The 115,343-nt window shown below is 35.6% G+C and carries 119 protein-coding genes and 3 pseudogenes (2 of these 122 running past the window's edge); 83 read left to right on the top strand and 39 right to left on the bottom strand.

The genetic code is table 11. From position 1 onward, the window contains the following. The 3 genes from NSU17_RS04060 to ltrA all read left to right on the top strand — a co-directional run. On the top strand, positions 1-371 hold the 3' portion of the coding sequence (locus tag NSU17_RS04060) for a competence protein CoiA (protein WP_340704339.1). Its footprint begins 766 nt before the window's first position; the window shows 371 of its 1,137 coding nt (coding positions 767-1,137); its start codon lies beyond the left edge, outside the window; its stop codon occupies positions 369-371. 44 nt (positions 372-415) lie between these two features. Then, a complete protein-coding gene (gene pepF / locus NSU17_RS04055) occupies positions 416-2,221 on the top strand; it encodes an oligoendopeptidase F (protein WP_340704338.1) in 1,806 nt (601 codons plus the stop codon). Positions 2,222-3,188: 967 nt separating this feature from the next. Continuing rightward, the gene (gene ltrA, locus NSU17_RS04050) at positions 3,189-4,445 is read left to right on the top strand and encodes a group II intron reverse transcriptase/maturase (RefSeq protein WP_340704337.1); all 1,257 of its coding nucleotides are present in this window, start codon (positions 3,189-3,191) and stop codon (positions 4,443-4,445) included. Positions 4,446-4,685: 240 nt separating this feature from the next. On the opposite strand, the gene NSU17_RS04045 is transcribed toward ltrA, so the two are convergent. From NSU17_RS04045 to NSU17_RS04030, 4 genes are all read right to left on the bottom strand, one after another. Then, a complete protein-coding gene (locus NSU17_RS04045) occupies positions 4,686-5,510 on the bottom strand; it encodes a DsbA family protein (protein WP_016838232.1) in 825 nt (274 codons plus the stop codon). Next, entirely contained in the window at positions 5,507-5,908 is a 402-nt protein-coding gene (locus tag NSU17_RS04040) for a globin domain-containing protein (RefSeq protein WP_016838233.1), read from the bottom strand. Before NSU17_RS04040 ends, NSU17_RS04045 begins: the two co-directional genes overlap by 4 nt. 163 nt (positions 5,909-6,071) lie before the next feature. Further along, the gene (locus tag NSU17_RS04035; protein WP_096550520.1) at positions 6,072-6,770 is read right to left on the bottom strand and encodes a lytic transglycosylase domain-containing protein; all 699 of its coding nucleotides are present in this window, start codon (positions 6,768-6,770) and stop codon (positions 6,072-6,074) included. Next, a complete protein-coding gene (locus NSU17_RS04030; protein WP_096550521.1) occupies positions 6,771-7,361 on the bottom strand; it encodes a CYTH domain-containing protein in 591 nt (196 codons plus the stop codon). A 103-nt stretch (positions 7,362-7,464) separates the two neighbouring features. Here NSU17_RS04030 and NSU17_RS04025 point away from each other — a divergent pair, with 103 nt between their 5' ends. The 5 genes from NSU17_RS04025 to mgtE all read left to right on the top strand — a co-directional run bounded on the left by NSU17_RS04025 (position 7,465) and on the right by mgtE (position 11,732). Beyond that, positions 7,465-7,851: a UPF0738 family protein gene (locus NSU17_RS04025; protein ID WP_340704336.1), complete on the top strand. Its 387-nt coding sequence runs from the start codon at positions 7,465-7,467 to the stop codon at positions 7,849-7,851. Between the two features lie 36 nt (positions 7,852-7,887). Then, positions 7,888-8,553 (top strand): GTP pyrophosphokinase, encoded by a 666-nt coding sequence (locus NSU17_RS04020; RefSeq protein WP_096550522.1) that lies wholly within the window; start codon positions 7,888-7,890, stop codon positions 8,551-8,553. A 1-nt stretch (position 8,554) separates the two neighbouring features. Continuing rightward, positions 8,555-9,346, top strand: a complete 792-nt coding sequence (locus tag NSU17_RS04015) for an NAD kinase (RefSeq protein ID WP_340434613.1) — start codon at positions 8,555-8,557, stop codon at positions 9,344-9,346. Positions 9,347-9,351: 5 nt separating this feature from the next. Beyond that, entirely contained in the window at positions 9,352-10,242 is an 891-nt protein-coding gene (locus NSU17_RS04010; protein WP_340704335.1) for an RluA family pseudouridine synthase, read from the top strand. Between the two features lie 116 nt (positions 10,243-10,358). Further along, entirely contained in the window at positions 10,359-11,732 is a 1,374-nt protein-coding gene (mgtE, locus tag NSU17_RS04005; protein ID WP_340704334.1) for a magnesium transporter, read from the top strand. Between the two features lie 138 nt (positions 11,733-11,870). Here mgtE and NSU17_RS04000 read toward each other — a convergent pair whose 3' ends face one another. Beyond that, positions 11,871-12,218, bottom strand: a complete 348-nt coding sequence (locus NSU17_RS04000) for a 4-diphosphocytidyl-2C-methyl-D-erythritol kinase (protein ID WP_340704333.1) — start codon at positions 12,216-12,218, stop codon at positions 11,871-11,873. A 232-nt stretch (positions 12,219-12,450) separates the two neighbouring features. Continuing rightward, on the bottom strand, positions 12,451-12,966 hold the full coding sequence (locus NSU17_RS03995; RefSeq protein WP_340704332.1) for a CotY/CotZ family spore coat protein: 516 nt from the start codon (positions 12,964-12,966) through the stop codon (positions 12,451-12,453). A 154-nt stretch (positions 12,967-13,120) separates the two neighbouring features. Here NSU17_RS03995 and NSU17_RS03990 point away from each other — a divergent pair, with 154 nt between their 5' ends. From NSU17_RS03990 to NSU17_RS03965, 6 genes are all read left to right on the top strand, one after another. After that, positions 13,121-13,516 (top strand): YhcN/YlaJ family sporulation lipoprotein, encoded by a 396-nt coding sequence (locus NSU17_RS03990; protein WP_340704331.1) that lies wholly within the window; start codon positions 13,121-13,123, stop codon positions 13,514-13,516. Next, complete coding sequence (spoVAC, locus tag NSU17_RS03985) at positions 13,516-13,971, top strand: stage V sporulation protein AC (protein ID WP_096550525.1); 456 nt, start codon at positions 13,516-13,518, stop codon at positions 13,969-13,971. Before NSU17_RS03990 ends, spoVAC begins: the two co-directional genes overlap by 1 nt. Next, entirely contained in the window at positions 13,965-14,960 is a 996-nt protein-coding gene (locus NSU17_RS03980; RefSeq protein ID WP_340704330.1) for a stage V sporulation protein AD, read from the top strand. The genes spoVAC and NSU17_RS03980 overlap by 7 nt, the downstream gene beginning before the upstream one ends. A gap of 10 nt (positions 14,961-14,970) precedes the next feature. Then, complete coding sequence (gene spoVAE / locus NSU17_RS03975) at positions 14,971-15,339, top strand: stage V sporulation protein AE (RefSeq protein ID WP_016838246.1); 369 nt, start codon at positions 14,971-14,973, stop codon at positions 15,337-15,339. A gap of 68 nt (positions 15,340-15,407) precedes the next feature. Next, positions 15,408-15,590 carry a YjcZ family sporulation protein gene (locus NSU17_RS03970; protein ID WP_096550527.1) on the top strand — a complete coding sequence of 61 codons (183 nt, stop codon included), beginning with the start codon at positions 15,408-15,410 and terminating at the stop codon, positions 15,588-15,590. 11 nt (positions 15,591-15,601) lie between these two features. Further along, complete coding sequence (locus tag NSU17_RS03965; RefSeq protein ID WP_016838248.1) at positions 15,602-15,847, top strand: stage VI sporulation protein F; 246 nt, start codon at positions 15,602-15,604, stop codon at positions 15,845-15,847. Between the two features lie 241 nt (positions 15,848-16,088). Here NSU17_RS03965 and NSU17_RS03960 read toward each other — a convergent pair whose 3' ends face one another. After that, positions 16,089-16,604, bottom strand: a complete 516-nt coding sequence (locus tag NSU17_RS03960) for a 2'-5' RNA ligase family protein (protein WP_016838249.1) — start codon at positions 16,602-16,604, stop codon at positions 16,089-16,091. 67 nt (positions 16,605-16,671) lie between these two features. Further along, entirely contained in the window at positions 16,672-17,397 is a 726-nt protein-coding gene (locus NSU17_RS03955) for an alpha/beta hydrolase (protein ID WP_016838250.1), read from the bottom strand. A 127-nt stretch (positions 17,398-17,524) separates the two neighbouring features. On the opposite strand from NSU17_RS03955, the gene NSU17_RS03950 reads away from it, so the two are divergent. Beyond that, entirely contained in the window at positions 17,525-18,115 is a 591-nt protein-coding gene (locus tag NSU17_RS03950) for a phosphatidylglycerophosphatase A family protein (protein ID WP_096550529.1), read from the top strand. 49 nt (positions 18,116-18,164) lie between these two features. Here the strand turns inward: NSU17_RS03950 and NSU17_RS03945 are convergent, their stop codons facing one another. Continuing rightward, positions 18,165-18,329, bottom strand: coding sequence for a hypothetical protein (locus tag NSU17_RS03945; RefSeq protein ID WP_016838252.1), 165 nt, complete (start codon positions 18,327-18,329; stop codon positions 18,165-18,167). Between the two features lie 141 nt (positions 18,330-18,470). Here NSU17_RS03945 and NSU17_RS03940 point away from each other — a divergent pair, with 141 nt between their 5' ends. The 7 genes from NSU17_RS03940 (at position 18,471) to NSU17_RS03910 (ending at position 28,364) form a co-directional block, all read left to right on the top strand. Continuing rightward, positions 18,471-19,859 carry an aldehyde dehydrogenase gene (locus tag NSU17_RS03940; RefSeq protein ID WP_340704329.1) on the top strand — a complete coding sequence of 463 codons (1,389 nt, stop codon included), beginning with the start codon at positions 18,471-18,473 and terminating at the stop codon, positions 19,857-19,859. 228 nt (positions 19,860-20,087) lie between these two features. After that, positions 20,088-21,560, top strand: a complete 1,473-nt coding sequence (locus NSU17_RS03935) for a UDP-N-acetylmuramoyl-L-alanyl-D-glutamate--2,6-diaminopimelate ligase (RefSeq protein ID WP_340704328.1) — start codon at positions 20,088-20,090, stop codon at positions 21,558-21,560. Between the two features lie 188 nt (positions 21,561-21,748). Then, complete coding sequence (locus NSU17_RS03930) at positions 21,749-23,326, top strand: peptide chain release factor 3 (RefSeq protein ID WP_340704327.1); 1,578 nt, start codon at positions 21,749-21,751, stop codon at positions 23,324-23,326. A gap of 299 nt (positions 23,327-23,625) precedes the next feature. Beyond that, positions 23,626-24,711 (top strand): SDR family oxidoreductase, encoded by a 1,086-nt coding sequence (locus NSU17_RS03925; RefSeq protein WP_340704326.1) that lies wholly within the window; start codon positions 23,626-23,628, stop codon positions 24,709-24,711. A gap of 290 nt (positions 24,712-25,001) precedes the next feature. Then, positions 25,002-25,772 carry a TerC family protein gene (locus NSU17_RS03920; protein ID WP_340704325.1) on the top strand — a complete coding sequence of 257 codons (771 nt, stop codon included), beginning with the start codon at positions 25,002-25,004 and terminating at the stop codon, positions 25,770-25,772. Between the two features lie 101 nt (positions 25,773-25,873). Next, a complete protein-coding gene (locus NSU17_RS03915; RefSeq protein WP_340704324.1) occupies positions 25,874-27,223 on the top strand; it encodes a TrkH family potassium uptake protein in 1,350 nt (449 codons plus the stop codon). A 592-nt stretch (positions 27,224-27,815) separates the two neighbouring features. Continuing rightward, positions 27,816-28,364, top strand: a complete 549-nt coding sequence (locus NSU17_RS03910) for a hypothetical protein (protein WP_340704323.1) — start codon at positions 27,816-27,818, stop codon at positions 28,362-28,364. 51 nt (positions 28,365-28,415) lie between these two features. Here NSU17_RS03910 and NSU17_RS03905 read toward each other — a convergent pair whose 3' ends face one another. Next, positions 28,416-29,771, bottom strand: coding sequence for a transposase (locus tag NSU17_RS03905; protein ID WP_096550004.1), 1,356 nt, complete (start codon positions 29,769-29,771; stop codon positions 28,416-28,418). Between the two features lie 114 nt (positions 29,772-29,885). On the opposite strand from NSU17_RS03905, the gene NSU17_RS03900 reads away from it, so the two are divergent. Beyond that, entirely contained in the window at positions 29,886-30,713 is an 828-nt protein-coding gene (locus NSU17_RS03900) for an ATP-binding protein (RefSeq protein WP_340704322.1), read from the top strand. Positions 30,714-30,787: 74 nt separating this feature from the next. Beyond that, complete coding sequence (locus NSU17_RS03895; RefSeq protein ID WP_016838260.1) at positions 30,788-31,234, top strand: MarR family winged helix-turn-helix transcriptional regulator; 447 nt, start codon at positions 30,788-30,790, stop codon at positions 31,232-31,234. A gap of 120 nt (positions 31,235-31,354) precedes the next feature. On the opposite strand, the gene NSU17_RS03890 is transcribed toward NSU17_RS03895, so the two are convergent. From NSU17_RS03890 to NSU17_RS03880, 3 genes are all read right to left on the bottom strand, one after another. Further along, on the bottom strand, positions 31,355-32,002 hold the full coding sequence (locus NSU17_RS03890; RefSeq protein ID WP_339288974.1) for a hypothetical protein: 648 nt from the start codon (positions 32,000-32,002) through the stop codon (positions 31,355-31,357). Positions 32,003-32,059: 57 nt separating this feature from the next. Beyond that, positions 32,060-32,677 carry a CPBP family intramembrane glutamic endopeptidase gene (locus NSU17_RS03885; protein WP_340704321.1) on the bottom strand — a complete coding sequence of 206 codons (618 nt, stop codon included), beginning with the start codon at positions 32,675-32,677 and terminating at the stop codon, positions 32,060-32,062. A 79-nt stretch (positions 32,678-32,756) separates the two neighbouring features. After that, the gene (locus NSU17_RS03880) at positions 32,757-32,951 is read right to left on the bottom strand and encodes a YkvS family protein (RefSeq protein WP_016838263.1); all 195 of its coding nucleotides are present in this window, start codon (positions 32,949-32,951) and stop codon (positions 32,757-32,759) included. A gap of 114 nt (positions 32,952-33,065) precedes the next feature. Between NSU17_RS03880 and NSU17_RS03875 the strand changes: the two genes are divergently transcribed. The 9 genes and pseudogenes from NSU17_RS03875 (at position 33,066) to fadH (ending at position 43,678) form a co-directional block, all read left to right on the top strand. Continuing rightward, on the top strand, positions 33,066-33,254 hold the full coding sequence (locus NSU17_RS03875; RefSeq protein ID WP_340704320.1) for a hypothetical protein: 189 nt from the start codon (positions 33,066-33,068) through the stop codon (positions 33,252-33,254). 48 nt (positions 33,255-33,302) lie between these two features. After that, complete coding sequence (locus NSU17_RS03870; protein ID WP_340704319.1) at positions 33,303-33,473, top strand: aspartyl-phosphate phosphatase Spo0E family protein; 171 nt, start codon at positions 33,303-33,305, stop codon at positions 33,471-33,473. A gap of 231 nt (positions 33,474-33,704) precedes the next feature. After that, positions 33,705-34,574 (top strand): NAD(P)-dependent oxidoreductase, encoded by an 870-nt coding sequence (locus NSU17_RS03865; protein WP_340704318.1) that lies wholly within the window; start codon positions 33,705-33,707, stop codon positions 34,572-34,574. A gap of 32 nt (positions 34,575-34,606) precedes the next feature. Continuing rightward, a pseudogene (locus NSU17_RS03860) lies at positions 34,607-35,915 on the top strand (MFS transporter). 76 nt (positions 35,916-35,991) lie between these two features. After that, positions 35,992-36,894 carry a chemotaxis protein gene (locus NSU17_RS03855; RefSeq protein ID WP_016838268.1) on the top strand — a complete coding sequence of 301 codons (903 nt, stop codon included), beginning with the start codon at positions 35,992-35,994 and terminating at the stop codon, positions 36,892-36,894. Between the two features lie 176 nt (positions 36,895-37,070). Further along, positions 37,071-38,618 carry a Ppx/GppA family phosphatase gene (locus NSU17_RS03850; RefSeq protein WP_168412447.1) on the top strand — a complete coding sequence of 516 codons (1,548 nt, stop codon included), beginning with the start codon at positions 37,071-37,073 and terminating at the stop codon, positions 38,616-38,618. Next, positions 38,618-40,795, top strand: coding sequence for an RNA degradosome polyphosphate kinase (locus NSU17_RS03845; RefSeq protein WP_340704317.1), 2,178 nt, complete (start codon positions 38,618-38,620; stop codon positions 40,793-40,795). Before NSU17_RS03850 ends, NSU17_RS03845 begins: the two co-directional genes overlap by 1 nt. A 97-nt stretch (positions 40,796-40,892) precedes the next feature. Then, positions 40,893-42,533 (top strand): putative bifunctional diguanylate cyclase/phosphodiesterase, encoded by a 1,641-nt coding sequence (locus tag NSU17_RS03840; protein ID WP_340704316.1) that lies wholly within the window; start codon positions 40,893-40,895, stop codon positions 42,531-42,533. Between the two features lie 377 nt (positions 42,534-42,910). Continuing rightward, complete coding sequence (gene fadH, locus NSU17_RS03835) at positions 42,911-43,678, top strand: 2,4-dienoyl-CoA reductase (RefSeq protein WP_340436377.1); 768 nt, start codon at positions 42,911-42,913, stop codon at positions 43,676-43,678. Between the two features lie 27 nt (positions 43,679-43,705). Here the strand turns inward: fadH and NSU17_RS03830 are convergent, their stop codons facing one another. Then, positions 43,706-45,067 (bottom strand): IS4 family transposase, encoded by a 1,362-nt coding sequence (locus NSU17_RS03830; protein ID WP_328101957.1) that lies wholly within the window; start codon positions 45,065-45,067, stop codon positions 43,706-43,708. 225 nt (positions 45,068-45,292) lie between these two features. Here NSU17_RS03830 and NSU17_RS03825 point away from each other — a divergent pair, with 225 nt between their 5' ends. The 3 genes from NSU17_RS03825 to NSU17_RS03815 all read left to right on the top strand — a co-directional run bounded on the left by NSU17_RS03825 (position 45,293) and on the right by NSU17_RS03815 (position 47,072). Continuing rightward, positions 45,293-45,538 carry a short-chain dehydrogenase gene (locus NSU17_RS03825; RefSeq protein WP_247595868.1) on the top strand — a complete coding sequence of 82 codons (246 nt, stop codon included), beginning with the start codon at positions 45,293-45,295 and terminating at the stop codon, positions 45,536-45,538. 109 nt (positions 45,539-45,647) lie between these two features. Further along, positions 45,648-46,094, top strand: coding sequence for a cyclic-di-AMP-binding protein CbpB (cbpB, locus tag NSU17_RS03820; RefSeq protein ID WP_340436285.1), 447 nt, complete (start codon positions 45,648-45,650; stop codon positions 46,092-46,094). Between the two features lie 90 nt (positions 46,095-46,184). After that, positions 46,185-47,072, top strand: coding sequence for a LysR family transcriptional regulator (locus tag NSU17_RS03815; protein WP_340436287.1), 888 nt, complete (start codon positions 46,185-46,187; stop codon positions 47,070-47,072). A 119-nt stretch (positions 47,073-47,191) separates the two neighbouring features. Here NSU17_RS03815 and NSU17_RS03810 read toward each other — a convergent pair whose 3' ends face one another. Beyond that, positions 47,192-48,394: an MFS transporter gene (locus NSU17_RS03810; RefSeq protein ID WP_096550549.1), complete on the bottom strand. Its 1,203-nt coding sequence runs from the start codon at positions 48,392-48,394 to the stop codon at positions 47,192-47,194. Positions 48,395-48,701: 307 nt separating this feature from the next. Between NSU17_RS03810 and NSU17_RS03805 the strand changes: the two genes are divergently transcribed. Next, positions 48,702-49,154, top strand: a complete 453-nt coding sequence (locus NSU17_RS03805; protein WP_340436289.1) for a GNAT family N-acetyltransferase — start codon at positions 48,702-48,704, stop codon at positions 49,152-49,154. Between the two features lie 109 nt (positions 49,155-49,263). Here the strand turns inward: NSU17_RS03805 and NSU17_RS03800 are convergent, their stop codons facing one another. From NSU17_RS03800 to NSU17_RS03780, 5 genes are read right to left on the bottom strand one after another with little or no spacing between them, the layout of a single operon-like run. Then, positions 49,264-50,340 carry an ABC transporter substrate-binding protein gene (locus tag NSU17_RS03800; RefSeq protein ID WP_340704315.1) on the bottom strand — a complete coding sequence of 359 codons (1,077 nt, stop codon included), beginning with the start codon at positions 50,338-50,340 and terminating at the stop codon, positions 49,264-49,266. After that, positions 50,337-51,140, bottom strand: a complete 804-nt coding sequence (locus tag NSU17_RS03795) for an ABC transporter permease (RefSeq protein ID WP_340704314.1) — start codon at positions 51,138-51,140, stop codon at positions 50,337-50,339. The genes NSU17_RS03800 and NSU17_RS03795 overlap by 4 nt, the downstream gene beginning before the upstream one ends. Continuing rightward, the gene (locus NSU17_RS03790) at positions 51,140-51,946 is read right to left on the bottom strand and encodes an ABC transporter permease (protein ID WP_016838280.1); all 807 of its coding nucleotides are present in this window, start codon (positions 51,944-51,946) and stop codon (positions 51,140-51,142) included. Before NSU17_RS03790 ends, NSU17_RS03795 begins: the two co-directional genes overlap by 1 nt. Then, on the bottom strand, positions 51,939-53,039 hold the full coding sequence (locus NSU17_RS03785) for an ABC transporter ATP-binding protein (RefSeq protein ID WP_096550552.1): 1,101 nt from the start codon (positions 53,037-53,039) through the stop codon (positions 51,939-51,941). Before NSU17_RS03785 ends, NSU17_RS03790 begins: the two co-directional genes overlap by 8 nt. Before the next feature lie 18 nt (positions 53,040-53,057). Continuing rightward, complete coding sequence (locus NSU17_RS03780; RefSeq protein WP_016838282.1) at positions 53,058-53,600, bottom strand: helix-turn-helix domain-containing protein; 543 nt, start codon at positions 53,598-53,600, stop codon at positions 53,058-53,060. Between the two features lie 301 nt (positions 53,601-53,901). Here NSU17_RS03780 and NSU17_RS03775 point away from each other — a divergent pair, with 301 nt between their 5' ends. Continuing rightward, positions 53,902-54,444, top strand: a complete 543-nt coding sequence (locus tag NSU17_RS03775; protein WP_096550554.1) for a peroxiredoxin — start codon at positions 53,902-53,904, stop codon at positions 54,442-54,444. Between the two features lie 41 nt (positions 54,445-54,485). After that, positions 54,486-54,929, top strand: a complete 444-nt coding sequence (locus NSU17_RS03770; protein WP_340436301.1) for a TlpA family protein disulfide reductase — start codon at positions 54,486-54,488, stop codon at positions 54,927-54,929. A gap of 990 nt (positions 54,930-55,919) precedes the next feature. Here the strand turns inward: NSU17_RS03770 and NSU17_RS03765 are convergent. From NSU17_RS03765 to NSU17_RS03740, 6 genes are all read right to left on the bottom strand, one after another. Then, the gene (locus NSU17_RS03765; RefSeq protein WP_340704313.1) at positions 55,920-56,579 is read right to left on the bottom strand and encodes a potassium channel family protein; all 660 of its coding nucleotides are present in this window, start codon (positions 56,577-56,579) and stop codon (positions 55,920-55,922) included. A gap of 98 nt (positions 56,580-56,677) precedes the next feature. Beyond that, positions 56,678-56,890, bottom strand: a complete 213-nt coding sequence (locus tag NSU17_RS03760; RefSeq protein WP_340704312.1) for a hypothetical protein — start codon at positions 56,888-56,890, stop codon at positions 56,678-56,680. 131 nt (positions 56,891-57,021) lie between these two features. Beyond that, the gene (locus NSU17_RS03755; protein ID WP_331855257.1) at positions 57,022-57,192 is read right to left on the bottom strand and encodes a methyltransferase domain-containing protein; all 171 of its coding nucleotides are present in this window, start codon (positions 57,190-57,192) and stop codon (positions 57,022-57,024) included. A gap of 9 nt (positions 57,193-57,201) precedes the next feature. Then, a complete protein-coding gene (locus tag NSU17_RS03750; RefSeq protein WP_340436878.1) occupies positions 57,202-57,444 on the bottom strand; it encodes a hypothetical protein in 243 nt (80 codons plus the stop codon). Between the two features lie 543 nt (positions 57,445-57,987). Then, on the bottom strand, positions 57,988-59,652 hold the full coding sequence (gene rnjA, locus NSU17_RS03745; RefSeq protein ID WP_340704311.1) for a ribonuclease J1: 1,665 nt from the start codon (positions 59,650-59,652) through the stop codon (positions 57,988-57,990). Between the two features lie 5 nt (positions 59,653-59,657). Then, positions 59,658-59,867 (bottom strand): DNA-dependent RNA polymerase subunit epsilon, encoded by a 210-nt coding sequence (locus NSU17_RS03740; RefSeq protein ID WP_016838289.1) that lies wholly within the window; start codon positions 59,865-59,867, stop codon positions 59,658-59,660. Positions 59,868-60,314: 447 nt separating this feature from the next. Between NSU17_RS03740 and NSU17_RS03735 the strand changes: the two are divergent. Continuing rightward, positions 60,315-60,503 (top strand): annotated as a pseudogene (locus NSU17_RS03735) (HAD hydrolase family protein); the annotation flags it as partial. Positions 60,504-60,646: 143 nt separating this feature from the next. Here NSU17_RS03735 and NSU17_RS03730 read toward each other — a convergent pair. Further along, positions 60,647-61,849: a transposase gene (locus NSU17_RS03730; protein ID WP_063210481.1), complete on the bottom strand. Its 1,203-nt coding sequence runs from the start codon at positions 61,847-61,849 to the stop codon at positions 60,647-60,649. Between the two features lie 132 nt (positions 61,850-61,981). On the opposite strand from NSU17_RS03730, the pseudogene NSU17_RS03725 reads away from it, so the two are divergent. After that, positions 61,982-62,563: pseudogene (locus NSU17_RS03725) on the top strand (Cof-type HAD-IIB family hydrolase); the annotation flags it as partial. 115 nt (positions 62,564-62,678) lie between these two features. Here NSU17_RS03725 and def read toward each other — a convergent pair. Beyond that, on the bottom strand, positions 62,679-63,233 hold the full coding sequence (def, locus tag NSU17_RS03720) for a peptide deformylase (protein WP_016838293.1): 555 nt from the start codon (positions 63,231-63,233) through the stop codon (positions 62,679-62,681). 376 nt (positions 63,234-63,609) lie between these two features. On the opposite strand from def, the gene pdhA reads away from it, so the two are divergent. From pdhA to NSU17_RS03680, 8 genes are all read left to right on the top strand, one after another. Continuing rightward, a complete protein-coding gene (pdhA, locus tag NSU17_RS03715) occupies positions 63,610-64,713 on the top strand; it encodes a pyruvate dehydrogenase (acetyl-transferring) E1 component subunit alpha (RefSeq protein WP_340704310.1) in 1,104 nt (367 codons plus the stop codon). A gap of 3 nt (positions 64,714-64,716) precedes the next feature. Next, a complete protein-coding gene (locus NSU17_RS03710; RefSeq protein WP_016838296.1) occupies positions 64,717-65,694 on the top strand; it encodes an alpha-ketoacid dehydrogenase subunit beta in 978 nt (325 codons plus the stop codon). A gap of 20 nt (positions 65,695-65,714) precedes the next feature. Next, on the top strand, positions 65,715-67,031 hold the full coding sequence (locus NSU17_RS03705; RefSeq protein ID WP_096550558.1) for a dihydrolipoamide acetyltransferase family protein: 1,317 nt from the start codon (positions 65,715-65,717) through the stop codon (positions 67,029-67,031). A gap of 3 nt (positions 67,032-67,034) precedes the next feature. After that, entirely contained in the window at positions 67,035-68,447 is a 1,413-nt protein-coding gene (gene lpdA / locus NSU17_RS03700; protein ID WP_016838298.1) for a dihydrolipoyl dehydrogenase, read from the top strand. A gap of 207 nt (positions 68,448-68,654) precedes the next feature. Then, a complete protein-coding gene (locus tag NSU17_RS03695) occupies positions 68,655-71,729 on the top strand; it encodes an efflux RND transporter permease subunit (RefSeq protein WP_340704309.1) in 3,075 nt (1,024 codons plus the stop codon). Positions 71,730-72,106: 377 nt separating this feature from the next. Further along, positions 72,107-72,274, top strand: a complete 168-nt coding sequence (locus NSU17_RS03690; protein ID WP_340704308.1) for a hypothetical protein — start codon at positions 72,107-72,109, stop codon at positions 72,272-72,274. Positions 72,275-72,290: 16 nt separating this feature from the next. Then, positions 72,291-72,746, top strand: coding sequence for a CidA/LrgA family protein (locus NSU17_RS03685; RefSeq protein WP_016837569.1), 456 nt, complete (start codon positions 72,291-72,293; stop codon positions 72,744-72,746). Next, a complete protein-coding gene (locus NSU17_RS03680) occupies positions 72,721-73,398 on the top strand; it encodes an LrgB family protein (protein WP_016837568.1) in 678 nt (225 codons plus the stop codon). Before NSU17_RS03685 ends, NSU17_RS03680 begins: the two co-directional genes overlap by 26 nt. Positions 73,399-73,445: 47 nt before the next feature. Here NSU17_RS03680 and NSU17_RS03675 read toward each other — a convergent pair whose 3' ends face one another. Then, positions 73,446-74,915: an aminotransferase class I/II-fold pyridoxal phosphate-dependent enzyme gene (locus NSU17_RS03675; protein ID WP_340704307.1), complete on the bottom strand. Its 1,470-nt coding sequence runs from the start codon at positions 74,913-74,915 to the stop codon at positions 73,446-73,448. A 145-nt stretch (positions 74,916-75,060) separates the two neighbouring features. Here NSU17_RS03675 and NSU17_RS03670 point away from each other — a divergent pair, with 145 nt between their 5' ends. Beyond that, entirely contained in the window at positions 75,061-76,020 is a 960-nt protein-coding gene (locus tag NSU17_RS03670) for an NAD(P)H-dependent flavin oxidoreductase (protein WP_340705476.1), read from the top strand. A gap of 24 nt (positions 76,021-76,044) precedes the next feature. Next, on the top strand, positions 76,045-76,335 hold the full coding sequence (locus tag NSU17_RS03665) for a UPF0223 family protein (RefSeq protein ID WP_340704306.1): 291 nt from the start codon (positions 76,045-76,047) through the stop codon (positions 76,333-76,335). A gap of 222 nt (positions 76,336-76,557) precedes the next feature. On the opposite strand, the gene NSU17_RS03660 is transcribed toward NSU17_RS03665, so the two are convergent. After that, positions 76,558-77,187 carry a YktB family protein gene (locus NSU17_RS03660; protein WP_340704305.1) on the bottom strand — a complete coding sequence of 210 codons (630 nt, stop codon included), beginning with the start codon at positions 77,185-77,187 and terminating at the stop codon, positions 76,558-76,560. Between the two features lie 118 nt (positions 77,188-77,305). Between NSU17_RS03660 and NSU17_RS03655 the strand changes: the two genes are divergently transcribed. Both NSU17_RS03655 and NSU17_RS03650 read left to right on the top strand, forming a co-directional pair. Continuing rightward, on the top strand, positions 77,306-77,503 hold the full coding sequence (locus NSU17_RS03655; protein WP_340704304.1) for a hypothetical protein: 198 nt from the start codon (positions 77,306-77,308) through the stop codon (positions 77,501-77,503). A 339-nt stretch (positions 77,504-77,842) separates the two neighbouring features. Then, positions 77,843-78,634 (top strand): inositol monophosphatase family protein, encoded by a 792-nt coding sequence (locus tag NSU17_RS03650; protein ID WP_340704303.1) that lies wholly within the window; start codon positions 77,843-77,845, stop codon positions 78,632-78,634. A 171-nt stretch (positions 78,635-78,805) separates the two neighbouring features. Here the strand turns inward: NSU17_RS03650 and NSU17_RS03645 are convergent, their stop codons facing one another. Further along, the gene (locus NSU17_RS03645; protein ID WP_016837561.1) at positions 78,806-78,991 is read right to left on the bottom strand and encodes a DUF5325 family protein; all 186 of its coding nucleotides are present in this window, start codon (positions 78,989-78,991) and stop codon (positions 78,806-78,808) included. Between the two features lie 126 nt (positions 78,992-79,117). On the opposite strand from NSU17_RS03645, the gene typA reads away from it, so the two are divergent. The 5 genes from typA (at position 79,118) to NSU17_RS03620 (ending at position 84,458) form a co-directional block, all read left to right on the top strand. Next, on the top strand, positions 79,118-80,965 hold the full coding sequence (gene typA, locus NSU17_RS03640; RefSeq protein ID WP_340704302.1) for a translational GTPase TypA: 1,848 nt from the start codon (positions 79,118-79,120) through the stop codon (positions 80,963-80,965). A gap of 35 nt (positions 80,966-81,000) precedes the next feature. After that, on the top strand, positions 81,001-81,366 hold the full coding sequence (locus NSU17_RS03635; RefSeq protein ID WP_016837559.1) for a YlaH-like family protein: 366 nt from the start codon (positions 81,001-81,003) through the stop codon (positions 81,364-81,366). Positions 81,367-81,918: 552 nt separating this feature from the next. Next, positions 81,919-82,908 (top strand): ABC transporter substrate-binding protein, encoded by a 990-nt coding sequence (locus NSU17_RS03630; RefSeq protein ID WP_340704301.1) that lies wholly within the window; start codon positions 81,919-81,921, stop codon positions 82,906-82,908. A gap of 1 nt (position 82,909) precedes the next feature. Beyond that, complete coding sequence (locus NSU17_RS03625) at positions 82,910-83,674, top strand: ABC transporter ATP-binding protein (protein WP_016837548.1); 765 nt, start codon at positions 82,910-82,912, stop codon at positions 83,672-83,674. Then, positions 83,664-84,458 (top strand): ABC transporter permease, encoded by a 795-nt coding sequence (locus NSU17_RS03620; protein WP_016837547.1) that lies wholly within the window; start codon positions 83,664-83,666, stop codon positions 84,456-84,458. The genes NSU17_RS03625 and NSU17_RS03620 overlap by 11 nt, the downstream gene beginning before the upstream one ends. A gap of 97 nt (positions 84,459-84,555) precedes the next feature. On the opposite strand, the gene NSU17_RS03615 is transcribed toward NSU17_RS03620, so the two are convergent. Then, entirely contained in the window at positions 84,556-84,759 is a 204-nt protein-coding gene (locus NSU17_RS03615) for a YlaI family protein (RefSeq protein WP_016837546.1), read from the bottom strand. 10 nt (positions 84,760-84,769) lie between these two features. Further along, complete coding sequence (locus NSU17_RS03610) at positions 84,770-85,270, bottom strand: hypothetical protein (protein ID WP_016837545.1); 501 nt, start codon at positions 85,268-85,270, stop codon at positions 84,770-84,772. 178 nt (positions 85,271-85,448) lie between these two features. On the opposite strand from NSU17_RS03610, the gene NSU17_RS03605 reads away from it, so the two are divergent. The 3 genes from NSU17_RS03605 to pyc are packed head-to-tail and all read left to right on the top strand — an operon-like array spanning position 85,449 to position 90,412. Beyond that, on the top strand, positions 85,449-85,736 hold the full coding sequence (locus NSU17_RS03605; RefSeq protein WP_016837544.1) for a YlaN family protein: 288 nt from the start codon (positions 85,449-85,451) through the stop codon (positions 85,734-85,736). Positions 85,737-85,790: 54 nt separating this feature from the next. Next, the gene (locus tag NSU17_RS03600; RefSeq protein ID WP_340704300.1) at positions 85,791-86,978 is read left to right on the top strand and encodes an FtsW/RodA/SpoVE family cell cycle protein; all 1,188 of its coding nucleotides are present in this window, start codon (positions 85,791-85,793) and stop codon (positions 86,976-86,978) included. Next, positions 86,975-90,412 (top strand): pyruvate carboxylase, encoded by a 3,438-nt coding sequence (gene pyc, locus NSU17_RS03595; RefSeq protein ID WP_340704299.1) that lies wholly within the window; start codon positions 86,975-86,977, stop codon positions 90,410-90,412. Before NSU17_RS03600 ends, pyc begins: the two co-directional genes overlap by 4 nt. A gap of 226 nt (positions 90,413-90,638) precedes the next feature. Here pyc and NSU17_RS03590 read toward each other — a convergent pair whose 3' ends face one another. After that, a complete protein-coding gene (locus NSU17_RS03590) occupies positions 90,639-91,568 on the bottom strand; it encodes a COX15/CtaA family protein (RefSeq protein ID WP_340704298.1) in 930 nt (309 codons plus the stop codon). Between the two features lie 810 nt (positions 91,569-92,378). Between NSU17_RS03590 and coxB the strand changes: the two genes are divergently transcribed. The 6 genes from coxB (at position 92,379) to NSU17_RS03560 (ending at position 97,947) form a co-directional block, all read left to right on the top strand. After that, a complete protein-coding gene (gene coxB, locus NSU17_RS03585; RefSeq protein ID WP_340704297.1) occupies positions 92,379-93,455 on the top strand; it encodes a cytochrome c oxidase subunit II in 1,077 nt (358 codons plus the stop codon). A 45-nt stretch (positions 93,456-93,500) separates the two neighbouring features. Further along, positions 93,501-95,393: a cytochrome c oxidase subunit I gene (locus NSU17_RS03580; RefSeq protein ID WP_340704296.1), complete on the top strand. Its 1,893-nt coding sequence runs from the start codon at positions 93,501-93,503 to the stop codon at positions 95,391-95,393. Continuing rightward, a complete protein-coding gene (locus tag NSU17_RS03575) occupies positions 95,390-96,016 on the top strand; it encodes a cytochrome (ubi)quinol oxidase subunit III (protein WP_340705475.1) in 627 nt (208 codons plus the stop codon). Before NSU17_RS03580 ends, NSU17_RS03575 begins: the two co-directional genes overlap by 4 nt. Before the next feature lies 1 nt (position 96,017). Further along, positions 96,018-96,359, top strand: a complete 342-nt coding sequence (locus tag NSU17_RS03570; RefSeq protein ID WP_340704295.1) for a cytochrome C oxidase subunit IV family protein — start codon at positions 96,018-96,020, stop codon at positions 96,357-96,359. 174 nt (positions 96,360-96,533) lie between these two features. Then, complete coding sequence (ctaG, locus tag NSU17_RS03565; protein WP_340704294.1) at positions 96,534-97,472, top strand: cytochrome c oxidase assembly factor CtaG; 939 nt, start codon at positions 96,534-96,536, stop codon at positions 97,470-97,472. Between the two features lie 13 nt (positions 97,473-97,485). After that, positions 97,486-97,947: a DUF420 domain-containing protein gene (locus tag NSU17_RS03560; RefSeq protein WP_016837535.1), complete on the top strand. Its 462-nt coding sequence runs from the start codon at positions 97,486-97,488 to the stop codon at positions 97,945-97,947. A 118-nt stretch (positions 97,948-98,065) separates the two neighbouring features. On the opposite strand, the gene NSU17_RS03555 is transcribed toward NSU17_RS03560, so the two are convergent. Beyond that, positions 98,066-98,428, bottom strand: coding sequence for a YugN family protein (locus tag NSU17_RS03555; RefSeq protein WP_096550576.1), 363 nt, complete (start codon positions 98,426-98,428; stop codon positions 98,066-98,068). A gap of 145 nt (positions 98,429-98,573) precedes the next feature. Between NSU17_RS03555 and NSU17_RS03550 the strand changes: the two genes are divergently transcribed. The 3 genes from NSU17_RS03550 (at position 98,574) to NSU17_RS03540 (ending at position 101,798) form a co-directional block, all read left to right on the top strand. Further along, positions 98,574-99,623 (top strand): CAP domain-containing protein, encoded by a 1,050-nt coding sequence (locus tag NSU17_RS03550; RefSeq protein ID WP_340704293.1) that lies wholly within the window; start codon positions 98,574-98,576, stop codon positions 99,621-99,623. Positions 99,624-99,769: 146 nt separating this feature from the next. Next, positions 99,770-101,260, top strand: a complete 1,491-nt coding sequence (locus NSU17_RS03545) for a UDP-N-acetylmuramoyl-L-alanyl-D-glutamate--2,6-diaminopimelate ligase (protein WP_096550578.1) — start codon at positions 99,770-99,772, stop codon at positions 101,258-101,260. A 94-nt stretch (positions 101,261-101,354) separates the two neighbouring features. Beyond that, positions 101,355-101,798: a YlbF family regulator gene (locus NSU17_RS03540; RefSeq protein ID WP_340704292.1), complete on the top strand. Its 444-nt coding sequence runs from the start codon at positions 101,355-101,357 to the stop codon at positions 101,796-101,798. A gap of 84 nt (positions 101,799-101,882) precedes the next feature. Here the strand turns inward: NSU17_RS03540 and NSU17_RS03535 are convergent, their stop codons facing one another. Then, a complete protein-coding gene (locus NSU17_RS03535) occupies positions 101,883-102,821 on the bottom strand; it encodes a glycerophosphodiester phosphodiesterase (RefSeq protein ID WP_340433018.1) in 939 nt (312 codons plus the stop codon). 181 nt (positions 102,822-103,002) lie between these two features. Here NSU17_RS03535 and NSU17_RS03530 point away from each other — a divergent pair, with 181 nt between their 5' ends. Further along, positions 103,003-103,281, top strand: a complete 279-nt coding sequence (locus NSU17_RS03530; RefSeq protein WP_096550581.1) for a YlbG family protein — start codon at positions 103,003-103,005, stop codon at positions 103,279-103,281. Between the two features lie 4 nt (positions 103,282-103,285). On the opposite strand, the gene NSU17_RS03525 is transcribed toward NSU17_RS03530, so the two are convergent. Next, on the bottom strand, positions 103,286-103,675 hold the full coding sequence (locus NSU17_RS03525) for a DUF7147 family protein (protein WP_096550582.1): 390 nt from the start codon (positions 103,673-103,675) through the stop codon (positions 103,286-103,288). A 209-nt stretch (positions 103,676-103,884) separates the two neighbouring features. Here NSU17_RS03525 and NSU17_RS03520 point away from each other — a divergent pair, with 209 nt between their 5' ends. From NSU17_RS03520 to coaD, 4 genes are all read left to right on the top strand, one after another. Further along, complete coding sequence (locus NSU17_RS03520) at positions 103,885-105,159, top strand: ISL3 family transposase (RefSeq protein WP_340704291.1); 1,275 nt, start codon at positions 103,885-103,887, stop codon at positions 105,157-105,159. A 125-nt stretch (positions 105,160-105,284) separates the two neighbouring features. Next, the gene (locus tag NSU17_RS03515; protein ID WP_340704290.1) at positions 105,285-106,658 is read left to right on the top strand and encodes an RNA polymerase II; all 1,374 of its coding nucleotides are present in this window, start codon (positions 105,285-105,287) and stop codon (positions 106,656-106,658) included. A 16-nt stretch (positions 106,659-106,674) separates the two neighbouring features. Beyond that, positions 106,675-107,226, top strand: a complete 552-nt coding sequence (gene rsmD / locus NSU17_RS03510) for a 16S rRNA (guanine(966)-N(2))-methyltransferase RsmD (protein ID WP_340433081.1) — start codon at positions 106,675-106,677, stop codon at positions 107,224-107,226. 13 nt (positions 107,227-107,239) lie between these two features. Next, the gene (gene coaD / locus NSU17_RS03505; protein WP_340433024.1) at positions 107,240-107,725 is read left to right on the top strand and encodes a pantetheine-phosphate adenylyltransferase; all 486 of its coding nucleotides are present in this window, start codon (positions 107,240-107,242) and stop codon (positions 107,723-107,725) included. 53 nt (positions 107,726-107,778) lie between these two features. On the opposite strand, the gene NSU17_RS03500 is transcribed toward coaD, so the two are convergent. Beyond that, positions 107,779-108,573: a hypothetical protein gene (locus NSU17_RS03500; protein ID WP_340704289.1), complete on the bottom strand. Its 795-nt coding sequence runs from the start codon at positions 108,571-108,573 to the stop codon at positions 107,779-107,781. Between the two features lie 217 nt (positions 108,574-108,790). On the opposite strand from NSU17_RS03500, the gene NSU17_RS03495 reads away from it, so the two are divergent. Then, positions 108,791-109,834 (top strand): SepM family pheromone-processing serine protease, encoded by a 1,044-nt coding sequence (locus tag NSU17_RS03495; RefSeq protein WP_340704288.1) that lies wholly within the window; start codon positions 108,791-108,793, stop codon positions 109,832-109,834. Positions 109,835-109,843: 9 nt separating this feature from the next. Here the strand turns inward: NSU17_RS03495 and NSU17_RS03490 are convergent, their stop codons facing one another. Next, the gene (locus NSU17_RS03490; protein WP_340704287.1) at positions 109,844-111,052 is read right to left on the bottom strand and encodes a nucleotidyltransferase; all 1,209 of its coding nucleotides are present in this window, start codon (positions 111,050-111,052) and stop codon (positions 109,844-109,846) included. A 158-nt stretch (positions 111,053-111,210) separates the two neighbouring features. On the opposite strand from NSU17_RS03490, the gene NSU17_RS03485 reads away from it, so the two are divergent. The 7 genes from NSU17_RS03485 to bshC form a co-directional block, all read left to right on the top strand. Continuing rightward, on the top strand, positions 111,211-111,750 hold the full coding sequence (locus NSU17_RS03485) for a YceD family protein (RefSeq protein WP_340704286.1): 540 nt from the start codon (positions 111,211-111,213) through the stop codon (positions 111,748-111,750). 21 nt (positions 111,751-111,771) lie between these two features. Further along, a complete protein-coding gene (gene rpmF / locus NSU17_RS03480) occupies positions 111,772-111,945 on the top strand; it encodes a 50S ribosomal protein L32 (RefSeq protein WP_016837519.1) in 174 nt (57 codons plus the stop codon). A 188-nt stretch (positions 111,946-112,133) separates the two neighbouring features. Continuing rightward, positions 112,134-112,904, top strand: a complete 771-nt coding sequence (locus NSU17_RS03475; protein WP_016837518.1) for an enoyl-CoA hydratase/isomerase family protein — start codon at positions 112,134-112,136, stop codon at positions 112,902-112,904. A gap of 164 nt (positions 112,905-113,068) precedes the next feature. Beyond that, positions 113,069-113,467, top strand: a complete 399-nt coding sequence (locus NSU17_RS03470; RefSeq protein WP_016837517.1) for a transcriptional regulator — start codon at positions 113,069-113,071, stop codon at positions 113,465-113,467. Between the two features lie 233 nt (positions 113,468-113,700). Continuing rightward, the gene (locus NSU17_RS03465; protein WP_340433033.1) at positions 113,701-114,594 is read left to right on the top strand and encodes a ketopantoate reductase family protein; all 894 of its coding nucleotides are present in this window, start codon (positions 113,701-113,703) and stop codon (positions 114,592-114,594) included. Beyond that, positions 114,591-114,983, top strand: coding sequence for a DUF3397 family protein (locus NSU17_RS03460; protein ID WP_340704285.1), 393 nt, complete (start codon positions 114,591-114,593; stop codon positions 114,981-114,983). The genes NSU17_RS03465 and NSU17_RS03460 overlap by 4 nt, the downstream gene beginning before the upstream one ends. A 108-nt stretch (positions 114,984-115,091) precedes the next feature. After that, positions 115,092-115,343 carry the 5' end (the start) of a bacillithiol biosynthesis cysteine-adding enzyme BshC gene (gene bshC, locus NSU17_RS03455; RefSeq protein WP_340704284.1) on the top strand. It continues 1,362 nt past the right edge of the window, so only the first 252 of its 1,614 coding nucleotides appear in the window; the start codon lies at positions 115,092-115,094; its stop codon lies off the right edge, out of view.

Here is a 115,343-nt window from a genome sequence, read left to right as displayed (position 1 = left end):
AAGGTGTAAATGATTTTTTTTTGAGAAGTGTTTATGAGCTGCGAATAGACCTTTATCAATTTCCAATATTTTTAGGAATTCCTATTTGCGGAAATGAAGCATTTCATGTATGTGCAATAGAATGGCAAACTGAACTAATGTATTTTATTTATTTATTGGGAATTAAGGTACATGCAATCAATCAAAACGTAATAATTGACTTTTTACGATGGTCAAAGCGGGTATGTACGAGTGAGGCTATTCAAGTTGTTAATCGATATGTAGAACTTCTCAAAGATTTGTCTGTGGAAGATATGATGAGCACAGTGAAAAAAGAACAATTAGAGGAATTGCTATATAGGCAATTTCTTGCAACAAGAGGAAAATATTGAGAAAATAGGATTGTGAAAAAATTTATCATTACGGGGGCATTGACATGGCAAAAAAATTATTAACACGTGATGAAGTGCCTGTCGAATTGACTTGGGATTTATCAACAATTTTCCCTTCAGACGAGGCATGGGAGGAAGAATTTAAACAGATTGAGCAATTAATTTCAGAAGCAGAAAAGTATAAAGGGAAAGCAACAGAAAGCGCAAAAAGTTTATATGAAACATTGCAATTTAGCGACAAAATTTCTGAGCGCTTCGGGAAATTATACGTATATAGTCATTTGAAACACGATGAAGATACGACGAAAAGCAAATATCAAGGGATGGAAAGCCGTGCACGTTCTCTAGGAGCAAAGATTAATGCGGCATGGTCTTTCTTAACTCCTGAAATTTTAACTTTATCGGAAGAACAAATACAACAATATTTAGAAGAATACGAACCGTTGCGTCTATATGAGCAAATGTTTAAAGAATTAAATTTACAGCGTCCACATGTATTATCGGCCGATAAAGAAGCTATATTAGCACAATTTTCAGAAGTGACAAGCTCTCCGGGTACTACTTTCAGCGCTTTGAATAATGCAGATTTAGAGTTTCCAACTATTAAGAATGAAGATGGCGAAGAAGTACAACTGACTCATGGAAACTACATCACATTTTTAGAAAGTGAAGATCGTGAAGTAAGAAAAAATGCTTTTAAAGCGATGTATGATACGTACGGCAAGTATATTAATACTTTTGCTTCCACATTAGCAGGCAACGTAAAATCACATAATGTTTATGCAAGAATCCGGAACTACGATTCTGCTCGTCATCGCGCATTAGCAGGTAACCATATACCTGAAAAGGTCTATGATCAATTAATTGAAACGATCCACGAATACTTACCAGCACTTCACCGCTATGTATCATTGCGTAAAAAAGTGCTCGATGTGGATGAATTGCGCATGTATGATTTATTCGTACCTCTTGTGAAAAAAGTGAAAATGGATATGCCTTATGAAAAAGCAAAAGATATTATGGTGAAAAGCTTTGCTCCATTAGGGGAAGAATATCAAACTATCGTCCAAGAAGGATTAAATAGCCGCTGGGTAGATGTAATGGAGAATAAAGGAAAACGAAGCGGAGCATATTCTTCAGGGACATACGGCACGAATCCGTACGTATTAATGAACTGGCAAAATAATATTGATAATTTATTTACGTTAGCCCATGAATTTGGACATAGTATGCATAGTTACTATACTCGGAAAAATCAACCGTATCCTTATGCGGATTACTCCATTTTCGTGGCGGAAGTAGCTTCTACATGTAACGAGGAGCTTTTATTCGATTATTTATTAAAAACGACGGAAGATAAACAAGTGAAAGTTTACTTGCTCAATCATTGGCTCGATAGTTTCAGAAGTACGGTTTATCGCCAAACAATGTTTGCTGAATTTGAACATATGATTCATGAAATGGATCGAAATGGTGAGGCGCTTACTGCTGAACATCTTACAGAAATTTATTATGATTTAAATAAACAATATTTCGGCGATGAAATGACGGTAGATGAAGAAATTGGCTTAGAATGGGCGAGAATACCACACTTCTATTACAATTACTATGTATATCAATATGCAACAGGGCAAAGTGCAGCTGTTGCTTTAAGCCGTCAAATTTTAGAAGAAGGACGTCCAGCAGTGGATCGTTATATTAACAACTTCTTAAAAGCGGGATGTTCTGATTTCCCAATTGAAGTATTGCGTAAAGCTGGTGTAGATATGGAATCAAGAGAACCAATCGCTCAAGCTTGCAAAGTATTTGAAGAAAAACTCAATGAATTAGAATCACTGTTATTGAAATAGTGAAATACTGTATAACTCATACGGTAAACTACACAATAAAATAAATAAAAAAGCTTCAAAAGAGTTAATAAAATCTCTTTTGAAGCTTTTTTTCTTGAAATAAAAGTTTTTAATGTATAATTTTTTTGACGATTTTATTTAGAGAATGTGAACGTTTTTTGAAGTAAATATATAGCTTTTACAATGTTGTTTGTTCCTAATTTTTCAATAATTTTTGCAAGTTTCATGAAAGTGTTTACATTATGTCGAATTTGTGAAATTCCATTAAACTTTATTGCACAAATTATTATTTCATGATAAATTAAAAACGTGAAATAAATCACATATCAAACATACACCCCTTTGTTTGAACGTGAACATTTCTCCCATCCCCTTTGTGTAAGGAGGCATTTGCTGCAGCAAATGCCTCTTTTACTTTCGTGCGCCCGGCATGTACATGAACTATAGGGTGTAAGTCCCGAACCCCGAAGACAGAAGTAGAGGTTAGCCAAGAGCAAGGGTGTCCGTGGTGACGCGGAATCTGAAGGAAGCTGGAGGCAAAACACCGGTCCGAGGAACACGAACCTCATATAAGGCTAGGTATGATTGAGTGAGTTTGCGAAACAAAACAAAGCTCTTTCTGTCGAAGGTCATATCGAGTAAATGAGGCGGATAGATGGTGTGAAAGTGCATGTACTTACCCGGGGAGGTCTGGCGGATAGGTGAAGTACGCTTCATAACCTACTTAGTGATAAGTAGCTGAACCGTCAGAAGTCAGCAGAGGTCATAGTATTAGTTGGTCTAGAACAACTAAGAAGGACCGAACAATTAAGAGAGAATAGCCCTTGGCATTCAGTGAGTCATGATGAACACAGAAAACGTAGTACCTCACTTGAGGAAGGAAGCGGTGAATCCCGTGGGGGACCTCTTGGAGGGTGGAGTGACCACTGGCATAAAGAGAACAGCTATTCACGGAAGGAGAATAACGATGCTTTTGAATCAAATCCTGTCACGGGAGAACATGCTTCAAGCATTAAAACGTGTAGAACAGAATAAAGGAAGCCATGGAGTAGATATGATGCCCGTACAAAACTTACGACAGCACATAGTCGAAAACTGGCTATCTATTAAGGAGGCAATTCTCAAGGGAACTTATGAACCAATGCCAGTCCGCAGAGTCGAAATCCCGAAACCAGACGGCGGTGTTCGTTTACTAGGAATCCCTACCGTAACAGACCGTTTGATTCAACAAGCAATCGCCCAAGTACTTTCAAAAGTGTATGACCCTACATTCTCTGAAAACAGCTACGGATTTCGACCAAACCGAAGTGCTCATGATGCGGTGAGGAAAGCGAAAGAATATATAAGAGATGGACATCGATGGGTCGTAGATATGGACTTGGAGAAATTCTTTGATAAGGTCAACCATGACAGATTAATGGGTACACTCGCGAAGAGAATCCAAGATAAACCATTACTGAAATTGATTCGTAAGTATTTACAATCGGGCGTCATGATTAATGGTGTGGTGTCAAGCACATTTGAGGGAACTCCACAAGGAGGACCATTAAGTCCGCTACTATCTAACATTGTACTAGATGAACTAGATAAAGAATTGGAAAGAAGAGGACACAAATTCGTTCGATATGCGGATGACTGTAACATTTACGTGAAAAGTAAACGAGCAGGACTTCGCACAATGGCAAGTATCCAGCGATTTATTGAAGGAAAACTACGACTGAAAGTAAATGAAAAGAAATCAGCGGTCGAACGTCCATGGAAACGTAAGTTTCTAGGATTTAGCTTTACCTATCATAAAGAGCCAAAGGTTCGTATCGCAAAAGAAAGCCTTAAACGAGTGAAGAATAAAGTTCGTGAAATCACATCACGCAAGATGCCCTACCCGATGGAATACCGCATTCAGAAACTGAATCAATATCTAATGGGATGGTGTGGATATTTTGCGTTAGCAGACACCAAATCTATATTCCTTGGATTAGATAAATGGATTCGTAGAAGACTTCGAATGTGTCTATGGAAGAACTGGAAGAAACCGAAAACAAAGATACGCAACCTTATTCAACTTGGCGTACCACAAGGGCAAGCGTATGAATGGGGAAATACTCGGAAGAGTTATTGGCGTATTTCAAATAGTCCAATATTACACAGAACCCTTGGTAACTCCTATTGGAGAAACCAAGGGCTGAAAAGTCTTGAAGCTCGTTATGAAAACTTGCGTCAATGATCTTAATTGAACCGCCGTATACGGAACCGTACGTACGGTGGTGTGAGAGGACGGGAGTTAATCGCTCCCTCCTACTCGATTTTTCATCAATGATACATTCGCACCATAAGAACTCTAATAGAACTTTCTCGTTTAATAACATAGCTTTGGTTAAAAAAAAACGTAGACATGCTATATCATGTCTACATTCAGAAAAGCATCTAGATATTCTATCATTATCAAAAATTTAATCCACAATTACTAGAGTGAAAAAGAAGATGATTTTAAACGCCATAATGTAACAGCATCATTTGAAACACGTTCGATTTTTTGTTGTAACATCCGTTTTTTCAATTCTCTTTCCGCATCACTCATGGATATCGAATAGATGCTTGCCACTTCATCGGTTGTTAAGTATTGAAAACGTTGGAATAACTCTTCGAATGTTGGTAACGGTTTACTGACGATTTCTTCATCCAACATTTCCTGCAATATTTGAACGTATATTTCATAGGAATACATTCCACTTACTTTTAGACCTTCATCTTCAATGCATTCATTAAAGAATACAATGCTCGGCACTTCATCAACTTCCATTTCGCGAGTGATATATAAATCGCATTGAAAAGCACGCACCGCTTCTTTTGATCCGAAATCTTTAATAAATTCCTCTTGGTCTAATGTTGCTTCCTTCGCAATTTCTACTAAAGCTGAATAGGAATGAACATTTTTAGTTTCCAACAATGCATGTTCCTGCAATTTTCGAATATAACGATTTGCTGCTTTTTTACCTTGTAATTCTGCTGCTTTAATGGCAAGTGAGGGTAAGGCAGGATGAGTAATATCCACATCAGTACCTGTTAAGCACCCTTTGATACGTCTAGTAACACAGTTTAAAGTTTGTAATTCTGTGCTCAGTACGTATCGCCAAGTGAAATAATGCTCGTATTCCAATTGTAGCTTTTTTAACATTGACTGTAATTTAAAGGCATTTGGACAAAGCGGGTCAATAAAAATATAAAGTTCAATTGGTTTTGTCCTCTTCGTGGATGCGACAGGTTCTGACAGTAGCTGGATATTATTCAATCTAATCCCCCCTCATCCTCACTCGGAGTATTAATCATATGATGCGCTGTTAAAACAAGACGTTGGAAATATTGTTCGCGAAATGGGCCTTCAAGTCCTACTTCATCCATCGCTTCACTCATACATTCCAGCCAAGCTTGAGCATGGTCTGGAGTGATTTTAAAGCGCATATGTCTTGCTCTCATCATCGGATGACCATGTTCTTGAGTATATAAATTCGGACCACCTAAATATTGCGTTTGGAATTGTATTTGTTTGCGAATTGTTTCTTTTAAATCTTCTGGAAACAATGGACGGAGTAATGGATGGACATCAACTCGTTTATAAAATGCATGAATAAGCTTTTCTAACTTTTCAGCACCAATTTCCTCATAAGGAACCATATACTTTCGATTCATAGGTGTAAACTCCTTTTATACTCTTTTCCCGCATGTACGAATTGTGATCGACTATGAAAACCTTGATTCGTTATATTTCATTCTATCAACGACTCACCGTTTTCTCAAACAAATCGCTTTCAGCAAGTGTTGATAATTGAGGGGAAATATAGAAATTATCCAACTACATTGTTCGATAATAATTTAACACTTTCTTAACATAGTTTTGAGTTTCTTTAAATGGAGGAATGCCTCCATATTTTTTTACATTACCAGGTCCTGCATTATATGCAGCTAAAGCCAGTTCCAAGTCATTATCAAATTGATCGAGCATTTGACGCAAATATTTTGTACCACCCATGATGTTTTGTTCAGGGTCTTTCGTATTCGTTACACCTAAATATTTTGCGGTACCTGGCATCAATTGCATAAGCCCGGTAGCCCCAGCTGAGCTTACTGCATTTGGATTAAAGTTCGATTCTTGTTTTATAACTGCCATAATTAATTTTTCAGGAATACCGTATTTGGCAGATGCTCTTTGAATCATTTCACGATAATCTCCGTGCGTTGCTGAATCGATATTTGCTTCTGATTCGGAAGCGTTAGATTGAGAATAGGATGTTGTTATGTACGGATTTGGGCTAGATAATATGAATTTTGAAATATAATCTTTTGCATCATCATTTAGTCCGTTTTTATAAGAAAAGTTTTCAATCGCTTCAAGTAGGGCTTTTTCTGGATTATCGCTATTTTGGGTAGTAGCCAATATTTCTTCTAGCATTTCTGCAAATAAACCTTCCTCAGTCGTTGCATTGATAGAAGAGCTATTTAGGGAACGCAATGCGTCAATTTCTAATATGGTTTTCATCATTGTTGCATCCATTTACTGTACTCCTTTCTCTTGGACAGCTTTCATAAATCGGGCGATTTTTTTGTCAGCTATTTGTATATCGATATTTCGTTCTTGTAAAAAAGATAAAAACCGTTTCTCCCCTACTGTCGGGTTATTTGTTTCATATTCTACCTCATAATCATCGCAGTGCAAATAGAAGGAATGGTCAAAAACAAGAATTCCCCCCTCATATGGCACCTCAGCCCGATCTGTTGTCAATGTTCCAAAGGGGCGTAAATCTTCAATAGGCACTTGCAATCGCAGTAATCTTTCCTTGACAGAAGGTGCCCAAAATCCCTTGCCAGAAAGCATATCATCCCTTTGTTGTTGTGTTAAAATGTCCGTTGTTTCAAGATGAATATGTTTTGCCGTTTTCTCTTTTAAAGTACAAAAATATTTTCCTTTTTGTTCTCGAATGCGTAGAGCACTGGAAAATTTCCTCAAGTGCCAATTTTCTGTATCAAAATAGTGATTAACTTGTCGAACGATTTGATGTTTTTGAATGTTGAACTCTGTTAATAATTGTTCATATTGTTCTTTTGTTAACATGTTTTTAAATTCAATTTCATACTGTTGACTCATGACTTTATCCCTTTCATTTATGCATTTTATTGAACCTTTTTATCGAAAATAGTTCCTGCTATGTTAAAATATGAGGAGAAATGGTAGGAAGGGATTGTTATAAATGCGCAACGTTTATGTCGTTGATGATTATCGTTTTGAAAATGATGAACTTTATTTTAGTTTAAGCAAAAATCACTCCAAAATACAAATTCAGCCGGCAGGACAAGTGTTAACGGATTCTGACGAGCTTGCTTTTATTTATGTCGTTGAAGAAGACAACGAATATAGTTATTTACAATTTCCTAAAAAAGTGTGGCGTGCATTAGTAGAAATGATAAAAAAGAAGAAAGATTCGATATTAATTTTAGATAATGAATCCATACTATTACATAATTTTTCGAATGAATTAGAAATGCTCATATATAACATTGAAGGAAATGGCAATTACGGTGATGAATTTGTACAAGCAGTAGAAGAAACTTTTCGTGAAATATTAGAAGCACAATAATTGATTGAGTTTTTGTAGCGTATTGGGGGGATTTTTATGGGGCAATGGGAACGCTTCCTAGGACCTTATAAACAAGCAGTCGATGAACTAAAAGTGAAATTTAGAGGGATGAGATCTCAGTTTTCTGCAGAAGGCACAACTTCACCCATTGAATTTGTTACTGGTCGAGTGAAACCATTAGCAAGTATATATGATAAAAGTTTTGAAAAAGGAATTCCCTTTGAACCTTCAGAACAATTAGCAAGGGAGTTGCAAGACATCGCTGGTATTCGCATTATGTGTCAATTTGTTGATGATATCACAACGGTTGTTAATTTAATTCGCCAGCGAGATGACCTGAAAGTAATTGAAGAAAAAGATTATATTACTCATAAAAAACCAAGTGGTTATCGTTCATATCATATGATTGCAGAGTATCCAGTGGAAACGGTCAGTGGGAAAAAGACGGTATTAGTAGAAATACAAATACGTACGTTAGCCATGAATTTTTGGGCTTCAATCGAACATTCTTTAAATTATAAATATAAGGGCGATTTTCCTGAAGAAATTAAATTACGCCTAAAACGTGCGGCTGAGGCAGCATTCCAACTAGATGAAGAAATGTCATCAATCCGTTATGAAATACAAGAAGCACAGGCGTATTTTAGTGAAAATAAGGAAGCTCAAAATCCAAAGATCCGAGAGGAAAGGGAGCGTGAATAATTTGAAATTTTCTATTCAATCACGCAATGATTCTCAATCAAATGAATTGAAGGAACTTGCAAAAAATTACTTACAGGATTTCGGATTAATATTGGATGAAGTAGAACCGGATATTGTCATTTCCATTGGCGGAGACGGTACTCTTTTGCATGCTTTCCACAACCATGTGAAAAGATTGGATAAAGTGGCTTTTGTAGGGATTCATACTGGGCATTTAGGATTTTACGCAGATTGGAAACCTTCTGAATTGGAAAAGTTAGTATTAAGTATTGCGAAAAATCAATATAAGGTCGTTGAATATCCATTATTGGAAGTGAATGTGTGCAATCATACTGAAATCAGTAGTTATCTTGCACTCAATGAGGCAACGATTAAATCGCCCAACGTGACGTTAGTGATGGATGTGTTTCTAAATGATCGCCATTTTGAACGTTTCCGCGGTGATGGTTTATGTATTTCAACCCCATCAGGAAGTACAGCGTATAATAAAGCATTAGGCGGCGCAATCATTCATCCTACATTGCAAGCGATTCAAGTGACGGAAATGGCATCAATCAATAACCGCGTTTTCCGTACAATCGGATCCTCCCTAGTGTTACCAGCCCATCATACATGTAAATTAAAACCGGTCAAAAACCAAACGTTCACAATGACAATAGACCATCTGCAATTAGACCACAATGAATTAGATTATATCATTTTCAAAGTGGCAAAAGAGAAAGTGCGATTTGCAAGGTTCCGTCCGTTTCCATTTTGGGAAAGGGTTCATGATTCCTTTATTGCAAGTGAGTGATTCAAATGCCATTTAAACTGCAGTTTCAAGCAATGGAAGATGGACAATTATTAAGAGAAGCGATTTTAAAACAAGATATTTCGAGCAGGGCATTAACGGCAATCAAATTTCGCGGTGGTAAAATTTTAGTGAACGGTGTAGAACAAAATGTTCGCCACATCCTTTCGAAAGGGGATGAAATTACAATCATTTTCCCTGAAGAACAGGCGAGCGAGCATCTAAAACCAGAGAATGGACAATTAAATATTGTTTATGAAGATGATGCATTGTTAATTATTGATAAACCGCCTTTTATTAATACCATTCCTTCAAGGGAACATCCGACGGGAAGTATCGCTAATTTTGTTTATGGATATTTTTTGGAACAAGGAATTGATTCCACCGTCCATGTTGTGACTAGATTAGATCGGGATACTACTGGGCTTGTTTGTATTGCAAAACATCGGCATATTCATCACTTAATGAGTACACAATTGCAAAAGGGGCAAATCATAAAAGAATATGAAGCCATTGTACATGGACATGTTTCAAAGGATCTTTCCATTATTCTCCCAATAGGCAGGAAAGATTCAAGTATAATCGAACGGGAAGTAAGAGAAGATGGACAATATGCACATACCGATGTGAAAGTAATAAACCGCTTCATTTATCAAAATGAGTCACTTTCACATGTTCGTCTACGATTACATACTGGAAGAACCCATCAAATTCGTGTTCATATGTCGCATATCGGGCATCCGCTTGTAGGCGACGAATTATATGGAGGAAGTAAACATATATTAAATCGTCAAGCCCTTCATTGCGTATACTTGGAAATGATTCATCCGTTATTGAAGAAAAAAATTATTTTTTCTAGTGAACTAGTTGAATCCATGAAAAAAATAATCCATAATTAGATGTTCGAGTTATTCGAGCATCTTTTTTTCTGCAAATACACAAAAATATTCATAAAAATTTTATTGTCGAGATTAAAAATGCAACCTATCATTTAGGTTGAGAGGAGGGGGACAAAATGATCGAAGAAAAAGATGAAAAACGGGATGTTTCTTATGATGAGGAGCAGCTGTTCCAAAATTTAATTGAAGAAAATATTGATGAATTCCGGAAGCATTTTTTATCACTTCATGCGTATGAGCGGGCAAAATTTTATGTTAAGGTTGGACCAGACATACGCAGGACAATGTATCATTTTTTGTCTCCCGAAGAAATGGCGGAAATTTATGAAGCCATTGAATTGGATGATGAAGAAGTTGAACATTTTATTAAAGAAATGGACCCCACATATGCGGCAAAAATGTTGTCTTACATGTATACAGATGATGTGGTGGATGTATTAAATGAATTAGATCAAGATGATCGAAATAGTTTTCTTGAATTGATGGATGAAGAAACGAAAGAAGAAATTACAGAGTTGCTGGGGTATGAAAAATATACAGCCGGTTCCATCATGACGACGGAATATGTATCAATTCAAGAAAATTCAACGGTACGATCGGCGATGAATGTGCTTCGTCAAGAGGCACCAGATGCAGAAACAATTTATTATGTGTTCGTTGTCGATGAATCTCATCGATTAACAGGAGTTTTATCGCTAAGAGACTTAATTGTTGCAGATGAAGATGCATTTATTCGAGATATCATGAGTGATCGAGTTGTTTATGCAAAGGTTACAGATGATCAAGAAAAAATTGCCCAAATCTTTAAAGATTACAATTTCCTTGCTTTTCCAGTTGTTGATGACAATCTCGTATTGCAAGGGATTATTACTGTAGACGATATTATTGATGTCATTGATGAAGAAGCAAGCGACGACTATTCAAAATTAGCCGGTATTTCCGATATTGATGATATTGCTTCAAGTCCATTCAAAGCTGCAAAACAACGATTGCCATGGCTAATAATGTTGCTATTTTTAGGAATGATTACAGCGACATTAATGGGCCAGTTTGAAGAAACGCTTGAGAAAGTAGCGTTGCTTGCTTTATTTATTCCTCTCATTTCTGGAACTAGCGGAAATAGTGGTACGCAAGCTCTAGCTGTCGTTGTTCGAGGAATTGCAACGGGAGAAATTGATGAAAAAAGCAAACTAAAAATGATTTTTCGTGAAATGGGAACCGGATTAATCACAGGGATTGTTTGTGGTTTGATCGTAGTAGGAGTTGTGTTTGTTTGGAAGCAATCCTTACTAATCGGGTTGCTTGTTGGGACAGCTATCTGTTGTTCGATTTTTGTAGCAACGATTGCTGGCTCCTTTATTCCGTTGTTGATTCATAAATTAGGCATCGACCCAGCAGTCGCATCAGGCCCGTTTATTACGACTTTAAATGATATTACAAGTATTTTAATTTATTTAGGATTGGCAACGTTACTGTTAGGACAGTTGTAAACCTTCATAGAAAAATGGAAAGAAAAAATCTGCTTTTAAATGGAAGAGCAGATTTTTTCTTTTTCAATGAAAAATTATCGGGGGAGTGGACGAAACTAAATATTGAAAATTATAGAAGGCAAATTCCCTACAACAAAATTATTTAAAAGCTTTTTTGGATGATACGGTAATTGTTTCGATATCGTTGGCATTAATGGTTTTCAAGTCGTCTTGTGTACGGATTTTAATCAAAATGCCATCTAACCCTTCAATGATTCCTGTAATTTTTTCACCATTGTTTAAATGGAAAATTAAGTGACGATTTTTACGGTTGATGGGTTGTGAAAAATAATGCAATTGCCTTGCAATAACGGAATTTTTAATTTGCTCTCTACGCGTAATTTCATAAACAGAAGTACTTTCTTCAAGAGACGCTTCTTCCGTGTCTTCATCAACATCGATGTAATAAAAAGGAGGGGTTTGAATAAATAGTAATGGTTCTTCCACTGATGCACATCCTTTTTTCATAAAATATGCAACTCATTTTATTTCGTGACAAAATTATCTAGCTTCAGCAGTTTCAATTGCATTTTAAGACGATTTTCTTGTACTGGATTATCACTAGAATTCAGCTCACTTAATACCTATAAGAGATTCAAGAAGATTTTCAAGAGTAAATCAATAAAAGTAAATAAAAAGAAGGAGCAAGCTGCCCCTTCCTCTTGGTGGATGTTATTCCTTACTTGTTAATGTGTAAATTTACGTCAGCAATGCATTGAATTCCAGCAAAACGTGATAGATCAACTGTTACGCAAGTATCTGTTTTCTTGAATTGGTAGCAATCCATCATTGCTCCAGCATCTAGTGTCTCTCCATCTACTGCTGATATTGGTTCACATGCTTCGCTTGTTGGAGCAATTGCTCTAAGTGTAGCACAGCAATCACCGAACATATCTTCCACTCTGAAGAATGGCGTTTTGTACCAACCATATTCTTTATCGCAGAACATTACTTTAAATGGAGAACCATCTTCTGTTAGTAACATAAATACGCGAGTATCTGCATGGTTGCGACGATTTTTATTGTTAATTCCCCCAAGAGGTTCTAAGAAGCAGCTTGTTCCACAAGTATCATCATCATCTTTCACTACATGATTTTGAAGTTCTAATATTGTTTCTACTACTTCACAAATGCATCCTTCATGACGACGACCATGATGAGATGAACTCTCAAAATGTTTTTTTCCACAACCCATTATCATGTCACCTCACTTAATTTTGTTCAATCTACAATATGTAAAAGTGCGATTGAAATAAGGGCGATTGTCTATGGCCATAACAATTAGGTCATTTTTCTTGAATAGTTTTTTTTATGATAACGCATAATGACATTAAAAAGGGGGATGGAACTTGAAAAAATTGCTACTTCCTATTTTTATTTCGATTTTATTAGTGGGATGCAATGATGAAAAAACACTTGAAGTAAATAATGCAAATGGTGAAGAAGTGAAAGAAGTTGCTGCAATTATTAAAAATGAAGATGAAATAAACAGCGGAAGAGCCATTTTTGTGGAAGACCAATTGTTGGTAGCAGTTCAAGCAAAACCTTGGTTGGATTATAAAAAAACAAAAATTGAAAAAAATTTAAAAAAGAAGCTGGAAGAGATCTTGCCTGAATACGACATCACTGTTTCCTCGGATTACAAACTTTATTGGGAAGCGCAAAAACTTTTGAAAGAAGAAGACAGCGAAAAGGTGAAGGAGAAATTGGAAAAGCTAAAAAAATTGAAAAAGGAGGAAACGTAATGAATCAGGAACAATTTGAAAAGATTGAGCAGGAAATTACCCCTCCAACGCCCTATGTGAAAAACGTGTTAAAAGCATTTTTAGTTGGCGGCCTTATATGTACAATTGGACATGCTATTACCTACTTTTACATTATCTTTTTTGATTTTACAGAAAAAACGGTTGGGAACCCGACAGCTGCGACAATTATTTTCATTTCCATGTTATTGACTGGTTTTGGCTTATATAAAAAAATCGGTCAATTTGCAGGAGCTGGAAGTGCTGTTCCAGTTTCAGGATTTGGGAACGCAGTCATCTCAGCAGCAATTGAACACCGAACAGAAGGATTTGTGCTTGGAGTGGGAGGCAATATGTTTAAATTAGCTGGTTCGGTTATATTATTTGGCGTTTCTTCAGCTTTTGTTGTCTCCCTCATTAAATTAATTCTTGTAACAATGGGTGTTATCGAATGGTAATCATATTTCAGAGCAAACCGTCTATCATCGCAAGCGCAGCTGTCGCAGGGCCTTTGGAAAGAAAGAGTGTTTTTTATTCTTATTTCGATTCTGTTGTTGAAGATGAACGATGGCATCAAACCACAAACGAGCAAGGTAATGCAAAAATGATTGAAGAAGCATGTCAAATTTTATTAAAAAAAGCGAGTTTAAATAACTTGGATATCGATTTCTTTTTAGCGGGTGATTTGGTGAATCAAATGACGCCAACGAATTTTGCAGCAAAAGAAATAGCTGCATCTTTTATAGGTTTATTTTCAGCATGTGCAACATCGGTTTCATCGGTCATTATTGCTTGTTTACTGACAGAATTAGGAGCATCAAAACACGCTATTGCAGGTGCTTCCAGCCAACATAATTCAACTGAAAGACAATTCCGTTATCCTATTTATTACGGTGCTCAAAAACCAGCGACTGCCCAATGGACTGTGACGGCAGCAGGCTTTACTTTAATTGGGAAACATAATCCGAAAAATCCTTCAATTGTAGCTGCGACTGTTGGAAAAGTTGTAGATTATGGACAAACGAATCCGTTTCATATGGGAGCTGCAATGGCGCCTGCTGCATATGACACCATTACCAAACATCTAGAAAAACGGAAACAAACAATAAAAGACTATGATGTCATCATGACAGGAGATTTAGGGAAAATCGGATTAGAAATATTAAAAAGAATGTTTGTTGAAACAGGTGCAACCCAAGAAGAATTAAATATCTTCCGCGATGCCGGGGCAGAATTTTACGGAGAAGATAAATCCTTTTTAGCTGGGGCTAGTGGAGCTGGATGTTCTGCTTCAGTATATTTCAGTTATATACTTCAGCAATTAAAAGATGGGCGTTATAAACGAGTATTGCTTGTAGCGACAGGTTCTCTTCTCTCCCCACTAACTTTCCAACAAGGGGAGACAATTCCTTGTACTGCCCATGCAATCGAAGTGACGATGGAGTGAGGGCATAAAGATGATATTCATTGACTTTTTACTTGCATTTATTGTAGGCGGATTGATTTGTGCTATAGGTCAGTTATTAATGGATGTCGGAAAAATGACACCAGGAAAAACTTTATCTATTCTAGTTGTTGCGGGTTCAATTATTTCTGGATTAGGATGGTATCAACCTTTAATCGACTTAGCGGGTGCTGGAGCGACAATACCCATTACATCTTTTGGACATTCATTAACCCAAGGAGCAATTGCAGAAGCCGAAAAACATGGCTGGGTAGGCGTATTAACTGGAATGTTTGAAGTAACAAGTTCAGGTATTAGTTCTGCCATTGTTTTCGGGTTTATTGCAGCGTTAATTTTTAAGCCGAAAGGAAAAGTCAACTAGACGATTACCCCTCCTTAACGTTGTAGCTATGCATACACTACGACTGTATAGAAAGGAGGGGATTTTTTATGTGGAATAAATGTGGATGCCAACAACAATATCAACAAATTATGCCAGCCTATGACTATTGTGCACCCTCATATGTAAGTCCTGCATATTATAAAAGTAAATGTAAATACAACGGTAACATGTTTGTACTACTCGTTGTATTATTCATCTTATTAATAATTGTAGGAGCATGTAAGTGGTAAGGAGGGGAAACATGAATCATTTTTTTAAACAAATTGAAAAAAAGACTGGCGTAAGCATGGAAGAAATATTTGCACTAGCAAATGCGATACAACATGCGGATTTTACAAATGAAAAGCAAGTGCGTAAAATTGTTCGCCGAGTTAGTCAGTTAGCAAATAAGCCGATTTCTAAGGAATTAGAAGATCAAATTGTGAATTCAATTATAAATAATGGAGAATCATTAGATTTAAGTAGCATTCAAAGAATGTTAGGATAATGTAGAAAGAGGGTGTCTAGAAAGTTTTCGACTTTCCAGACACCCTCACTTCTTATGATTATCAATCTTTGTTTCTGCGGTATTTGAAACAAGTTTCCTCATTGAAAAGGAGAGTTCTCAAAAGACTTTTCAGAAGGCTCTTACATTTGTATTCATGCAGTTTTTTGAGAAAAGAAAATGAGCGAATTAAAAAACTCGCCCATTGTTAAGCTAAGCTGCTTTTAAGTGTCAATGAATTTGATTATAATTCTCCAGTTAATTTATATGTTTCGTACGTTGTCCAAGACCCATCTTCCAATTGATAAATTAGGTGTATGCGGTCAATTTCTTCCTTTTCATCAATACCAATCATACGCAATTGAGGATAAATATCGTCATGTTCTGTCTCCGTTAAATCACGACCGATTGTAATGTGTGGGATAAACACATGTTTTGGTTCACCAATGTTGATTTCTTTATATAAATCATCGTGAATGTTTTGCAATTGATCCGTTAGCTCAATTTTAAAGTAAATGACGTTCGTTGTTGGAAAGAACGAGCTGACCTTCGATGCATGTATTTTTAGCGGACCATATTTATTTGTAATGGATTTGATTGTATTTGAAACACTTTCAATTTGTGATTCATCCACTTCAAAGGCTTCTTTTAACGTAATATAAGGGGTAATTTTTGAATAATGGGAATCATATCGTTTGCGATAAGTATTCGCCAAATCTTGCAGTTTTTTTGATGGAAATGCCACAACACTTAACTTCATCCGCTTTCCTCCCTAAAATGCAAATTTTACTTAAGTATAGCAAATAATGCCCGGAGAATACATTATTTTATATTCCAAAAGTTTTGCAAAGTGCTCTTCTTAAATCTGGTTTCCAGTATTTCCATGTATGGTTGCCATCAAACTCATCGTAGAATATATTGAGATAATTTTTAGAGTGTAACAATTTATTTAATTCCCGATTAGGTGTTAGGAAATCCTTCACTTCTTTATCAAGTGTTACAACTTCCTTCTCTTGTTTTCCTATAACATGATAAATTGACAACGTATTATGAGTCGGTGCTTCCTCAACTGCTTTTAATACCCATTCATCTACATAAGGTGATTGTAAAATAACTTTGCCAAAAGTATGTGGATATTTGATTGCAGCAAGAAGAGATACAGTTGCTGCCATGGAATCTCCAATTAACCCTCGACTAGCACCAAGCGCTGTTGTTGAAAATTCATTATCAATGAATGGTACTAGCTCATGTGCTAAAAATTTCAAATAAGCAGCATGTTGATCTCCTGTCGGTATGTATTTTCTCTTACGATCTTGTGCATTTTTGTAAGGCACTCCGACGATAATTAAGTTTTCAATTTCATAATTGTCCATTAATTCATCAGCAATACGAGAAATTCCACCTAATTGGAAGTAATCTTTTCCATCTGAAGCAATTAAAATGTTATATTTATAGAGAGGGGTATAATTTCCAGGAGTATATACAAGCAACTCAAAGTGTTCATCTAATGCATTACTATAAAATGGTATTTCTTGAATAGATCCTTTTTCCACCTTTTATCCTCCTTAAAACAGTTGTTCATAATTGTATCATAATTCGAAAATATCGTGTATTATGAAATAAGAGAATATTTAAAATAAGCATTATAAAGGAAAATTCAAATAAAGTGAGGATTCACAAATGCAAGAGAAAAAAAGTCGAGTACATTCGAATTACGTGACGAAAGCAGCTAAGGAAGCATTACAAAGAAGAGGCGTAACAATTGAAGATATAGCTGAAATTGTGTATGAAATGCAGTCACCATATAATCATGGCTTAACTTTAGAACATTGCATTAATTCCGTTGAGCGCGTTATTATGAAGCGGGAAGTTCAACATGCAATACTTGTCGGCATAGAACTAGATGAATTGGCAGAAAAAAAGATGCTTTCAGAACCACTTCAAGCGCTTGTTGAAAATGATGAGGGTTTGTTTGGTGTCGATGAAACGATTGCTTTAGGTTCTGTTTTGACATACGGAAGTATTGCATTAACGACTTATGGTCATTTAGATAAAAATAAAATCGGTATTATTAAAAAGTTAGACACAAAAGCTGGCAAAGGAGTCCATACATTTTTAGATGATTTAGTGGCTAGTATTTCCGCATGTGCTGCGAGCCGTATTGCACATAAAATGCGAGATTTAGAGGAAGAAGGGGAAACATTTCAAGATGTTCCTCCAAAGGAATTAGGACCTGAAGGAGAAATGTTGCCGGTCGATGATGAACCATAATAAAGGCTGGGGTGAGACATGCCCAGCCTGTTCTTATTTATTTAAATGTTTAATTTTCTGTTTCCTCACCAGTATAATTATTTTCCTCTTGTGGTAATTGTTCTTTAAAGTATAAAAACGATTCGTCCTCTAATTGATGAATTTTTTCTTCATTTATTCCGATAGCCAAGGGTCCAGAAAAAATTTCTTCCCACCAATATTCAGTCGAAATCATACATCATTGCCCCCTCTTCAAAAATTCTTGTTAAAGAACCTCCATTGCTAATTTTTAAAAGGAGTTCTTCAATAAGTTGTAGTAATATTACTGTAGTTAGTATGGACTGAAAAAATTAATTTATGTATTCGGGAGGAAATAATGAAATTTGATATATATGATGTGGAAGTTATGATTCGAGAACAAAAGGATTTTTTTTATTCGGGGCAAACAAGGGATATAGAATATCGAAAAAAACAATTACTAAACTTGAGAAATACAATCAAAAAGTATGAAAGTGAAATATTAAAAGCATTAAATTTGGATTTAAGAAAAAGCGAATTCGAAGCTTATTCTAATGAAGTGGGTTTCGTGTTGCACAGCATTCAACATATGATCAAGTCTATCGATGAGTGGGCAAAACCTGTGGAAGTGAAAACGCCATTCCACTTTCAACCGGCAAAGAGCATGATTATTCGAGAACCATATGGTGTTGTATTGATTATTGGTCCTTTCAACTATCCGTTCCAATTAGTGATGGAGCCGTTAATTGGAGCTATAATTGGTGGAAATACTGCCATTGTAAAACCTTCTGAGTCTGCTATTCATACTGCTCAAATCATTAAAAAAATTATTGAAGAAACCTTTGATTCGCGGTATATACGAGTTGTTGAAGGAGAGAAGGAAGAAGTAAATGCATTGATTCATGCTCCTTTTGATTATATTTTCTTTACAGGCAGCGTCTCGGTCGGAAAAATTGTCATGCGTGCTGCGGCTGAACGGCTTACACCAATTACTCTTGAGTTAGGTGGAAAAAGCCCTACAATAGTAGATAAAAGTGCAAATCTTGATGTTGCAGCAAAACGAATTACATGGGGCAAATTTAACAATGTTGGACAAACTTGCGTCGCACCTGATTATCTTCTAGTCCATTCTTCGATTTATGAAAAATTTATGAAAAAACTAAAGCAAGCAATTGTTAGTTTTTATGGAAAGAATCCTCAATTAAGTAAAGATTACGGACGAATCGTCAATGAACGACACTTTGATCGACTTGCAAAACTTTTACAATCGGAAAAGCACAATGTCACTTTTGGCGGAAGAACGGACAGAAAGGATTTATATATCGAGCCTACCATCATTGAAAATATAAGTTGGCAAAGTCCTGTTATGGAAGATGAAATATTTGGACCGTTATTGCCTGTATTGAAGTACGACGATTTAACAAGAGCAATTGAGCAAATTCGAAAACTTCCAAAACCGTTAGCAGCTTATTTCTTTTCAGAAGACGAAAAACGAATTGATTATTTTTTACAAGAGTTGCCTTTTGGTGGAGGTTGTATAAACGATACGGTGACTCACGTAGGCAATATCTATTTACCTTTCGGAGGCGTAGGCACTTCTGGAATGAACAGTTACCATGGAAAAGCGAGTTTTGAAACGTTTACCCATGCAAAATCGATTTTGAAGCGTTCATCTAAATTTGCTAATAACTTATTATTTCCACCATATAAACAAAAAGTGAAATTAGTTCGAAAAATCCTGAAATAAATTGAATTCCATAGCGTATTTATTTTGAAAAAAATCGGCTTATGTCGTCAAAATTCGACACAATTCTAAAAAATTCATATTTCAAAAATTATTTTTGTCGAATATTATCTATTTTTGATATGATTATTATCATTAAAGAAAATGTTTATTAATAACAATATACACCGTTGCTACATAGAAAAGTGAGTTTATATCGTAACTTACCATTGGATATACGGAGGAAGAAAAATGATTACAGAAGAATTATTGAGCGTCATACCACTAAAACAAGTAATTGGACAATTGCCAAATACTATTAAGGATATTTCCAACGATTCAAGAAGTGTGCAACCAAAAAGTTTATTTATTTGTATTAAAGGTTACACGGTAGACGGTCATGATTTTGCTCAAGATGCAGTGAATCAAGGTGCGACGGTTGTGATTGCAGAACGACCGTTGCAATTAGAAGGGAATGTGGCGCAAGTAATTGTACCGGATACGGAGAGGACATTAGGGCTCATTGCCGCTAAATTTTTTGATTATCCTTCAAAAGATTTAACGATGATTGGTGTCACTGGAACAAATGGAAAAACAAGCGTTTCAAACATCATTCATCAAATGTACGTGGGTATAGGAGAAAAATCTGCTTTATCGGGAACTATTGGCTTTAATTTGAATGGTGTTCTGTATGAAACAGCGAATACAACAAGCGATGCTTTAAACACTCAACAAATGATATTCCGTGCGAAGATGGAAGGTTGCCACACGATGGTCATGGAAGTTTCATCTCACGGTCTATCATTAGGAAGACTTGCGGGTGTGGATTTTGATGTGGCTGTATTTACAAATTTAACCCATGACCATTTAGATTTCCATGGAACAATGGAGGAGTATGGTTACGCAAAAGGGCTATTATTTTCACAATTAGGACAAGATTTGACAAAAAATAAAACAGTTGTATTAAATGCGGATGATCCTTGGTCTAAAAAGTATGCAACTATGACACCGTTTCCAATTTGGACATATGGGTTAAAAAATGATGCTCATTTCCGGGCTGAAAATTGCGAGTATAATGATGAAAGCACTTCCTTTGACATGATTACACCAGAAGGAAAATTCCCTGTTACAATGCAATTACTAGGGGAGTTTAATGTTTATAATGTTTTAGCTGCTGCAGCTGTTTTATATGCTCGGGGGTATCCGATTGACATCATCATCGAGCAAATTGAAGATTTAGTACCGATTCGAGGTCGCATGCAAAAGGTTAAAACGGATTTACCACTACATATTTTTATTGATTATGCCCATACGCCAGATGCGATTGAAAAAGCAATTGAAGCGGCAATGCCTTTTAAAAAGACAGAAAATAAACTCATCTTCCTTGTGGGGACTGGTGGAAATCGAGATAAATCAAAACGTCCAACAATGGCTGAAAAAGCATCCAAAGCTGATTATGTTGTTTTAACAACGGATGATCCACGTTTTGAAGATTATGATAGTATTACAGGGGATTTAGCGAAAGGAATGCTTCATGAGAATTATGCTTGTATTGGTGATCGGGCAGAAGCGGTTCGCCATGCAGTATCTGTTGCTAATCCTGGAGATATTATCATTTTTGCTGGAAAGGGTCATGAAGACTATCAAATTATAGGCAATAAAAAGTACCCGCATAGTGATGCTGATATTGCATTAGAAGCTGCGAAATTAAAATTCGTAAAATAATATTATGAAAATATAGCCGTCTCAAATAATTGAGGGACGGCTAAAATTATGATGATAAGAAAAGGTATTGTTATGTAAGAGATTTCGTTGTTAATGTATAGAAGGCTATTCATGAAAATCAGAAAATGGTTGTCGGAATAGGGGAAATTCTTTTATTATTGTTTACGTAGAAAAAGGAGACGTAGAAAATGACTACAAAATTAGAACAAGAAATCTTATCTCGTCGTACATTTGCCATCATTTCCCACCCGGATGCAGGGAAGACGACGATGACTGAAAAATTATTGCTATTTGGTGGGGCCATTCGAGCTGCTGGAACAGTAAAAGGGAAAAAAACTGGAAAATTTGCAACGAGTGACTGGATGGAAATTGAAAAACAACGGGGTATTTCCGTAACATCTTCCGTGCTGCAATTTGATTATAACGGATATCGAGTAAATATTTTAGATACTCCTGGACACCAAGACTTTTCAGAGGATACGTATCGTACATTAATGGCAGTGGATAGTGCTGTCATGGTCATCGATGCAGCAAAAGGGATTGAAGCACAAACAATTAAATTATTCAAAGTTTGTCGCATGCGTGGAATTCCAATTTTTACATTCATTAATAAATTGGATCGCCAAGGAAAAGAGCCGCTAGAATTAATTCAAGAAATTGAAGAAGTGCTTGAAATCCAAGCCTATCCAATGAACTGGCCAATCGGTATGGGGAAAGAGTTCCTCGGTATTTACGACCGCTTCCATCGACGCATTGAGCAATTCAGAGTAGATGAGAAGGATCGTTTTTTACCATTAGATGAAAATGGAGAATTAGCTGTTGATCATCCAATGAAGGAAACTTCATATTATACACAAGCAATGGATGATATTCATTTATTAGATGAAGCAGGTAACGAATTTTCTGAAGAAGAAATTCGCCGCGGTGAATTAACACCTGTCTTTTTCGGTTCTGCATTAACAAACTTTGGCGTGCAAACTTTTTTAGAAACCTATTTACAGTTTGCACCATCTCCACAACCTAGATTAACTGAAGACGAACAATTGATTGATCCAGTTTCACATGAAGAACTTTCCGGATTTGTGTTTAAAATTCAAGCAAATATGAATCCAGCCCATCGAGATCGGATTGCCTTTGTTCGCATTGTATCTGGGAAGTTTGAACGAGGAATGAATGTTACTTTAGCTCGTACAGGCAAAACGTTTAAAGTGACCCAATCCACACAATTTTTAGCTGAAACTCGTGAAACCGTTGACGAAGCGGTAGCGGGAGATATCATTGGTCTATATGATACGGGAACATATCAAATTGGTGATACGATTGTTGGTGGAAAGAAAATATTCCAATTTGAAAAACTCCCACAATTTACACCGGAATTGTTTGTCAAAGTAAGTGCAAAAAACGTAATGAAATCCAAACAGTTCCATAAAGGAATTCTTCAACTTGTACAAGAAGGAGCCATTCAATATTATAAAACGTTACACACGGAAGAGATTATGCTTGGTGCGGTTGGTCAATTGCAGTTTGAAGTATTTGAACATCGAATGAAGCATGAATATAATGTGGAAGTCGTAATGCAACCAATCGGATCTAAAATTGCCCGTTGGATTAAAAATGAAAATGAGGTAAAAGAATCAATGTCTTCATCCCGTTCTATGCTCGTAAAAGACCGTTTCGACAATCTTGTCTTTTTATTTGAAAATGAATTTGCAATGCGTTGGTTTTCAGAGAAAAACGAGCATATTCAATTATATAGTTTGCTTTAAGTTGTTTAGTTGTATAAGTAATGCAAGAATACAAGTTTACGAATAATAAGCGTGTAGGAAGAGAGCGAGGAGTTATCCTTTCGCTCTTTTTCTTTTTTGCAATCTTTCTACATTATTCTTTTCGATTTTGGCTTGTAGATTGACAATGATGCTGACAACTTTAACTATTAACGAAGTGTAAGAAACGGTATTGTATCATATGCAATTACAAATTTGTAATACAGTATATGAAAGAAAGGAATACGGATTTTTGTCAAGAATAATTGATAAAAGAAAAAAGGGAGATGGAGGAATTGGCGATGGCAGTTCACTTTTTTACAGGTTTTCCTGGATTTATAGCGAGACAATTAATTGGAGAATTGTTCCAAAAAAACATAACGGACTCCGTGTATGTTCTTGTGTTAAGAACGGAAATGAAGAAAGCGGAAAAAGAACGTGAAAAAATTTTAGAAACTTATCCTGGAAGAAGGATTGAAATCATCGAAGGGGATATTACAGTACCAAAACTAAATTTAAAGGAAGAGACAATTAATCGAATTGCAAAGGAAGTTCGCTATTTTTGGCATTTAGCGGCAATCTATGATTTGGCAGTTCCTCGAGATGTGGCGTGGACAATCAATGTGCTAGGGACTTCCCATGTAAACGATTTTGTCAAATCATTACCTCATTTAAAACGATATATGTATTTTAGCACTGCTTATGTAGCAGGGGGAAGAGAAGGAGTAATTCTTGAGAAGGAGTTAATTCATCCAAAAGAATTCAAAAACTATTATGAAGAAACAAAATTTGAAGCGGAGCTGCTTGTGAAAAATTTAATTGGAGAAATTCCTCTAACTATCATTCGTCCAGGCATTGTGAAAGGACATTCGATTACAGGAGAGACCAATAAATTTGACGGTCCATATTTCTTTTTAAATATGATTGATTGTTTGAGTTTTTTACCTTTCATTCCTTACATCGGAAAATTGGATACACATATTAACGTAGTACCCATAGACTATATAACAGAAGCGGCTATTTTCCTCTGTGAAGAGGAAGAGGCGATCGGCAAGACGGTCCATTTAACGGATCCCAATCCCCATCCTGTTCAAGAAGTATATCGGGCGATGGTTAAGGAAATGACAGGAAAATTCCCAAAAGGGAGAATTCCACTTTCTATAGCGCAGAAATTTTTGCAATTAAAAAAGGTTCGAACAATACTTGGTGTGGAAAAGGAAACGCTTGATTATTTGACATGGAATGCGACCTTTGATTGTTCGATAGCAAAAGAACTTTTATCAAAAGGGAATATTAGTTGTCCGGATTTCATAGCAACCATTCCCTCAATGGTTCAATTTTATAAGAAAAATAAAAATAACCAACAATTTCATATTCCAATAAAATAATTTCATTGCAAATATAATATTCTATTGCTATACTTATCCTATAGAAAATCGAACATCCATTGACAATGTCAAAGGGGAGTAGCTATAAGTATTTAGCGTGACTAAATACTTACTTCATATTCGTCACTACATGGCAATTGCCATCGGATATGAAAGCAAACTGATTCAATTTTGCTTAGCAAGACCTTTGCCCAACTAGGCAAAGGTCTTTTCGTTTGCTTAAAATTAGAGTTCCTTGACTAGTAAAACAGTTACAAGTTGGGCATAAAAAATTTAAGGAGGAATTATTAGTGGAAGCAATTATTTTGGAATATTTGTGGGTCTTAGTCGTTCTCGTCGTTTTAGAAGGGTTATTGGCTGCAGATAACGCGGTTGTAATGGCCGTTATGGTAAAACATTTACCACAAGATAAACAGAAAAAAGCACTATTTTACGGATTATTTGGTGCGTTCATCTTCCGCTTTACAGCATTATTCTTGATTACAATCTTAGTAAATTATTGGCAAATTCAGGCGATTGGTGCAGCTTATTTATTGTTTATTGCCATTAAAAATATTTACGAGAAGAAATTTAAGAAAGAAGAAGAGAAGATAGATGAACATCTACAAAAAGGCAAAGGCTTTTGGGCAACTGTATTAAAAGTAGAAATTGCAGATATCGCCTTTGCGGTAGATTCAATGCTTGCTGCTGTTGCAATTGCAGTAACTTTACCAGAAATTGGTGACTTCCATATCGGTGGCATTAACGGAGGACAATTTGCTGTTATGTTCTTTGGTGGTGTTATCGGCTTGATTTTAATGCGATTTGCAGCGCAAGCCTTTGTGAAAATATTAAATAAATATCCTGAACTTGAAACTGCTGCCTTTTTAATTGTAGGATGGGTCGGGGTGAAGTTAGTGGTGTTAACATTATCGCATCAAAAAGTTGGCATATTGCCACATGAATTCCCGCATTCAACCCCTTGGGAACTTACTTTCTGGGGCGTTTTATTAGCCATTGCAATTGGTGGATGGTTTGTTAGCATGGTAAAAAATAAAAAACAAAAAACAAAAGAAATTTAAAGTAAGGAAGGAGCAGTTTTAGCAGCTGTTCCTCTTTATTTTATATAAAATTTTTCTTATACTAATAAAAAGTTTATTCGACAATAAAGAGGGCGAAATGAATGACAAACATGTCCGAGAGAATAAAAAATATAACGCCATTTCAACTGCTAGTTTCATTTTATTTTATCGCTATATTAATATCATTTTTGTTATTACGAATCCCTGCTGTCTATAAAGATGGAAAAGAAGTATCAATTATTGATACGCTGTTTACTGCTGTCAGCGCAATCAGTGTTACAGGATTGACGGTGTTCGATATTTCGGAAACTTTCACTAATTTTGGAATGATTGTTTTATTGATTATTCTTCAATTAGGTGCGATTGGTGTTATGTCTATCGGCACCTTTATCTGGTTATTGATAGGGAAAAGAATCGGGATGCGGGAAAGACAGTTGATTATGATTGATTTTAACCAACATCATCTTGCAGGGGTTGTTCGGTTACTGAAAGAAATTGTGAAAATTTTATTTATTATTGAAGCATTAGGGGCACTTATTTTAAGCGTTCATTTTAAAAGATATTTTGAATCATGGTCAGAGGCCTTTAAACATGGGATTTTTGCTTCAATTTCTGCTACGACGAATAGCGGTTTTGATATTACGGGTCAAAGCTTTGAACCATTTTATTCCGATTATTTCGTTCAATTTATTACGATGATATTAATCGTACTCGGAGCCATTGGATTCCCGGTATTAGTGGAATTGAAACATTTTTTAATGAAAAAGAATCCCGCATTTCGCTTTAGTTTGTTTACTAAAATTACGACCGTAACGTATGGGGGATTGTTTATATTAGGTACACTTGTTGTCTTATTTATTGAATCATTTCATTCTTTAAAAGGTATATCATGGCATGAAAAAATTTTTGTTGCTATGTTTCACTCTGTTTCTACACGATCAGCTGGTTTAACGACAATGGATATCGGGATGTTTAATGAGGCGACAAATATCTTTCTTAGTTTTTTAATGTTTGTCGGTTCTTCGCCAAGTTCTGTTGGTGGGGGTATTCGAACTACCACATTTGCAATAGCTATATTATTTTTAATTAATTTCGCAAATGGAAGAAAAGAAATTCAAGTGTTTGGTCGAGAAATTTGTATGGATGATATTTTGAGATCCTTTGTAGTCATCATTTTAGCTTTCTTTATGGTCATAATCTCGACGATGATATTGGTAGTGACGGAACCCCATGGAACTGCTACACAAATTATTTTCGAAATAACATCTGCATTCGGAACATGTGGCATGTCTCTTGGACTTACTGAAAAATTATCAACTGCAGGGAAATTGGTCATTATGACCCTCATGTTCATAGGAAGAGTCGGGTTGATTTCATTTTTATTTACTTTGGGAGGAAAGGCCCAAACTCCAAAATATCGGTACCCAGAAGAACGAATAATTATTGGATAATGAGTTGAACAAGTGAATAAACTAAAAAATTCACCATTTTTAAAATGAAAGTGGTGAATTTTTTTCAATAATTATTATTAAAGAGTATAAAAGCTAATATGCCATTTTGTTCAGCAAAATACCAAATTGGGTTACTAAATGATAAGTCGAATTGACCATTTTTTTCTTTCTATGCTGTCGTATTAGAAGTTATTATTAAAACTTTTCTGAAAAATATGAATATCCTTGTCCTTTTTGTCATATGTTTTGTAAAAAAAGGTTTTTTCAAAAAAATATAAGAATATACAAAATAAGGGAAGTAGTAATTAGTAATCTATTATAATCGAATAAGTGAATTAATAATAGAACCAAATTACTTAAAAAAATGCAAAATTGATATCCGGTATTGGTTGAAATTAGAAAATAGATATATTATACCCATTTTATTCTGAATTGTTTTATGAAATAATTTTGTACAAAATTTAAATTAAGAAAATTTTATAAAATTAAAAATTAGCAAATTATATATAGATAGAAAAGATAATAAGAGAAATTTAAGATTGAGGGGAAGGATTGGTGTATTTTAATGAAAAGTGCCACTATGTTGCCTTTTTTGGAAGAATTAGTCCAATATGATAATGATCCAGTGCTTATTTTAGACACCTCATGTAAAATTGAGTCAATCAATCAAAAAGCAGCCGAATTGTTGAACTTAGCTGTGGAGGTTGGGAAGCCCCTTTCCATGGATAAACTATCATTTAAGGAAATTAAAGTTTTGGGAATGTTTATCCAAAAGGAGAATTTAGTATTTTTAAAAATATTAAGTGATGATGGAAAAAAGAAGTTTCAAGTGAGCGGTAGAGGCTTTCTAAATGATTTGCCTTATGGCATCATATTCTTCAAAGAAGATCAAATTTTTGAAATAAATTCTCAAGCAATTGAATTATTAAAGATTGATGTTGAAAAAGGTTTAAACTTGTCACTGGAATCTTTTCTCTCAAAATATCATGACTATAAAAATAATAAATTACAATTCCTGTCTGATTTAAAAAAATATGGACAAGCAACGTTGGAAATTTCCCATTTAAATAATGAAGAAGAGGTTTATTTAACACTAAACTGCAAATACAATTATTATTTGAATCAATTTCATAAATCATAGTTTTTCTGAAGTATAGAGTACCCCTATACTAAAAACTTTGTTTTTTTTTAATTATGCAACTTGGTTTTGTTGCTGTAATAAAGCATTGATTCGATCAACTGCTAGTTTGCAGGTATTATAAATTAACGTCACCAGATTGAAATGCATTTTTGCTTTCTTTCCTGTACGATGACGGACATTGTTTAATTGAAAGTATTCCTTTAAATAAGCGTTAACGCGTTCGACTGCTGTACGTTCTTGATAAAGCTGTTTCCATCGTTCTGTCCCACGTGCTGGATAGGTAAATTTACGGATATCTATATCACATTTGATTTTGAAAACTTTTTGGCAAAGGGTGTCTTCTCGTAATGGGCAAGTTGCACATTCCTTTGGACGTGTGAATTTTAATGTATTGTACTTAGCGTCAAAGCTGTCATATTGGTAACTATGTTCACGCACACAGGTTGGACGAAAATGTTCATCGAATCCTATATATTCTCCTTCTCGGCGAACGTTGTAAGGAATCACGACTCGCATGGACTGTGATACGGCTTGACGGTAAATAGGTTCAACATCATAACCAGCATCAAATATAGCTATTGTAAATTGACCGTTTCCTAAGTGATGAAGTTTTTTCAATAATGGAATCGCAGCTTTACAATCACTTAAATTACCTGAGGACATCAAACGAGTGATGATATATTGACTTTTCGTCGAAACAGCTAAATGGGCTTTATAACCAAACCAGAATGTATTTTTTCCTTTACTATTCTTTTTCACACCCCATTTTGGCTCAATCGGTACATCCTTCCAAAGGGTTTCTAATGGGATATCCAGCTGTTCTTTCAGTTCTTTTTCATAGGTTGATTGATTTCCTTTTTTCTCTACTTGTTCGGCTAACCAAACAGCTCGTTCAGCTTTAGTTTTACGACCACGTTTTTTAGGAGTTTTAGGTGCTTTCTTTTCTGATGGTGTGAAAGCATCACGAGCTTCAAAGTGACTCGCATCGATGGCGACATGTTCATCATTTAGAAAGCCTTCCAACATCGCTGTTTTGATGAGTGTATCGTTCATTTTATCTAGCACATCTGATTCACTAATGACTTGAATCATGCGTGAATAAGAGCTTTCAGATGGTACGACATCAGACACAAGGAATCCACAGTCGAAACGAAATAAAGGATCATGGACCAAACGTTTGACTAAATCCTTGATAGTTGGAATACGTTCGACAATACGAATAATCAGCGATTGAATCATTGCACCATAATTCAATTCACGTGGTGCACCTTTCAATGTCTTTTTAGAAAACAATTGAAATATAGGCTGAATGTCGATAGCACTAAAAATGGCATCATAACGATGGGAACTTTCCATTTCTAATAATTGATGGATGTCAAAAAGAGAAATTTGTTTTACAATAGTCATAGGGTACTCACCTCTTTCGTATGGTTTGTTTGGTTACTTACCATTATAACGAAATTTGGGGAGGTACCCATTTTTTATTGTCTTGAATCCCTTGAAAATCAAGGGGTGAGAATTATGAAATTAACTCATTTAGATATGTATGTGATGACAGTTATTGATAATACGGAAAATGTAAAACTAAAGCAAAATATGAGAGATTTAGAACGGTTAAGTAATATGGGTAGGATGTCGGCAAGCATTACCCATGAAATAAAAAATCTTGTAACATCATTAAAGGGTTTTGTTGAATTGTTGAAAGATAATACAACCGAAGAAGGAAAAAAATATTTACATGTAATGGAATCTGAAATGGAAAGAATGGAATCCATTCTTTCAGAATTGCTTTATTTGTCGAAACCAAGTAAGGCCTTTGAGGAAAAGGTATCGCTTTTACAAATTTTGAAAGAAGTTGTTCAAATAATGCAACCACATGCATACTCGAACAATGTGTTTATTCAATTAAAATCAGAAGACAATTTCAATTCCACGATATTGGGGAATGTCAATCAGTTAAAACAAGTGTTCATTAATTTAGTGAAAAATGCCATTGAAGTAATGAAAAAAGGTGGAACGATTACAATTGAATTAAAGGATGTCCACAATAAAATTCAAGTTTCGGTACAAGATGAAGGGATAGGAATTCCTGAAGAAAATTTAAGCAAGTTATTTACGCCATTTTTTACAACAAAGGAACAAGGAACAGGATTAGGTCTATGTCTTGTAAAAAAAGTGGTAGATGAACATCAAGGGAAGATTGTTGTGAAAAGTACTGTCGGTGTAGGATCTACGTTTATTTTAGAATTTCCAAATTATACCGAGGGTTATACTAAGATTTATTACAACGACAGCCAACTGAAAAAATGGTTGACTACCAAGGAAGTTAATTCATTACCAGTTGTATAGGCACGACTTTGACAAATCTTCTCTCAAATAGATATAATTCTTTTATATAGATAGAAAAAAGAGGATGATTTGTCTTGCCGTCAAATGAGATGAAACAATCGTTAAAATTGTATATTGTGTTATCAAGAGCAAATAAAGCGATTAATGAAGTGACAAATCAGTTTTTTCAACAAAAAGGTTTAAATCCAACTGAATTTGCTGTGTTGGAATTGTTATATCATAAGGGAAGACAACCTTTACAAAAAATTGGAAGTAAAATTTTATTAGCAAGTGGGTCTATCACATATGTTGTTGATAAACTTGAAAAAAGAGGTTTGATTAAACGGGTATCTTGTCCTTCTGACAGGAGAGTCACATATGCAGAGATAACTGAAGAAGGCGATAAATTTATGGAAGAAATATTTCCAGAGCATGAGAAAAATTTACATGAATTGATGAACGCGTTAACACCAAGTGAAAAAGAAATAGCAATCGAATTGTTGAAAAAATTAGGTTTATCGATTAAAGATTTGTCTTATTAAAAACGAGCTGTTCGCTAAGACGAACAGCTCGTTTGTATATTCTTTTGAATTGTATAATTATCTTCAAAAATTTTTTATTTTATTGTAACTTCATCCTCCACCTAATTTTAGAGGGATAAGTTATTTTTCTTCAATTGTTAACCCCATTTTGATGAGTGCGTCTTTTAAATCGTAATCTTTTTGATCAAAAACAGATAAACGAACTAGAATATTATTTTTTTCGTAAACGATTCCAACGACTTCATCATTTTCAATGGTAGTTATAAATGCAACAAAATTAGTAATTTCCGGATGTTTATTAACCGCTTCAGTAATATCCAATGGTTTGTATTCGTTGATGGCTGCCATCCATTCTTCTGTACTTTTTACGAGATGATCATATGATGAAGCATTTTTTGGAAACACTTCAATACGCATGGAGATGGCATCATTATCTTGGAGGAAAAGAACTTCTTTTCCTGGCTCTTCTTTTGTGAGTTCATACCCTTCTAAAATTTGTATTGTATAATTTTCTTCTTCTACAACTGCGGTTTCATGAGTATACACTTCACCTTTTGATGTGTATTCAATTTTATTTTCAGGCTGATTTGTTTCTTCGTCTTGTGCTCCATTCTCTGTTGTCTCTTCATCTTCAACATTTTCTATTTCCTTTTCCGAATCTGCTGTTGTTTGATCTGGCTCCGTATTTTGTCCATTTGTTGTTCCACAAGCAGCGAGAAGGAACATTAATAGAGTTACTGAAATAAATAGTTGTAGTTTCTTTTTCATTTTACTCTACCTCCTTTTTGATTAAACGAATATGAAACGAAGGAAGTTTCATTTTTTTTAATAATGAATAAAAGGCAATATTAAAAATAACAGCAAAACAAAAATTTCATGCGCAACGATGACTAGTGGCATACTTTTCTTCCATTCGTATAAAAACCCAAATATTAGGGATATAATGAATGCGCAAATGACACCATGGATAAATCCGCTCAATGATATTGCCAATGCAAATAATAAGCTAGTCATGATGCAAGCAATTACTGGAGAAACATATTGTTTGAGTGCATGTTGAACGTAGCCGCGCCAAAACAATTCTTCACCGACGACAATGATAAAAATGAGCAATAAATAATGCCAAATATTATTCGGACCATATGTTTCTAAAAATTTGCGAATCGTTTTTATTGAACTACTGTCTGTAAACTTAAGCAACATATAACCAAGTCGGATGATGCCATAAGTAATTGTGCCGAATCCGATACCAAATAGGATATATTTCCAAGTTGGGAGTTCATCTTTGAATTTCCCAAAAAGGATGGAGATTGCAGTACCGACGAGGAGAGTAAAAGTATATAAATGCCAGAAGATTTTTTTTACTTCGAAGGAACAATATATACTTATAAAGATGAAAGCAAGCGAGAGAAGGAGTACAATCATTTGTTTTGAAAATTTCATGTTACTTGCCTCCTTTGTTATCATAATATCAAAAAAAACTCCCCCTATCATCAATTACAAATGAAAAGGGGAAGTTTTTTTATTTAAAATCATTTACTGACTTTACGATTTTATAACGTTTATGATTAACGACGGTTTTTTCTTCCAAATCTAAGTCACGATAGTTCGACATAATTGTTAAATCAACAATTACTGAATTATCATTGACTTTTTCAACCATTCCGCGAAGTCCATCCTTAAATTCAATAATATCTCCCACTTCTGCTATTTTCATTGGCGTGCCCCTCCTCTATCAGTTACTATGAAGTTAGTTTGCATGATAATAGAACAAATGTAAAGTGATTTTAGAATAATTTCGAAAATATAAGAAGTAGGAGGTAAAATATTTATGAATAACTACAAAGATATGATTGAAAAGTTAAAAAATGGGGAAATAAAAAGTATAGAAATTACAAAAGAGGAATTTTTGAAGTTTCGTGAAGTGCTTGTGAATGATGAAAAGTTTAAACATTTTAGAGGTGAAGCAAAACAAGGTGGAAGGGTCATTTATACTTATTCAGATACACCGCGTGCATAACAAAAAGCTACTTCCACCCATTTCTATATGAAAGGGGGGATTAGAGGTATGGATAGATTGAAGCTACATTTGGAGTACATTCGGAAAAAAATGATTCGTTCAGGTTTAGAAAATGGCCTGCAATCACCAAAAACGATTCGATTAAGTAAACAACTGGATCAGATTTTAAATCAATATCAAAAGCATGAAAAATCACCATTGATTATGACGAAAAAATAATTTTTTCAATTTTTTGTTATAAAAAATCATACAATTGGCAATAGTATTTTTTGAACACAGCAACATTCTCATTTTCCCCCTTTTCAAGCAGCGTATCTTGCTGCTCTTTTTTTTGTCTATGTATTAACAATTTTTTCATTACATATCAACAATTGCCCATTTATATGGTACATTACAAGAAAGTGTAAAATATGCATATTTTTAATAATGATACAGGGGTGTTGGGGAATTATGTTTAATAAAAAGATTGCATTTATCGGTACAGGGGTTATGGGAACTAGTATCGTAAAGCATCTATTGAAGGTGGGATACGAAGTCACGATATATAATCGTACGAAGGAAAAAGCAATTCCTTTAATTGACCTTGGAGCTACTTGGGCTGATACACCTGCCCTTGCTTCTGAAAACAAGGATATCATTTTTACAATGGTTGGTTTTCCTAAAGATGTTGAAGATGTGTATTTTGGAGATAATGGCATTTTCAAAACAGCAAAAAAAGGTTCGACTCTCATAGATATGACGACTTCAAAGCCGAGCCTTGCAGAGAAAATATATGAGGCAGCGAAAGAAAAGGGAATAATGAGTCTTGATGCACCGGTGTCTGGGGGAGATATAGGTGCAAGAAATGGTACATTATCCATTATGGTAGGTGGCGATGAAGAAGTTTTTAAAGAAATGTTGCCAATTTTTGAATTATTCGGCTCCAATATTGTTTATCAAGGAAAAGCTGGCTCTGGTCAACATACAAAAATGTGCAATCAATTATTAATAACGACGAACATGATTGGCGTGTGTGAATCCATTGCTTATGGAATGAAGGCAGGATTAGATTTAAATAAAGTGTTAGAGTCGGTTTCATCAGGAGCTGCTGGCTCATGGTCATTATCAAATTTGGGACCACGTATATTAAAAGGCGATCTAGAACCAGGCTTTTATATTAAACATTTTATTAAAGATATGAAAATTGCTTTGGAAGAAGCAGAAAAAATGGAATTAGATTTACCAGGTTTACATTTGGCGAAAGAAATGTATGAGACGTTGTTAAACAAAGGGTATGGTGATTTGGGAACTCAAGCGTTAATTAAATACTACAATGTCTGAGTGGCAATTTTAAACTGATAGGGGCGATATTTTTGATTAAAGGCCAAAACCTGAGGAAGAGGAATCAATTTGCATTATATTGTTCCCTTCCAATTCTTTCATGGGCATTGTACGATTTTGCGAATACGATTTTTTCATCCAATATTAATACGGTTTTTTTTTCCTTTTTATATGGATGAAGTGCTTGGAACAGATAGAGTGATGGAACAGGTTGCAAGCTCCTTTATTTCTTACGCCAATGCTTTTGCAAGTCTCTTTTTGGTGCTCTTTTCTCCGCTTTATGGTGTTTGGATTGATCAAACAGGTTATAAAAAGAGATTTATCGTTTGGTTTGCATCTATCTCAATATTTTTTACATTTATGATGGGAATTTTTGCTCAACTGGATGTTTCAAGTTATTTTTCAGGATTGCCCCTCAGTTTGTGTTTCGTTGTTCTTAGTTTTGTCATTGCAAAATTTTGTTTTAATTCCAGTTTAGTGTTTTATGACACGATGTTAGGAGATCTTGGCACAAGTGAAGAGATACCATTAATTTCAGGATTTGGTGTAGCTGTCGGTTATTTAGGAACGATAGTAGGGTTATCGATATACTTTTTCGTAGCTGATGGTGGTTTTCATCGAGCTTTTATTCCAACGGCAATTCTTTATCTTATATTTTCCTTACCATTATTTTTCTTTATTAAAGATCGACCAATCCCTAAACATCAAAGAAAAAAGTTTGGATTTTTTAAAGGATATAAAGAAATTGTCGATACTTTTAAAGATATGAAAAAATATAAAGCAATTTTTACTTTCATGATTGCTTACTTTTTCTTAAACGACGCCATTGCAACGACAATAGCGATGATGGCAGTCTACGCAACAGTGATTGTTGGTTTTACTTCTGGGAAATTTATAATTTTATATTTAGTAAGTACCATATCTACTGTGATTGGGTCTTTCATTTTTGGCAACATTACAAAAGCAATTGGTGCCCGAAAAGCCGTTGCAATCGTAAGCATCATTATGATTATCGCTTTAATAATAGCGGTATGTGCTACACAAGAATGGATGTTTTGGATTGCGGGAAGCATGTTCGGTGTGTCACTTGGTTCCATGTGGGTAACCTCTAGAACATTGATTATTGAATTATCACCGGAGGAAAAACGTGGTCAATTTTTCGGTTTGTTTGCTTTTTCAGGAAAAGTTTCTTCTATTATTGGCCCAGCGTTATATGGAACGGTGACGTTCATGCTAAAGGATTATGGACCCCTTGCATCAAGAATTGCTTTAGGTTCTTTAATTGTATTAACGATTATTGGTTTAATTGTTCATTTGCAAGTACAGCAGGAGCAACATTAAATTTAAATTATTACCATCTGAATTTATAGAAAAGTTATATTATTATATTTAGTTATATAGGAAGGAATGATGATAGATGGAGCAAAAAAGTATTTTACTAGAATCAGGAACCAACGAATTAGAAATTGTTGAATTTGAAGTAGGAAATAATAAATTTGGAATCAATGTAATAAAAGTAAAAGAAATCATACAGCCACTTCCTGTCACATTTATTCCTCATGCTCATCCGCATATAGAGGGAATTGTCCAGTTGCGAGGAGAAGTATTACCGGTTGTCGATATGTTGAAAGTGTTAGGAATACCAAATGCCTCTTATAGTGATCAGCAAAAATATATTGTTGCAGAATTTAATAAACAAAAAGTGGTATTCCATGTGGATAATGTTACACAGATACATCGTATTTCTTGGAATCAAATTGAAAAGCCTTCAGATATGTATCAAGGAAGTTCTAACCAAGTTATCGGTGTCATTAAAATTGGTGAATCAATGATATTATTACTTGATTTTGAGAAAATAATGGTTGATATTAATCCAGATTCCGGAATTAGCATGGATTCTGTAAAGAAACTTGGAAAGAGGGAACGATCAGAAAAAAGAATCATCGTGGCAGAAGATTCACCATTATTGCGTAAATTGTTAAATGATACATTAACAGAAGCAGGGTATGTTAATTTAGAGTTTTTTGAGAATGGTAAAGAAGCTTTTGAATATCTGGAACACTTATTAGAAACGAATGATGATATTACGAAGCATGTACAATTAGTGGTAACGGATATTGAGATGCCACAAATGGATGGACACCATTTAACAAAAAGAATAAAAACTCATTCAGAGCTACAAAAGTTACCGGTTATTATCTTCTCAAGTTTAATTACCGATGATCTTCGCCATAAAGGGGAAAGAGTTGGTGCAGATGATCAAATTTCGAAACCTGAAATTGGAGATTTAATTTTAAAAATTGATGAATTGATTTTGTAACATAGCACAATTTTAGGTATCCATCAATTCAATAGCTTTTTTCAATTCACATTTGTCGGATGCCTTTAAAGGCTCCGACGTTTTTGATTAATTTTTATTCGTTGAACCAACATTAAACATATGACAAAATATTCTTAAACTTAGAATTCGTATATAGAGAGTAGGGATTTTATTCGGTGAATGAAGTAAACATGGCGGTTATAGATATCGGTTCGAATACAATTCGCCTAGTGCTATACAGATATAGTCATGAAAAAGGATTACGTGAAATTGGAAATATGAAAACGGTTGCTAGGCTAAGGAAATATATTCAAACTGATGGATATATGTCTGAAGAAGGCATTGAAGTATTAAAAAATACGTTAATTTCGTTCAAGGAAATAATGCAAGATTACGGTGTGACGACCGTAAAGGCTGCTGCAACAGCTGCTATTCGACAAGCAAAAAATAATCAAGAAATCCTTTTACAAATGGAAAAAGATACTGGCATAAAAATCGATTTATTATCGGAAGATGAGGAAGCCTATTTCGGATATTTAGCAGTCGTTCATTCGATGGAGATCCCTTCTGCCGTTACAATTGATATTGGTGGAGGTTCAACGGAGATTACGTTGTTTATAAATAAAGAATTACAACATTCTATAAGTTTTCCTTTTGGTACTGTATCGTTAAAACAAAGTTTTGTTACCGGTGATAAAATAAACGAAAAGGAAAAATATCAACTATATCAAAATATAAAGAAATATTTTGAAAATGTAGCATGGTTAAAAAATGTTAAATTACCAATTGTGGGGATTGGTGGCAGTGCTCGAAATCTCGCGCAAATTCATCAGCATCTAATTGATTATCCAATATCTGGCGTCCATCATTATGAAATGAATGAAGAAACGCTAAAAAATTTGAGTGGTTACTTAGGAAAACAATCTTTTGAACAATTAAAGCAAATTGATGGATTGTCTTCCGATCGAGCGGACATTATTGAAATTGCTTTAGTCATTTTTAAAACTTTAATGGAAGTTGTGGATTCGAATTCATTTTACATTAGTAAAAGAGGATTGCGGGAAGGGTTAATCATGGATATCGTGATGAAATCGAATCCTGAAGTTTTTCAACCCTTTAACGTATTTGAAGATTATGCGAATCATCTAGCATTCAAATATGGGAGAACGGAGGCTGAAGTAGGTACATTAGTTACATTAATAGAGAATATATATATAGAAAGTTGTAAATGGAACTTATTTCAATTTAATGAAGAACATCTGAATTTACTAAAAAAAGCAGCAAGAGTATTTTCAATTGGAGATTATATCGAATTAGATTCATCGAATCAACACACTTTTTATCTAATTGCCAATCAATCTATTCCCGGATTAAACCATAAAAATCGGGTAAAAATTGCATTGCTTGCATCTTATAAAAACCGAGATTATTTCAGACGTCTTAGTCAACCGTTTCTGACATGGTTTACCCGTGAAGAGTTAAAAATTTTGCGAAATTTCGGTGCTTTATTAAAATTTGTATATTCCTTAAATAGTTCAAAAAGAAATATCGTAAAAAGTATTAAAATGGAATTACAAGAAAAGGATATCATTACTCTATTTGTTGTTTCGAAAGGGCGTGCAGTGGCAGAAATCCATCGAGCACAAAGCCAAAAGAAGCATATTGAACGATTATTTAAGAAGAGGGTAAAAATTGAGTTAATCTATGAAGGGTGGAATGAGTAATGACAGATGAAACAGGGCTGAACTCTCCTGAAAGGGAAAATCTTATAAATAATCATCAATTAACGGATATCGATAGAAGGAAAATATTGGATGAAATATCGAAACCTGAGTATTATAATAACCGTGAATTAAGTTGGTTAGCATTCAACGAACGAGTATTAGAAGAAGCGGAAGATGAAACAAATCCATTACTGGAGCGGTTGAGATTTATCGCAATCTTTAGTTCGAATTTAGATGAATTTTTTATGGTGCGTGTGGCTGGACTTCAAGACCAAGTTCGCGCGGGATTTCATAAACCGGAAAATAAAGCGGGCTTAACGCCCAAGGAACAATTGGAGAAAATTGCTGAAAAAACACAAGCGCTTGTTCGTAGGCAAATGGAAGTTTTTCGTCATTTAATATTCGAGCTATTGCCAAAGGAAAATATCTACTTAACAGATATCAAATCATTATCGAAAGAACAGCAGCAATACATCAATGAAATGTTTGAAGAAACCATTTTCCCTGTACTAACACCCATAGCAGTAGATGCTTATCGCCCTTTTCCTACATTACTTGGAAAAACATTAAACTTGCTTGTTTTGTTAGAAGATACAAAAGTGTTAAGCGAGTTTAACGAAAAAGTTGCTATTATACAAGTTCCATCTGTATTAGATCGCTTTATTGAAGTACCCGCAGGCCCTGATAAAAAAGTATTTGTTCTATTAGAAGATGTCATTACTTCACATGTAGATCGACTATTTTATGGCTATAATGTGAAATCGGTACAGGCTTTCCGATTAACGAGAAATGCTGATTTAACAATTCATGAAGAAGGCGCTCAAGATTTACTCGTTGAAATCGAAAAGGAATTGAAAAAAAGAAAATGGGGAATTGGAAGCCGTCTTGAAGTTCGCGATGGAGAAATGAATGATGACGTTTTAGAATATTTATTAGAAGAATTTGAAATTAGTGAATCCGATGTTTTTAAAATTGATGGCCCCCTTGATTTAACGTTTTTATTTAGTTTTGTGAAGAAGTTGTCTCAAGGAAGAGAGCATTTATTATATGAAAGTTTTATTCCTCAACGTCCATTAGATTTAGAGTCTGATGAAGATATTTACGAAAAGGCGCTAGAAAAGGATTTATTTTTTCATCATCCATATGAATCCTTTGAGCCAATTGTGGAATTTATTACAGAAGCGGCGAATGATCCGACAGTGTTAGCAATCAAACAGACTTTATATCGAGTAAGCGGTAATTCACCGATTATTCAAGCTTTAAAACAAGCGGCTGAAAATGGGAAACAAGTGACAGTTTTAGTAGAGTTAAAAGCACGTTTTGATGAAGAAAACAACGTGCATTGGGCGAAGGAGCTGGAACAATCAGGTTGCCTTGTGATTTATGGAATGCATAACTTAAAAACCCATTCAAAAATAACCCTTGTAGTTCGACGGAAAAATGGAAAAATAGAGCGTTTCGTCCATTTAGGAACAGGGAATTATAATGATGCGACAGCTAAAACATATACCGATATGGGGATTATTACAACGGATAAAGAGTTTGGTATAGATGCAACGAATTTCTTTAACTATTTAAGTGGTTATATGGAAAAGCCTAGGTTCCACCATATTGTCGTATCACCTTATGATATTCGTGATAAATTTATTGAAATGATTGATCAAGAAATTGAGTTTCATAAAAAATATGGAAATGGATTCATTCGTGCAAAAATGAATGCTTTAACTGACAAAGATTTAATTATGAAATTGTATGAAGCTTCCATAAATGGTGTTAAAATTGAATTACTCATTCGAGGTATTTGTTGTTTGCGGCCTGGCATACCAGGCATTAGTGAAAATATTACGGTCACTAGCATCGTCGGTCGATTCTTAGAGCATTCGCGCATTTATTGGTTCCATCATAACGGAGAAAATAAAATTTATTTATCTTCGGCCGATATGATGACTCGGAATATGGTGCGTCGAGTGGAAATACTATTCCCAATCTATTCTGCTGAAATTAAACAACGAATAATGCATATTTTTTCAACACAACTAGCTGATAATGTAAAGGCTCGTGTTCAAGATTCAACAGGAAAATTTCGATATAAGGAACGTAAAGAAGGCGAGCCGGTAATCAATAGCCAGGAGCTATTTATTTTAGAAGCAACTAGTACAGTCATGATGGAGGAATAAGAACTGTATTGAATGCATGGTGTAGTTTAATTGAATAAATAACTCGACACATAAACTACACCTTTCTATACATTTATATAGTAATGGAGGAACATCGATGATCAACTTTCCAGCCAATACAGAAAAAGATTACTTACAATATGTCATGAAACTTAACCCTTTTAATGCGATTGTCATATTAAAACAGTTAAGGGCTGGAAAATTTTCTGTAGAAATGATTAATTCCAGTGCTTACAAATTAACGCCCAATACTTTTGAAAAAGGGATGGACGCTGAACAATTTTTTGAGCTATTAAATTGGAATGAAATCAAAAAAGTGATATTAGAAAAGCAAGAGAAAATTCAATACATAACAATGAACATGGACGAAGAATTGCAAATATATGTGGAACCGATTAAGTTTCATGACGAATTGTATTATGCGGTCATCATGAGTCAAGGGAAGGAATTTAGCTATATATCGTTTATTGATGAAAATACAGGATTGCTAAATCGAAGAGCATTAAATTTTCGTTGGGATGAGAAATATCGTTACTATAATCATGATATGAATCTATCAATTTTATTGGTAGACCTTGATCGCTTTAAAAAGTATAACGAGTCGTTAGGAAAACAAAATGCAGATATAATGATTAAACAAATTAGTGAGCGATTTAAGCGATTAAAAGGAAAAAACATTGAATTATATCATTATAATGGTGATGAATTCCTTTATTTAATGAGGCATTATCTTCGAGAAGAAGTGGAACTTCTTGCTAACCAAGTGTTAGATGAGTTAAAAGTACCTTTTATTATAGATGGACAAGAATATTTTGTAACTGCATCCATTGGGATTGCTACATTAAATTCTGAGCAAAAAAGAGATTTTAACTCATTGTTGCATCAAGCAGAACAAGCACTATTTTATGTGAAAACTCATGGCCGTGCTCATTATCGCTTCTATCGTGAAGAAATGAGTAAAGATTTCAAAAATGAAGTGCTGATGGAAGCTCATTTAAAACGGGCGATCGAGTTTAATGAATTATCCATCCACTTGCAACCGCAAGTAAATTATTTAACGAATGAGATTGATAGTTTTGAAGCTTTACTCCGTTGGAACAACCCGAAGTTTGGTTATGTTCCACCATCCCAATTTATTCCTTTAGCTGAATCAAGCGGTTTAATTATTGAAATAGGAGATTGGGTTCTGGAACAAGTTTGTAGTTATCAGCGAGAATGGAGAAAAAAAGGATATCGTCCTGTAAGAATTGCAGTAAATATTTCACCAATACAATTTAAACAACTAAACTTCCCGAATAAAATTGAATCCGTATTAAAGAAGTACGAGGTTGACCCACAATTTATTGAACTGGAGATTACAGAAAGTTCAATGGAAAATGTAGAAGAAACGGAAGAAATATTGAAAAAGCTAAAAAAGCTCGGTGTTTATGTATCTGTAGATGATTTTGGTACAGGTTATTCTTCTTTAAGTTATTTAAAAAAATACCCGATTGATATCATCAAAATCGATCAATCTTTTATTTCGGATATTAACAAAGATGAAAAAAATGAAGCCATAATAAAAGCGATTATTTCTTTATCACATCATTTAGGGATGGATGTGGTCGCAGAAGGTGTGGAAGAAAAATATCAAGAATTATTTTTAAAGGAAAATCGTTGTAAAAAAGGACAAGGTTATTTGTATAATAAACCGATGACGGTGGGAGAAGTTATTAAAAAATATTTAGAATGTAAATAAATGCAATTCGTTTAGGATTGCTACATAGCTTCCAATTTCAATATCCCGAATAGTGACATGATCACTATTCGGGATTATTCAAACTTCCATTGTTGGAATAAAAAACAAAGGTAAGTAAAGATTACTTTTCTACCAATCAAATACAATCTTCGACACTACATATGTCGAAGATTTTGATAATTGAAATAATTTCAAGAAAACAAAACATAGAAAACATTATACAACAATTATACTAAATGTTAAATATGTAAAAATATAGAATATTTATTTTTTATTTAAAAAATAGCAAAAGTTGAATTTTCGACAAACTTTGCACTTCTTTTCTTGTACAATAGAGATGAATGGTTATTCATTCATATACGATGGGAGGAATGTTTATGTTAAACAATGAAACGATTATCGTAACAGGTGGCTCTAGTGGAATGGGAATGGCTATGGCAAAAAAATTTGTGCAAGAAGGTGCTAATGTCCTTATAACTGGTCGAAATGAAGAGCGTCTTGAAAAGGCAAAAAATGAGATTTCACAGTTTGGCAATACAATTGAAACGTTTCAGATGGATGTTCGAGATGTGGAGCAAGTAAAGGCAATGGTTCAATATGCCATTCAACAATTTGGAAAAATTGATGGATTAGTAAATAATGCAGCAGGAAACTTTATTGTTGCAGCGGAAAAATTATCGCCAAATGGTTGGAAAGCGGTTATTGATATTGTTTTAAATGGAACATTTTATTGCTCACAAGAAGTAGGAAAATATTGGATTGAACAAGGGATAAAAGGAAAAATTTTAAATATGGTAGCCACATATGCTTGGCAAGCAGGTGCAGGGGTCGTTCACTCCGCAGCAGCCAAAGCAGGAGTATTGTCATTAACTCGTACTCTTGCTGTTGAATGGGGACACAAATATGGAATTCGTGTAAATGCCATTGCACCAGGACCGATTGACAGAACGGGTGGTGCAGAAAAACTTTGGGAATCAGAAGAACAAGCAAAACGCACGATTGAATCCGTCCCTTTAAAACGTCTAGGTACACCAGAAGAAATTGCGGATTTAGCAGCATTCATGTTATCTGAAAAGTGTGCCTATATGAACGGAGAATGCGTAACGTTGGATGGCGGCCAATGGCTCAACCAATTTCCATTTTAATTGAAAGCAGTCGTTTTTATTAAGAACTCAACTTTCGCACACAGAAATATTTAAGCATTGCTTGATATAATTAGGTATAGTGGCCAACCATTTATTCATTTGATTTTTAAAGATGTCCATGTTCAAAGAAACCTCGGCTTCCGCCAAAGTTTGGAAAAGGTCAATAAGTGATTGAAGGGCAGTAATAAAATCTATGTCTTTTACATCTTCGCAAAGGATGTAAAAAAGGTTGCCAATCGTCTTAGGATCCTCCTCTTTTCGCATTTGCCAAGCAATGAGAATATATCGTGTAAAAACAATGGTTGTATGGCTAATTAACATGTCGTAGGAACGTCCCTGGAATTCTTTCTCTAAATTTAAAAGGGATTTATTGCATTTGAAGAAGACTTCAATGTCCCAACGCATGCCGTAAATACGAATGATCTCTTCATTTTCTAATGTTGTATCTGTGCTGAGAATGGCAAGCCATTCGCTCCGTTTATTACGGTTTCGTACAAATAGAATTTTTACTGGAATTCCATTGTCTAAAGTAGCATAAACGGATCCGAGAATGTCTTTTTTACCCATGTGAGGTTTTGCCAATTTGTAAAGTTGATTCAGTGTGAAACGTTCACCATTGTAAACGTATCGCTGCTTTAATTGCTTCACCATGCCAATGACAAATAACCCTTTGTTCGTAATCTTCTCAATTAAAGGCGCTTGTGTAAACCAGGAATCCATGAGAACATAGTCAGCTATAATCCCTTTTTCAAGCGCATGATCAAGTAAAGCTGAAGCCACGTCCGGTTTTGATTTCAGAGCTTCCTGGCGACGCTTATAGCCAGATGTTCGTTTATCAATATTGGTATTGATTTCTTGCAGGCGATTTTCCTTTTTCGGTGAACTTAGAAGAGCAAAATCAACGGGAATAAAAGTAAAACTATCGGTCCAGCCAAGGGTAAGCATTTGAAACCCTTTCAAGTACTGATGGGTAGAGTGATCAAAAACCTTAGCCAACAGTTCAACCGACTTACTACGGTTTCGTGAAAAGACAGAATCATCAATCACAAAAGCTGTGACACGATCTTTTGAAGTTAATGGTTGAAGCAGACGGATCATTTCACTGCTTAATGAAAGCAGAAACTTTCTCCAATGATAGGTTGGTGTATTTAAAAAGCGATAGACTGTATCCTTTCCGGGCAGATCCTGAGATCGTTTACTCATAAAAGCACGAAACCAGTTCTTATATTGGAAGACTAAAAGAAAAATCAGTTTGAAAACAGTAAGACAAGAATACCCGGAAAGTTTCGTAATATTCGCTTTTCTTAAATGATATCCAATATTTAATTCGGAAAATCCTTGTTTAATTTCTTTTGGTAATTGCGCAAAGTAGTCTTTATTCGTTATCATAGTGGTGACACCTTTCTTTTGGATTTGGTTTCGTCACCAATATTTTACCAAAAGAATAGGTGTCTTTCTTTATGTTTTAAAAAATGTCAAATGATAATTTTGTACTTCCCAAAACCATTTACATCAAGCATTTAAACAAGATTTTGGACTGCGAAAGCTGAGTTAAGAAGAATAAAAAAATAAAAAAAGAAACATACTCTTCTTAAGACTAGAAGGGAGAGTATGATGATGGGTGGATGGACCATTCCGACAATTATTGTAGGCTTAATTATTGTTGGTGTTTCGTATGTCATGACTGTAAGTGTCATGAAGAAAACAGAAGAGCGAGCTTCCGCTATGGATACACCTATTAGTAAAACTGTTCGAGAACATCCAATTTTAATGAATCCAATCATTATTATGTACATTATTTTCGGTATATTTACTGGTATCATGATTTTTTACTATTGGGCAAAATCTGCTTCTTATTAAAACAAAAAATCCTTCAACCCAAAAATTCATGTGTCATTGTCATGGTCATAAAACTGTCAAATATGATATGATAGTGGTAACTGGGTCCTCATGGAAGGGGTTGAAGGATTTGATTTCAACAAAGACAAGAGCCTTTTTGGAAACGCCGATTAGTGATTTTATTATTCCGGCAGAAAAAGTAGCTCATGTTTTAGTTGGAAATAGTGCTGAACATGCATTGTTAGTTCTTACTAAAACAGGTTATTCTCAAGTACCGGTATTGGATACGAAGTTTCGAATTCATGGTTTGGTAAGTTCAAAGATGATTACCGAATCAATACTTGGGTTAGAGCGGATTGAGTATGAAAAATTAGCTCATATTAAAGTTGATGACTGCATGGATCGAAACGTCACATATTTAAAAATGGATGATACGATTCAAAGGGCATTAGATTTAGTCATAAACCATGCCTTTTTATGCGTTGTAGATCATGAAGGCACTTTTGCAGGGATATTAACGAGAAGAGTGATTTTAAAGCAATTAAAAAAATATATTTATCAAGTATTAGATTATTAATTGAACAATCATCGGCAAAATCCATGGATGAAAAGGATTTTGTCGATTTTTATTGAATTTTTATGTATCGTATTTTTTTGGAGTGATTGGATGACAACGACAGAAGCAGAAATTATAAAAATATTAGCGGAAGAACGAAATATGCGCAAGGCAGCAGAACGGCTATTTATTACACAACCAGCGTTATCTCAACGATTGCAATCGATTGAAAAATATTGGGGTACTCAATTATTCATTCGTTCCCAAAAGGGATTGATGCCTACACCTGCCGGAGAATTAGTTATTCAATATGCAATTGAGACATTGCAAAAAAAAGAAGAAGTTTTTGAAAGGATTCAAGCTCTAGATTCAAAAGTGCATGGTACATTAAAAATCGCTTGTGCCTCCATCGTTGGAATTAACTGGTTACCAAAAGTGTTAAAAGAATTTGTCACAACTTATCCAGATGTTAAAATTTCATTAATTACCGGTTGGAGTTCTGAAATTGTGAAAGCTCTTTATGATGGGGAAGCCCAAGTTGGTATTGTCAGAGGCCAGTCAGAGTGGAAAGGGAAAAAGATGCACTTATTCCGCGATACAATGTATCTAGTAGATAAAGAAATTGAAAGATTAGAAGAAATTTTAACGACGGAACGGCCATTTATTCAATTTAAAAGCGATTCGAATTATTATCAAGAAATTCAAGTTTGGTGGCAAGGACACTTTGCATCTAGCCCTAAAAGACAAATCATTGTAGATCAAATTGAAACATGTAAGCAAATGGCGCTCAATGGTATTGGATATGCGATTTTACCTTCTATTACATTGAATGGAGGAGAAAATGTAAATAAAATTGCATTAACATCTGGAGATACAGATATTGGGCTAACTCGGGATACTTGGCTGATTGGTTATGAATCCTCCTTCCGATTACGTCAAGTGGAAGCTTTTGTTGAAGTAGTGAAAAAACATGCTGATTCAGTAGATGAGTCCCAATGATAGTTTATTGATGAAAAACAATGGCGAAATATGAACAATAGTATGTATTTGAAAAACGAATCCTCAATAAACAAATAAAGAGCGAATGGAACGATTTTATTCCATGCGCTCTTTTTCTATTAATATTCTTCATTTGCTTTCAATAATTGTGGTGCTTTTTTCATTGTCCAAAGGTGAGCTAATATGTAACAGGCAAATAAGATGAATGCACCAAGAATAAATGGTGAAGATAATTTCCATTCAAGCATTATTCCTGCGAGGGCGGGACCAACCATATTACCTAAACTCATATATGCATTATTCATTCCAGCGGCAAAACCTTGCTCAGCCCCCGCCAATTTCGAAATTAATGTGTTGACTGCTGGCCGAATAAAAGTTGTGGCAATTTGGAAAATAGATGTAATGGTAATAATAATGAAAAATCCTTTTATATACACCATACCAACCATGGAAAGGGCAGCAATAATCAAATTGACTAATATAACTTTCATCTCACCGAATCGTTTAAATAGCTGGTCGACAATATATACTTGTAAAATTACACCAAGAAAACCCCCGATTATCATAACGATAGCGATATCCATAGGCGTATAGCCAAATTTATAAGTTAAGTACATAGACAACGTCGATTGGAAATTTGCGATACCAAAACTAAAAACAAAGACGACTAATAACATGACGAAGTAGGGCGTATGAAGGGAACGTAATAATTGTTGAAAGATGTTATCTTTCCCTTTTGTTATTAATCGTTCTTTCTGTTGTTGTTTAATATTCGGTAAGACGATAAAAGAAACGATAGCTGCTATTAAAGCAACGATCCCTCCAAAATAAAAGGGAAAATGCAAATTCACTTTAGCTAAAAATCCACCAATCCCTGGCCCAATCATAAATCCAAGAGATATGGCTGCTCCGAGAAATCCCATTCCTTTTCCCCGTTCTTCCACTGTTGTAATATCCGCTACATAGGCCATCACCGGTGGCATGATGAAGGCAGCGCCAGCTCCTGACAAGAAACGGGCAAAAAACAGCATCCAAATTGCTTTTGCTATCCCAAAGAAGATTTGTGAAAATCCAAAAATGATTAATCCCAAAATGACAAAGAATTTTCGTCCATATAAATCCGATAAATTCCCCGCAATCGGCGAAAAAATAAATTGGGCAAAGGCAAAATCAGCAACTAAAAATCCGAGGATGGTACCCCCAACTCCAAAAAGATCCAGGTAGGAAGGTAACACCGGAACCACCATTCCAATGCCTCCCATTGTAATGAATAAGTTAAACATTAACATAAACATGACCAACTTTTTCTTTCTCTGTGACATTCCGATCACCTTCCATTTAATTCAAAAAACTTACTATGAAATAATGAACTATTTTATCATATTACAATAAGGAAAATATAGGAGAAAGAATTTTAATCAATCGATTATTTTAACAATCTGCTATATAAATATAAAGCAATCACTGCATCTGCCTCCTCTGAACACCGTAGTTAAAATTGCTAAGCATGATATTTACAACAGAAAACAGTAAAATTTTAAATGGTCCATCCAATTGTGAAGGTGGACAAATTATTATTTATAACCTTTTGGCATTTTACTTCCTTACTTAATTTAAAAGGGGGATTTTATGATTATACGATTATTAAATAACAATGAAAATCCGCCAATGGATTTGTTGTTATTGGCGGATCCTTCTGTGGACAATGTGGAAGAATATTTAAAAAGAGGTGAATGCTATGTTGCGGAAATGAATCATCAAATTGTAGGAGTTTATGTCCTGCTTGCGACAAGACCCAAAACGATGGAAGCCGTGAATGTTGCTGTTGCTGAAAACTATCAAGGAAAAGGAATAGGAAAACTTTTGGTTATGCATGCAGTGAATACAGCAAAAGAAAAAGGTTTTAAAACAATTGAAATGGGAACCGGAAACTCAAGCATCTCCCAACTAGCTCTTTATCAAAAATGCGGTTTTCGAATTACCGGTATCGACAGAGATTATTTTATAAGGCACTACGATATAGAGATTTTTGAAAATGGCATTCAATGCAGGGATATGATTCGGCTATCCCAAGAATTATAGAATGATTATGAGAAGAAAAAGATTATATTAATAAAACCCTGAAAAAGAAAAAATAGAGAGTTTCTTAAAAAGAAACTCTCAATCATTCATTTTGTCATTGACAAAAGAGCTACCTGATGGACATTTTAAATTCCAAAAAGTATTCGTTATATTTTCCTAGCCATTCTAAGCCTAAATTTTCATATACTTCTAACCGATCTTTTATTTCTTCAGGAGGGTAGAAACGTTCATCGTTAATAATTTCCGGATCCATTATTTCCAATGCGGCTTTGTTCGGTGTAGAGTATCCGACATATTCGGCATTTTGAGCAGCCACTTCAGGATCCAGCATGAAGTTGATGAAAGCATGTGCACCATCAATATTTTTTGCTGTTTTCGGAATGACAAAGTTATCAAACCATAAATTTGATCCTTCCTGTGGTACTGCATAATCTAATTCTTCATTTTCTGACATCATATCAGCTGCTGATCCCGACCATGTGAGGGCAACAGCTGCTTCATTATTAATCATTAAAGGTATGATTTCATCACCAATGATCCCTTTAATATTTGGAGAAAGGGTGACGAGTTTATCAGTTACTTGACGCAACAATTTCTCATCTTTTGCATTTAACGATTGGCCAATGGAGTTTAAACCCATTCCCATTACTTCGCGGGCACTATCCACTAAAAATACTTTTCTTTTCAGGGAAGGATCCCATAAATCGTTCCATGATTCAAAAGTGATATGATCTGGAATTAAATTTGGATTAAAGACAATGCCAACTGTACCCCAGAAATATGGTATAGAATACTTGTTTTTCGGATCAAAAGGTAAGTCTAAATAATAGGGATCAATATATTGTAAATTCGGTATTTTTGAATGATCAATTGGGTGGAGTAAATCTTCTTCAATCATCATCTCAATAGTATATTCAGATGGGATGGCGATGTCATATGTTGTTCCACCTTGTTGGATTTTTGTCAGCATTGCTTCGTTGGAATCAAAGGTTTCATAAATGACCTTAATTCCAGTTTCTTCAGTAAATTGTTTTAATAAATCTGGGTTGATATAGTCTCCCCAGTTGTAAATGGTAATCGTGTCTTTACTTCCTTTGCCACCGGAAGCTTCCAATTGATCAGCAACGAAGTAAAGCCCCGCACTTAGTAGCAAAATAGCGATACTTAAGTTAATTAATGATTTCATAATCGTCCTAACCCCCCGTTAGCAAGCTTCGTGCGGCGGGTTACGAAATAGTAACCAATTACAATAAGAACCGTCACGACAAAGATAATTCCTGAAAGGGCATTAATTGTTAATGAAATGCCAACGCGAGCAATGGAATAAATTTCTACAGATAATGTAGAGAATCCGTTTCCGGTTACGAAAAACGTAACAGCGAAATCATCTAATGAATAGGTGAGTGCCATAAAGAAGCCTGCAAAAATGCCAGGTTTAATGTAAGGGACGATTACACGGTATAAAACATCCCGTTTAGTGGCACCTAAATCTTGTGCTGCATCAATTAAATTGGGATTCATTTCTAATAACTTCGGCAATACCATTAAAACAACAATCGGAATACTAAAAGCAATATGTGAGATTAGGACTGACGTAAATCCGAGTTTTACTCCAATCATCGTAAAGAGAATTAAAAAGCTTGCACCAATCACTACATCTGGGCTTACAATCATAATATTATTTAATGAAAGCAACGTATTTCGCATTTTTCGGTTTTTTATTGACACAATTCCAATGGCCCCTAAAGTACCGAGAATCGTAGAAATTAAACTAGATAACAGGGCGATGATGATTGTGTTAATTAATATGACTAACAACCGAGAATCTTCAAAAACAGCTTGATAATGTTCCATTGTAAACGACTCAAAATTATGCATGGAACCACCGCTATTGAATGAGTAGAAAATTAAATAGAAGATCGGCGCGTATAATATGATGAATACAACGGCGACATATATTTTTGCTGGTGTAGATAATCTATTCATTACACGCGACCTCCTTTTGCTTTTCTACCAGTGAATAACATACTTACTAACATAATTAATACAAGGAATACGGCAATTGTTGAACCCATTCCCCAGTTTTGGGCAACGAGGAATTGCTGTTCAATAGCTGTCCCTAATGTAATCACTTGATTTCCTGCAATTAAGCGAGTAATCATGAAGAGTGATAATGCAGGAATAAATGTAACTTGAATTCCCGACTTCACGCCTTCGATTGTTAATGGCCAAATTACTCGGCGGAATGTAGTAAAAGGTGATGCACCTAAATCTCTTGCTGCATCCACTAATGTTGGATTTAACTTATCTAAGGAGTTAAAAATCGGAATAATCATAAATGGAATAAAGATATAAACAGACACAAATATAAAACTAAAATCAGTGAATAAAATTTGTTGTGGCTCAATTCCAAATACGCTGACTACTGCGTTAATCGGTCCATATAAACCAAATATTCCGATGAAAGCATAAGTTTTTAAAAGTAAATTAATCCATGATGGAATAATGATAAACATGAGCCAAAGATATTTGTGTTTCGTTTTCGTTAAAATAAATGCCATCGGATAAGAAATAAGCAATGTAAAGAAAGTTATGATGACAGCGTAAAAAAAGCTAGTAAGTGTCATCTGGATATAAACAGGCGAAAAGAATCGTTTATAGTTTTCCAATGTGAAATTGCCGTTTAAATCTAGCATGGAATAATAAACGATTAAGGCAATTGGTGCAATGACAAAGAAAGCAATCCAAAGGAGATAGGGAATGAGCGGCCCTTTTGCTACACGATCACGCATTGTTACCCTCTCCATATGATTCTAATCGTTTATCAAATTCTTCTTCCGTCTCATTTAAACGCATTACATGGATTGCTTCCGGATCAAAGTTTAAGCCGATTTCTTCGCCAACTTCTGCCTTTTTCAAAGAATGAACGAGCCATTCATTACCGTCTTTATCATAAGTCGATAACTCGTAATGCACACCGCGGAACAATTGAGTATCGACTGTTACAACAAGTTTTCCTTTGTCCACTGATGTAATTTCCAAATCTTCAGGTCGGATGACAATATCTACTTTTTCATTTGGTTTCATGCCTTTATCAACACAATCAAAAACTCTTCCGGCAAATTGCACTTTGTAATCTTCTAACATAATGCCTTCAACGATATTTGATTCTCCTATAAAATCCGCTACGAATCGGTTGATTGGTTCATCGTATATGTCAACAGGGGAACCTGATTGTTGAATTTCACCATCGTTTAATACAAAAATTTCATCGGACATCGCTAAGGCTTCTTCTTGGTCGTGAGTGACAAAAACAAAGGTTTTTCCAAGTCGCTGCTGTAATTCTCTGAGTTCGTATTGCATTTCAGAACGTAATTTTAAGTCAAGGGCAGATAGTGGCTCATCTAGCAAAATCACTTCTGGATTATTGACAATTGCTCGTGCAATGGCTACACGTTGTCGCTGACCACCTGACATCTCAGAAATTTCACGGCTTTCAAACCCTTCCAAATTGACAAATTTCAGCGCTTCCATAACACGCTCTTTAATTTCGCTTTCTTTTATCTTTTTTATGCGCAATCCGAATGCGACATTTTCAAAGACATTTAAATGTGGAAATAGCGCATAGTCTTGAAATACTGTATTTACTTGTCGTTGGTGAGCAGGAACGTTGTTGATTTTTTTTCCATTAAAATAGACGTTTCCGCTAGAAGGCTCTGTAAAACCCGCAATTATTCTAAGAATCGTTGTTTTTCCACAACCTGATGGTCCAAGTAAGGTATAAAACTTTCCTTTCTCTAATTCAAAGTTTATGTTTTTTAATACTACTGTCCCATCGTCATAAGATTTTGATACATTTTCAAATTGAATAATTGTGTTACTCATATCCAAGCCTCCTAAACACTATAGATAAGATTCTGTTGCTACAAGAAGCAATTGTGACTCACCATCATTGGCATTAAATATTTGGTGATTGCTTGAAGCTTCATAATAGATTGAATTTCCTTCACTGGCGATGTATTCTTCTTCCCCTAAAACAACTCGAATCCGACCCTTTAATACATAAATAAATGTTTCAGCTAGAGAAGGTTCGAATTGTTTATATTCGCCACCCTTTTGAAATGTAATGATGACCGGTTCCATTTCTTTATCATTGGAAGTCGGTATAAGCCATTTGATTTCATATTTTTTTTCATCATCTATATAAGAGGTTTGGTCTTCCTCGCTGTAAACCACTTTTTGTTCTTCAAAATCATCATCAAAAAATTCTTTAGGGGTGGAACCTAATACTTCTAAAATGGTAAAAAGCGTGTCGATGGAAGGGGAGTTTAAATCGCGTTCAAGTTGTGAAATGTAACCCTTAGTTAAGTCCGTTCTTTCTCCGAGCTCTTCTTGAGTTAACCCTTTCTTAATGCGCAATGCTTTAATTTTCTTTCCGATTTGCATAGATAAAACTCCTCTTTTTCGACAAGTAGTTTATTTTTTCTAAACTTTTTGTAAGAAAGTTTACTTTTACAAAACTTTTAGTTTACAATTACAGATAATGATTATACCTAATTTTAATTGGAATGCAACAATTTTTTATAAAATTTTCATATTTATATAAAGAAAAAATGCAATATTTTTTTAACTTTTCAGTAAGATATTAGGAAGCGTTTTACCCAAAATAATTGAAAATACGGAATGCATTTGTTAACGTAAAAAAGGAAAGTATTACCTTCATTTTGGCGGTTAGGGGGAATCTCACATGGCAGAATGTTTAGTGAATAAACAGGCTCCGTTATTTGAATTGAATGCAGTAATGCCGGATAAGACCTTTGGAAAAGTTGCTTTAGAAGATATCATGAATGAAGGGAAATGGACTGTTCTATTTTTTTATCCAATGGATTTTACTTTTGTATGTCCCACGGAAATTACAGCATTGAGCGATCGCTATGATGAGTTTGAAGAATTAAATGCAGTAGTAATCGGTGTGTCGACAGATTCAATATATACTCATTTAGCATGGATCAATACAGAACGGACGAAAAATGGTATTGGACAACTAAATTATCCTTTAGCTTCAGATCACAATCACGTAGTTTCAAGGAAGTTTGGTGTTTTAATAGAAGAGGAAGGGGTAGCGCTTCGCGGATTATTTATTATCAGTCCAGATGGTGAGATTCAATATCAAGTCATACATCACAATAATATTGGTCGGGATGTTGATGAAGTATTGCGCGTATTACAGGCTCTTCAAACGGGCGGATTATGCCCAGCCAATTGGCGACCTGGTCAATCTACATTATGATTTTACAGAGGCATGAGAGATATCTTTAAGGGGGAAAGTTGATGAAATTGCGTTCACCATTACCAGAATTGGATGGTGCAACAATATGGATTAATGGGAAAGTGCGAAAAGAAGAATTATTAGGGGAAAAACTCACGTTAATCCACTTTTGGTCAGTCAGCTGCTATTTATGCAAAGAAGCTATGCCCGATTTTAATCGATTTCGAGAAAAGTATAAAGATTACTTGAGTGTCGTAGCAGTGCATATGCCTCGTTCAAAAGAAGATACGGATATCGAAACAATTAAACAAGTAGCGGAAAAGTTAAATATGACACAGCCTATATTTGTAGATAATGATTTAGTATTATCGGATTTATTTGAAAATGAATATGTGCCTTCCTATTATTTGTTTGACCGCTCCGGTTTTTTGCGGCACTATCAAGCTGGTGGAAAAGGAATGAACATGTTAGAACAGCGGGTAAACAGGATTATAGAGGGAAAATAAAAGGAAAAGTTGAGGCTGTTCAGAAAGTCGAACACTTTCTGAACAGCCTTACTTCTTATAGTAATATTCTCTTAAAAACTTTGCTCCTGCGGTGGTCACGTCAAACGCGCCTCCTCGTCGCAATTTAGCCGCGGCTAAGCATGTGCGACAGCCTTAATTTATCTGCGGTGAAAGCACTAGGGACAGACGCAATGTATCTGCGCCGAAAGCTCTAGCGACAGCCGCAATGTATCTGCGGCTAAGCATGTGCGACAGCCGCCCCCAGCTTTTTGTGCGCCCGGCATGTACATGAACGATAGGGTGTAAGTCCCGAACCCCGAAGACAGAAGTAGAGGTTAGCTCAACGAAAGGGTGTCCGTGGTGACGCGGAATCTGAAGGAAGCTGGAGGCAAAACACCGGTCCGAGGAACACGAACCTCATATAAGGCTAGGTATGATTGAGTGAGTTTGCAAAACAAAACAAAGCTCTTTCTGTCGAAGGTCATATCGAGTAAATGAGGCGGATAGATGGTGTGAAAGTGCATGTACTTACCCGGGGAGGTCTGGCGGATATGTGAAGTACGCTTCATAACCTACTTAGTGATAAGTAGCTGAACCGTCAGAAGTCAGCAAAGGTCATAGTATTAGTTGGTTTAGAACTACTAAGAAGGACCGAACAATTAAGAGAGAATAGCCCTTGGCATTCAGTGAGTCATGATGAACACAGAAAACGTAGTACCTCACTTGAGGAAGGAAGCGGTGAATCCCGTGGGGGACCTCTTGGAGGGTGGAGTGACCACTGGCATAAAGAGAACAGCTATTCACGGAAGTTATATAAAGACTTGCGTCAATCATCTTAATTGAACCGCCGTATACGGAACCGTACGTACGGTGGTGTGAGAGGACGGGAGCTAATCGCTCCCTCCTACTCGATTTGTATCATGATTGTTTCAAAAGAATTGTTTTTTGGAAAGAAAAGCTTCATCAAGGCTTCATGAAATATATCACTTATTATGTCATCGCCCGATTGACGAAGCGGTTAATATCCACTACAGCTCCGATGACAAGCAATATATCGTCTAATAATATTTTTTCATCGGCACTAGGAGAAATGATGATTTGTTCCCCTCGTTTAATCCCGATAATGTTAATTCCGTAATTCGCACGAATATCTAAATCTTTAATAGAATATCCAGCAATGCGATGGTTTGATTTAATTTCCATAATGGAGTGCTCATCGGATAATTCTAAATAATCAAGGACATTGGACGACATTATGTTATTGGCAATGCGAATACCCATATCCCGTTCTGGGTGTACGATTAAATCCGCCCCTATTTTTTGTAATACTTTTGCGTGATAATCGTTTTGCGCTTTCACAGTAACTTGGGGTACACCTAATTCTTTTATAATTAATGTCGTGAGTATGCTTGCTTGAATATCGTCTCCAATGGCCACAATCACATGTTCAAAGTTTTGGATACCGAGTGATTTTAATGCTTCTTCATCTGTGGAATCTGCAATCACCGCATGGGTAGCAATTTTAGAAAATTCTTCCACTCTATCAGATGAAGAGTCAATTGCCATCACATCTGCTCCAAGTCGAACTAATTCCCGGCAGACACTTCCTCCAAATCGTCCCAATCCAATAACTACAAAGTCTTTTCTCATTTGTTACCTCCGTACATGCATCGATGACATTATTTTAGCTTATTATTTCGAAATCCACAAATAGAGGAAAAGGTTATTTTTTAGTTGTTTCCATATGGTTACCCTTTTACTTCGATGACACGTATACGTTTATAATTAGCAAACCAAACACCATTTTCACAAAGTGAAGGCTTTAAACCTTTTTCCACGTTCTCAATGATTGCATGCTTACTTTCTTCTTTCATTCCCTCAAATAGTTCACTGCAGAACATGATAATCCAATTTCTTAGTCCTTCTTCTCCTTCTAGTGGTGTAGGTCGATCAAAATGCATGGCAAATGCAACCTGAAAACCCATTTATTCCATTAATGTGCTATATTCTCCAGTGCTCGGGAAGTACCAAGGAAAAGAAATTTCTTTTTCTATTCCTGCACTTTTGATTTGATTGATGATTTCTTGAGTAATCATTTGGACATTACCTTTCCCACCAAACTCAGCGATAAATCTTCCTCCTTTTTTAAACTTTTGAAAATATTTGTAAGCGCTTTTTCTGGTTCATTGATCCAGTGTAATGTGGCATTTGAAAAAAGAGTATCAAACTCATTATGATAATCCAGTTTTGTAATATCTCTCACCAAAAAAGGTCAGGTAAGGATATTTCTCTTTTCCTTTGCAATCATGTTTTCACTTAAATCAATTCCTATAACACTTACTCCGGTATTTGCAATTTTTGAGCTAAATCTCCTGAACCACAACCAACATCTAGAATGTTTTCCCCCCTTTTTCGGAGCTAAATAATCAATTAAACTGCTCCCAAATTTTGATACAAAAGAATGCTGTTCATCATAAAGTACGGGATTCCAATGATCTTTCTGAATAGTAGACATAAACATTCCTCTTTTTGTTTTAGAGACATTGTACAAGTTGTAACCCAAAATAAAAAATGAAAATTATGAATTATGTTTATAACATTTATTTATTTTCTTAAAGGTTAACTTGTGGAGATAATAGTCAAGCGATAAAAAAATTTGTGATGGGAGATAATAGTCAAACTTCCGCAGATAATAGTCATTCACGAGAGGATAATAGTCAAAGTAGTGAACATAATAGCCAATCGATAAAAAAAGACGAGAGCAAAGGGAGATAATAGCCAAACTTCCGAAGATAATAGTCATTCACGAGAGGATAATAGTCAAAGGAGCAAACATAATAGCCAACCGATAAAAAAAGCCGAGAGCAAAGGGAGATAATAGTCAAACTTCCGCAGATAATAGTCATTCACGAGAGGATAATAGTCAAAATAGCCGACATAATAGTCAATTGATAAAGAAAGAAGGAAGCGAGTTAGCAATATATAAAATTGAATGACAACATGAATCGAAGAAATAAGGCTGTCTAGAAGGTTAATTTTTCTAGACAGCCTCAGATTTTTATACTTCCATAATGATTGGTAAAATCATTGGTCTGCGTTTAGTTTTTTCAAATAAATATGGGGATAAAATATCCGTAATCTCATTTTTTAATTCTGTCCATTGAGATTTTTCTTGAATCATTTCTGCTAAATGATCTGCAAGCATTTTCTGTGCTTCGGTAATTAATGTAGCAGATTCACGCATATAAACAAAACCTCTAGAAATAATATCAGGACCTGCTACAATTTTTTGTTGTTTCATATCTACGCTAACAACAACAATGACCAATCCTTCTTCGGAAAGAATTCGGCGATCGCGCAACACGATATTTCCGATATCACCAATACCGCTTCCATCAATGTAAACATCGCCAGAAGGGATGCGTCCTGCAATGTATGCTTCGTTTGAGCTTAGTGCAAGTACATCTCCATTTTCCATTACAAAAGTATTCTCAGCCGGTACATCGCAATCAATAGCAAGTTTCGTATGCATTTTTAACATGCGATATTCACCGTGAATTGGCATGAAGAATTTTGGTTTCATTAGGCGAAGCATTAATTTTTGTTCTTCTTGAGAACCGTGACCTGAAGTATGAATATTGTTAATGGATCCATGAATGACTTCTGCACCAGCACGGTATAATAAGTTAATAATTTTATTGACGCTAATCGTATTGCCAGGAATAGGCGAAGAGGAGAATACAACTGTATCTCCTGGCTGAATTTGAATTTGACGGTGTGTACCATTAGCAATTCGCGATAAAGCCGCCATTGGTTCGCCTTGAGAGCCTGTACACAAAATCATTACTTCATTTGCTGGTAGGCGATTGATTGTTTGAGCGTCAACAAACGTTTCTTTTGGTGCAGTAATGTATCCTAATTCTCGACCGATGGAAATAGCATTATCCATCGATCGTCCGAAAACTGCAATTTTTCTTCCATATTGAGCAGCTGCATCTGTTACTTGTTGAAGACGATGGATATTGGAAGCGAACGTTGCAAAAATAATACGTCCTTCAACTTTACGGAAAATATCGTGGATGCTTTCACCAACTTTTCGTTCTGACATTGTAAAGTTAGGTACTTCTGCGTTTGTGCTGTCTGATAATAAACAAAGCACGCCATCGCGTCCAATTTCTGCCATTTTCGTTAAGTTGGCTGGTTCACCCACTGGTGTAAAATCAAATTTAAAGTCACCAGTATGAACGATATTTCCAGGCGGTGTTTTTACAACGATTCCAAATGCGTCTGGAATACTATGTGTTGTTCTAAAAAAACTAACAGATGTTTTTCGGAATTTAATGACATCGTCTTCTTTAATCTCAATCAGTTTCGTTTGACGTAGTAAACCATGTTCTTCTAATTTATTGCGCAAAAGTCCAAGGGCAAGTTTTCCACCGTACACAGGTACATTTACTTGGCGCAATAAATATGGTATTCCACCGATGTGGTCTTCATGGCCATGAGTAATAAAAAGACCTTTAATTTTATCGGCGTTTCGTACTAAATAAGTGTAGTCAGGAATTACATAATCGATTCCTAGCAAATCATCTTCAGGGAATTTAATCCCTGCATCGATGATAATGATTTCATCTTGAAATTGAACTCCATAAGTATTTTTGCCGATTTCACCCAGTCCGCCAAGAGCAAAAACGGCAGTTTGATCATTTTTTACAAATTTCATATAGACTACGCATTCTCCAAACGGAAATTCGGGCTATTTTTTTCATATTCTAAATAATTGCCCTCAAGTAGTTGAATATATTCAATCAAAATGTGGCGATCTTTTAAATATTCGCGGACTTCTCGTTCTGAATTAGCTTCTAGATAGAGGCTTTTCGTATTTTCGCGAACTGGTACTTCATCTGGATTTTCTTGATAATACACTTTGTAAATCATCTTTTCTCTCCCTCTTTAACCGAACATTTTTTGCATTTATTATTTTTCCACTTTTTACGAATATAATCAATTGGTATTTATTATATTAACGCAAATGGTTTATATCTTCACAACCATCTGCATGAAGTGGCCTATTAGTTAAAGTGACAAAATTTATTAAGAAATATTCATTATATACCAAAATTTCAAATTTGTAACATGGCGAAATAAAATGCATTTCCTTTATATTATCATGTGAATCTTTTAAAATAAAGAAAAGCCCTCCGTTTTTGAAGGGCTTAAGCGATTGATTTTTTACCGAGGATGCCATTAAGACGCTTCAAAAGTTTCTTTTTGAGTCTTTTTAACATGGCACATCACTCCTTAGTTTAAAGTATAAGGTAGAATTATATATATGTAAAGTATTTTTCATTTACATATAAATATGCATTAGAAGGGTTAGTGACAATGAAGAAGGTTCTGTTTTTTGATGTAGATGGTACACTTTATAATAGTAAGAAAAGATTGCCTCCATCTGCGAAGGATGCAATTTATCAAGCAAAGAGGAACGGTTATGAAATTGCCATTGCTACAGGTCGAGCTCCTTTTATGATTCAATCGATTTTAAAAGAGTTAGAGATTGATACTTTTATAACTGAGCATTTTGCAAAATTAGATTTTTTGGATAAAAGTATAAAAAATAAAGCACTCGACAAATAGCTACCAGCATGTTATTTTACAAAATATTACAATAATCCTGTTTTTGGGCATACCTACAGAATTTTTCATATTGAATTTTTTTAAGCGGCTTTCTTCCCTTTATTTTCCTTTGCCATCGCTAGCGCTGAAACAAGTAATACAATAGCGTTCAGGTAAATATGGGTCTTTACTTTTTCAATTCCCCATACATGTAGGGAGTTCGCCGTAAGGTAGCTTTTCATTCTTGAATTACAGCGTTCTACACTTGTCCTCTCGTTGTAAAGCTCTTTCCAACGTTTTGTATCACGGTGCGGATTGGAATATCGGCGCACATCCTTTTTGATGTCGACTTTTACCACCATTCCATAGTTGGAAGATGAACAGGCTGCCATTCCTAATGGGCAATCCACTTTGCCGGTTGCGTGAGGACATCTGAACTTGAGCTGGTCCTTATCAGCTCCCCAATAAGTCATTTCATAACCCATGGAACAACGCGGAGTTCCATTGGAAGAAATCCCTTCAGGAGGCTCTTTTTCGTTGCGCAAATTGAGCGGGATAATGGCTTGCGCTCCAATGTTTTTGGCTGATTCATAGTTTTTTAGTTGGTCATATCCGCCATCCATGATCAGAAATTCAATTTTGGATTTGGTACGCTCTGCCACTTGCTCGATTAATTCTGGTGCGACTTCTCCATCGTTCACATGGGCAGGGGTTACTTTTATGGCCATTGGCAGTTCGCTTGCGGTATCGACTGAAAGATGCATCTTATAGCCAAACCAGGTAATTTTATTGCCGAAGGAATCATATTTTGCGCCCCAATTGGCATTACCCGTTTGTTCACTACGCTTTTTGGGCTGTTTCTTTTCATAGGCATCAATGGCGGCACTGTCGATGGCCTGGTGGCTGCCGTCAATTATTCCTTCCTCCTGAGCTAACTGTACCAAGTCAAGGAAGATCTTTTCAGCCAGCTTTTTTTTGGTAAGTGCTGCAAAAACCCGGCTGAGAGTGGAGATAGACGGTGCGGGGCGATCAATCGATAAACCGCATTGATAACGGAAACGAAGGTCTTTATCCAATCGATGATGAAGGGCGGTAAAGGTGTCGATGCCTTCGAGTGGGGCAGCGATGAGAGCCCTTAGAATCCCTTCTCTGGAATGACCGTCAGCCCCTCGGGGTGAAGAACTTCTCAACTGTTTAGCATAAGGGCGTAAATCAAGCGAGCTAAAAAAGATAGGTAATTTCTCTTTTGACTCTAATTTTTGCAGTTCTTCAAAGGAAAATAGGCTTTCTTGTAGAATATACAAAGTGACTTCCTCCTTTTGAATTTTTTGTTGTTTCGTCACTTCAAAAATTCTACATTTTAGGGGTGAAGTCCTTTTTTATGTCTTTGAAATCCTTATGGCTCTTGGGTCAAAAAATATGCAAAATGCTCAACTTTTAATGGACAATATGTTGTTTATAAAAATGAAGTGATTTTTACAGATAGTGTTCCACAAGACGATTTAACGGAAATCATTGAATTCGGATCTATGCGCAATCATCCTGTTGTATTTATTGATGACGAAAAAATGATTGCTACAACAGAAGGAAACAAAAAAATCGAACAAAGTTTACTATCGTTACGCTACCCGTATCCCGAAATTAATCCTCATTTTTATAAAGAAAATGCTGTCTATCAAACACTTATTTTTATGGAAGAAGAAGAGGAAGCGATTTATCACGAAACATTTTCAAATGTTAAATTTGTTCGCTGGCATCCGTACTCTTGCGATATCCTTCCAAAAGACGGTTCAAAAGCGAGAGGGATTAAAAAAGTATTGGAAAAAATGAATATTCCCATTGAAAATGCCATTGCTTTTGGTGATGGATTAAACGACATTGAAATGCTTCAAGCAGTTGGTGTAGGGGTAGCAATGGGTAATGCCAAAGAACAAGTAAAAGAAGTAGCTGATGTTGTAGGTGAACATGTTGACAATGATGGGCTTGCGAAAGTGATGAAAAAATTAGAAATCATCTAATCTATTTATATGCATGATGACTTTTCGAAGTCTCGGCATTTGTCTCATACAAGTAGAAACCCCAAAAGCACTGAAGACAAAATTGGTGCTTTTAGGGTTTTCTTTTTTATGCTTATTAACCTTCAAAAGGAAAAGCATCTGGAATAGGAGCAAATGGATCTTCTTTATTAATATGATCATAAAACATAATCCCGTTTAAATGGTCCAATTCGTGTTGAAAACATATCGCTGGAAGACCTTTTAAACGCATTTTTTTCTCTTCGCCATCAACAGTGAAGAATTTTACCGTAATCCGTGCATATCGAGGAACATACCCAGGAACATTGCGGTCAACGGATAAGCAGCCCTCACCATTAGGTAAGTACGTTTTTTCTACAGAATGGCTGACGATTTTTGGGTTGATTGCGACAAAGCTGAGTGTTTCTCCATTTTCTTCTTCAATATGAAGGGCAAACATTCTTTTTAAACAATTTACTTGGTTTGCTGCAAGCCCTATTCCAGAACGCAATTCATATTTTTCTGCTATTTCCGGGTCTTGGCTATTTTTTAAAAACTGCAACATATCCTCTGCTAATTTACGCTCTTCATCTGATAACGGGAATTTCATCTCTTCTGCTTTCGTTCTTAAAGCAGGGTGACCTTCACGGACAATATCTTTCATTAAAATCATATTTTACTTCCTTTCAATTTCTCTATCAAAATGAAGGTTTTTCTATTTAAAAATACCATATGTCAATTTCTTTTTCTAATAGATGTTTCAATGAATATTATATGTCATTTATAGGCGATAATGAATTTCGTACAACGGATTATTTTATGAGCATATCATATTAATTTTGTCAAAAAAATAAACTGTTATAATACAAGTTTGTTTTGTGGTATAACAGAATGTTTTTGTGTTAAATTCAAACAACTAGCATAATTTTGAATTAAAAAGAAAAAACAACGATTGACCGATTTTATTATGTAATATATACTGTAGTAAATTGAAGGTTGTATCAATTTTCGGGTTATAAAAAATGATACAGATAAAGGAGAGGTGTTTTATGAGTGGGAAAGTTTTTGATCCAAAAGGTGTATTACAAGATGTTGAAAGCAAATTTGAAATGTTTCAAATTTTAAATGAAAACGGAGAAGTTGTGAACCCAGAGTATGAACCAAAATTGTCTGATGAAGAATTGGTAGAACTGATGACTCGCATGGTTTACACAAGAGTTTTAGACCAGCGTTCTATTTCTCTAAATCGACAAGGACGACTTGGATTCTATGCGCCAACTGCAGGACAAGAAGCTTCCCAATTAGCTTCCCACTTTGCATTGGAAAAAGATGATTGGATTTTACCAGGTTACAGAGATGTTCCTCAAATCGTTTGGCATGGCTTACCGTTATGGAAAGCATTTTTATTTAGCCGTGGACATTTCATTGGAAACCAAATTCCTGAAGGTGTAAATATTTTACCTCCTCAAATTATTATTGGTGCCCAATACATTCAAGCAGCTGGGGTTGCTTTAGGAATTAAGAAGCGCGGCGGAAAGAATGTAGCAGTAACATATACAGGTGACGGTGGTTCATCTCAAGGTGACTTCTATGAAGGTATCAACTTTGCAGGGGCATTCAAAGCGCCAGCAATCTTCTTTATTCAAAATAACCAATATGCGATTTCTACTCCTCGTGACATACAAACAGCTGCAAAAACACTTGCACAAAAAGGAATTGCAGCAGGTATTCCATGTGTTCAAGTAGATGGAATGGATCCATTAGCTGTTTATGTAGCAACAAAAGATGCACGTGAGCGTGCTGTAGCTGGTGAAGGTCCGACATTAATTGAAACAATTTGTTACCGTTACGGACCGCATACAATGTCAGGGGACGATCCAACGCGTTATCGTACAGAAGATATTGATAATGAATGGGCGAAAAAAGACCCAATTGTACGTTTCCGTAAATATTTAGAAGGCAAAGGACTCTGGTCTGAAGAGAAAGAAACAGAAGTGATTGAAAGAGCGAAAGAAGAAATCAAAGAAGCGATTAAATTAGCGGACCAAGCTCCAAAACAAACAGTAACTGACTTAATCTCCATCATGCATGAGGAGCTGCCTTTCAATCTAAAAGAACAATACGAAATCTATAAAGCAAAGGAGTCGAAGTAACCTATGGCACAAATGACGATGATTCAAGCGATTACTGATGCTTTACGCACAGAATTGAAAAATGATGAAAATGTGTTAGTGTTCGGGGAAGACGTCGGTGTAAACGGCGGGGTATTCCGAGCAACTGAAGGTTTACAAAAGGAATTTGGAGTGGATCGGGTATTCGATACTCCTCTTGCTGAATCGGGAATCGGTGGTCTTGCAATCGGTTTAGCTTTACAAGGATTTCGTCCAGTTCCGGAAATTCAATTCTTCGGTTTCGTATATGAAGTAATGGATTCCATTAGCGGACAAATTGCTCGTTATCGTTTCCGCACTGGTGGTACGTTTAATATGCCAATTACGATTCGCTCACCATTTGGAGGCGGTGTACACACGCCTGAAATGCACTCTGATAGTTTAGAAGGATTAATGGCTCAACAACCGGGCTTAAAAGTTGTGATTCCTTCAACGCCATATGATGCGAAAGGGTTGTTAATTTCAGCTATTCGCGATAATGATCCGGTTATCTTTTTAGAGCATCTAAAACTATATCGTTCATTCCGTCAAGAAGTGCCTGAAGAAGCTTATACAATTCCAATTGGTAAAGCAGATGTAAAACGAGAAGGAAAAGATTTATCCATTTTCGCTTACGGATTAATGGTGCATGAAAGCTTAAAAGCTGCAGAAGAATTAGAGAAAGAAGGATACTCTGTAGAAGTAGTGGACCTTCGCACAGTGCAACCACTTGATATTGACACAATCATTGCTTCTGTAGAAAAAACAAATCGTGCAATTGTTGTTCAAGAAGCACAAAAGCAAGCTGGAATCGCGGCAAATGTCGTTTCGGAAATCATGGAAAGAGCGGTATTAAGTTTAGAAGCTCCGGTACTTCGAGTGGCAGCACCAGATACAATTTATCCGTTCCCGCAAGCTGAAAATGTTTGGTTACCTAATTACAAAGACATTATCGAAACAGCGAAAAAAGTTTTAACATTCTAATTGATGAAAGGGTGGACGTAATGGCGTTTGAATTTCGTATGCCAGATATCGGCGAAGGAATCCACGAAGGTGAAATCGTAAAATGGTTTGTGAAACCAGGTGATGAGGTAAATGAGGACGATATTTTATGTGAGATTCAAAACGATAAAGCAGTAGTGGAAATTCCTTCTCCTGTTGCAGGTAAAGTAGAAGAAATTTTAGTCGATGAAGGCAGTGTAGCTGTCGTTGGAGATGTGCTCATTCGCTTAGATGCACCAGGTTATGAAAACATGCAATTTAAAGGTGATGCGCACGTTGAGGAAGATTCATCTAAAACTGAAGCGCAAGTTCAAGCGACAGCAGAAGATGGAAAAGTAGAAGATACGAAACAACAGGAAACAAAGGAAGTACCACTATCTTCTGAAATTGAAGTTGCTAAACGTGTAATCGCGATGCCTTCCGTTCGCAAGTTTGCTAGAGAGAACGGTGTTGATATTCAATTAGTGGAAGGTACAGGGAAAAACGGTCGTATCTTAAAAGAGGATATCATTCGTTATATGGAAGGCGGGCAAACTGTTCAAGAAGCGCCGAAAGTTGTGGAAGAAAAACAAGAAGCGGTTGCAGAAATTCCACAAATTCCTGTGTTGGAAGGTGAATTCCCAGAGACGAGAGAAAAAATATCTGGAATTCGCAAAGCGATTGCAAAAGCAATGGTTCATTCCAAACAAACGGCTCCTCATGTAACTTTAATGGACGAAGTAGATGTTTCGAATTTAGTCGCTCATCGCAAAAAATTCAAAGATGTTGCGGCTGAAAAAGGCGTCAAGTTAACATATTTACCTTATGTGGTAAAAGCGTTAGTGGCAATGTTGAGAGAATTCCCAGAATTTAATCGTTCATTTGACGATGCAACACAAGAAATTATTCAAAAACATTATTATAATGTTGGAATTGCTGCCGATACTGAACGTGGGTTGCTTGTTCCAGTTATCAAACATGCGGACAGAAAATCAATTTTTACAATTGCGTCCGAAATCAATGATTTAGCAACAAAAGCGCGTGAAGGAAAACTTGCTCCAAACGAGATGAAAGGCGGCTCAATGTCCATCACAAATATAGGCTCTGCTGGAGGCCAATGGTTCACACCAGTGATTAATCATCCAGAAATAGCAATTTTAGGACTTGGAAGAATTTCAGAAAAGCCTATAATAAAAGAAGGTGAAATTATAGCAGCACCTATGTTAGCATTATCATTGAGCTTTGATCATCGTATGATCGATGGAGCTTTAGCTCAAAATGCTTTAAATTATTTGAAGCGTTTACTAAGTGATCCTGAACTTTTATTAATGGAGGCGTAACAAATGGTAGTAGGAGATTTTCCAATCGAAATCGACACTCTTGTAGTTGGAGCAGGTCCTGGTGGATATGTTGCAGCAATTCGTGCAGCACAAACTGGACAAAAAGTAACAGTTGTTGAAAAAAATGAAGTGGGCGGAGTATGCTTAAACGTTGGATGTATTCCATCAAAAGCGTTAATTTCAGTTGCTCACCGCTACGAACAAGCAAAACATTCAGATGATATGGGTGTTATTACTTCTGATGTAAAACTTGATTTTGAAAAAGTGCAAGCTTTCAAAGACAGCGTAGTAAAAAAACTTACAGGTGGAGTAGCTGGTCTATTAAAAGGAAATAAAATTGATGTTGTAAAAGGTGAAGCTTATTTCGTTGATGCAAATACTGTTCGCGTTGTAAATGGCGACCAAGCTCAAACTTATAAATTTAAAAATGCAATTATTGCAACAGGTTCTCGTCCTGTGGAAATCCCAACATTCAAATATTCTGATCGTGTAATTAACTCTACTGGTGCGTTAAACTTAAAAGAATTACCTAAAAAATTAGTTGTAATCGGTGGAGGATACATCGGTACAGAATTAGGAACAGCATATGCAAACTTTGGTACTGAAGTAACAATCCTTGAAGGTGCAAGCGACATCTTAGCAGGATTTGAGAAACAAATGACTCAAATCGTGAAAAAAGGTCTGAAGAAAAAAGGTGTTACAATTGAAGTGAACGCCCTTGCTAAAGGTGTAGAAGAAACTAAAGATGGCGTAATTGTAACTTATGAAGTAAACGGCGAAGAGAAGAAAGTTGAAGCAGATTACGTACTTGTAACAGTTGGACGCAGACCAAATACAGATGAACTTGGTCTTGAACAAATCGGCATCGAGTTTGGCGAAAGAGGATTAATTAAAGTTGATAAACAATGCCGTACAAATATTCCAAATATCTATGCAATCGGTGATATTGTTCCTGGTCCACAACTTGCTCACAAAGCTTCTTATGAAGGAAAAGTTGCTGCTGAAGCAATTGCAGGACATAAATCTGTAGTTGACTACTTAGCAATTCCAGCTGTTTGCTTCACAGACCCAGAAATGGCATCTGTTGGATATAGCGAAGAGCAAGCGAAAGCTGAAGGTATCGAAGTAACTGTTGCGAAATTCCCATTCGCAGCAAACGGTCGTGCATTAGCATTAAATCAAACAGAAGGTTTTGTGAAACTTGTTGCACGTAAAGAAGATGGCCTTATCATCGGTGGACAAATTGTAGGTGCTGGTGCTTCTGACATGATTTCTGAAATCTGCCTAGCAATCGAAGGCGGTATGACAGCTGAAGACATCGCTCTTACAATTCACCCGCATCCAACTTTAGGCGAAATCACAATGGAAACTGCGGAAGTATTACTTGGCAACCCAATCCACATTATTTCAAAATAATCACTAGTTTAGAGCCCTTGTAACTCATTACAAGGGCTTTTTTTATTTTGAAGCTTCTCGTTCTATGCTGGCAAATATCTGGTCGAATTGATAGGAAATGATGAATTGATTCTCTAGCTCGTAAAATGATGAATTTTCAGCATTGAAAAAATGAGATTGCACAAAATAAAAATAAATAATTAACCATCAAAGATAGGTGAATGACCATTGAATGGGATTCTTCGATTTGTGCTAAGGAATAAACTAGCTGTCTGGTTACTAACATTCATTTTCTTAGGTACAGGAATATACTCTACATCTAAAATGAATATGGAGACTATTCCTGATATATCAATTCCAGTTATTACGGTTACGACAGTGTATCCTGGAGCAACTCCAAAACAGGTGATGGAAGAAATTTCAGAACCTTTGGAGAAAGTTGTTGCAAACTTAGAAGGAGTTCTAAATGTATACTCTAATTCCTATGCCAATTTATCAAATGTGCAAATTGAATTTGAGTATGGTATTGACCTTGTTAATGCCGAACGGGAAATCAAGTCAGCCATTGAACAAATAAAACTTCCAGATCATGCAGAGGAGCCAAATATTACACGAGTAACAATTAATGCATTTCCAATATTGGCTTTTAGTATTTCAAGTGAAACAGAAGATATTGCAGAACTTACAACGACGGTAGAAGAAATTGTCGCACCAAAATTTGAAGGAATTGATGGTGTGGCGTCTGTTTCGATTTCAGGTCAACATGTAAATGAAATTGAGTTACATTTTAATGAAGAGAAAATGGCTTCTCTTGGGATAACAGAGGAAAATGTAAAACAAATGATTCAATCGAGCAACGTCCGAGTGCCTCTTGGATTATTTCCGTTTCAGGATGAAGAGCAATCAATCGTAATTGATGGTAAAGTGACGACAATTGAAGGATTAAAGAATATAGTTATACCAATTACCCCTTCCCAGATTTACCCTTATCCTTTTGTTACGTTAGGTGAAATTGCAACTATTCATTTTGTTGGGAAAGTGGAGTCTGTATCAAGAACGAATGGTAGAGAGGCAATCACTTTACAAATTGTTAAAGCGCAAGATGCCAATACGCTGGAAGTCGTTAAGGAAGCGAAAGCGTTAGCGAATGAATTAACGTCATCCGTTCAAGGGTTAATCATTGATGTTACTTTAGACCAAGGTGCACCAATTGAACAGTCTGTCAGAACCATGTTAAATAAAGCCTTTATTGGCGCAGTGGTAGCAATTGTTGTCATTTTATTCTTCTTAAGAGATATCAAATCAACATTGATTTCTGTAATTTCCATACCATTATCTTTATTGATTGCTTTTATGATTTTGTATTCTCTAGATATTACGTTAAATATGATGACATTAGGTGCGATGACGATAGCAATTGGGAGGGTTATTGATGACTCGATTGTGGTCGTTGAAAATATTTACAGAAGGCTCCATTTAAGAAACGAACCTTTATATGGACGAGCATTGATAAGCTCTGCAACGATTGAAATGTTTAAACCAATATTATCTTCTACATTGGTTACCATTGCAGTATTTTTACCACTAGTATTTGTTGGAGGGATGATTGGGGAATTATTTCTTCCATTTGCACTGACAATAACCTTTGCATTGCTCGCATCTTTGCTTGTAGCAATTACCGTGGTACCAGCATTTTCACATTCACTTTTTAAGAAAAAATTATATAAGGAAAATAGAGTTACAGGGCATCGATCCACCAAAAGCATGTTGGCAAAATATTATAGGAAATTTTTAAATTGGACATTAAATCATAAACTGATTACTTCATTTGTTGCTTTTTTATTACTTGTTGCTAGCTTATGTTTAATTCCTATTCTCGGCTTTAGTTTTTTGCCAACAGAAGAACAAAAAATGCTTTATATCACCTATACACCAGAGCCGGGTGAAACGGAAGATACGATATTACAAAATGTGTCTGAAGTAGAACAGGAAATGATGGCAAGAGAAGATGTGGAGGTTGTTCAACTTTCCATCGGTTCAAGCGATAATATGATGATGGGTATGGGCAGCAATAATGGAGCTTTAATGTTCTTAATTTTTAATGAAGAAACAGAAAACTTTGATGAAGTGACAAAAGAGATTGAAAATTACTTAGCCAATTTAGATCATTCTGGTAAATGGAAAAATCAAAATTTCAATATGTCCGTCTCGAATAACGAATTAAGTTATACAGTTTACGGCAACGATCAAGTTGATTTAGAAGAAGCTGTTATGCAAATAGAAGATATAATGCAGGATTCAAAGTATGTAAAAGATGTTTCGACAAGTCTGGCGGAACGATTTGATGAATATACATTGAAAGTAAATCAACAAACCCTCTTGCAATATCACTTATCAGCTGCACAAATCGCTTATTTATTAAATCCTCATATGCCGGATCAAGTATTAACAACGATTGAAAAAGATGGAGAAGACGTCAATGTTATTATTCGCAAAGATAAAATCATACCACAAAACTTTGAAGCGTTGTTGCAAACTCCACTCTCTACTCCAACAGGAAGTGTTGTGACAATTGGAGATATAGTTGAAGTGAAAAAAGGAACGGTTGCCAATACAGTTTCGCGAAGTAAAGGGAAATTTTATGCAACAGTTTCTGGTACGATTACAAGTAAGGACATTACGAAAGCTTCTACGGAAGTGGAAGAAAGGCTTGAGAAATTAAAATTACCAAAAGGCGTTGAGATTGAAGCTGCAGGAGTAACAAAAGATATGGAAGAAGCTTTTGTGAAACTTGGTCTTGCATGTCTTGCGGCAGTGGCGATTGTTTATTTTATATTAGTAGTAACGTTCAGCGAAGGGCTCGCTCCATTTGCCATTTTATTTTCTTTACCTTTTACCGTGATAGGAGCCTTAGGATTGCTATGGATTTTTGATGAAACGATATCCGTTTCAGTTATGATGGGACTTCTTATGTTAATCGGAATTGTTGTAACGAATGCGATTGTTTTAGTGGACCGCATCGTTCATATGGAATATGACGGAATGAAGATGCGAGAAGCAATATTAGAGGCGGGTAGCACTCGATTAAGACCGATATTGATGACGGCTATTGCAACGATGGGGGCATTAATTCCGCTTATATTTGAGGAAGAAGGAAGCGGTTTAATTTCAAAAGGATTAGCCATTACCGTAATCGGTGGTTTATTTAGTTCAACAGTTCTCACTTTATTTATCGTTCCAATTGTATACGAATCATTATCAAGACTTCTTGGAAAAAATCGAAGAGCGATACGGTTAGATTAAATGAAAAAGCTGTACGAAAGCCAATATACAATGTCTTTCGTACAGCATTTCTGTTTATCCATATAATGAGGAGGAAACGTATTGTGGGGAAACTCGCACAAGATTATATGCTAACCACACAAGCTTGAAGGTTATCCGCACGAGTTGAGGGGTTATCTACACAAGAATAGAAGCTTTTCACACAAGTGGGGAATCTATCCGCACGAGCTGCGAATGTATCCACACAAGCAGATAAGTTATCTACAAAGATGTAAAGGGTTGATCTATCCGCACGAGCAGGTGTTGCATCCACACAAGTTGAGGAATTTTATGCACTAGAGCAGTATTAATCTGCACAAGCTAGAGTGTTATCTACAAAAGAAGGAGATTCTTATTTAATGGAGCAATTACATCAAAAAAATGATGCCAGCTCCTTCATTGTAAAAATGCATTTATCCGTTTATTCGAGAATTCATCCTCATAAATTAGGAATTTATCTTCAATATTTAGATAGTTTTGATTTTTATAAATTTAAAAGAATAGACATTATTTTGTCACAGGTATAAAATAACGGATACGGAGGTGAGTTTAGAAAAAGGATTTCCTTTTTCTAATGATTCTATGAGAGTCGTTCGGATAATCGCTCAAATTTTGATTCTGTATATTTTTTATTATGCTGGTGTATTAATTGGTAATTTAACAAAACTACCATTGCCAGCTAGTGTTATAGGGTTAGTGCTTTTATTTATATGCTTGCAATTAAAATGGATAAAAGTAGATTATATAAAAGATGGTGCATCCTTTTTAATTGGTTTTATGATGTTGTTCTTTATTCCACCGATGATTGGCATAATTAATTATCCTGAGCTTTTCTCCTTGTCTGGCTCATTATTAATGGCATCCGTTATTGTTAGTACACTATTTGTACTAATCACAACAAGTTTAATCTGTCAATGGATTGAGAAAAAAGAGCTAGCAATGAAAGAGAAGAAGGAGAAGGGAGAAATGGATCATGCAAGCAAGTATATCCATCATTAGCACTGTTATCATATTTTTATTAATGGTGAAATTACATAAACGATTCCCTTATCAGTTTTTCATGCCAATTTTAACTTCGTCGATTATTATTATTGCAGGACTGCTTTTATTGAATATTCCTTACGAAGTGTATATGGAAGGCGGACGTTATTTACAACATTTGCTGGGTCCAGCAGTTGTGGCATTAGCTTATCCTTTATACAATCAGTGGGAAATGGTGTTGAAATATAAATATACGATTCTATCTGGTATATTGATAGCCATGGTGAGTGGTTTAATTAGTATTTATACTTTGCTTGTTATTTTTAAATTAGATAAAGAATTAATATTAACAGCTTTACCAAAATCCATTACGACACCTGTAGCAATGCAAGTGAGTGAAACAATTGGCGGGATCCCACCTCTTACTGCCGTATTGGTAATGATTGCAGGATTTACAGGAGCATTACTTGGTTCTGTTGTGTTTTCCATTGGGAAAATTGAATCATCCATTAGTCGTGGAATTGCCATGGGAAGCGCAAGCCACGGAGTTGGAACGTCTAAACTTGTGGATTATAGTGAACTGGATTTGTCGATTGGCTCATTATCTTTGGGGCTTAGTGCGGTAATTGGTGCGATTTTATGTCCAATATTTGCATATATTTTTATGTAAAAAAGCATTCTAGTAGATTCTAGAATGCTTTCATCTTTTAATGCATACTAATATATCGGTTTGCGTTCTTTAATAACCCGAATGGTTTTTAGACTCGCATCTTCTGGACCTTGGACCGGCAATCCTGCTTCAATATTCATTTGAATATACTTAATATTTTCTTCTGTAATGACTTCTCCAGGAATAAAGATTGGAATGCCTGGAGGATATACCATGATAAATTCAGCACAAATATAACCAGCGGAATCTTTAAAAGGAATTACTTCTGTACTGGAATAAAAGGCATCTCTTGGTGTCATGGCAAGAGCAGGAATGTCCGGTACATTGACTTCTGTTTCTTTCACGCAAGCTTCAGAATCAAAGGTTTGAGACATACGTTGGAGCGCGTTAATTAGCAAATTAATTTCTTTTTTTGTATCGCCTAATGTCACAAGACAAAGGATGTTGTATAGATCAGATAGCTCTACCTCAATATTCGCATTTTGACGAAGCCATTCCTCCGCTTGATGACCTGTAATTCCTAAATCTTTTACGCTGATTAACAATTTTGTCTGATCCATATCGAATGTAGCAGAAGAATGCAATTTTTCTCTTCCAGCAACTTTTAAGTGAGGAATTTTGTTAATTCGTTTTCTTGCTTCTTTTGCCAGGCGAATGGCTTGGTCAATTAAATCATATCCATGAACTGCTAATTGTCTTCTAGCACAGTCGAGGGATGCTAATAGCGGATATGAAGTTGAAGTCGTTTGCAACATTGATAACACTGATTGAACTCGACTTACGCTCACAAGACCTTCTCGAACGTTTAATACAGAACTTTGCGTTAAAGACCCTCCCAGCTTATGTACGCTTGTTGCGGCCATGTCTGCACCGGCTTCCATTGCTGAGAGTGGTAGTTCATCATGGAATTTTAAATGAATGCCATGGGCTTCATCGACAATCACCGGTATATTTGAAGCATGTGCAATATCCACAATGCGTTTTAAATCAGCAGCAAAACCAAAATATGTTGGATTAATGACAAGTACAGCCTTTGCATCAGGATATGTTTCGATTGCTTTTTCAACGGATTCTGCTGAGATTCCATGGGTGATACCGTATTCTTCATCCACTTCAGGATAAATAAATATCGGAATAGCACCTGAAAGAATAATCGCTGACATTGTTGATTTATGAACATTTCGTGGTACCAAAATTTTATCTCCTGGCCCGACGACAGACATAATCATCGCCATGATAGCACCACTAGTTCCTTGAACAGAGAAAAATGTATAATCAGCACTAAAAGCTTGTGCAGCAAGTTCTTGAGCTTCTTTAATAGCAGCCTTTGGTGAATGTAAATCATCTAGTGGAGCAATATTGATTAAATCAATTGATAAAACGTTGTCTCCGACGAATTCTCGAAACGCAGGATCCATTCCTTGTCCCTTTTTATGTCCAGGAATATGGAATTGGATCGGATGTCTGTTTCGATGTTTTAGCAATGCGTCAAACAAAGGAGTTTCTAACTGTGACAACGCAGGTACCACCTCGCTTTTAATTAATATTCAAAACAAAGAAATTATAGCATCTATAGGCTACACATGCTATAAAAAATTAAAGGAAAATTAAGTTTTATTGAAGAACTATATAAATCATTATGATGAAAAGGGGATGTAAATGTTGAATTGGGATACAAGAGTAACGAAATTATTAGGAATACAATATCCAATCATACAAGGTGGCTTAGCTTATTTAGCATACTCAGATTTAGCTGCAGCCGTATCTAATGCTGGTGGACTTGGACAAATTACTGCTCTCAGTTTAGAAACCCCAGAACAATTAAGAGAAGAAATTCGAAAAACGAAAGAGAAAACGGATAAACCTTTCGGCGTCAATTTTGCTTTTGGCAATTACGGGAAAGGATATGAACCAATGGTGGAAGTAGCCATTGAAGAAAAAGTGCCCGTTATATCGATGACTGGAGGAAATCCAGCACCGATGTTCAAATTACTTGAAGGTGTTGATGTGAAAAAGTTAGTATTAGTAGCGGCGCGCCGTCAAGCACAAAAAGCTGAAGAACTTGGTGCGGACGCAGTGATGGTTGTAGGACAAGAAGGTGGAGGGCATTTAGGTCGTGATGATGTGGGGACAATGGTGCTTGTTCCGCAAGTAGTAGATAGCGTCTCAATCCCGGTAATTGCTTCTGGGGGAATTGGCGATGGTCGTGGTTTGATGGCAGCATTGTCCCTTGGGGCAGAAGGAATCGAAATGGGGACACGATTCATTGCGACAAAAGAGTGTGTGCATGCATCACCTGCCTATATCGACGCGCTAATCAACAGTACAGAAACAGATACTACGGTTATCAAACGCTCATTAGGAACACCAGCTCGCGCATTAAAAAGTGAATTTACTGAAAAAATTTTGGAAATTGAAAAGGAAAACCCTACTTATGAAGCGTTAAAAGAATACATAAGCGGAAAGGCCAATAAACGCTTCATTTACGATGGAGATGCAAAGAACGGATTCGGTTGGGCAGGACAAGTAACTGGTTTAATAAAAGATGTACCAACCGTAAAAGAACTGATTGATCGAATGATCCGGGAAGCGGAAGAAATCCGATTAAAGTGGGGAAGATAAAGAGAAAAAAGAGAGGTACTGTCAATGGAATATGCGTATCCTATTTCGCCGGATTGGACAACGGAAGAAATTATCGCGGTAGTAAAATTTTTTGAAGGAATTGAACAAGCATATGAAAAAGGCATTAAAAGAGAAGTGATGTTAGAAAAGTATCGGCGTTTTAAAGAAATCGTTCCATCGAAAGCAGAAGAAAAAACGCTATTTCGTGAATTTGAAGAGGTCAGTGGATATGCTAGTTACCCGGTAGTGAAACAGGCAAGAGAACTAGAAAATGGGGAAACAATTGTACTTGAATCACAAAAAAAACGAAGATAAAGACAACAAAAAGGAGCGGTCATTTACGCTCCTTTTTTCCTTTCCCAAACATCAATATATGAATTATTAATGGAGTTTATAAATGAATTTGATGAAAAAAAGCGGAAGAAAAATGTAATGATTAAAGTCGTCCTGAGCATATTAATTATACAACATATAGCAGAAGATCGACTTTTCCTCAAAATAGGAAATTATATCTGTAAATATATCCGATTGGAAATCCTAATTTTTCCCAACGATGATCTCGTAAATTGGGAAAAGGGCTTCAAAAGTATTTTCAGCGACTTTTAAAAACTCTTCCGAAGATAGATTTATGCATTGTTCCCGAGGAATATGACGCCCAACTAAAAATTCTCCTTTTTTGACGTCTCTTAAACGAATAAGAAGTTCATTCAATTGACCGTTCAATGCTTCTTTTAGCGGAATAGCATCTAAAGATGTATGATCCCCTGAAATAATAAAATCGTCTGGCAATTCGTAAAAAACATCGATTGAATTTAATAGACGATCTGCCATGGCAGATTTTTGTGGGGCTTCATAAATAACTGCAACAATAATGAATAAATGGGTGTGCGTAAGCCCAATTTGAAAATGAGGAAGTGATTTGTAACCTCGTTTGTAAGGTGCAAATGCTACCCATGAATCGTTAGGCGGATTGACTGTTCTTCTTGCATGTTTTGCTATATGGGCAAAAAATTCATCTCCAGTTTTAGCGCTGAAATAACCGGCAAAATGGTTACCTAATGCTTCGAATTTTGGACGTACGATGGTTTTTAGTGCATCCATCCGATGATCTAAGCCGTCAATGGTAAAGACATTGAAATCGGAATTTGTCCATTTTATATCGACCATGATTTGTTTTCCTCCTTTTTGAATCAAATGTTTATTTTTCACGTTTTTTGGGAAAAATCTTGTAACAATAGCATTTATCCTTTTGACAAAAAATAATTGGGAAAGGAAAGTGATGTTCATGAAACAAATGGTTAAGATCATCCGCAAAGTCGATATTGAAAAGCAATATGAACATGTTTTACGGTTAGAATTAGATTATGAGTTGGCTTCCTTATATTCCGCGATGCAGGAAAACGATACGAAAGAAATGGAAAGATGTAAAAAACGTTTAAAAGAAATTCAGGATGAGCTAGATGGTCTGCACGCATATGCGTAAACATTTTCCCGTCCATTAAAGTCACTTGCTTTCATTTGTAGAGCAAGTGATTTTTTATTTTGAAAATATAACTCCTTAATATTTTTGAAAAAATTACTCCCTGCTATCCCTCTTTCCTTCTCAAAAAGTATATAATAACAATTTGAAAATGAAAAAAATAAAGACTTTACATGAAATATACAACTAAAATAAACAGGGGTCCATTTGAAGAATTCATGTTAAAATGTTAAAGTATTAGAATATTTCGTTTATTTTATCCGAAGTAAATTTCTGAATTTTGTAAATAATATACTAGAATAGAAGAATTCGATTGCTAATAAAGAAGGTAGGGTTAGTGGAATGGATTTACAAAAAATAAATGAATTTGCGATAAAATTGATTTATGATGCTGGCGAACAAATACGAGAATCCTTTTCGAAGGAATTGATTATAGAAACGAAGACAGATGCGAATGACTTAGTGACAAATATTGATCGTCAAATCGAGCAATGTTTTGTAAAGAAAATAAAAGAATTAGATCCATCCCATAAAATTATGGGAGAAGAAGGGTTGGGCGACAAAATCGACACACTTGATGGCCCCATTTGGATTATTGACCCGATTGATGGCACAATGAACTTTATTAAACAACATCGCAATTTCATGATTACAGTTGGTTTTTTTGTTGATGGAGTAGGGAAGCTAGGATATTTATATGACGTCATGCGGAATGAGCTGATATATGCAATACGAGGAGAAGGAGCGTATATTGACCATCATCCAATTCGCAAATTAGAACCTTTGACAATTGAAGAAGCGATTATTGGCATCAATTCAAGTTGGGTGATTCAAAATGGAAAAATCAATCATGAAAAAATCGCCAATCTCATTCGAACGGTTAGAGGAACTCGATCTTATGGGTCTGCTGCCATGGAAATCGCTTTAGTTGTTACTGGGAAACTTGATGCTTATCTATCAATGCGATTAGCGCCATGGGATATTGGTGGAGGAATGGTGATTGCACAAGAGGTAGGAGCCGTTGTAACAAATTTAAAAGGTGAACCATTCAATTTATTGTCCAATGATACATTTTTAATTGCAAATCCATCCATTCATCAAAAGTTGTTAGATGAATTTATCGAATTAAAATAGGATATTGAGGTAACAAAAAGAATGAGCGTTAATTACGACTGCCGCTATCGCTTTCGTCGTGGATAAATTCGCACGAGGAAACGCTATTGATGTGACCATAGCAGAGAAAGAACTATAAAAATAGTTAAGCCTGACCAAAAAGTGTAAAACTTTTTAGTCAGGCCATTTATTTTATAAAAGCCCCTTTTCTCGAAACTTTTTTTTCATGCGAAATCCAAGTCCCATGACAGCACATAATGCAATGATACTTGCAATGATTGTTACAACGCTTTCCGTAGCAATTGCATAACCGATGGAGATCATTGACAAAAGTGCGGCTAAGGAAAATATAAACATCACGATTTTCGCTTTATTCATGAATAGCGCCCCCTTTAATGTTCCGAATGTTAAAAAAATGTAATATTTCAGAAAAGGACAATTTTTTACGGTCTTGTGATATAATAACACAGTTAATCTTATGAACAAAGAAATTGGAGTGGAAATATGACGAAATTACGTGAAGATATTCGCAATATTGCAATCATCGCACACGTTGACCACGGAAAAACAACATTAGTGGATCAATTATTAAAACAATCTGGGACTTTTCGAATAAATGAACATGTAGAAGAACGAGTAATGGACTCGAATGATATAGAGCGTGAACGCGGCATTACTATTTTAGCAAAAAATACAGCCGTTCACTATAAAGGTACAAAAATCAATATTTTAGATACTCCAGGACACGCGGATTTCGGCGGCGAAGTAGAGCGAATTTTAAGAATGGTTGACGGAGTTTTACTTGTTGTTGATGCGTTTGAAGGATGTATGCCTCAAACTCGCTTCGTTTTGAAAAAAGCATTAGAACAAAAGTTAACGCCAATCGTTGTAGTGAATAAAATTGATAAAGATTCTGCCCGCCCTCTTGAAGTCGTAGATGAAGTATTAGATTTATTAATTGAATTAGGTGCCGATGAAGATCAATTAGATTTCCCTGTCGTATATGCTTCTGCAGTCAATGGTACAGCAAGTCTTGATCCGGACCCAGCAAATCAAGAAGAAAATATGCAATGTTTATTTGATACAATTTTAGATCACATCCCAGCACCAGTTGATAATTCAGAAGAGCCTTTACAGTTCCAAGTAACGATGCTCGATTATAATGATTACGTAGGCCGAATTGGGGTAGGCCGTATATTCCGAGGAAAAATTCATGTTGGCCAATCAGTTGCACTAATGAAATTAGACGGCAGTGTAAAGCAATATCGCGTTACGAAATTATTAGGTTATTCAGGATTGAAACGAGAAGAAATTGAATCTGCGAGCGCTGGAGATATTGTTGCAGTGTCAGGCATGGAAGAGATTAACGTCGGAGAAACGGTATGTCCGATTGATCATCAAGACGCATTGCCACCGCTTCACATTGATGAACCAACATTGCAAATGACTTTCCTTGTAAATAATTCTCCATTTGCAGGTAGAGAAGGGAAATTTGTGACAGCTCGTAAACTAGAAGAACGGTTAAAACAACAATTAGAAACAGACGTTTCTTTACGAGTGGAAGATACGGATTCTCCAGATGCATGGATCGTTTCTGGCCGTGGGGAGTTGCATTTATCAATTTTAATTGAAAACATGCGCCGTGAAGGATATGAATTACAAGTATCGAAACCGCAAGTAATCATTAAAGAAATCGATGGTGTCAAATGTGAACCAGTTGAGCGAGTACAAGTGGATGTTCCTGAAGAATACGTGGGTGCAGTCATTGAATCATTAGGACATCGTAAAGGCGAAATGATGGATATGACAAATAACGGAAATGGACAAACACGTCTAATTTTCATGGTGCCTTCTCGAGGTCTAATTGGATATACAACGGAATTTATGTCCATTACAAAAGGATATGGTATTATTAACCATTCATTTGATAGCTATCAACCGGTTGTTCCTGGTCGTGTTGGCGGACGCCATAATGGAGCGCTGGTTTCAATGGAAACAGGAAAAGCAACGACTTATGGGATGATGCAAATTGAAGATCGTGGTACTCTATTTGTAGAGCCCGGAACAGAAATCTACGAAGGCATGATTGTTGGAGAAAATAACCGAGATAATGACCTTGCTGTGAATATTACAAAACAAAAGCAAAAAACAAATATCCGCTCCGCAACAAAAGATCAAACTGCAGTGATTAAAAAGCCACGCATTTTAACGTTGGAAGAAGCATTGGAATTTTTAAACGATGATGAATACTTAGAAGTAACACCAGAATCGATTCGTTTACGTAAACAAATATTAGATAAAAACGAAAGAGAAAAAGTAGCGAAAAAGAAAAAATACGCTGAACAAGTATAATTCTTTCTTTTAAAGTATGAAAGGTGTTGTTCGAATTGAAGCTTTTCAGTTTGATATTAGCGTCTGCACCAGTACTTAGTGATACAGAACGAGTGTTTAATCGCATGTCACCGATTACTCGTTATGTTTACGAAAGTGCTCCAAGCAATACAACTGCAGGATATATTATCTTTTTCTTAGTTTTCATCTTATCTGCAATCGTGTATAAACTCGGTTTTGCGAAAAAACTTAGTTTAGGTAAAAATATAATTATTTATATTTTCCTATTTTTAGGTTGTATTCTTCTGACATTCTTTGCGATTTTCTTGCCAATGATTGAAGGATTAATTGTTGCAGCACTTGTATTAATTCTTTATAAAATTCGTTTATGGCGAGAGAAGAAGGAAGAACAAGAAGCTTAATTTGTATGTGGAAAAATGTGATTCCAGATGCATTAGAATATTAGGTAGTTTATTATTGATTAGGGATTCTATCGCTATTCAATTACAACACCTATGAATGAATTTGCAAGTAGCAGTGTCTTTTAAGTAGAATCCCTGTCACGTCACAGAAAAAATGAGCTTAGATGAAGAGCGAATTGAGAAAACGTTGTGTTTTCCCAATTCGCTCTTTTTTGGTAAATAGAGTAAATGTTAAACATTATAAGTAGTTAGAGATGTCACAGAAATAAGGAATTTGTATGTGTGGGGGAGAGAGTATCTACCCCAAGTATGCTATTTGTACGAGAGGAGAGGACATTTTCACGAGCAGGGAGAGTATGTGCACGAGCGAGAGTGGTATTCGCACAAGCAAGGAGCGTATCTACACATGCCGGTGTGCTATCCACTCAAGAGGAGAAAGTATCCGCTCAAAATTGAATTTTTCTCCCATCTTTAGGTAATCACACATCTTTTCTCCTTCGCATAACCTACTCTTGATAATTGAAAGAACTACGAAATAAGGAGGTAAGAGGGATGAAATGGTGGAAAATTAGTCTTGTTGTCTTGCTGGCAGCGGTAATGGTTATCCTTGCTGCTTGTGGAGAAAAAGAGATGACAAAAGTGAAAGTAGGGGAAGTAACGCGTTCGATTTTCTATGCACCACAATACGTTGCGATTTCCAATGGATATTTTGAAGAAGAAGGATTGGAAATAGAGTTGTCTACTATCCCTGGTGGGGATAAAACAATGACTGCACTTCTTTCTGATGGGATAGATATTGCCCTTGTAGGGGCTGAAACTTCTATATATGTGACAGCTCAAGGTGCTAACGATCCGATAAAAAACTTTGCTCAATTAACTCAAACAGATGGTACGTTTTTAGTGTCTAGAGAGAAAATGGATGAATTTTCATGGGATATGTTGAAAGGTTCTACTTTCCTTGGCCAACGTAAAGGTGGTATGCCGCAAATGGTTGGAGAATTTGTTCTTAAAAAACACGGAATCAATCCACAAAAGGATCTGAATTTAATCCAAAACATTGAATTTGCCAATATTGCAACAGCCTTTGCATCCGGTACTGGTGAATTCGTACAGCTATTCGAACCGACAGCAAGTGTGTTTGAAAAAGAGGGTATTGGCCATGTAGTTGCATCCTTTGGTACAGAATCCGGCCATGTGCCATATACGGTGTTTATGGCGAAAGAAAGCTACTTAAAGAAAAATCCGGAAGTGGCAGAGAAATTTACAAGAGCTATTAAAAAAGCACAAGACTATGTATATGAAGCACCTGCAGAAGAGGTGGCAAAAGCGATTCAGCCATTCTTTGAAGATACGGACATTGAATTGATTGCACAAGTTGTAGAACGTTATCGCCAGCAAGAATCCTATGCCAAAGATCCAATTTTAGATGAAGAAGAGTGGAATAACTTGCAAGACATTATGGATGAAGCAGGGGAACTTCCGATGCGCATGGATTATTCGAAACTAGTAGATACAACTTTCGCAGAGAAGGTTTCGAAGTAATATGAGTTTCTTAGTTGTAGAACATGTCAGCCATACGTATTTTTCAAAGGATGCGGCAACGGAAGCGTTACGGGATATTCATTTAACGATAGAAGAAGGAGAGTTTGTTTCCTTTATTGGTCCGAGTGGTTGTGGAAAAACAACATTGTTATCCATAATAGCAGGATTATTTCAACCGACCTATGGAAACGTGTTCATAGAAAATCAGCAAGTGTATGGAAATAAAGAGTTATCCATTGGCTATATGCTTCAGCAAGATTATTTATTTCCTTGGAAGACAATTGAAGAGAATATTACACTCGGATTAAAACTACTAAACAAACATGTTGATATGAGCATTGCATCGAAATTATTGCAAGATGTTGGGTTACCGCCAGTGGAGAAAAAATATCCGAGAGAACTATCTGGTGGAATGAGACAGAGGGTGGCGCTAGCCAGGACGCTTGCGGTAGATCCGAAAATTTTGCTATTAGATGAACCTTTTTCTGCACTGGATTATCAGTCAAAATTAAAGCTTGAGGATCTCGTTTCAAAAATGTTAAAGCAATATAATAAAACGGCCATTCTTGTTACGCACGATATAGGTGAAGCTATAGCTATGAGTGACCGTATCTATCTATTTTCCGCAAGACCCGGTAAAATTCATAAAGTGTTTGATATACCTGAAGAAATTAGAACGTTAACTCCATTTGAAGCTCGCAGTCATTCAAGCTACTCCCCATTATTCCAACAAATATGGAAGGAGCTTGAACATCTTGAACATTAAAGAACTTCATTTACAATATAAAAAACGGTTAGCAAAGGAAAAACGGTGGATCAAGTTTTACCAGCTCTTCATTTTAGTAGGATTTTTTGTACTTTGGGAGATGGCTTCTTCTAAACGCTGGATTGATCCGCTCATATTTAGTGCACCTTCCAGAATATTTAAGTTGTTAACGAATATGGTATCAGACGGTACGATATTTATCCACATAAACTATACTTTATTTGAAACAGTTCTTGGGTTTATTCTTGGAACGTTGATCGGAACAATTTTAGCGGCCATACTTTGGTGGTTCCCAACTGTTTCAAAAATTTTAGATCCTTATCTCGTCGTTTTAAATTCCATGCCAAAAGTGGCACTCGGACCTATATTAATTGTAGCGCTTGGTCCAGGAATGACTTCCATCATCACGATGGGAGCAATCATTTCAGTTATCATTTCAACCATTGTAATCTACACATCTTTTCGAAATGTGGATGCCAATTACTTAAAAGTATTGCAAACATTTAATGCAACCAAATGGCAAATGTTTAAGGAAGCGATTTTACCAGCTTCTTTCCCAACGATTATTTCTACATTAAAAGTAAACGTTGGCCTTTCTTGGGTAGGGGTTATTGTTGGAGAGTTCCTTGTTTCTTCCCGAGGACTTGGATATTTAATTATTTACGGATTCCAAGTGTTTAATTTCAATCTCGTGTTAATGTCGTTGCTCATTATCGCGATTTTTGCAACACTCATGTATCAATTGGTTGAAATGTTAGAGAAAAGATTAATTAAAAATGAATAACAGCAACAGGGAATCACTGTTTCTTGATAAAGAATGACCTATTATGAAAATAGAGTAAATTTCATAATAGGTCATATGTTGTTTAATTGGATATTTTTTATAATTCTTCATCAATGCTGGATGAGCTGCGGAAAAATCGAAATTTTCCAGTTGCTAATCGCTCAAGGGTTTTCGTTGTAATGCGATCATTGCATGTTTCACACATATATGTGTGTATTGGTCGATTTCTTAATTTTTTAGCCAATGGTGAGTCGTCTTCCAGTTCGTGGATGGTATCACAAAGTACACATTGGACACGCATACACTCAATCCTATTCCACTCGGATAGCGGAAATATTTTTGATAGGATTGTCCACGTTTGAACCATCTCCAAAAATTAAATGAACAGGTCCATCCTCTGTTAGCGGCTTACCATCTTGGCTATATTTAAAAATAAATTTGTATGCTTCTTCAATTGGAAAAGCATGTTCCGAACCATCTTTGCATTCAAATACAATTGTAGTTGCATCTTTTTCAATTTCAGCGTGATTTAAAAAATATTTAATTTCCATTCCGAATGTACCAGTTTTCATACCTTGACGGTCAAATTTTCTTTCAGTTTTTAATGTAGGAGGGAATGTTGCACCTTCCATGATTTCACGGGACCAGTGTTTTCCCATGTTAAATAAGTATTTTAAATCTTCATCTTCTTCTTGTTTCGGATTGGTGAAATAAGATTTTAAATCAATTCTGCGATCATCAAAAATCCATACGGATGGATCTAATGTTAATTTATACTTGACTTTACCTTTAATTGGAATGATGCTTTCCATTTTTAAATATCCCCCTTAACTATTTTACATATATCAGTATACAGCTAGATTCTATCTTAATAAAGAAATAATCATTTATCACGGTTCTACCTATTGTTTGCTACTTGCATTTTTATGTGCTAAAAGCTAAACTTTATAAAGATAGAATAGAAGAAATCACATTAATGGGGGCGTCCTCATGGAGAAAAAAACACAAGCTTCCTTCCAAGAAAAAGCTTTAGAATTGTTATTGGAAGATGCAGATAAAATAGCTCGTTTAATTAAAGTGCAAATGGACCATTTAACGATGCCACAGTGTCCTTTGTATGAAGAAGTGTTGGATACACAAATGTTTGGCTTATCCCGTGAAATCGATTTCGCCGTAAAGTTGGGATTGATTGAACGTGAACAAGGCAGGAAGATTTTGGATACATTAGAAAAGGAATTGTCCTTGTTACATGAAGCATATACAAACACAAACAAGTAACAGAAGACTCAAATCGATTTGATTTGAGTTTTTTTTCTAAAAGAGGTCTTTACTATGAGAAAATATATTTCATACTATATTAGAAATTTTGATTATCCATTATTTTTCGTATATGTGTTCCTATGTTTATTTGGACTTGTCATGATTTATAGTTCCAGTATGATGGTAGCTATTGTCAACGGTAAAGAACCGGATTATTATTATAAAAAACAATTATTTAATTTAGTGGTTGCATTTTTTACCTTTGTTCTCGGTGCTTTTTTCCCGTATAAATATTATAGTAGGAAAAAAATTATGATGTTTATGGTTGGCTTAATTATCACTTTAATGTTTTGGCTATTGCTATTTGGTACGGGTGAAGCCGAGACGGGATCAAGAAGTTGGATTAATTTATTTGGAATTATGTCATTCCAACCTTCAGAACTCGCAAAACTGATAATCATACTGTATTTTGCCGGTGCCTTTTATAACAAAAGTTTAAAAACACCGATGGTAGACTTACACCCAAACCATATTATTTATCCCATTATAGTATGGATTGCGATTATCTTTTTTGTGGCAAATGAAACTGACATTGGAGCTGTGCTTATTATTTCTGGCATCGCTATAGCAGTTGTTGCCGCAAGTGGAATTCGCATACGAACCTTTTTTAAATTTTTTGCGGAATTAGCACTTTTTGGTGGAGCCATTATTGGAATTTTAGCGTTATTTAAAAGGGATTCAATTTTTACAGAAAATCGAATTGGGAGAATTAAAGCTTTTTTAAATCCATTTGAGTATGAGCAAGGTTCAGGCCTTCAAGTCATTCGAGGCTATATGGCGATTGGTTCTGGTGGATTAGAAGGTGTAGGTCTTGGTCAATCCGTACAAAAACTGGGGTATTTACCGGAACCGCAAACTGATTTTATAATGGCTGTAATTGCGGAAGAATTGGGTTTGTTAGGCGTTATTATTGTACTTGGTGGTTTAGGATTTATCGTATTTAAAGGAATTTTGATTGCTTTGCTTACGAAAGATCCTTTAGCAAGAATGATATCAGCGGGCATTGCTAGCTGGATTGCCATCCAAACCTTTACTAATCTAGGTGGTTTATCGGGACTAATTCCATTAACTGGGGTAACGTTGCCATTCATTAGTTACGGTGGATCATCTATATTGGTTCTATCTTTCGCAATGGGCATATTAATCAATGTTTCTATGTATGAGAAACTAGAAAAAAGAAAACTTAGGGGGACACAATGAGAAAAATTCGTAAATTATTAGTGGCAAACAGAGGGGAAATTGCAATTCGTGTTTTACGAGCTTGCAATGAATTAGACATTAAGACAGTTGCGATTTATTCTCAAGAGGATCGTGCTTCACACCATCGTTATAAAGCTGATGAAGCCTATATCGTTGGTGTTGGGAAAGGTCCAATCGATGCTTATTTAGATATTGAAGGCATCATTGAAATCGCAAAAGAATCAGGAGCAGACGCCATCCATCCAGGTTATGGCTTTTTAGCTGAAAATGTTGAATTTGCGAAACGCTGTGAAGAAGAAGGTATTATTTTCATCGGTCCAAATTCTAGACATTTAGAAATTTTTGGAGATAAAGTGAAAGCAAGGGAACAAGCAATTCTTGCGGGAATTCCAGTTATTCCTGGTAGCGATGGCCCTGTTTCATCCTTTGAGGAATTAGAGCGCTTTGCAGATGATGTAGGTTATCCAGTGATGATTAAAGCGGCGCTTGGCGGTGGCGGTCGAGGAATGCGATTGGTGCATTCAAAAGACGAATTACAGAGTGCCTATGAAAGGGCAAAATCAGAAGCAAAGGCTGCTTTTGGTTCCGATGAAGTATACGTGGAAAAAGCGATTATTAAACCGAAACATATAGAAGTGCAAATTTTAGGGGACAAAGCAGGCAATATCGTTCATTTATATGAGCGAGATTGTTCTATTCAGCGTCGTCATCAAAAAGTGGTAGAGATTGCGCCATCGATTTCGCTTTCAGAATATTTGAGAAACTCCATTTGTGAAGCTGCAGTTAAGTTGATGAAAAACGTTGAATACGTGAATGCTGGAACAGTAGAATTTTTAGTTTCCGGTGACGACTTCTATTTCATCGAAGTGAATCCGCGTATTCAAGTAGAACATACGATCACTGAAATGATTACGGGCATTGATATTGTTCATGCGCAAATTAAAATTGCAGAAGGGTACAATCTTCATTCCAAAGAAATCGGAATCCCTGAACAAAGTGAAATTCCTTTATTTGGACATGCGATTCAATCTCGCGTTACAACAGAAGATCCAGCAAATAATTTTATGCCGGATACAGGAAAAATCATGGTTTATCGTTCAAGCGGTGGATTCGGGGTGCGCTTAGATGCAGGCAACGGATTCCAAGGAGCTGTTGTAACCCCTTATTACGATTCTTTGCTTGTCAAAATTTCCACTTGGGGTAGAACATTTAAAGAAGCTGCTGCGAAAATGGATCGAAACTTGCGTGAATTCCGAATTCGTGGTGTAAAAACGAACATTCCATTTTTAACAAATGTTGTTTTACATGAGAAGTTTTTATCTGGTGATTTTGATACAAGTTTTATTGATTCAACCCCTGAATTATTTAACTTTGCTACACGCAAAGACCGCGGTACAAAGTTATTGAAATATATCGGGGATGTAACATTAAATGGCTTCCCTGGAATTGAGAAAAAGAAGAAACCGATTTTTGTCAAACCAAAAAAACCGAAATTGGATATTAAAAACACTGAGATACCACGGGGAACAAAACAACTTTTAGACGAACAAGGTCCAGAGGGAGTTGTTCGTTGGATTAAGGAGCAACAAGATGTATTGTTAACGGATACAACATTCCGTGATGCTCACCAGTCGCTCTTAGCAACCCGAGTTCGCAGCCAAGATATGTATAAAATTGCAGATTATAATGCTCGCATGTTGCATAATTTCTTCTCATTAGAACTTTGGGGTGGAGCAACATTTGACGTGAGTTACCGCTTCTTAAAAGAAGATCCATGGGAGAGACTTGTGAAACTCCGTGAACAAATTCCGAATATATTATTCCAAATGTTGTTCCGTGGTGCTAATGCGGTAGGTTATACAAACTATCCAGATAACTTAATTCGCGAATTTATTAAAGAAGCTGCAAATGCAGGAATTGACGTATTCCGAATTTTCGATAGCTTAAACTGGATTAAAGGTATGGAAATTGCCATCGATGAAGTTCGAAACACAGGCAAAATCGCAGAAGCTGCTATCTGTTATACTGGCGATATTTTAGATCCAACTCGTTCGAAATATACAATTCAATACTATAAAGAAATGGCGATGGAATTGGAGCGAGCTGGAGCACATATTTTAGCCATCAAAGATATGGCGGGATTATTGAAGCCAGAAGCTGCTTATGTGCTTATTTCTGAACTAAAAGAAGCTGTAGACTTGCCAATCCATTTGCATACTCATGACACGAGCGGCAATGGAATTTACACATATGCAAAAGCTATTGAAGCGGGTGTTGATATTGTTGATACGGCATTAAGTTCCATGGCAGGTTTAACATCTCAGCCTAGTGCAAATACACTTTATTATGCCATGAGCGGCTCAAATCGACAAGTACGTGCGGATATCGATTCTCTTGAGCAATTATCATATTATTGGCAAGATGTTCGAGAGTTTTATCGAGATTTTGAGAGCGGCATGAAAAGCCCGCATTCAGAAATTTATGTTCATGAAATGCCTGGTGGCCAGTATAGTAACCTACAGCAACAAGCGAAAGCAGTTGGCCTTGCCGATCGCTGGGATGAAGTGAAAAAGATGTACTCTCGTGTTAACTTATTATTTGGCGACATCGTTAAAGTAACGCCATCATCCAAAGTTGTTGGCGACATGGCATTATTCATGGTTCAAAATGATTTAAATGAGGAAAACATTTTAGAAAAAGGAAAAACGATTGATTTCCCTGATTCTGTAGTTGAATTTTTCCAAGGATATTTAGGCCAGCCTCACGGTGGTTTCCCTGAAGAACTACAAAAAGTAATATTAAAAGATCGAAGCCCGATTACAGTTCGACCTGGTGAATTATTAGAACCAGTTGATTTTGACAAATTGAAAGAAGAGCTGGAGAAAAAAGTTAACAAATCGTTAACGAAAAAAGATGTTATCTCCTATGCACTTTATCCAAAAGTAGTTGAAGATTACTTTAAAGCTGTTGAAAAATATGGCAACCTTTCTGCTTTAGATACGCCTTCATTCCTATATGGTTTAAGAATCGGAGAGGAAATTGAAGTAGAAATTGAAAAAGGAAAAACACTTATTATTAAATTAGTATCGATTGGTGAAGCAGAACACGATGGAACGAGAGTTATTTACTTCGAATTTAACGGTCAACCTCGTGAAGTCGTAGTTGAAGATTTAACGGTTGAAGCAGATGGAACAATTGCTATTAAGGCAGATCCGAATAATCCAAATCAAATTGGTGCAACAATGCCTGGAACGGTATTAAAAGTTCTTGTATCAAAAGGTAGTCGTGTAAAACGTGGAGATCATTTATTAATTACAGAAGCAATGAAGATGGAAACGACTGTACAAGCACCTAACGATGGGGTTATTAAAGAAATTTATGCGAAACCAGGCGATGCCATTTCAACTGGTGACTTATTAATTGAACTTGAATAATGTAAGAATAGTAGGAAATTTCATAAATGGAGCGAATTTAGAAAGCGATATGTTTTCTAATTCGCTCATTTTTTAATAGTTGGATGATAAATTCTCTAGAGTGTAAGAAATATAGTAGTATAGCAATTATGGCTTGGGGAATATCTTTAAGGGTTTGAAGATTCAATTCAATAGTAATGAAATAAAAATGGATTGCCTCTCATTAAGAGAACAATCCACATGAAAATTATCTTTTGTTTTCGTTATAAGAACTACGGGCAACTAATAAAATCATATAACATAACAGTCCGAACAATAGTGTAATAAACAATGAATGCAGTAAGGACACAACTAAATTTAATTGAGTCAAGATAATGAACATGCCTGCAATAATTTGCAAAGCAACAAGAATAAACGCGATAATCCAGCCCCAATAAATAACCCGTTGCTCTTTATAATGTTTAATGGCATGAATCATAATATATAAAATCCAAATGAAAATTAATAATGCGGCTAAACGATGCCCCATGTGCACCCATTCATACACTTTGCTAGGTAAACTAAATGGTTTATCGTTATAGCAAAACGGCCAACTAGGGCATGTTAAACTTGATCCTGTATGTCTAACTAGCGCTCCGGTATATACTACTATGTATGAATAAAGGGTAACACCAATGGTATGCCACTTTAATTTTCTACGAATAATAACCCGATCAGCATCAAATTTCTGATCGACTTCGAAAACAATCATTGCGAGCAACATTACGGCTGCAAAGGAAATAAGGGAAATACCAAAGTGCAGGGCTAAAATAAAATCGCCTTGTCCCCAAAGCACTTGGGCAGCACCAATTAATGCTTGCAATACAAGGAAAAAGATTGCTAGAAATCCTAAAAATTTAACTTCCTTAACGTGACTGAGAGATCTCCATGTCCAAAAAACTAATATTAAAACGAGGATGGAGACTGCCCCAGTAACAAAGCGATGAGAAAACTCAATCAACACTTCAGTAGTAATTTCTTTTGGAATCAATGATCCGTTACAATCTGGCCAATTTCGACCACAGCCTAAACCGCTATCCGTTTTTGTTACGAGAGCTCCCCCTAATAGAATAAGCAACATACCAAGGGTAGTAGCTACTGCAACCCATTTTAATATCCAATAATACCTGTGTTGCATTAATTGACACCTACTTTTATACTCTGTAAAAATTGCATGAAAAAAGCTATGCTTTTATGATGATAGCGAATTCATACAAAAAAGACAACTTCAAAGAATTCGCTCGAAATCATTGTTATGAAATTTCACAAACTGTTCACAGAAATGTGAAAAAGATTTCACAAAAATACTATTAATTGATAGTTCCTTATAATATGCTTTGTAGTAAAGTAGAGATTAAGGTCATTGAACTTGGTGTTTCACACAAAATTCACCTTATAAACTAGAAATTTGGCAGAAAGTTCGATATAGTAGAATTTAGTAAGTAAAGCTTACAAATTTGAAAGGAAAAAGGAGGGAAATAATAAGCGGGCTGAAATTTTGAGGCATTGAATTTTCTTGCCATTATAGTGATCGTCATAGTAAACTCAGAGCTAGTGAAAATGGAGCTCTAGGGGAACTGTGTTTTCATTAGGGGATGTATTGTCATAAATGCATGGAGTTATATGTAAATTTTTATTTTAAAAAAATGTCATTCATCTAATGAAAATTGTATGTTAATATGGTTATTGTTTCATTTTTATGTATAAACTGCTAAATAAAATAGCGGTTTTTGCACTTAATAAGCACCATTATTAGATTAAGTACTGTTTATACTAAGTATATGTTGTATTAGTTTGATTGATGATATGAATTACAGTAAAAAATTCACTAATTAATTAACAGTTTTATACCATCAGGGATTCTTTCTTCAATAAAGAATTCAAATAGATAGAGCCATAATGTCCTGTTAGACAAGACAATCAAAAGAAAGAGGGGTTTAATTAAGCTATGAAGAAAGGGCTTAAAAAATGGTCTCTTTTCCCGTTATTAGCAGCATTTGCTATTATTTTATCGGGCTGTGGTGAAGAGTATATTTCTGCACTTCGACCATCCGGTGCTGTCGGAAAAGAGCAATTTAATCTACTATTACTAGCTACAAGCATCATGACGTTAGTAGTTGTAGTAGTTTCTGTTCTTTATTTACTTGCTTTCGCGAAGTTCCGTCGCTCTAAACTCGGCGAAGATTACATGCCAAAACAAGTGGAAGGTAGCCACACTTTAGAAGTAATTTGGACAGTAATCCCAATTATTCTTTTATTAATTTTATCTGTTCCAACTGTTTTGGCTACTTACAAATTTGCCGATGTATCTGCAATGGATGAAGTGGATGAGGACGGTAATCCAACTGCATTAACAGTAAATGTTACTGCAAAATTATATTGGTGGGAATTTGAATATCCTGAATATGGTATTGTCACTGCTCAAGAACTAGTTGTTCCGACAAATGAAAAGGTTTACTTCAACTTAATAGCAGCTGACGTTAAACACTCATTTTGGATTCCAGCAATCGGCGGAAAAATGGATACTAACGTTGAAAACGTAAATAAATTCTATCTAGTATTCGATAAAGAATCTGCAGGCTTAAACGGTGGAGAAGGTGTATGGTACGGAAAATGTGCTGAACTTTGCGGTCCTTCTCACGCATTAATGGATTTCAAAGTAAAATCATTAAATCGTCAAGACTTTGATGCTTGGGTAGCTGCTATGCAAGCTACAGAAGGTAAAACAGCTTCTGCTGATTCAACAGATTTAGGTGAAGCAGTATTTGCTCAAAATTGCTTAGGATGTCACGCAGTATCTGCTGTTGGCCCTGCTGGTGCATTGGGTCCTAACTTAGCAACATTTGGTGATCGCAACCGTGTTGCAGGATTCTTAGAGCATACGAAAGAGAACGTAGAAGCATGGATTAAAGATCCTGAAAAGTATAAACCAGGCAACTTAATGACTGACATGTATAAAGAATTAACTGATGAGGAAGTAAGTGCTGTAGCTGATTACTTAATGAGCTTATCAGTTGAAAAATAATCATTTAAAAGATATAGATAGAGATTAATTAAGGAGGTTAAAGTTGTGAGCTCAGTAGCAGTCACAAAGAAAAAGGGCGTGGGTGCGGTTATTTGGGATTATTTAACAACTGTTGACCATAAAAAACTTGCGGTGTTGTACCTATTCTCTGGGCTATTATTCTTTGCTATCGCAGGTTTTGAAGCGCTTTTAATGCGCATTCAACTAATGTTTCCAAATAGCGACTTTATTTCTGCCGGTACTTTCAATGAGTTATTAACAATGCACGGTACAACAATGCTCTTTTTAGCAGCAACACCACTATTATTCGGCTTTATGAACATGGTTGTACCTTTACAAATTGGTGCTCGTGACGTAGCATTCCCATTCCTGAACTCATTAGGATTTTGGTTATTCTTCTTAGGTGCTACATTCTTGCACTTATCATTCTTTATGGGTGGAGCACCTGATGCAGGATGGACTTCATATGCATCATTATCTCTTTATTCACCTGGACATGGTATTGATTTCTATGTTTTAGGTTTACAAATTTCTGGTGCGGGTACTTTAATTTCCGGTATTAACTTTATCGTTACAATCATTACAATGCGTGCACCTGGTATGACGTTTATGCGTATGCCAATGTTTACTTGGACTACACTAATTTCAAGTACATTAATTTTATTCGGTTTCCCTCCATTAACGGTTGGTTTATTCTTAATGTTAGTTGACCGTATGTTCGATGCTAACTTCTTCGATCATACAATGGGTGGTAACACGATTATTTGGGAGCACTTATTCTGGATTTTCGGTCACCCTGAAGTGTATATTCTAATTTTACCAGCATTCGGTTTATTCTCAGAAATTATTCCGGTATTTGCTCGCAAACGCTTATTCGGATATTCTTCAATGGTATTCGCGACAATCTTAATCGGTTTCTTAGGATTCATGGTTTGGGCTCACCACATGTTTACAACTGGTCTTGGTGCAACAGCTAACGCTATTTTTGCAGTTGCAACAATGGCGATTGCTGTTCCAACAGGTATGAAAGTATTTAACTGGATTCTGACAATTTGGGGCGGTTCAATTAAAGTTACTGTACCAATGATTTACGCTTTAGGATTTATCCCATCTTTCGTTGCTGGTGGGGTAACAGGTGTAATGCAGGCAACTGCACCACTTGACTATCAATTACACGACTCATACTTTATCGTTGCACACTTCCACTACGTAATCGTTGGTGGTATCGTAACGGCAATCTTTGCATCATTCCACTTCTATTGGCCGTTATTCTTCAACCGTGCATTGAACGAAAAATTAGGTTATTGGACATTCTGGATTTTCTTTATCGGATTCCATTTAACATTCTTTGTACAGCACTTCCTTGGATTAATGGGTATGCCACGCCGCGTATTCACTTACATGGAAGGTCAAGGTTGGGATTTATTCAACTTCATTTCATCCATCGGTGCGATTATGATGGCAATTGGTGTAGTGCTAATGGTTATTAACATGTTGTTATCAATTAAATCTGAACCATTAAACTGCCGCGATTACTGGGGAGACGGACGTTCTTTAGAATGGGCATTAAAAACTCCTATTCCATTCTATAACTTTAAACAAACTCCACTTGTTCGTGGATTTGACCCATATTGGATTGAAAAACAAGAAGGAAATCCGGAAGGCATGACATATGCAGAGCCACTTGGCGATGTTCATATGCCAAATAACTCAATTTTACCGCTTATTATGTCCATCGGATTATTCATTGCTGCATTTGGTGCATTATATCATCCAGATGGAGTATCTTGGTCAGTACCAGTAATGGTAATTGGACTTGGTATTACTGTACTTGCAATGATTGTTCGTTCAGTAAAAGATGATTTAGGATATCACTTACATGCAGAAGAAATTATTGCAATTGAAAATGAGCTTTATGGAAAAGGGGGAAATAAATAATGCTAAATACTAAATTCACCCCTCAAACTTGGCCAGAACACCCAGAACAAGCAACACTTGAAGGTAAAAATAAGTACGTAGGTATTTGGATTTTCATTTGTAGCGATATTGTGTTATTCGCAAGTTTATTTGCAACATACATTTCTTTGAGAAACAAAGGTCCAGCAGGTATGCAGTTCACATCTCAAGAACTATTTGAATTACCATTGGCCTTTGTGATGACGATGTTCCTTTTAACATCATCATTAACTTCTGTATATGCGATGTATCATTTGAAAAACTATAATTTCAAAGGGGTTCAACTTTGGACTGGAGTAACAGTTCTTCTTGGACTTGGCTTCCTTGCCCTTGAAATTTATGAGTTCTATCACTATGTACACATTGGTTTTGGTTATACTCAATCTGCGTTCTCTTCAGCATTCTTTACGCTTGTAGGAACGCACGGTCTTCACGTGATTATCGGATTAGTTTGGATGATCTGCTTAATCGTCCGTAATGCTAGACGTGGTCTGAATCTATACAACGCACCTAAATACTTTGTAGCGTCCATTTATTGGCACTTTATTGACGTTGTTTGGGTATTCATCTTTACGGTAGTATACCTCATGGGGGTGTTAGGATAATATGAGTCACGATACTGAGATTCAAGGTAGAAGCCAGTCCCAATACGAATTTGATCGCAGAAAAAGCGCAGTACAACTGCGCAAGCAAGTTATTAATTTTGCGATTATGATTTTCTTAACATTTGTTGCATTTGCAACAGTTGTTGCTGACTTTGCACCAACTTTTATTAAACCAGTGATCTTACTATTAGCTGGTATTCAAGTTGTATTACAACTATATTCCTTCATGCATATGGATGATAAACATGCACCTTTTATCGGTGTAATCTCCACTTTTGTATGGGTAGGAGCTGTCATTGCATTCACATTCTTCTTGGCATTTAACACAATTATTTGGTGGTAATGAAAATGGCTGTCTAGAATTTCTAGGCAGCCATTCTTACATATATTTACTTTTGAAAAATATCATATTTTCTTCAAAAAGATGGCCTTTTTATTACATTTCGTATAGTGAAATAATGATATAATGTCAATAGAACTTTGCTATTTTTACTACTTGGTTTTAAGGAGCGATAATATGCCTTTAAGTATATTTGGGTTTCAAGCTTTGTGGAGCCCATATATGATTGGGACATTGATTTTTTTAGTCATTGTCTATTTTCTCATTACAATTCGTTGGAGAAGTGATTTTAAAGAGAGTGAACCATTGAAGAAACGAGAGGCGATTTACTTTGTTTTAGGAATCGTGCTTTTATATGTAATAAAAGGATCGCCGATTGATTTAATGTCGAATATAACGTTTACAATGCATATGGTTCAAATGGCCTTTTATTTGCTATTACTACCAATATTGATTATTAAAGGAATTCCATGGTGGGTTTGGAAAGTCGTAGTTGGGTTTCCGGTAGTCAATAAACTAATTAAAGTGTTTACAAATCCGATCGTTTCGGTACTGGGGTTTGCATTAACTTTCTCTGTATACCATATTCCTTTAGTATTTGACTACATTAAAATTGATGAAACTTTACATGGTTTAGCTAGTCTTGTATTGTTTTTATCTGCCTTTTTTATGTACTGGCCACTTGTGAATGAAGTGCCAGGGCAACCGAAATTAAAAGGGTTGTACAAGATTGGATATATCATTGCTACAGCTGTTGTAATAACTCCTGCTTGTGCATTAATTATTTTTACAAAAGATCCGGTCTATGCAACATATACTGATGGAGAAGCATGGTTAAGAGCAATGGCTCTATGTGTGCCGGATCAAACTCTAGCTAGTATAAGTACAACAGTTCAACTATCTGGTCCAGAATTGTTTACGAATTTATCGCCAATTCGTGACCAACAATTGGGCGGAGTACTTATGAAAATTATCCAAGAAATAATTTTAGGAATTTTGTTGTATTTTGTATTCATCGACTGGTGGAGAGATGAACACAAAATTAGTGAAGAAGAAATTACTGCGAAAGCATATAGTGAGTTTCAAGCGAAAAAAAGAAATCAATATTATGAATAGGAGTTTGTAATGTATGGGTGTACCAATTTTACCAACAATTAGCACAGCTTTCATCGTAATAAGTGCAATTTTAGTTGCAATTGGATGGGGGCTAATCATTAAAGGAAAAAAAGAAGCACATAAAAAAGTAATGTTAGCAGCTGGTGTTAGTGCATTAATATTCTTTATTATTTATGCTAGTCGAACTATCTTTATTGGTAATACTTCTTTTGGTGGACCGGAAGAGTTAAAAATATATTATACGTTTTTCTTATTTTTCCATATCCTATTAGCTACAGTAGGAGCTGTTTTCGGTATTGTTAGCATTGTGACAGGATTAAGGGAAAAATATCGAACTCATAATCGACTAGGACCGATTACGAGTATTATATGGTTCTTTACTGCTATTACAGGCGTTATTGTCTATTTACTTCTATATGTTATTTATGAAGGTGGAGAAACGACTTCTGTCATTAAAGCAATATTTGGATTTTAATAGGAGCTAATTTAATAGCTCCTTTTTTTATTTCTATTTTTTAAGTAAAATTTGAAGCAAAAATAAAAAGAGGCTATTCAACCGCCTCTTTTGTAAAATAAATGAATATATGAGTGCATTATGCGATGCCTAATTCGGCTAAATCTTTTTTCACATTTTCTAAAATCGTTTCACATTTTTTTACTAAATGTGCTGGGAATACTTCATCATCACCGTATTCTACACCATGTGGATAATAATATTTACCAAGTGCAGGTTTTAAGATTTTTAAAGTTGCAGTGTTATTTCCGCAGTCACCTGAAATTGCTGTGCAGAATACGCGTAGATAATAACGGCCTTCTTTTATATCGAAGCGTTTGTCAAATGTCATACGATCATAGTCCCATGCGCCATGGCATTCTAAACCGTTTTTTTCCATAATATCAACAAGTACTGCTTGGTCTACTACTATATCTTCAAGCGTTTTGTTTTCGAAATACATGAATGTTCCTCCTTTAGTTACATCGCACAAAATTTTACGCATAATTTTATAATAGTGCAATTTCTCAAGAGTTGCAATGACAACATTGTGTCATACAAGATAAATTTAGTATAATGAAACCATTATAGCAAAGGATATGAATCGTATGAAAACTCTTTTTCGAATATTGATCGTCCTTTTTTCTTTAGCCATTCTGTATTATTATACATCGGATTCAACCGATGAATTAAAACCTTTGGAGGGTCCAAATTCTAAGTCAACGGTAATTCCTAAAACAGTCGTTCCGGAGGGGTTTGAGGATGCCTTGCCAAGACCTGAAACAGGAATTTCTACATACATAAATCAAGAAAGTAAAAAGCTATACAAGGACTTTGGTGAACCGAGTCGAATTGATAAAAGTGCTTTTGGTTATGAATGGTGGGTTTATAATTATGATAATAAATCCATTGCAATGTTTGGAGTGGAACGCGGGAAGATTGTCCAAGCGTACATAGCAGGAGAAAAATTGGATGTAACGCCATATAAAATTGGCCAGACTCTTGATGAAATTTATCGAATGACGATTGTGAATCCGGAAATTACTGTCAATATTGGTGAAAATATTTATACCTTTTCTTTGACGGAATACGATATGCACACCCGGATTTTAGTAAAATTTGACGAAGTTTTTGCTCAATTATATATTGATCAATTCACCGACACTTTAATTGGAATTCGTTTTCTAAATAGTGAAACGCTTGTGAAGCATAGACCATATGAGATGACTTTTGTAGGAGATTTAATACCAACGCCAAACTTAAATTCATATGTCCTTCAACAAAGCAATGAAGGATATTCAAGGCAATTGTTTGATATTGTGAATGTTTTCAGGCAGTATGAACACTTGCCAGCTTTAGAATGGGATGTGGACACAAGCATTGTAGCGATGGAGCATAGTGAAGAAATGTATACCGAAAACTATGTTTCCCATGAATCGCCAAAATTTGGTTCGTTAAAAGAAAGATTGGAATCTCATTCTGTTTCATATAATGAAGCTGGCGAAAACTTGGCAACTGCTTATTTTGACGCTATTGAAGCTGCCCACGGTTGGTTCAATTCGGAAGATCATCGTCAATTAATTTTGAATGATGATTTCACTCATGTAGGATCAGGCGTTTTCATTAATTATTATACTCAAATCTTTCTTGATAAATAATGAGCCATTAAATAAAAGTTCACCATATCCCACAGGGACAATGGTGGCTTTTTTTTATAAATGGTCGCATACTGATTGCTGCGAACCCTTTTCTGACAGTGTCACATTAACGACCTAGGCATATGATAGGGAAAAGGAGTGACACAGTGCAATTAGCAGAATTATTGAAAGATTGGCCATGTACGGTAAAAGGCGGTTCCATCCGTGTAGAAGTAAAGGGCGTTGAAGACTATGCACAACATGTAAAACCAGGTGACTTATTTGTTGTACGAAAAGGAAGAAAATTTGATGGATATCAGTATATTGATTTAGCTGTAAAAAATGGAGCAGTTGGAGTTGTCATTGAAGATGAAACACAGCTTGATCAATTAAAGTTATCCGTTCCACTTATTTGGGTACCAAACTGTTTAAAATTCATGTCATTTAGTGCTGCAAAAATTTATCGATTTCCGGCAGAAGCGATGCAAGTGATTGCCATTACAGGGACGAATGGAAAAACGACTGTGAGTCATTTTATTGGTCAATTACTACAAGCACTACATAAAAAAGTAATGGTAATTGGAACGAATGGAGTTTTTATAAATGGTGAAGAATTACAAATAGAATATGAAGTATTAACAACGCTACAACCAAAACATTTACACAAAATATTGCAATATGCAGTACGCAATAAAGTTCAATATGTCGTACTAGAAGCATCTTCCATGGGGTTATCTACTCATCGACTAGATGATTGTGATATTGATATTGGCGTATTTTTAAATTTAACGGAAGATCATATTGAAGATCACGGATCTTACGAGAAATATAAACAATCAAAACAAATTTTGGCTCAACTAGCAGATAAATTAGTACTAAATGGTGATGATTCATTTTGCCGCACAGTAGGCTTGCAATCGAAAAAGAAAAAAACTTACTTTGGTCTTGGAAATCGTGTAAATTATCAATTGCAACTATTAGCAGAGGGAAATCATCATTCCACTTGCTGTTTACAGAGCGATAAAGGTCAAAAAGTATTTACACTGCCATTCGTAGGAGAACATCAATTGCAAAATGCTATTGCAGCTATTACGACAGTATGCGAATTAGGCTTTTCTATCGAAAATATTTGTGAAGCGGCAGAGCAGTTGCGATTGCCTAAAGGTCGGCTTGAGTCCATTCCAAACCATTTAAATTTGTCTATTTATATCGATTATGCCCATACAGAAGCAGCACTTAGAGCAATATTGAAAACATTAAGAAAAACTGCCAAAGGTGATTTAATATTAGTCTTTAGTTGTGGTGGAGATCGAGATAAACATAAACGAATTAAAATGGGAGCAGTAGCTACAAAGTATGCAGATATGATTTATTTAACAACAGACAATCCAAGAAGTGAAGATCCTGCATATATTAATTCTCAAATTGCAGCTGGTTTTATATCCACTCAAAAATATGAAATGATTTTAGATCGGGCAGAAGCTATAGAGAAGGCGATTGTATCTGCAAAAGAAGGAGATACGATTGTTATTGCGGGTAAAGGCCATGAAACGACACAAACGTTTAAAGATAAGGAGATTTATTTTTCCGATTATGAGTGTGTGCAATCTGTACTAACTAAATCGTTAAAAAATAAAGTGGATGATTGCCAGTCTTAATAATTTCAAAATGAAGGTCAAGAAAACAAGAATTGCAAATTTAAACTTTGTTCAAATTTTGCTATGATAGATGTACAGATTGGAGGAATAAATGATGATGATGACATCAGAATGGGCCTTCATTTTAGATGAAGCGGATGCGTTAAGCTCAATGATTCTCAATTCTGAGCCCGTACGCAATTATCAACAAGCTCATCATGCGGTATATAGTGATAGAGTATTAGTTGAAAAAATTGCCGCATTTAATCGAATGAAAGTGCAGTACGAGGATGTACAACGCTTTGGCAAATATCATCCCGATTACCATACAATTATGAAAGAAATCAGGAAGTTGAAGAGAGAGCTGGATCTTGATGAAAAAGTAGCGAATTTAAAGCTTGCAGAAAATGAGCTGCAAGATATGCTGGATGAAATAAGTCTTATTATCGGAAAGTCTGTTTCTGAAGCGGTTAAAGTTCCAGTTAGCAACCCATTTTTTGAAACATCTTGCAGCTCAGGTGGCTGCGGATTAGGTGGAAACTGCTCCTGTTCAGCTTGATTTCGTGTGATCTATTTAGTTTATAAATGAACGGCTTAAGTTATTAATGCTTAAGCCGTTTTTAATTTGAAGAATTCAAAGACTTTATGAAAGATTTTCCCCTTTTTCTTTATGGTGTTCTACCCAATCCCGAACGAGGGGAACAGCAATATCTGGCCGGTCGGTGATGATGCCTTGTGCGCCATTATCTAGTAGTTTTCTCATCAATTCTTCATCGTCAATTACCCAATAATGGACAGGGATATTTAAATTGTTTAAAAAGGCGATAAATTTCGGTGAGTCTAAAGAGAACCTTCCAGATTTTATCGGGATTTGAAAAACATCTACTTTTGGATGATAAAGATGACCCAATTGGCTTGTGAATGCTGCAAACGCTTTTCGGACATCCGATTCTCCAGCTCCTAATGCGACTCGGTTTTGGGCGTACAAATTAAAACGATCCACTTGTTCACTATAGAAGCTCGTTACCACCACTCGATTTTCTGCGTTATATTCTTCAATCAATCTCCAAAGTTTCGAAGGCATTAAACTACCTTCATAAGTTTCTGGACTATCTTTAATATCGATGTTAATAAACATATTTGGGAACTTTTCAAATAACTCTCTTAACGTTACGATTTCTACTTTTTGATTGCGATAAGGGAAATTTCCATTGTTATCTTTATAATGGAAACCAAAATTAAAGTTTTTTAGTTCTTCTAGGGTAAAATCTTTTACAGCACCCATTCCATCAGAAGTGCGGTCAATTGTTTCATCATGAAGTACAACAATCTCTTCGTCTTTTGTTAATCGTATATCAATTTCAAAACCATCTACCCCGAGTTCAAAGGATTTTTCAAAAGCAATCATTGTATGTTCAGGTGCGATTAGTGCACCGCCCCTATGAGCTAAGACGACAGGTATATCCATGCTTAATACTTCTTTTCCTTCACGTTTTTGGGGTTTTAGAAAAGCTTTACTTCCAGCCCATGCTGCTGCACTTGCGGCGGCAATAGCCAGTGCCAGTTTCGTTTTTTTACCCATGACTAGGCCTCCTTTACGAGCTTCTATATATTAACGAATAGGATTTCTATAATCATTACTTGTATAGATTACATCTTATAAAGATGATTATAACGGAAATTGTTACATCATGTCACGAATGTCAGTTGCTATCAAAAATAACTATATGGTATCCTTTAAATGAAGAAAAGGGGTAATAAAAATGCAAGAACGTCAAGGGCTAATCGTGTATGTTTATCAACTGAAACATGCTAAAAGCTTGAGGAAGTTTGGAAATGTCCAATACATTTCAAGAAAACTAAAATACGTGGTGCTCTATTGTAATCGAGATGAAATTTCTTATATAAAAAATAAAATACAACGCCTTCCTTTTGTGAAAGACGTTGTTGAATCGTACTTACCGTTTGTTAAAAATGAATTTGAAAATTCAAAGTCTAAGAAAGATCAGGACCAAGAATACGATTATAAAATAGGACTTTGAATTATTAAGATAGTTGCGGAATTAAACGGTTCATTCTTAATACACCAATCAAATGTTGGTAGAATAAAATCGTTTCGGAATAATAGCAGGAATGTTTAATATCCATTTGAACGGCTTCTTTGCCAATTGCCTTTAATGACTCTTCAAATAATTGTAGCCGTTTAGAAGGTTTTTCTGGAGTGTATGGTATCCCTTCTCTACATATGTATATTGGCATAAAGTTGCTATCACCAACTGGTTGAAAGGCTACTGCAGGAGAGGCATATGCTTGATTACCTTTATAAGAAATAAACAAAAAGGCATTATGGAATCTTTTTTCATTTGTGCGAATTAATTCACAAAGCTCGTAAATATCTCCGTAGCCTTGTCCGAGTTCAACAAACTGTTGCGTCATATCGTTATCATCCTTTCTATGTACATAATAGTAGCATGTTCGAGGTGGTTTGCATATGAAATATATCGTCAGTTTTTTTAGGCTCTATAATATTTGGTGTTGGTGAGTATAAACCAGCACCAATTTTTTTGAACAAAAAAAATGAGACAGTGACAAAACTCTGGTAAAATGTAATCGCCAAAACACATTTTCCAAAGGAGTTGTGTCACATGTCTCACCATCATTCTATACGAAACCTACTCAATATAAAAGACAAAAATATCACATTTGATGAAAATTTTTGTGCAGAAGAACTCATTAAAGGGGTCCAATCAAAAGTCTTTTATGGCCAATTAACTTACCAACCAAAAGCTTGTTATGCTTGTGGACATGTCTTTGATGTTCAAATCATTAAACACGGTTTTAAAACGTCTCTCATTAAAATGCCTAGCATTTCAGGTTTTCATACCTACTTAAAATTGCGTAAACAGCGTTATTTCTGTAAACATTGTCATTCCACGTTTACTTTAAAAACGAGCGTCGTGGCTAAAAACTGTTGTATTTCCAACAATACCAAAGTATCAATTGCTTTAAACGCCAAAGATAAAATATCCGAAAAAGATATTGCGATGAAACATAATGTTTCTCATGCCACTGTCAGTCGTGTCATTGACAGCTTTTATAGCTACTATCAACCAAATGTTCACTACCTTCCAAAGCATTTGTGTTTTGATGAGTTTAAATCAGTGAAATCCGCAGCTGGAGCGATGTCCTTTATTTTCTGCGACTCTGAAACGGGGGAGATTGTGGATATCGTGGAGGACCGGAGATTACATGTCCTCAAAGAGTATTTCTTACGGTATTCCAAGAAGGCGAGAGATGCGGTAAAAACGATTGTCATCGATATGTACAGCCCTTATATTTCCTTAATCCAAGAAGTTTTCCCTAAAGCGGAAATCATACTCGACAAATTCCATATCCTCCAACTATTTAGCAGAGCTTTAAACAAAACGCGCATCAACGTCATGAATCGGGATAAAAAGAATTACAATAAATTGAAAAAATACTGGAAGCTCCTTCTGAAAGATCAAACAAAACTTGATTATAAGAACTATACATATCATCGTTGCTTTAAAAAGCATATGTGTGAGGTGGAGATTCTCCACTATCTCATTGATTTAGATTCTGAATTAAAAGCGTCCTATGAGTTATATCAATACGTGCAACATTGCATAAAAATCAAAGACTTTGAGCTCCTAAAGAAAACATTAGAGAATAAACAAAATATCGTTTCCAGCTATATGAAAACCGCCATCAAGACAATCAACAAATACATCAATTACGTCGAGAATACGCTAAAGTACGATTATAATAACGGCATTTTAGAAGGGATTAATAACAAAATCAAAGTGATTAAACGCATTTCTTTCGGTTATCGATCCTTCTATCACTTTAGAAACCGAATATTCATTACCCAAAACTTAGCGAAAATAAAAACAGCTTAGGGGAACCTCGAATTTCCCCTAAGCCATCCGATTACATATTACCAAATAATGTCACTAAAATTTATTCACCAACACCATTTGACAAAGAACCTTTTTTTAGTCTGCTCGTTTTGCTGATTAGCGGCGTGCTTTTTTTTCAGTACCAAGTTTATTCCGATCATCGAGAGAGCAAAATAGACGATTTTACTTACACGCAAGAAATTGATATTGTATACAGAGGTCAAAGTTTAGATATTCGTCATCACTTTAGAAATTTACCAAATCAAACGATTTCTATCAACTGGCCAGAACAGGCTGTAAACCCCGATTGTTTTATTGAATCAGAAAATAGCTGCAAACGGTTAAGTGAGGATTTTTCTAAATTCCAAGAAAGTGATATGACAACTCAGTCGATTTCATACATAATACCCCTTGATGGAGGATTAAAACCTAACCAATTAATGAAAGATATTTTTGTGACGTTAGAAAATGGTATTGTATCCTATTCAACAGTACATATTACAACTGAACAATCAATTGCTGGAACATGGGTTACAGGTTTACCTTTAGTTGGTCAGCAATCATTATCCCTTGTGCATTATTCGATGTTTAGCGGCACAGGTCCAGTGAAAGAACTTTATTATGCTGATCATTTACAATTGCAAAGGGAACATGATTTGATTTCTATATATTCGACAAATAAAATCGGAAACGAATTAGTAGAACAGCTAAATAAAGTGAATTTCTTAAATGATGAACACGTCGCGATTGTTCATGGGTCAAATCTTTCGGGTGAACAAGGTGAACGTATTTTGTTTTCTAATAGTTTGTCAATAGAGGCCTTAAAGGAAGAAGTTATATTATCTCAATTACGTACGAAATTTCAGTTTGAAAATGTACCTGCATGGGTAACTGAGGTTGTAGCTTCTTTTTTATCCGATACTGAGATTGGCGGAGAAAAAGCAAAAGAAATAACAATGACTTTAAAAAGTCGATTGACAGCAGAACAACTTGAACTTTGGAAACAAAAGTTACATGGTTTAGAAGGGAAAAAAATCGATGCAGCGCTATTAGATGAACAATTAAGCGAAGTGTTCGCAAACCATACACAATATTTCCAGTCAAACGTCTCGACTGATGGAGTATATCCGCTACTATTCAATGATCTCCGAGAGGTTTATGTAAATGCACATTTAGTAGATGACGTTGAAGTAATTTTTAAAGATGGTCAAGTATTATATTCTGCTGACTCTTTATTACATCATCTCGGTTATGAAACACGAGTTGGAGAAAAAGGTTATTATGTAAATAGTGATATTAGGCAATATCGTTTTCCTTTCAATCATAAATTTTATGTTTATAACCAAAGACGCTACAATACCGTGTCACAACCAATAAAAGTGATAGCAGGTAAGTATTACATTGAAGAGTCTTGGGTGCAAAAGCTATTTTTCGTTGAAATGGATAAAAAGAAAGATTCGATTTCCATAAAAACCATTGACTCTGAACAACAATCGTGAAAGCTTGGTGATGAAAATGCGAGTTGTAGCCGGTGAAAGGAAAGGGATACCGCTAAGAGCGATTGCAGGAACGACTACGAGACCTACAACGGATAAAGTGAAAGAAGCACTTTTTAATATCATCGGGCCTTTTTTCGAAGGTGGAATAGCATTAGATTTATTTGCTGGCAGTGGCGGTCTAGGGATTGAAGCATTAAGTAGAGGGGCGGAACGAGCTATTTTTATTGAGAAAGATCGCCGAGCTGTTCAAATATTGAAAGAAAATATAAAAAAGTGCCGTTACGAAGAGGTTTCTGAAGTGTATTGTACAGATGCAAGTCGTGCTGTAAAGGCACTGCTAAAAAGGGATATTCAAATAGATTATTTATTTGTTGATCCGCCATATAAAAAGCTAGAATATTATGATTACATTTCACTTCTTGTAGAAGGTGGAAAGCTTGCTGACGATGCAATAATCGTTTGTGAACATTCGTCTGAAGTACAATTGCCAGATGCTTACGGACGATATTCATGCATCCGAGATGAAACTTATGGAAATACCATTATTTCAATTTATCGAATGAACTAGGGAGAGGGAGAAATTGTCGCAAAAAATTGCAGTAGTACCGGGAAGTTTTGACCCGATTACGAATGGACATTTAGACATTATTAAACGGGCAGCAGATGTATTTGATTTTGTATATGTTGCTGCATTGAAAAATTCTTCAAAAAATCCGTTGTTTACTATTGAAGAAAGACTTGAGTTGATTGAAAAGGTAACGAAGGATATTCCAAATATTCGCGTTGAAAGTTCTTCTGGATTGCTTGTGGATTATGCGAAGTCTCGAAACGCCATCGCTATTGTTCGAGGTTTAAGAGCAGTATCAGACTTCGAATATGAGATGCAAATAACATCGATGAATCGTTTTTTAGATGAATCGATTGAAACATTTTTCATCATGACTAAAAATCAATATTCCTTCTTAAGTTCTAGTATTGTGAAGGAAGTTGCTCGCTATGGTGGAAGTGTAAAAGGATTAGTACCTTGTGAAGTAGAAGAAGCATTAAAGAAGAAATTTCATCAATAATCGAAAACTCGGCAAGATAAAATGCATCTGCCGAGTTTTCTCTTTTTATAAAGTTATAAAAATAATATAAAATATAGCAACGGAATAATAATCGTGATGAGAACTCTTAATAGAATGTAGGGTTTGAGCGAAATGTTTTCACTTTTTGCGATGACTGCTACTTGCATATGAATGCTTAAACTTTGGATTGATAAGAAAGTAGCCATTAGCAAAGGAAGTATAATTGATTCATCGGCAAAAAACTTATGTGCAATTTTAAGTCCGTTCGTCATTTCTAAAGATGCTGCTGTTAATAGTAGTAGATTTTTATGTATATTTGGCAAAATTGTCTGAATTGTAAACATGACGACGGTATAAATGGTTGTAAAAAAAATGATTGTTGAACCGACGACAAGAACAGTAGGAATACTGTCTTTGATGCTAGAAATGAATGGATTTTCATTTCTTCTAAGGTTGTCTAATTTGATTTCTTGCCGAGGATTGGAACGATGGTAAAAATAATATAACAGCAAAAGGAATAGAGAAACTGTATGATATAAAATTAAATATTGCCAGCTGAAGCGGGTATCATGTAGTAAGTCATGTCCAACAAATCCTAATACGAATAAAGGGCTTGGACCATGACAAATACTTAATAAGCCGTTTGCTTCACTATTTGAAATTTGATTTGTTCTTTTTAAATAGGCAATGGTTGCGGCACCGGTCGGGAAACCACCGAGAGCACTGATGCCATATGTTTTAAAATATAATTTGAATCTAGATAAGGAATTTTCCTTTTCAGGTGTTAAGCGAATAAACCATTGTGTTAAAATCAAATACGGAAGTAAATATGGGAATAAAGCTTCCATGAATAGTTGAAGTCCAAGGTCTGCTCCTTTATGAGCGATTCCTGGAAAAAGTAATAGTAAACAAATGAGTGTTATACATACGAAAAGATATAGTAGTGGAATAAGCCATCAACTCTTTTCAACTTTTGTTTTTTCGATGAACCAAATGCTAAACTAATATATGCACGATTTAATTTTTTTAGTCTTTTTCGAGCTAACATAGGAGGTGCTTTAACTTTTGAAACATTTTATTACGATAATCGTTACGATGTTGTTTTTATTTTTTTTATCTTTTTACAAGCTGGACTACTATATTATGAAACCTGGAAGCTCCTATGATGTTAGCGAATTTGTTACTGTGGAAAATGGGGATTTGGACGATGAAGGAACAATCAGTCTTATGACGGTTGCAATGGGACCAGCGACACCCTTGACATATCTCATCGCAAAGTTTAAAGAGTATGAAGATATTTTGAAAAAAGAGGAAGTTCACCATAAAGAAGAGGATGAACGGGAATATAACGTTCGTCAATTAAAGCTAATGAAGGATTCACAATTTAATGCTATTTACGTCGCTTATAATAAGGCTGGTTTACCGTATACAGTTGATTATCAGGGCATCACTGTTTTAAATGTATTAGCTGGTGGTGCCAGTGATGGGCAATTAGAGCCTGGAGATAAAATCCAAGAAATTGATGGGAATATTATAAAAAAAGCGGAAGATTTAGTTCATATTTTAGAAACGAAAAAAGAAAATGATGTCGTCCAATTAGTGATTCACCGCAATGATAAATTGCTGGATCGCACTATTACATTAAAGGAAATCCCAGCAAGTGATGGGAAGGTTGGTTTAGGGATTACTTATTCCGAAAATAAAACGATTAAAACTGAACCGATGGTAAAAGTGAATGCAGAAGATATTGGAGGACCTTCTGCAGGGTTAATGTTCACTTTAGAAATTCTGAATCAACTGTTAGAAGAAGATATTACAAAGGGATATTTAGTTGCAGGAACCGGAGAAATCCATGAAGACGGCACAGTCGGTCGTATCGGAGGCATTGAAAAGAAAGTTGTTGCAGCTCATGAAGATGGCATGGAAATTTTCTTCGCTCCTGATGATGAAATACCTGAAGAAGTCAAGAAGAATAATCCAGCCATTCTTTCCAATTATGAAGCTGCTGTCAATATCGCAAAAAAATTAAATACCGACATGAAAATCGTGCCGGTAAAAACGATTGACGATGCATTAAATTATTTAGCAAGTCTTCCTGAAAAAAGATAAATCGTAATTCTATAATCGTATTGGCGGAGTTTTATAATCTCCGTCAATTTTCTTTTGTGAAAATAATTCAACGCCTAAAGCATACATTTCAGATGCTCTAATGTCGATTTGAAGCATTTGATCTTTTGCTTGTGCTACTCGGCTAATAATCGGCAACTCTAAATTCTTTTTTCTTTCTGATAAATAAGCTTGTCCATTTTTTGTCATTCCGAGTAAACGAATGTAGGTTGGATGCTTGAATTGATGCAATTCATCTTTCGTTATGCCAGTAAAAATGTGCGTCAGCATTCTTTGCAATCTCGTCCAAGTATACCGCTTTGATTTTATGTCTGACATAAATTGTGAAAAGTTTTCACTATGTTTTACATGTTTGATGAGAGCATATTCAATTCCTTCCGAAACATCTGCAAAGGCTCTCAAGTTTTCTGGATGATAACGCATGATGGCATATTTTAATAGTGGCCAAAAAGCATCCCAGTCAACAAATTTTGAAAATTGTTGCTTCCATTCAACAAGATGGACGTAAGTTGAATTTGGTACGAAATTACGTATCGCTTCAACATTTCTCTTTTGAAATATTTCTTTACGAATACCAGTTGCACTGGCGATTGTCGATGTTTCATTGATTGCATCGTGATAGCCTGCATGCAATCGTTGAATTGTCATTGGTTGAATTGATAAATTGAATTTTTTTGCAGCGGCAATATAGTGATAACCAAGAATGTTATTTGGTTTGGACAAGTCGATGTAATTTTCATTTTTCTTTTGTTTTAATTGTTCATAAGCGTAATATAAGCTTTGTGGATAACTGGTTCCTGTTGATACGTACTTCTTGATGAGCGCATTATATTCTTCATTATGTTCTTCAATTAGATTAGCAGTGTTAATGAAAGGTTCGAGTTTTCCTTCTTCGCTCCCAAATGAAAAAGCATCGCATTGTAATGCGTCAAGGAGAAATATCGCACCTTCAGCAAATACAGGTGCATTAGCTGTGCTATAAACATATGGTAATTCAACAACGATATCGACACCGCTTTGTAAAGCCATTTTTGCTCGATGCCATTTAGAGACAAGAGAAGGTTCACCTCTTTGTAAAAAGGGGCCACTCATAACAGCGACGACTACATCGGCGTTTGTAATCTTTTTAGATTGGGTAACATGATAGTAATGTCCGTTATGAAATGGATTATACTCAACGACTATTCCAACTGCTTTCATAAAAATGCCCCTTTCAAATCATACAATCTTTCTTCTAAAATTATCTCTTTAGTTAATACTGAATTATAGAAGCGTTTTTGTAAAGTGACAAGAAAATATCTTGACATCTATATTACCTCATTATATAATCAACATTGTTGTCTCGGGGTGATTCGTGAATGAAATGGTCAATTCATCAACTTTCGAAGTATCGCCATAAAGGAATGCCGATCGATACAGTTGTGCAATTGGATGAAGTGAAAAAGCGAAATCAAGAAATTCGCGATATTTCACCCGTTCATGTAAAAGGTCACTGTACAATCGGAAGTTCACAAATGACTTGTCAGTTTACTTTGACAGCGACCTTAATACTCCCTTGTGCTCGTACTTGGGAGGATGTTGAATTTCCTATTGAAGTTGAGACGGTAGAAGTCTTTAGCTGGGTTGATCCAGAACTTCGGGGAAATGAAGAAGATGAAGATATCCATTACATAGATGGAGAAGTCATCGATTTGAAGCCAGTCTTAGAAGAAATCATTCTTCTTGAAGTGCCGATGCAAGTATTTAAAGAAGGTACTGAAGGTACTATTAGAGGTGGAAAAGACTGGAGTTATTCAACAGAAAAAGACGTTAGTCAAAAAGTAAATGACGAACCAAAAGTGGATCCAAGACTTGCTGGATTAGCTAAGTTTTTTGATCAATCAAAAACAGATGAATAAATCTGCAAGGAGGTGCCAATCATGGCTGTACCATTTAGAAGAACTTCTAAAACTGCAAAAAGAAAACGCCGTACACATTACAAATTATCAGTACCTGGTATGGTGAATTGTCCAAATTGTGGTGAACCAACTTTATCTCACCATGTATGCAAATCTTGCGGACATTACAAAGGTAAAGAAGTGGTAAGTAAATAATAAGGCGTAGATTCGTTATACGCTGCTTACGAAAGACTATTAGAGTGACCATGGCTCTCTAATAGTCTTTTTTTTGCATTATGTTCATGAAATAGGTAAAAACCAATTGTTGTCAAAATTTAAAACCTTTATTACTATGAAAACATATCGTATTATGTTGAAATAATATCAAAAAGGGGATGTATTCATTGTCTTACCAAATTGAACAAAAGGACGGTATTCTAACTTTTACTATTGATAGAGAAGAAAAGAGAAATGCAGTAAATGACGAAGTAATGAATGGCCTAAAACAAGTAATTAAACATATTAAAGAGAACAGAGATGTGCGATTTTTAGTTGTTACTGGTGCGGGGGATAAAGCGTTTTGTTCTGGTGGAGATTTGACGGAATTTCATAGTTTAAAAACGGCTGAAGAAGCGTTTGGTATGTTAAGCAAAATGGGAAATATATTATATGAACTTGCTACATTGCATGTTCCAACCATTGCCTTAATTAACGGGACAGCCGTTGGGGGTGGTTGTGAAATCGCTACAGCATGTGATTTTCGTTTGGTGGCAAGTCATGCAAAATGCGGATTTATTCAAGGAACGTTGGCAATTACGACCGGATGGGGTGGCGGTACGTATTTATTTGAACGTGGATTGCGTCATGACCGTGCATTAAAAATGCTGATTGATGCGAAGCCATACACTGCTCAGCAATTATATGAAATTGGTTGGGCTATGAGAATATTTGACGGTCCAAAAGAAGAAGCATTGGAAGCGTTTATTGAAGATATGAAAAAAATTCATCCTTCTGTCCATCATGCATATAAAGAGATTGAACTTCGCAAATGGAGAGAGCGAAATATGTATGGACGTGTTATGGAAGAAATCAAACTTTGTGCAAAACTTTGGGAAAGTGAAGATCATGAAAAAGCAGTTGAACGCTTCTTATCAAAATCAAGCAATCATAAATAATACAAAATATTGTCTTCATCAATACTACTGAATAATCGGTTATATCCATTTGAAAATAGGTCGCGACAAAATTTTTATATGTCGCAACCTATTTTTTTCTATGTTCTTTAATTCTATTTACTCTCTTTTTGCATATAGTAGTAAAAAAATGAGAGGTGATAAGTATGGAAGGGAAAAGAAGGAAAGATCAATGGACAGCTGAAGATGACGAAAAATTAGCAGAGATTGTCATCACAGCTGTACAAAATGGAAGAACTCAATTAGAAGCGTTTGCTGAGGCTGCGCAAGTGCTGAATCGAACAAAGCAGGCTTGCGGTTTCCGCTGGAATAAAACATTAAGGCAACAATATGGTCAAATGTTAAATAGTGTTAGAAAACGACCAAAGCAATTAATGCGAAGCCACTTAAAGCTTGCTCTTAATAGTTTTGATGAATTGACAGAAGCATACAATGAATTAGAACTAAAATATCGAGAGCTTCAAACTGAGCATGATAGAGTGCTAAAATGGCTTCAACAAGGTGCAATATTCATCGAACAACAACAGCAAAAACAGCAGCAATAATCGCCATTATTCCTCTTTTTTATCACCATCATCCATCAATCAAGGTAAAGGAAGCTGCAGTTAAATATCGAAAACTTCAAATATTTCCAGTATAATATGAAAAAAAGGGTGTGACACTCTTTCGGTCACACCTTTTTGTCGTTTTCGTTCTTGAAAAAATAAGGATGTACAAACCAGCAAAACAATTAACATCAATTTAATGGAATAAATAAGTTATAAAGAGGGAAGCGCGTATGAATATAGTTATTATTGGTGCAGGTTCTGTCGGAATGTTGATGTCCTCGTTTTTAGCTGAAAAATATGAAGTAACGTTAATAGTTCGAAGGCTAAAACAAGAAGAAGCAATACGAAAACATGGTCTTTATAGAAATAATTTGGATGGAACTATTACGAAGAAATATGTGAATGTTACGACTACATATAATGAAATTGCGACAGCATCTTTAGTAATTGTGGCAGTAAAATATACACATCTGCAAGAAGTTTTCCTGCAACTTCAGAAGCTGCCACAGGACATACCAATTTTATTTGTACAAAACGGTTTAGCTCATTTTGAAGAAGCGCTGAAACTTCCTCAACAGACTATTGGATTTGGCTCATGTCAATTCGGTGCACAAAAGGCAAATGATTATACAGTTATTCATAATGGAATTGGTGTGTTAAAATTAGCAGTTGAAAGGGGAAATGACGAGGTTTTTCAATTGTTACGCGGGATAGAAAGCGAATTGTTTCCTTTACAATTTGTCGATGATGCTGAAAAAATGCTTTTTGAGAAGGCGTTATATAATTGTTTTATCAACCCCTTGACAGCTGTGTTGCAAGTAAAAAACGGCGAATTAATCAACAATATTCATGCAAAAAAATTGTTAAAAGATTTATATGAAGAATTAATGAATGCTTTCCCTGAACAAAGAATGATTGTCTCATTTGAAGATGTTGTTTCGTTGTGCGAAAAAACAGCTTCTAACACTTCTTCGATGTTACAAGATCGATTAATGAATAAGAAAACAGAAGTGGAATCGATTGTCGGAGCAATCATAAAAAAAGCAGAATTAAAAGGTAAAAGCTTACCGACTTTAAAAACGTTATATCATTTAGTGTTGTCACTAGAGGGTGAAAAAACGTGAAATTAGTTTTAACATACATTTTTGGCACCCTAATTTTATTGCCAATGACTGCCTTCATTATTTCATTTTTTTTATTTCGGAAATACTTGAAAAAACAGGCGGACAGTAGTTTTAGTTTAGCAGCAGATATCACGACCTTTTTTTTATTTTTCTCCGTCACCCTCTCCATTGCAACCCTATGGAACTCTACAATAAGTATTGTAGCCGTTGTAATTTCCATATTGATTGCGATGTTGATGACTTATAAAGAATGGAAAAGGAAAAAAGAAATTAAAGTATTTCCTTTATTGAGAAGAATATGGCGCATGCAATTTTTATATTTAATTTTCATCTATACAATTGTTTGGATTGTAGGCATTATTCAAAGTATTATATTTTTTATTACATAGATTGAGCCATTTTCTTTTCAGACAATGTTTCAAAGATTACAATATAACAGGAATAAATATTTACTTTCAATGAAATGAACGTATTGAGTTAAGTAGAGGAGTAGTAATATGAAACTGGAAAAATTATCACCAGTTAACAATCAATTGTTATCTGATTATTGGGCGGAAAGTGAACATTTGCTCTCATTTTATCAATATCCATATAAAGATGAATCATTTCGAGTACGAGCTCATTATTTGAGAGAACAAGCGTATAATCGAAAAAGTTTATGTAACGTTATTTATCAGTATATGGAGCCTTTTGGCATTTCAGAAAAATCAATGGAGAATCTAAAAAAATTAGAAAAAGGTGCGTTGGCA

The sequence above is a fragment of the Ureibacillus sp. FSL K6-2830 genome (assembly GCF_038004145.1).
Taxonomy (GTDB): domain Bacteria; phylum Bacillota; class Bacilli; order Bacillales_A; family Planococcaceae; genus Ureibacillus; species Ureibacillus thermosphaericus.
The sequence above is the reverse complement of the archived record's forward strand: the minus strand, read 5'-3'. Positions and strand labels throughout refer to the sequence as shown.

Excerpts from the sequence above, each read along its gene's own strand:
- pepF (WP_340704338.1), top strand. The coding sequence starts at position 416 with ATGGCAAAAAAATTATTAACACGTGATGAAGTGCCTGTCGAATTGACT.
- ltrA (WP_340704337.1), top strand. The coding sequence starts at position 3,189 with ATGCTTTTGAATCAAATCCTGTCACGGGAGAACATGCTTCAAGCATTA.
- NSU17_RS04040 (WP_016838233.1), bottom strand. The coding sequence starts at position 5,908 with ATGAATCGAAAGTATATGGTTCCTTATGAGGAAATTGGTGCTGAAAAG.
- NSU17_RS04035 (WP_096550520.1), bottom strand. The coding sequence starts at position 6,770 with ATGGATGCAACAATGATGAAAACCATATTAGAAATTGACGCATTGCGT.
- NSU17_RS04030 (WP_096550521.1), bottom strand. The coding sequence starts at position 7,361 with ATGAGTCAACAGTATGAAATTGAATTTAAAAACATGTTAACAAAAGAA.
- NSU17_RS04025 (WP_340704336.1), top strand. The coding sequence starts at position 7,465 with ATGCGCAACGTTTATGTCGTTGATGATTATCGTTTTGAAAATGATGAA.
- NSU17_RS04020 (WP_096550522.1), top strand. The coding sequence starts at position 7,888 with ATGGGGCAATGGGAACGCTTCCTAGGACCTTATAAACAAGCAGTCGAT.
- NSU17_RS04010 (WP_340704335.1), top strand. The coding sequence starts at position 9,352 with ATGCCATTTAAACTGCAGTTTCAAGCAATGGAAGATGGACAATTATTA.
- mgtE (WP_340704334.1), top strand. The coding sequence starts at position 10,359 with ATGATCGAAGAAAAAGATGAAAAACGGGATGTTTCTTATGATGAGGAG.
- NSU17_RS03995 (WP_340704332.1), bottom strand. The coding sequence starts at position 12,966 with ATGGGTTGTGGAAAAAAACATTTTGAGAGTTCATCTCATCATGGTCGT.
- spoVAC (WP_096550525.1), top strand. The coding sequence starts at position 13,516 with ATGAATCAGGAACAATTTGAAAAGATTGAGCAGGAAATTACCCCTCCA.
- NSU17_RS03980 (WP_340704330.1), top strand. The coding sequence starts at position 13,965 with ATGGTAATCATATTTCAGAGCAAACCGTCTATCATCGCAAGCGCAGCT.
- spoVAE (WP_016838246.1), top strand. The coding sequence starts at position 14,971 with ATGATATTCATTGACTTTTTACTTGCATTTATTGTAGGCGGATTGATT.
- NSU17_RS03970 (WP_096550527.1), top strand. The coding sequence starts at position 15,408 with ATGTGGAATAAATGTGGATGCCAACAACAATATCAACAAATTATGCCA.
- NSU17_RS03965 (WP_016838248.1), top strand. The coding sequence starts at position 15,602 with ATGAATCATTTTTTTAAACAAATTGAAAAAAAGACTGGCGTAAGCATG.
- NSU17_RS03960 (WP_016838249.1), bottom strand. The coding sequence starts at position 16,604 with ATGAAGTTAAGTGTTGTGGCATTTCCATCAAAAAAACTGCAAGATTTG.
- NSU17_RS03950 (WP_096550529.1), top strand. The coding sequence starts at position 17,525 with ATGCAAGAGAAAAAAAGTCGAGTACATTCGAATTACGTGACGAAAGCA.
- NSU17_RS03945 (WP_016838252.1), bottom strand. The coding sequence starts at position 18,329 with ATGATTTCGACTGAATATTGGTGGGAAGAAATTTTTTCTGGACCCTTG.
- NSU17_RS03940 (WP_340704329.1), top strand. The coding sequence starts at position 18,471 with ATGAAATTTGATATATATGATGTGGAAGTTATGATTCGAGAACAAAAG.
- NSU17_RS03935 (WP_340704328.1), top strand. The coding sequence starts at position 20,088 with ATGATTACAGAAGAATTATTGAGCGTCATACCACTAAAACAAGTAATT.
- NSU17_RS03930 (WP_340704327.1), top strand. The coding sequence starts at position 21,749 with ATGACTACAAAATTAGAACAAGAAATCTTATCTCGTCGTACATTTGCC.
- NSU17_RS03925 (WP_340704326.1), top strand. The coding sequence starts at position 23,626 with ATGGCAGTTCACTTTTTTACAGGTTTTCCTGGATTTATAGCGAGACAA.
- NSU17_RS03915 (WP_340704324.1), top strand. The coding sequence starts at position 25,874 with ATGACAAACATGTCCGAGAGAATAAAAAATATAACGCCATTTCAACTG.
- NSU17_RS03905 (WP_096550004.1), bottom strand. The coding sequence starts at position 29,771 with ATGACTATTGTAAAACAAATTTCTCTTTTTGACATCCATCAATTATTA.
- NSU17_RS03900 (WP_340704322.1), top strand. The coding sequence starts at position 29,886 with ATGAAATTAACTCATTTAGATATGTATGTGATGACAGTTATTGATAAT.
- NSU17_RS03890 (WP_339288974.1), bottom strand. The coding sequence starts at position 32,002 with ATGAAAAAGAAACTACAACTATTTATTTCAGTAACTCTATTAATGTTC.
- NSU17_RS03885 (WP_340704321.1), bottom strand. The coding sequence starts at position 32,677 with ATGAAATTTTCAAAACAAATGATTGTACTCCTTCTCTCGCTTGCTTTC.
- NSU17_RS03880 (WP_016838263.1), bottom strand. The coding sequence starts at position 32,951 with ATGAAAATAGCAGAAGTGGGAGATATTATTGAATTTAAGGATGGACTT.
- NSU17_RS03875 (WP_340704320.1), top strand. The coding sequence starts at position 33,066 with ATGAATAACTACAAAGATATGATTGAAAAGTTAAAAAATGGGGAAATA.
- NSU17_RS03870 (WP_340704319.1), top strand. The coding sequence starts at position 33,303 with ATGGATAGATTGAAGCTACATTTGGAGTACATTCGGAAAAAAATGATT.
- NSU17_RS03865 (WP_340704318.1), top strand. The coding sequence starts at position 33,705 with ATGTTTAATAAAAAGATTGCATTTATCGGTACAGGGGTTATGGGAACT.
- NSU17_RS03855 (WP_016838268.1), top strand. The coding sequence starts at position 35,992 with ATGGAGCAAAAAAGTATTTTACTAGAATCAGGAACCAACGAATTAGAA.
- NSU17_RS03845 (WP_340704317.1), top strand. The coding sequence starts at position 38,618 with ATGACAGATGAAACAGGGCTGAACTCTCCTGAAAGGGAAAATCTTATA.
- NSU17_RS03840 (WP_340704316.1), top strand. The coding sequence starts at position 40,893 with ATGATCAACTTTCCAGCCAATACAGAAAAAGATTACTTACAATATGTC.
- fadH (WP_340436377.1), top strand. The coding sequence starts at position 42,911 with ATGTTAAACAATGAAACGATTATCGTAACAGGTGGCTCTAGTGGAATG.
- NSU17_RS03830 (WP_328101957.1), bottom strand. The coding sequence starts at position 45,067 with ATGATAACGAATAAAGACTACTTTGCGCAATTACCAAAAGAAATTAAA.
- NSU17_RS03825 (WP_247595868.1), top strand. The coding sequence starts at position 45,293 with ATGATGGGTGGATGGACCATTCCGACAATTATTGTAGGCTTAATTATT.
- NSU17_RS03815 (WP_340436287.1), top strand. The coding sequence starts at position 46,185 with ATGACAACGACAGAAGCAGAAATTATAAAAATATTAGCGGAAGAACGA.
- NSU17_RS03810 (WP_096550549.1), bottom strand. The coding sequence starts at position 48,394 with ATGTCACAGAGAAAGAAAAAGTTGGTCATGTTTATGTTAATGTTTAAC.
- NSU17_RS03805 (WP_340436289.1), top strand. The coding sequence starts at position 48,702 with ATGATTATACGATTATTAAATAACAATGAAAATCCGCCAATGGATTTG.
- NSU17_RS03800 (WP_340704315.1), bottom strand. The coding sequence starts at position 50,340 with ATGAAATCATTAATTAACTTAAGTATCGCTATTTTGCTACTAAGTGCG.
- NSU17_RS03795 (WP_340704314.1), bottom strand. The coding sequence starts at position 51,140 with ATGAATAGATTATCTACACCAGCAAAAATATATGTCGCCGTTGTATTC.
- NSU17_RS03790 (WP_016838280.1), bottom strand. The coding sequence starts at position 51,946 with ATGCGTGATCGTGTAGCAAAAGGGCCGCTCATTCCCTATCTCCTTTGG.
- NSU17_RS03785 (WP_096550552.1), bottom strand. The coding sequence starts at position 53,039 with ATGAGTAACACAATTATTCAATTTGAAAATGTATCAAAATCTTATGAC.
- NSU17_RS03780 (WP_016838282.1), bottom strand. The coding sequence starts at position 53,600 with ATGCAAATCGGAAAGAAAATTAAAGCATTGCGCATTAAGAAAGGGTTA.
- NSU17_RS03775 (WP_096550554.1), top strand. The coding sequence starts at position 53,902 with ATGGCAGAATGTTTAGTGAATAAACAGGCTCCGTTATTTGAATTGAAT.
- NSU17_RS03770 (WP_340436301.1), top strand. The coding sequence starts at position 54,486 with ATGAAATTGCGTTCACCATTACCAGAATTGGATGGTGCAACAATATGG.
- NSU17_RS03765 (WP_340704313.1), bottom strand. The coding sequence starts at position 56,579 with ATGAGAAAAGACTTTGTAGTTATTGGATTGGGACGATTTGGAGGAAGT.
- NSU17_RS03760 (WP_340704312.1), bottom strand. The coding sequence starts at position 56,890 with ATGCATTTTGATCGACCTACACCACTAGAAGGAGAAGAAGGACTAAGA.
- NSU17_RS03750 (WP_340436878.1), bottom strand. The coding sequence starts at position 57,444 with ATGTCTACTATTCAGAAAGATCATTGGAATCCCGTACTTTATGATGAA.
- rnjA (WP_340704311.1), bottom strand. The coding sequence starts at position 59,652 with ATGAAATTTGTAAAAAATGATCAAACTGCCGTTTTTGCTCTTGGCGGA.
- NSU17_RS03740 (WP_016838289.1), bottom strand. The coding sequence starts at position 59,867 with ATGATTTACAAAGTGTATTATCAAGAAAATCCAGATGAAGTACCAGTT.
- def (WP_016838293.1), bottom strand. The coding sequence starts at position 63,233 with ATGATTTTAATGAAAGATATTGTCCGTGAAGGTCACCCTGCTTTAAGA.
- pdhA (WP_340704310.1), top strand. The coding sequence starts at position 63,610 with ATGAGTGGGAAAGTTTTTGATCCAAAAGGTGTATTACAAGATGTTGAA.
- NSU17_RS03710 (WP_016838296.1), top strand. The coding sequence starts at position 64,717 with ATGGCACAAATGACGATGATTCAAGCGATTACTGATGCTTTACGCACA.
- NSU17_RS03705 (WP_096550558.1), top strand. The coding sequence starts at position 65,715 with ATGGCGTTTGAATTTCGTATGCCAGATATCGGCGAAGGAATCCACGAA.
- lpdA (WP_016838298.1), top strand. The coding sequence starts at position 67,035 with ATGGTAGTAGGAGATTTTCCAATCGAAATCGACACTCTTGTAGTTGGA.
- NSU17_RS03690 (WP_340704308.1), top strand. The coding sequence starts at position 72,107 with ATGGAGCAATTACATCAAAAAAATGATGCCAGCTCCTTCATTGTAAAA.
- NSU17_RS03680 (WP_016837568.1), top strand. The coding sequence starts at position 72,721 with ATGCAAGCAAGTATATCCATCATTAGCACTGTTATCATATTTTTATTA.
- NSU17_RS03665 (WP_340704306.1), top strand. The coding sequence starts at position 76,045 with ATGGAATATGCGTATCCTATTTCGCCGGATTGGACAACGGAAGAAATT.
- NSU17_RS03660 (WP_340704305.1), bottom strand. The coding sequence starts at position 77,187 with ATGGTCGATATAAAATGGACAAATTCCGATTTCAATGTCTTTACCATT.
- NSU17_RS03655 (WP_340704304.1), top strand. The coding sequence starts at position 77,306 with ATGAAACAAATGGTTAAGATCATCCGCAAAGTCGATATTGAAAAGCAA.
- NSU17_RS03650 (WP_340704303.1), top strand. The coding sequence starts at position 77,843 with ATGGATTTACAAAAAATAAATGAATTTGCGATAAAATTGATTTATGAT.
- NSU17_RS03645 (WP_016837561.1), bottom strand. The coding sequence starts at position 78,991 with ATGAATAAAGCGAAAATCGTGATGTTTATATTTTCCTTAGCCGCACTT.
- typA (WP_340704302.1), top strand. The coding sequence starts at position 79,118 with ATGACGAAATTACGTGAAGATATTCGCAATATTGCAATCATCGCACAC.
- NSU17_RS03630 (WP_340704301.1), top strand. The coding sequence starts at position 81,919 with ATGAAATGGTGGAAAATTAGTCTTGTTGTCTTGCTGGCAGCGGTAATG.
- NSU17_RS03625 (WP_016837548.1), top strand. The coding sequence starts at position 82,910 with ATGAGTTTCTTAGTTGTAGAACATGTCAGCCATACGTATTTTTCAAAG.
- NSU17_RS03615 (WP_016837546.1), bottom strand. The coding sequence starts at position 84,759 with ATGCGTGTCCAATGTGTACTTTGTGATACCATCCACGAACTGGAAGAC.
- NSU17_RS03610 (WP_016837545.1), bottom strand. The coding sequence starts at position 85,270 with ATGGAAAGCATCATTCCAATTAAAGGTAAAGTCAAGTATAAATTAACA.
- NSU17_RS03605 (WP_016837544.1), top strand. The coding sequence starts at position 85,449 with ATGGAGAAAAAAACACAAGCTTCCTTCCAAGAAAAAGCTTTAGAATTG.
- NSU17_RS03600 (WP_340704300.1), top strand. The coding sequence starts at position 85,791 with ATGAGAAAATATATTTCATACTATATTAGAAATTTTGATTATCCATTA.
- pyc (WP_340704299.1), top strand. The coding sequence starts at position 86,975 with ATGAGAAAAATTCGTAAATTATTAGTGGCAAACAGAGGGGAAATTGCA.
- NSU17_RS03590 (WP_340704298.1), bottom strand. The coding sequence starts at position 91,568 with ATGCAACACAGGTATTATTGGATATTAAAATGGGTTGCAGTAGCTACT.
- coxB (WP_340704297.1), top strand. The coding sequence starts at position 92,379 with ATGAAGAAAGGGCTTAAAAAATGGTCTCTTTTCCCGTTATTAGCAGCA.
- NSU17_RS03570 (WP_340704295.1), top strand. The coding sequence starts at position 96,018 with ATGAGTCACGATACTGAGATTCAAGGTAGAAGCCAGTCCCAATACGAA.
- ctaG (WP_340704294.1), top strand. The coding sequence starts at position 96,534 with ATGCCTTTAAGTATATTTGGGTTTCAAGCTTTGTGGAGCCCATATATG.
- NSU17_RS03560 (WP_016837535.1), top strand. The coding sequence starts at position 97,486 with ATGGGTGTACCAATTTTACCAACAATTAGCACAGCTTTCATCGTAATA.
- NSU17_RS03555 (WP_096550576.1), bottom strand. The coding sequence starts at position 98,428 with ATGTATTTCGAAAACAAAACGCTTGAAGATATAGTAGTAGACCAAGCA.
- NSU17_RS03550 (WP_340704293.1), top strand. The coding sequence starts at position 98,574 with ATGAAAACTCTTTTTCGAATATTGATCGTCCTTTTTTCTTTAGCCATT.
- NSU17_RS03540 (WP_340704292.1), top strand. The coding sequence starts at position 101,355 with ATGATGATGACATCAGAATGGGCCTTCATTTTAGATGAAGCGGATGCG.
- NSU17_RS03535 (WP_340433018.1), bottom strand. The coding sequence starts at position 102,821 with ATGGGTAAAAAAACGAAACTGGCACTGGCTATTGCCGCCGCAAGTGCA.
- NSU17_RS03530 (WP_096550581.1), top strand. The coding sequence starts at position 103,003 with ATGCAAGAACGTCAAGGGCTAATCGTGTATGTTTATCAACTGAAACAT.
- NSU17_RS03525 (WP_096550582.1), bottom strand. The coding sequence starts at position 103,675 with ATGACGCAACAGTTTGTTGAACTCGGACAAGGCTACGGAGATATTTAC.
- NSU17_RS03520 (WP_340704291.1), top strand. The coding sequence starts at position 103,885 with ATGTCTCACCATCATTCTATACGAAACCTACTCAATATAAAAGACAAA.
- rsmD (WP_340433081.1), top strand. The coding sequence starts at position 106,675 with ATGCGAGTTGTAGCCGGTGAAAGGAAAGGGATACCGCTAAGAGCGATT.
- NSU17_RS03500 (WP_340704289.1), bottom strand. The coding sequence starts at position 108,573 with ATGGAAGCTTTATTCCCATATTTACTTCCGTATTTGATTTTAACACAA.
- NSU17_RS03490 (WP_340704287.1), bottom strand. The coding sequence starts at position 111,052 with ATGAAAGCAGTTGGAATAGTCGTTGAGTATAATCCATTTCATAACGGA.
- NSU17_RS03485 (WP_340704286.1), top strand. The coding sequence starts at position 111,211 with ATGAAATGGTCAATTCATCAACTTTCGAAGTATCGCCATAAAGGAATG.
- rpmF (WP_016837519.1), top strand. The coding sequence starts at position 111,772 with ATGGCTGTACCATTTAGAAGAACTTCTAAAACTGCAAAAAGAAAACGC.
- NSU17_RS03470 (WP_016837517.1), top strand. The coding sequence starts at position 113,069 with ATGGAAGGGAAAAGAAGGAAAGATCAATGGACAGCTGAAGATGACGAA.
- NSU17_RS03465 (WP_340433033.1), top strand. The coding sequence starts at position 113,701 with ATGAATATAGTTATTATTGGTGCAGGTTCTGTCGGAATGTTGATGTCC.